The organism is Stenotrophomonas sp. 115C5, from assembly GCF_056861055.1.
In genome coordinates, this window is record NZ_JBSPUQ010000004.1 from 1 (window position 1) to 113,574 (window position 113,574).

General features: G+C 66.8%; 107 protein-coding genes (1 of these 107 only partly in view). 24 read left to right on the top strand and 83 right to left on the bottom strand.

Going from position 1 to position 113,574, the window contains the following annotated elements:
- Positions 1-227: 227 nt before the first annotated feature.
- From AC13FN_RS06840 to AC13FN_RS07130, 59 genes are all read right to left on the bottom strand, one after another.
- Entirely contained in the window at positions 228-2,606 is a 2,379-nt protein-coding gene (locus tag AC13FN_RS06840; RefSeq protein ID WP_482984521.1) for a methyl-accepting chemotaxis protein, read from the bottom strand.
- Positions 2,607-2,707: 101 nt separating this feature from the next.
- Positions 2,708-3,091 carry a hypothetical protein gene (locus AC13FN_RS06845; protein WP_010482470.1) on the bottom strand — a complete coding sequence of 128 codons (384 nt, stop codon included), beginning with the start codon at positions 3,089-3,091 and terminating at the stop codon, positions 2,708-2,710.
- 136 nt (positions 3,092-3,227) lie between these two features.
- Positions 3,228-3,719: a chemotaxis protein CheW gene (locus AC13FN_RS06850; protein ID WP_010482468.1), complete on the bottom strand. Its 492-nt coding sequence runs from the start codon at positions 3,717-3,719 to the stop codon at positions 3,228-3,230.
- 134 nt (positions 3,720-3,853) lie between these two features.
- Positions 3,854-4,627 carry a flagellar brake protein gene (locus AC13FN_RS06855; protein ID WP_049437805.1) on the bottom strand — a complete coding sequence of 258 codons (774 nt, stop codon included), beginning with the start codon at positions 4,625-4,627 and terminating at the stop codon, positions 3,854-3,856.
- A gap of 205 nt (positions 4,628-4,832) precedes the next feature.
- Entirely contained in the window at positions 4,833-7,082 is a 2,250-nt protein-coding gene (locus AC13FN_RS06860) for a methyl-accepting chemotaxis protein (protein ID WP_460132389.1), read from the bottom strand.
- A gap of 382 nt (positions 7,083-7,464) precedes the next feature.
- A complete protein-coding gene (locus AC13FN_RS06865; RefSeq protein ID WP_482984520.1) occupies positions 7,465-9,453 on the bottom strand; it encodes a chemotaxis protein CheA in 1,989 nt (662 codons plus the stop codon).
- A gap of 45 nt (positions 9,454-9,498) precedes the next feature.
- Positions 9,499-9,864 carry a response regulator gene (locus AC13FN_RS06870; protein WP_005409521.1) on the bottom strand — a complete coding sequence of 122 codons (366 nt, stop codon included), beginning with the start codon at positions 9,862-9,864 and terminating at the stop codon, positions 9,499-9,501.
- On the bottom strand, positions 9,861-10,169 hold the full coding sequence (locus AC13FN_RS06875) for an STAS domain-containing protein (protein ID WP_014037092.1): 309 nt from the start codon (positions 10,167-10,169) through the stop codon (positions 9,861-9,863). Before AC13FN_RS06875 ends, AC13FN_RS06870 begins: the two co-directional genes overlap by 4 nt.
- A gap of 327 nt (positions 10,170-10,496) precedes the next feature.
- Positions 10,497-11,576: a chemotaxis protein CheW gene (locus AC13FN_RS06880; protein ID WP_482984519.1), complete on the bottom strand. Its 1,080-nt coding sequence runs from the start codon at positions 11,574-11,576 to the stop codon at positions 10,497-10,499.
- Positions 11,573-12,355 (bottom strand): ParA family protein, encoded by a 783-nt coding sequence (locus tag AC13FN_RS06885; protein WP_049434718.1) that lies wholly within the window; start codon positions 12,353-12,355, stop codon positions 11,573-11,575. Before AC13FN_RS06885 ends, AC13FN_RS06880 begins: the two co-directional genes overlap by 4 nt.
- A 4-nt stretch (positions 12,356-12,359) precedes the next feature.
- Positions 12,360-13,376 carry a flagellar motor protein MotD gene (motD, locus tag AC13FN_RS06890; protein WP_049434715.1) on the bottom strand — a complete coding sequence of 339 codons (1,017 nt, stop codon included), beginning with the start codon at positions 13,374-13,376 and terminating at the stop codon, positions 12,360-12,362.
- Between the two features lies 1 nt (position 13,377).
- Positions 13,378-14,118 (bottom strand): flagellar motor protein, encoded by a 741-nt coding sequence (locus AC13FN_RS06895; protein WP_010482457.1) that lies wholly within the window; start codon positions 14,116-14,118, stop codon positions 13,378-13,380.
- A gap of 101 nt (positions 14,119-14,219) precedes the next feature.
- Positions 14,220-16,052: a chemotaxis protein CheW gene (locus AC13FN_RS06900; protein WP_197579428.1), complete on the bottom strand. Its 1,833-nt coding sequence runs from the start codon at positions 16,050-16,052 to the stop codon at positions 14,220-14,222.
- Positions 16,053-16,054: 2 nt separating this feature from the next.
- Positions 16,055-16,660, bottom strand: coding sequence for a protein phosphatase CheZ (locus tag AC13FN_RS06905; RefSeq protein ID WP_401743405.1), 606 nt, complete (start codon positions 16,658-16,660; stop codon positions 16,055-16,057).
- Entirely contained in the window at positions 16,660-17,052 is a 393-nt protein-coding gene (cheY, locus tag AC13FN_RS06910) for a chemotaxis response regulator CheY (RefSeq protein ID WP_006365466.1), read from the bottom strand. The genes AC13FN_RS06905 and cheY overlap by 1 nt, the downstream gene beginning before the upstream one ends.
- A gap of 57 nt (positions 17,053-17,109) precedes the next feature.
- Positions 17,110-17,853, bottom strand: coding sequence for an RNA polymerase sigma factor FliA (locus AC13FN_RS06915; RefSeq protein WP_010482450.1), 744 nt, complete (start codon positions 17,851-17,853; stop codon positions 17,110-17,112).
- Positions 17,850-18,737: a MinD/ParA family ATP-binding protein gene (locus tag AC13FN_RS06920; RefSeq protein WP_010482449.1), complete on the bottom strand. Its 888-nt coding sequence runs from the start codon at positions 18,735-18,737 to the stop codon at positions 17,850-17,852. The genes AC13FN_RS06915 and AC13FN_RS06920 overlap by 4 nt, the downstream gene beginning before the upstream one ends.
- Positions 18,724-20,346, bottom strand: a complete 1,623-nt coding sequence (gene flhF / locus AC13FN_RS06925; protein ID WP_049434707.1) for a flagellar biosynthesis GTPase FlhF — start codon at positions 20,344-20,346, stop codon at positions 18,724-18,726. The genes AC13FN_RS06920 and flhF overlap by 14 nt, the downstream gene beginning before the upstream one ends.
- 145 nt (positions 20,347-20,491) lie before the next feature.
- Positions 20,492-22,552: a flagellar biosynthesis protein FlhA gene (flhA, locus tag AC13FN_RS06930; RefSeq protein ID WP_180836375.1), complete on the bottom strand. Its 2,061-nt coding sequence runs from the start codon at positions 22,550-22,552 to the stop codon at positions 20,492-20,494.
- Positions 22,553-22,596: 44 nt separating this feature from the next.
- On the bottom strand, positions 22,597-23,727 hold the full coding sequence (gene flhB / locus AC13FN_RS06935; protein ID WP_057504315.1) for a flagellar biosynthesis protein FlhB: 1,131 nt from the start codon (positions 23,725-23,727) through the stop codon (positions 22,597-22,599).
- A 227-nt stretch (positions 23,728-23,954) separates the two neighbouring features.
- Entirely contained in the window at positions 23,955-26,201 is a 2,247-nt protein-coding gene (locus AC13FN_RS06940) for a CocE/NonD family hydrolase (RefSeq protein WP_049434702.1), read from the bottom strand.
- Between the two features lie 116 nt (positions 26,202-26,317).
- On the bottom strand, positions 26,318-28,453 hold the full coding sequence (locus AC13FN_RS06945; RefSeq protein WP_482984518.1) for a putative bifunctional diguanylate cyclase/phosphodiesterase: 2,136 nt from the start codon (positions 28,451-28,453) through the stop codon (positions 26,318-26,320).
- 275 nt (positions 28,454-28,728) lie between these two features.
- A complete protein-coding gene (fliR, locus tag AC13FN_RS06950) occupies positions 28,729-29,520 on the bottom strand; it encodes a flagellar biosynthetic protein FliR (RefSeq protein ID WP_005409539.1) in 792 nt (263 codons plus the stop codon).
- A 13-nt stretch (positions 29,521-29,533) separates the two neighbouring features.
- A complete protein-coding gene (locus tag AC13FN_RS06955; protein WP_005413254.1) occupies positions 29,534-29,803 on the bottom strand; it encodes a flagellar biosynthetic protein FliQ in 270 nt (89 codons plus the stop codon).
- Between the two features lie 51 nt (positions 29,804-29,854).
- The gene (gene fliP, locus AC13FN_RS06960) at positions 29,855-30,634 is read right to left on the bottom strand and encodes a flagellar type III secretion system pore protein FliP (protein ID WP_054171698.1); all 780 of its coding nucleotides are present in this window, start codon (positions 30,632-30,634) and stop codon (positions 29,855-29,857) included.
- 1 nt (position 30,635) lies between these two features.
- A complete protein-coding gene (gene fliO / locus AC13FN_RS06965) occupies positions 30,636-31,034 on the bottom strand; it encodes a flagellar biosynthetic protein FliO (protein WP_180848852.1) in 399 nt (132 codons plus the stop codon).
- A gap of 17 nt (positions 31,035-31,051) precedes the next feature.
- On the bottom strand, positions 31,052-31,387 hold the full coding sequence (gene fliN / locus AC13FN_RS06970; protein WP_005409543.1) for a flagellar motor switch protein FliN: 336 nt from the start codon (positions 31,385-31,387) through the stop codon (positions 31,052-31,054).
- Complete coding sequence (fliM, locus tag AC13FN_RS06975; protein ID WP_010482429.1) at positions 31,384-32,388, bottom strand: flagellar motor switch protein FliM; 1,005 nt, start codon at positions 32,386-32,388, stop codon at positions 31,384-31,386. Before fliM ends, fliN begins: the two co-directional genes overlap by 4 nt.
- 10 nt (positions 32,389-32,398) lie before the next feature.
- Positions 32,399-32,914, bottom strand: coding sequence for a flagellar basal body-associated FliL family protein (locus AC13FN_RS06980; protein WP_005409545.1), 516 nt, complete (start codon positions 32,912-32,914; stop codon positions 32,399-32,401).
- A gap of 216 nt (positions 32,915-33,130) precedes the next feature.
- Complete coding sequence (locus AC13FN_RS06985; RefSeq protein WP_482984517.1) at positions 33,131-34,276, bottom strand: flagellar hook-length control protein FliK; 1,146 nt, start codon at positions 34,274-34,276, stop codon at positions 33,131-33,133.
- The gene (gene fliJ / locus AC13FN_RS06990) at positions 34,276-34,743 is read right to left on the bottom strand and encodes a flagellar export protein FliJ (RefSeq protein ID WP_049434692.1); all 468 of its coding nucleotides are present in this window, start codon (positions 34,741-34,743) and stop codon (positions 34,276-34,278) included. The genes AC13FN_RS06985 and fliJ overlap by 1 nt, the downstream gene beginning before the upstream one ends.
- Positions 34,744-34,746: 3 nt before the next feature.
- Positions 34,747-36,132 carry a FliI/YscN family ATPase gene (locus AC13FN_RS06995; RefSeq protein ID WP_005413257.1) on the bottom strand — a complete coding sequence of 462 codons (1,386 nt, stop codon included), beginning with the start codon at positions 36,130-36,132 and terminating at the stop codon, positions 34,747-34,749.
- On the bottom strand, positions 36,129-36,770 hold the full coding sequence (locus AC13FN_RS07000) for a FliH/SctL family protein (protein WP_482984516.1): 642 nt from the start codon (positions 36,768-36,770) through the stop codon (positions 36,129-36,131). Before AC13FN_RS07000 ends, AC13FN_RS06995 begins: the two co-directional genes overlap by 4 nt.
- A complete protein-coding gene (fliG, locus tag AC13FN_RS07005) occupies positions 36,767-37,753 on the bottom strand; it encodes a flagellar motor switch protein FliG (RefSeq protein WP_024958226.1) in 987 nt (328 codons plus the stop codon). Before fliG ends, AC13FN_RS07000 begins: the two co-directional genes overlap by 4 nt.
- Before the next feature lie 7 nt (positions 37,754-37,760).
- Complete coding sequence (gene fliF, locus AC13FN_RS07010; RefSeq protein WP_401743428.1) at positions 37,761-39,407, bottom strand: flagellar basal-body MS-ring/collar protein FliF; 1,647 nt, start codon at positions 39,405-39,407, stop codon at positions 37,761-37,763.
- 13 nt (positions 39,408-39,420) lie between these two features.
- Positions 39,421-39,786 carry a flagellar hook-basal body complex protein FliE gene (gene fliE, locus AC13FN_RS07015; protein WP_005409552.1) on the bottom strand — a complete coding sequence of 122 codons (366 nt, stop codon included), beginning with the start codon at positions 39,784-39,786 and terminating at the stop codon, positions 39,421-39,423.
- Between the two features lie 558 nt (positions 39,787-40,344).
- Positions 40,345-41,850: a sigma-54 dependent transcriptional regulator gene (locus tag AC13FN_RS07020; RefSeq protein WP_401744556.1), complete on the bottom strand. Its 1,506-nt coding sequence runs from the start codon at positions 41,848-41,850 to the stop codon at positions 40,345-40,347.
- On the bottom strand, positions 41,847-42,224 hold the full coding sequence (locus AC13FN_RS07025) for a response regulator (protein WP_010485922.1): 378 nt from the start codon (positions 42,222-42,224) through the stop codon (positions 41,847-41,849). The genes AC13FN_RS07020 and AC13FN_RS07025 overlap by 4 nt, the downstream gene beginning before the upstream one ends.
- A 14-nt stretch (positions 42,225-42,238) precedes the next feature.
- On the bottom strand, positions 42,239-43,648 hold the full coding sequence (gene rpoN, locus AC13FN_RS07030) for an RNA polymerase factor sigma-54 (protein WP_312384680.1): 1,410 nt from the start codon (positions 43,646-43,648) through the stop codon (positions 42,239-42,241).
- 323 nt (positions 43,649-43,971) lie between these two features.
- Positions 43,972-44,604 carry a response regulator gene (locus AC13FN_RS07035; RefSeq protein WP_005413261.1) on the bottom strand — a complete coding sequence of 211 codons (633 nt, stop codon included), beginning with the start codon at positions 44,602-44,604 and terminating at the stop codon, positions 43,972-43,974.
- A 92-nt stretch (positions 44,605-44,696) separates the two neighbouring features.
- Positions 44,697-45,275 carry a PilZ domain-containing protein gene (locus AC13FN_RS07040; protein ID WP_054171703.1) on the bottom strand — a complete coding sequence of 193 codons (579 nt, stop codon included), beginning with the start codon at positions 45,273-45,275 and terminating at the stop codon, positions 44,697-44,699.
- A complete protein-coding gene (locus tag AC13FN_RS07045) occupies positions 45,272-45,565 on the bottom strand; it encodes a hypothetical protein (protein WP_049436360.1) in 294 nt (97 codons plus the stop codon). Before AC13FN_RS07045 ends, AC13FN_RS07040 begins: the two co-directional genes overlap by 4 nt.
- Positions 45,562-45,978 (bottom strand): flagellar export chaperone FliS, encoded by a 417-nt coding sequence (gene fliS, locus AC13FN_RS07050; RefSeq protein ID WP_005409561.1) that lies wholly within the window; start codon positions 45,976-45,978, stop codon positions 45,562-45,564. The genes AC13FN_RS07045 and fliS overlap by 4 nt, the downstream gene beginning before the upstream one ends.
- A 128-nt stretch (positions 45,979-46,106) precedes the next feature.
- Positions 46,107-47,525: a flagellar filament capping protein FliD gene (fliD, locus tag AC13FN_RS07055; RefSeq protein WP_010485908.1), complete on the bottom strand. Its 1,419-nt coding sequence runs from the start codon at positions 47,523-47,525 to the stop codon at positions 46,107-46,109.
- 439 nt (positions 47,526-47,964) lie between these two features.
- Complete coding sequence (locus AC13FN_RS07060; protein ID WP_049480297.1) at positions 47,965-49,146, bottom strand: flagellin; 1,182 nt, start codon at positions 49,144-49,146, stop codon at positions 47,965-47,967.
- A gap of 85 nt (positions 49,147-49,231) precedes the next feature.
- Entirely contained in the window at positions 49,232-50,452 is a 1,221-nt protein-coding gene (locus AC13FN_RS07065) for a flagellin (RefSeq protein ID WP_346485964.1), read from the bottom strand.
- Positions 50,453-50,524: 72 nt separating this feature from the next.
- Positions 50,525-51,700 carry a flagellin gene (locus AC13FN_RS07070; protein ID WP_010485906.1) on the bottom strand — a complete coding sequence of 392 codons (1,176 nt, stop codon included), beginning with the start codon at positions 51,698-51,700 and terminating at the stop codon, positions 50,525-50,527.
- A 396-nt stretch (positions 51,701-52,096) separates the two neighbouring features.
- Positions 52,097-53,299, bottom strand: a complete 1,203-nt coding sequence (gene flgL / locus AC13FN_RS07075) for a flagellar hook-associated protein FlgL (protein ID WP_312544949.1) — start codon at positions 53,297-53,299, stop codon at positions 52,097-52,099.
- Positions 53,296-55,176 (bottom strand): flagellar hook-associated protein FlgK, encoded by a 1,881-nt coding sequence (flgK, locus tag AC13FN_RS07080; protein ID WP_460132430.1) that lies wholly within the window; start codon positions 55,174-55,176, stop codon positions 53,296-53,298. Before flgK ends, flgL begins: the two co-directional genes overlap by 4 nt.
- A gap of 8 nt (positions 55,177-55,184) precedes the next feature.
- The gene (flgJ, locus tag AC13FN_RS07085; RefSeq protein ID WP_482984515.1) at positions 55,185-56,384 is read right to left on the bottom strand and encodes a flagellar assembly peptidoglycan hydrolase FlgJ; all 1,200 of its coding nucleotides are present in this window, start codon (positions 56,382-56,384) and stop codon (positions 55,185-55,187) included.
- Position 56,385: 1 nt separating this feature from the next.
- Positions 56,386-57,522 carry a flagellar basal body P-ring protein FlgI gene (locus AC13FN_RS07090; RefSeq protein ID WP_054171711.1) on the bottom strand — a complete coding sequence of 379 codons (1,137 nt, stop codon included), beginning with the start codon at positions 57,520-57,522 and terminating at the stop codon, positions 56,386-56,388.
- 2 nt (positions 57,523-57,524) lie between these two features.
- Positions 57,525-58,217, bottom strand: coding sequence for a flagellar basal body L-ring protein FlgH (gene flgH, locus AC13FN_RS07095; protein ID WP_010485899.1), 693 nt, complete (start codon positions 58,215-58,217; stop codon positions 57,525-57,527).
- Between the two features lie 22 nt (positions 58,218-58,239).
- The gene (gene flgG, locus AC13FN_RS07100) at positions 58,240-59,025 is read right to left on the bottom strand and encodes a flagellar basal-body rod protein FlgG (protein ID WP_005409571.1); all 786 of its coding nucleotides are present in this window, start codon (positions 59,023-59,025) and stop codon (positions 58,240-58,242) included.
- A 102-nt stretch (positions 59,026-59,127) separates the two neighbouring features.
- Positions 59,128-59,877 carry a flagellar basal body rod protein FlgF gene (locus AC13FN_RS07105; protein WP_032127377.1) on the bottom strand — a complete coding sequence of 250 codons (750 nt, stop codon included), beginning with the start codon at positions 59,875-59,877 and terminating at the stop codon, positions 59,128-59,130.
- A gap of 32 nt (positions 59,878-59,909) precedes the next feature.
- Positions 59,910-61,133, bottom strand: coding sequence for a flagellar hook protein FlgE (gene flgE, locus AC13FN_RS07110; protein WP_482984514.1), 1,224 nt, complete (start codon positions 61,131-61,133; stop codon positions 59,910-59,912).
- Positions 61,134-61,165: 32 nt separating this feature from the next.
- Positions 61,166-61,849 (bottom strand): flagellar hook assembly protein FlgD, encoded by a 684-nt coding sequence (locus tag AC13FN_RS07115; protein ID WP_049436369.1) that lies wholly within the window; start codon positions 61,847-61,849, stop codon positions 61,166-61,168.
- Between the two features lie 23 nt (positions 61,850-61,872).
- Positions 61,873-62,280, bottom strand: coding sequence for a flagellar basal body rod protein FlgC (gene flgC, locus AC13FN_RS07120; RefSeq protein ID WP_010485892.1), 408 nt, complete (start codon positions 62,278-62,280; stop codon positions 61,873-61,875).
- A gap of 3 nt (positions 62,281-62,283) precedes the next feature.
- Positions 62,284-62,679: a flagellar basal body rod protein FlgB gene (gene flgB, locus AC13FN_RS07125; protein ID WP_010485889.1), complete on the bottom strand. Its 396-nt coding sequence runs from the start codon at positions 62,677-62,679 to the stop codon at positions 62,284-62,286.
- A gap of 147 nt (positions 62,680-62,826) precedes the next feature.
- Positions 62,827-63,771, bottom strand: a complete 945-nt coding sequence (locus AC13FN_RS07130) for a chemotaxis protein (RefSeq protein WP_049436370.1) — start codon at positions 63,769-63,771, stop codon at positions 62,827-62,829.
- Positions 63,772-63,934: 163 nt separating this feature from the next.
- On the opposite strand from AC13FN_RS07130, the gene flgA reads away from it, so the two are divergent.
- The 4 genes from flgA (at position 63,935) to AC13FN_RS07150 (ending at position 66,619) form a co-directional block, all read left to right on the top strand.
- Complete coding sequence (gene flgA, locus AC13FN_RS07135) at positions 63,935-64,591, top strand: flagellar basal body P-ring formation chaperone FlgA (protein ID WP_401743478.1); 657 nt, start codon at positions 63,935-63,937, stop codon at positions 64,589-64,591.
- Positions 64,592-64,666: 75 nt separating this feature from the next.
- On the top strand, positions 64,667-64,972 hold the full coding sequence (gene flgM, locus AC13FN_RS07140; RefSeq protein ID WP_019337421.1) for a flagellar biosynthesis anti-sigma factor FlgM: 306 nt from the start codon (positions 64,667-64,669) through the stop codon (positions 64,970-64,972).
- Positions 64,969-65,307 (top strand): flagella protein, encoded by a 339-nt coding sequence (locus AC13FN_RS07145; protein ID WP_010485882.1) that lies wholly within the window; start codon positions 64,969-64,971, stop codon positions 65,305-65,307. The genes flgM and AC13FN_RS07145 overlap by 4 nt, the downstream gene beginning before the upstream one ends.
- 91 nt (positions 65,308-65,398) lie before the next feature.
- Positions 65,399-66,619: an ATP-binding protein gene (locus AC13FN_RS07150; RefSeq protein WP_019337422.1), complete on the top strand. Its 1,221-nt coding sequence runs from the start codon at positions 65,399-65,401 to the stop codon at positions 66,617-66,619.
- A 73-nt stretch (positions 66,620-66,692) separates the two neighbouring features.
- Here AC13FN_RS07150 and AC13FN_RS07155 read toward each other — a convergent pair whose 3' ends face one another.
- Together AC13FN_RS07155 and AC13FN_RS07160 are read right to left on the bottom strand one after the other, a co-directional pair.
- Positions 66,693-68,465: an EAL domain-containing protein gene (locus AC13FN_RS07155; protein WP_043395614.1), complete on the bottom strand. Its 1,773-nt coding sequence runs from the start codon at positions 68,463-68,465 to the stop codon at positions 66,693-66,695.
- Between the two features lie 4 nt (positions 68,466-68,469).
- Positions 68,470-70,572 (bottom strand): sensor histidine kinase, encoded by a 2,103-nt coding sequence (locus AC13FN_RS07160; RefSeq protein WP_430369950.1) that lies wholly within the window; start codon positions 70,570-70,572, stop codon positions 68,470-68,472.
- 131 nt (positions 70,573-70,703) lie between these two features.
- On the opposite strand from AC13FN_RS07160, the gene AC13FN_RS07165 reads away from it, so the two are divergent.
- Complete coding sequence (locus tag AC13FN_RS07165; RefSeq protein ID WP_482984513.1) at positions 70,704-73,463, top strand: bifunctional diguanylate cyclase/phosphodiesterase; 2,760 nt, start codon at positions 70,704-70,706, stop codon at positions 73,461-73,463.
- A 139-nt stretch (positions 73,464-73,602) separates the two neighbouring features.
- Here AC13FN_RS07165 and AC13FN_RS07170 read toward each other — a convergent pair whose 3' ends face one another.
- From AC13FN_RS07170 to AC13FN_RS07200, 7 genes are all read right to left on the bottom strand, one after another.
- Positions 73,603-74,130: a hypothetical protein gene (locus AC13FN_RS07170; RefSeq protein ID WP_482984512.1), complete on the bottom strand. Its 528-nt coding sequence runs from the start codon at positions 74,128-74,130 to the stop codon at positions 73,603-73,605.
- 124 nt (positions 74,131-74,254) lie between these two features.
- Positions 74,255-74,470, bottom strand: coding sequence for a hypothetical protein (locus AC13FN_RS07175; protein WP_010485869.1), 216 nt, complete (start codon positions 74,468-74,470; stop codon positions 74,255-74,257).
- Between the two features lie 98 nt (positions 74,471-74,568).
- Entirely contained in the window at positions 74,569-75,759 is a 1,191-nt protein-coding gene (locus tag AC13FN_RS07180; RefSeq protein WP_010485867.1) for a methyl-accepting chemotaxis protein, read from the bottom strand.
- A 162-nt stretch (positions 75,760-75,921) separates the two neighbouring features.
- Positions 75,922-76,536, bottom strand: coding sequence for a high frequency lysogenization protein HflD (gene hflD / locus AC13FN_RS07185; protein WP_482984511.1), 615 nt, complete (start codon positions 76,534-76,536; stop codon positions 75,922-75,924).
- Entirely contained in the window at positions 76,533-77,675 is a 1,143-nt protein-coding gene (mnmA, locus tag AC13FN_RS07190) for a tRNA 2-thiouridine(34) synthase MnmA (RefSeq protein WP_401743468.1), read from the bottom strand. The genes hflD and mnmA overlap by 4 nt, the downstream gene beginning before the upstream one ends.
- Entirely contained in the window at positions 77,672-78,133 is a 462-nt protein-coding gene (locus AC13FN_RS07195) for an NUDIX hydrolase (RefSeq protein ID WP_482984510.1), read from the bottom strand. Before AC13FN_RS07195 ends, mnmA begins: the two co-directional genes overlap by 4 nt.
- Position 78,134: 1 nt before the next feature.
- Positions 78,135-78,608, bottom strand: a complete 474-nt coding sequence (locus tag AC13FN_RS07200) for a hypothetical protein (RefSeq protein WP_043395631.1) — start codon at positions 78,606-78,608, stop codon at positions 78,135-78,137.
- Between the two features lie 112 nt (positions 78,609-78,720).
- Between AC13FN_RS07200 and clpS the strand changes: the two genes are divergently transcribed.
- Positions 78,721-79,047 carry an ATP-dependent Clp protease adapter ClpS gene (gene clpS, locus AC13FN_RS07205; RefSeq protein WP_006366596.1) on the top strand — a complete coding sequence of 109 codons (327 nt, stop codon included), beginning with the start codon at positions 78,721-78,723 and terminating at the stop codon, positions 79,045-79,047.
- A gap of 93 nt (positions 79,048-79,140) precedes the next feature.
- On the opposite strand, the gene AC13FN_RS07210 is transcribed toward clpS, so the two are convergent.
- Positions 79,141-79,953 (bottom strand): APH(6) family putative aminoglycoside O-phosphotransferase, encoded by an 813-nt coding sequence (locus AC13FN_RS07210; protein ID WP_478416041.1) that lies wholly within the window; start codon positions 79,951-79,953, stop codon positions 79,141-79,143.
- A gap of 138 nt (positions 79,954-80,091) precedes the next feature.
- On the opposite strand from AC13FN_RS07210, the gene clpA reads away from it, so the two are divergent.
- The 3 genes from clpA (at position 80,092) to AC13FN_RS07225 (ending at position 83,129) form a co-directional block, all read left to right on the top strand.
- Positions 80,092-82,377 (top strand): ATP-dependent Clp protease ATP-binding subunit ClpA, encoded by a 2,286-nt coding sequence (gene clpA, locus AC13FN_RS07215; protein ID WP_478416042.1) that lies wholly within the window; start codon positions 80,092-80,094, stop codon positions 82,375-82,377.
- 111 nt (positions 82,378-82,488) lie between these two features.
- Positions 82,489-82,833, top strand: coding sequence for a type II toxin-antitoxin system RelE/ParE family toxin (locus AC13FN_RS07220; RefSeq protein WP_401743462.1), 345 nt, complete (start codon positions 82,489-82,491; stop codon positions 82,831-82,833).
- 8 nt (positions 82,834-82,841) lie between these two features.
- Entirely contained in the window at positions 82,842-83,129 is a 288-nt protein-coding gene (locus AC13FN_RS07225) for a HigA family addiction module antitoxin (protein WP_019659640.1), read from the top strand.
- A 48-nt stretch (positions 83,130-83,177) separates the two neighbouring features.
- On the opposite strand, the gene AC13FN_RS07230 is transcribed toward AC13FN_RS07225, so the two are convergent.
- The 4 genes from AC13FN_RS07230 to aat form a co-directional block, all read right to left on the bottom strand.
- Positions 83,178-83,555 (bottom strand): hypothetical protein, encoded by a 378-nt coding sequence (locus AC13FN_RS07230; RefSeq protein ID WP_478416044.1) that lies wholly within the window; start codon positions 83,553-83,555, stop codon positions 83,178-83,180.
- 129 nt (positions 83,556-83,684) lie between these two features.
- Complete coding sequence (locus tag AC13FN_RS07235) at positions 83,685-83,957, bottom strand: hypothetical protein (protein ID WP_049436381.1); 273 nt, start codon at positions 83,955-83,957, stop codon at positions 83,685-83,687.
- Between the two features lie 171 nt (positions 83,958-84,128).
- Entirely contained in the window at positions 84,129-84,347 is a 219-nt protein-coding gene (infA, locus tag AC13FN_RS07240; protein ID WP_005409596.1) for a translation initiation factor IF-1, read from the bottom strand.
- A gap of 86 nt (positions 84,348-84,433) precedes the next feature.
- The gene (aat, locus tag AC13FN_RS07245; protein WP_071306172.1) at positions 84,434-85,174 is read right to left on the bottom strand and encodes a leucyl/phenylalanyl-tRNA--protein transferase; all 741 of its coding nucleotides are present in this window, start codon (positions 85,172-85,174) and stop codon (positions 84,434-84,436) included.
- Positions 85,175-85,246: 72 nt separating this feature from the next.
- On the opposite strand from aat, the gene AC13FN_RS07250 reads away from it, so the two are divergent.
- Positions 85,247-86,515 (top strand): hypothetical protein, encoded by a 1,269-nt coding sequence (locus AC13FN_RS07250; RefSeq protein ID WP_482984509.1) that lies wholly within the window; start codon positions 85,247-85,249, stop codon positions 86,513-86,515.
- 123 nt (positions 86,516-86,638) lie between these two features.
- Here AC13FN_RS07250 and AC13FN_RS07255 read toward each other — a convergent pair whose 3' ends face one another.
- Together AC13FN_RS07255 and trxB are read right to left on the bottom strand one after the other, a co-directional pair.
- The gene (locus AC13FN_RS07255) at positions 86,639-87,763 is read right to left on the bottom strand and encodes a GNAT family N-acetyltransferase (RefSeq protein WP_482984508.1); all 1,125 of its coding nucleotides are present in this window, start codon (positions 87,761-87,763) and stop codon (positions 86,639-86,641) included.
- Positions 87,764-87,865: 102 nt separating this feature from the next.
- On the bottom strand, positions 87,866-88,837 hold the full coding sequence (trxB, locus tag AC13FN_RS07260; RefSeq protein WP_014037154.1) for a thioredoxin-disulfide reductase: 972 nt from the start codon (positions 88,835-88,837) through the stop codon (positions 87,866-87,868).
- 233 nt (positions 88,838-89,070) lie between these two features.
- Between trxB and AC13FN_RS07265 the strand changes: the two genes are divergently transcribed.
- From AC13FN_RS07265 to AC13FN_RS07285, 5 genes are all read left to right on the top strand, one after another.
- The gene (locus tag AC13FN_RS07265) at positions 89,071-91,431 is read left to right on the top strand and encodes a DNA translocase FtsK (RefSeq protein WP_049436384.1); all 2,361 of its coding nucleotides are present in this window, start codon (positions 89,071-89,073) and stop codon (positions 91,429-91,431) included.
- Positions 91,432-91,470: 39 nt separating this feature from the next.
- The gene (locus AC13FN_RS07270; protein WP_197643384.1) at positions 91,471-93,414 is read left to right on the top strand and encodes a DUF3857 domain-containing protein; all 1,944 of its coding nucleotides are present in this window, start codon (positions 91,471-91,473) and stop codon (positions 93,412-93,414) included.
- Between the two features lie 111 nt (positions 93,415-93,525).
- The gene (lolA, locus tag AC13FN_RS07275) at positions 93,526-94,164 is read left to right on the top strand and encodes an outer membrane lipoprotein periplasmic chaperone LolA (RefSeq protein ID WP_482984507.1); all 639 of its coding nucleotides are present in this window, start codon (positions 93,526-93,528) and stop codon (positions 94,162-94,164) included.
- A 235-nt stretch (positions 94,165-94,399) separates the two neighbouring features.
- Positions 94,400-95,677 (top strand): replication-associated recombination protein A, encoded by a 1,278-nt coding sequence (locus AC13FN_RS07280; RefSeq protein WP_482984506.1) that lies wholly within the window; start codon positions 94,400-94,402, stop codon positions 95,675-95,677.
- A 144-nt stretch (positions 95,678-95,821) separates the two neighbouring features.
- Positions 95,822-96,211, top strand: coding sequence for a DUF805 domain-containing protein (locus AC13FN_RS07285; protein ID WP_482984505.1), 390 nt, complete (start codon positions 95,822-95,824; stop codon positions 96,209-96,211).
- 73 nt (positions 96,212-96,284) lie between these two features.
- Here AC13FN_RS07285 and AC13FN_RS07290 read toward each other — a convergent pair whose 3' ends face one another.
- Positions 96,285-96,659 carry a hypothetical protein gene (locus tag AC13FN_RS07290; RefSeq protein WP_111112615.1) on the bottom strand — a complete coding sequence of 125 codons (375 nt, stop codon included), beginning with the start codon at positions 96,657-96,659 and terminating at the stop codon, positions 96,285-96,287.
- 282 nt (positions 96,660-96,941) lie between these two features.
- Here AC13FN_RS07290 and AC13FN_RS07295 point away from each other — a divergent pair, with 282 nt between their 5' ends.
- The 9 genes from AC13FN_RS07295 (at position 96,942) to AC13FN_RS07335 (ending at position 106,924) form a co-directional block, all read left to right on the top strand.
- Positions 96,942-97,970 (top strand): alpha/beta hydrolase, encoded by a 1,029-nt coding sequence (locus AC13FN_RS07295; RefSeq protein WP_482984504.1) that lies wholly within the window; start codon positions 96,942-96,944, stop codon positions 97,968-97,970.
- A 122-nt stretch (positions 97,971-98,092) separates the two neighbouring features.
- Complete coding sequence (locus tag AC13FN_RS07300; protein ID WP_312393482.1) at positions 98,093-99,469, top strand: YncE family protein; 1,377 nt, start codon at positions 98,093-98,095, stop codon at positions 99,467-99,469.
- A 51-nt stretch (positions 99,470-99,520) separates the two neighbouring features.
- On the top strand, positions 99,521-100,570 hold the full coding sequence (locus AC13FN_RS07305; RefSeq protein WP_482984503.1) for a heme/hemin ABC transporter substrate-binding protein: 1,050 nt from the start codon (positions 99,521-99,523) through the stop codon (positions 100,568-100,570).
- Entirely contained in the window at positions 100,567-101,610 is a 1,044-nt protein-coding gene (locus AC13FN_RS07310; RefSeq protein ID WP_217015779.1) for a FecCD family ABC transporter permease, read from the top strand. The genes AC13FN_RS07305 and AC13FN_RS07310 overlap by 4 nt, the downstream gene beginning before the upstream one ends.
- Positions 101,607-102,368 carry a heme ABC transporter ATP-binding protein gene (locus AC13FN_RS07315; protein ID WP_482984502.1) on the top strand — a complete coding sequence of 254 codons (762 nt, stop codon included), beginning with the start codon at positions 101,607-101,609 and terminating at the stop codon, positions 102,366-102,368. The genes AC13FN_RS07310 and AC13FN_RS07315 overlap by 4 nt, the downstream gene beginning before the upstream one ends.
- Before the next feature lie 64 nt (positions 102,369-102,432).
- Complete coding sequence (locus AC13FN_RS07320; protein WP_312392341.1) at positions 102,433-103,182, top strand: hypothetical protein; 750 nt, start codon at positions 102,433-102,435, stop codon at positions 103,180-103,182.
- A gap of 415 nt (positions 103,183-103,597) precedes the next feature.
- Positions 103,598-105,634 (top strand): elongation factor G, encoded by a 2,037-nt coding sequence (gene fusA, locus AC13FN_RS07325; protein ID WP_241885086.1) that lies wholly within the window; start codon positions 103,598-103,600, stop codon positions 105,632-105,634.
- A gap of 151 nt (positions 105,635-105,785) precedes the next feature.
- Complete coding sequence (locus AC13FN_RS07330; protein WP_006366874.1) at positions 105,786-106,058, top strand: hypothetical protein; 273 nt, start codon at positions 105,786-105,788, stop codon at positions 106,056-106,058.
- Positions 106,059-106,168: 110 nt separating this feature from the next.
- The gene (locus tag AC13FN_RS07335) at positions 106,169-106,924 is read left to right on the top strand and encodes a SapC family protein (protein ID WP_049436396.1); all 756 of its coding nucleotides are present in this window, start codon (positions 106,169-106,171) and stop codon (positions 106,922-106,924) included.
- On the opposite strand, the gene AC13FN_RS07340 is transcribed toward AC13FN_RS07335, so the two are convergent.
- From AC13FN_RS07340 to AC13FN_RS07370, 7 genes are all read right to left on the bottom strand, one after another.
- Positions 106,925-109,249 carry an ATP-binding protein gene (locus AC13FN_RS07340; protein WP_482984501.1) on the bottom strand — a complete coding sequence of 775 codons (2,325 nt, stop codon included), beginning with the start codon at positions 109,247-109,249 and terminating at the stop codon, positions 106,925-106,927.
- Positions 109,246-109,872: a LuxR C-terminal-related transcriptional regulator gene (locus AC13FN_RS07345; protein WP_159360131.1), complete on the bottom strand. Its 627-nt coding sequence runs from the start codon at positions 109,870-109,872 to the stop codon at positions 109,246-109,248. The genes AC13FN_RS07340 and AC13FN_RS07345 overlap by 4 nt, the downstream gene beginning before the upstream one ends.
- Before the next feature lie 173 nt (positions 109,873-110,045).
- A complete protein-coding gene (locus AC13FN_RS07350; RefSeq protein ID WP_457327231.1) occupies positions 110,046-110,459 on the bottom strand; it encodes a GNAT family N-acetyltransferase in 414 nt (137 codons plus the stop codon).
- Between the two features lie 240 nt (positions 110,460-110,699).
- Positions 110,700-111,233 (bottom strand): lipocalin family protein, encoded by a 534-nt coding sequence (locus AC13FN_RS07355; protein ID WP_053442995.1) that lies wholly within the window; start codon positions 111,231-111,233, stop codon positions 110,700-110,702.
- Between the two features lie 8 nt (positions 111,234-111,241).
- Positions 111,242-112,315 (bottom strand): SAM-dependent methyltransferase, encoded by a 1,074-nt coding sequence (locus tag AC13FN_RS07360; protein ID WP_054171731.1) that lies wholly within the window; start codon positions 112,313-112,315, stop codon positions 111,242-111,244.
- Positions 112,312-113,097 (bottom strand): DUF1295 domain-containing protein, encoded by a 786-nt coding sequence (locus AC13FN_RS07365; protein ID WP_262102643.1) that lies wholly within the window; start codon positions 113,095-113,097, stop codon positions 112,312-112,314. Before AC13FN_RS07365 ends, AC13FN_RS07360 begins: the two co-directional genes overlap by 4 nt.
- Positions 113,094-113,574, bottom strand: partial view of a DUF2878 domain-containing protein gene (locus tag AC13FN_RS07370; RefSeq protein ID WP_262102642.1) — the 3' portion only. It continues 68 nt past the right edge of the window; the window shows 481 of its 549 coding nt (coding positions 69-549); its start codon lies beyond the right edge, outside the window — the gene reads right to left on this strand; its stop codon occupies positions 113,094-113,096. Before AC13FN_RS07370 ends, AC13FN_RS07365 begins: the two co-directional genes overlap by 4 nt.

Sequence of the window (113,574 nt, forward strand, 5' to 3'; positions counted from 1 at the left end):
GTGGGTTGCGCAGGGGTGTCCGCGGCATGGATGCCGCGGCCAAGCCCCCAGGGACGGGTTTACGGCGCCCCCTGCGCAACCCACCCTCCCGGCCAGCCCTCAGTAGCCAAGCGCTCTCCGCGACCACCCCGAGGGGCTTCGCCGTTGGCTGGATATTCAGATACCCCGTAAACGAAAACGCCCCGGCGCAGGGCCAGGGCGTCTTCGTGGATCAGGTCAGGCAGGCATCAGAATTCCTGCCAGTCTCCGTCCGCCAGTTCGGTGGCCATCGGGCGACCACCCGCGCTGCGGCGGGCGGGTGGGGCAGCCGGAGCCGGTGCTGCCGGTGCAGCAGCTCGCGGGGCCGGGGCAGCGGTGACGCGCGGGGCGGCCACGACCTCGGCTTCGTCCACCACGAAGATCGACACGGCCTCGCTGAGGTGGCCGGCCTGTTCTTCCATCGCGCGGGCGGCGGCGGTGGCTTCTTCCACCAGTGCAGCGTTCTGCTGGGTGGTCTCGTCCATCTGCACCACGGTCTGGTTGACCTGCTCGATGCCGGCGCTCTGTTCCTGCGAAGCCGCAGAGATCTCGGCCATGATGTCGGTCACGCGCTGCACCGAGGCGACGATCTCGCCCATGGTGGCGCCGGCCTTGTGTACCAGGGCCGAGCCGTCGTTGACCTTGCCAACGGAGTCGTCGATCAGGCCCTTGATCTCCTTGGCGGCAGCGGCCGAGCGCTGGGCGAGGGTGCGCACCTCGCTGGCGACCACGGCGAAACCACGTCCCTGTTCACCGGCACGTGCGGCTTCCACGGCGGCGTTCAGTGCCAGGATGTTGGTCTGGAACGCGATGCCGTCGATGACCGAGATGATCTCGGCGATCTTCTTCGACGAGGCTTCGATCGCCGACATGGTGGTGACCACCTGGCCGACCACTTCACCGCCCTGCGAGGCGACGCCATGCGCGCCGATCGCGAGCTGGTTGGCCTGGCGGGCGTGTTCGGCGTTCTGGCGCACGGTGGAGGTCAGTTCCTCCATCGAGGCAGCGGTTTCTTCCAGGTTGGCAGCCTGCTGTTCGGTACGGCGCGACAGGTCGCTGTTGCCCGAGGCGATTTCGCCGGCGGCCGAGCTGATCGCACGGCTGGACTGCTTGATGCGGGTGACGATCTCGCTCAGCTGCGCGGCCGTGGCGTTGGCGTCGTCGCGCATGCGGGCGAACACGCCCTGGTAGTCGCCATGCATGCGCACGGTCAGGTCACCCTGCGACAGCGCGGCGAGCAGGCCGGAGATCTGTTCGATGCTGCCGGCATTGGCGTCCAGCAGGCCGTTGATCTGCTGGGCCAGCTGCAGGAAGAAGCCTTCCTTGTCGCTGGAATCGATGCGGCCGGACAGGTCGCCGGCGGCTGCCTGGGCGATCACGCGCGCCACTTCGGCTTCCACCTGCGCTTCCTGGGTACGGTCGCGCCATTCCACCACGTAGCCGACGGTGTCGCCGCCTTCATTGCGGATGGTCGAGACCACCTGGGCGAACTGGGCATCGCCGTACTGGATCGGGCGACGGGCGACGCCGTGTGCCTTCAGGTTACCCAGCAGGGTCTGGTCCATTTCACCGCGGTGTTCAAGCACGGTGACCGGCTTGCCGATCAGCGAGGCCTGGGCGTCGAAGTCCGGCAGGTCGCGGCGCACTTCGTCCTGGTACTGGCTCAGGGTCTGCTGCAGGGCGCGGTTGCTGTAGACGATGGTGTTGCTGGTGTCGGTCAGGTACACGCCGGTCGAGCTGTAATCCAGCGCCGTGCGGATGCGCAGGTTCTCGCGCGCCACGGCCTGGTCGGTTTCGATGCGCTCGCGCAGGTCGCGCTGCATGCGCTGCATGGCCTGCATCAGTTCGCCCACTTCATCCTGGCGGCTGACGTCGATGTGGCCATCGAGCTTGCCGCCGGCCACGTCGTTGGCAACCGACACGGCGCCGCGCACGCTGCCGACCAGGGCGCGGGCGAACAGCCAGACCAGCACCAGGCCAAGCGCGGCGCCACCCAGCAGGGCGATCACGGTCAGCACGGCCGAGGCGGAATAGGTGGATTCGGCCTCTTCGCGCGAGGCGCGGGCGAGGCGGTTGTCTTCGGCGATGAGGGCTTCCAGCGCCGAGGCGGCCTTGCGGTGCTTGGTGCGGGTCTCGCCGACGAAGGTATCGATGGCGTCGTCCGGCAGGTCCAGTTCCAGCATCTCGGTGACGCTGTCATAGGAGGCCAGGGCGTCCTTCCATTCCTTGGCGAAGGTGTCGAACAGCTTCTTCTGCTGCGGGTTGTCGACCAGGGTCGGATAGCCCTTGATCGACTTGTCCATGCTCTCGCGCAGCTCGACGGTCTGCTTGCGTGCATCCGCCTTGACGTCGTCGCTGGCGCGGATCAGCTGCTGGTAGGCGGCGTTGCGGTATTCACCCAGCATGCCGCGCATCTCGCCGGCCATGCGGATGCTCTCCATGCGAGAACCCGCCAGCTCGGTGGTGACATTGTTCAGCGAATGCAGGCCGCGATAGGCGACGATGCCCTGCAGCAACATCACCAGCAGGAGGACGCCGAAGGTCAGCAGCAGCTTCGGCATCAGTTTGAGGTTGTTGATCCACGGCATGGGCGTTGCGATCTCCTAAGGCAGACGCGTCCGGGCATCGGGCCCGGTTGCAGCAGAAACCACGCCGGTACCAGGTCCGGCGTGGTTCGACGGACAGCGGATTACTTGATGTTGGCCAGCTTCAGACCGGCCGGCGAGCTGACTTCGATTTCCGCGCGCGAGGCGTCGCGCTGGATCTTGCCGATCACGCAGACGGTCTTGCCTTCCAGGGTTTCCAGCGGGAAGGAGAACTTGCCGCGGTTCTCGCCGGCGATGCGGGCCGAGAAGGTGTGGCGCGGGAAGGCGCCGCCCATGTACAGGAAGGTCGGCTGGCCTTCGGAACCTTCTGCGTAGCGGGCCTTTTCAACCTTGCCGCAGACCATGCCGTCCTTGCCGACCGAGCGCGGGGCCAGTTCCGGCGGGATCATGTCGGCCGACTGGGCGAACGCGGCGGAAGCGGTGGTGGCCAGGACAGCGGCCGAAACGAACGCAAGCAGGGACTTCATCGAGGTGTATCTCCGGGGATGGTGATGGTCGTTCCGGTTCTGCGCGCTCCTGCGCGACCGGCTTCTGTCCCCCTATCGGCACTGCCGGAGGGAACTGAAGGGTTGTGTGACCAGAACGTGAAGCAGGTCCGCTTGATCAGGCGGCGGCGTCTTCAACGACGTTGGCCTGGCCCATGTCGGCGCTGTCCAGCAGGGTCTCGATGTCGAGCAGGATCAGCATGCGGTCGTCCTGCGTGCCGATGCCGGAGATGAAGCGGGTATCGACGGCGGCGCCGAATTCCGGGGTCGGACGGATCTGCTCTGCCGACAGCGGGATCACGTCCGAGACGCTGTCGACCACGATGCCGACCACGCGGTCGTCGACGTTCAGCACGATCATCACGGTGAAGGCGTCGTAGCGGGCATCGTCCAGGCGCAGCTTCAGGCGCAGGTCGATGACCGGGACGATGGTGCCGCGCAGGTTGATCACGCCCTTGATGTAGTCCGGCGCATCCGGCACGCGGGTGACGGCGTCGTAGCCGCGGATTTCCTGCACCTTGAGGATGTCCACGCCGTAGTGCTCGGCACCGAGGGTGAAGCTGAGGAATTCGCCACCGGCGCTGGCGGTGGAGCTGGTCTTGTCGTTCATCGAGGGGTCCTGGTTCTGCCGGAAGTCCCGGTGTCAGGCTCGATATCGGCCCCTCGTCGGGGGACTTTAGGTGTGGGCCCCCGCGTTGTCGCGAGGTTGCCGGCCAGCGGCCGGCACTACCGGTTGGACGGGCCTTACAGCTCGCCGTTGCGGCGCGCCTTGCGCTGGCGGTCGATGCGGAAGATGTAGCGTTGGATGGCGCTGTCGGCGCCACGCGGCAGGATGTCGAAGCGCATGCCCACGCGCTTGATCTCGATGCCGTTGGGTTGGCGCTGCGGCAGCAGGTTGCAGACGACCAGCTCGATCTCCAGGTCCGGGCCGTCGGGCAGCGACAGCACCGCCGGGTAGCGCTTCTGCAGGCTGAACACCGCGCAGTCGGTAGGCACGGCCACCGCCAGGCCGCCACCACTGATGTCCACCACCCGCATCGACAGCGCCTCGGCGCGGCTCTCGCCGGCGGGGATCAGCAGCTGGGGCGAATCGGTAACGGGCGTCTCCAGCCGGTACATCTCACGTCGTTGCAGATGGACCAGCTCGTCCGGCAGCGGGGCGCGGAAGGCGACGTGGCCGTCGTTGTCCACACGCTGCAGTGCCTGCAGGCGGAACCGCACCAGCACGCGTTCGAGCTGGGCGAAGCACAGCAGATGATCGGCCTGTTCGGCGGCGCGGTTGGACGCCTCCTGCGGGCTGCCATCGAGCAGCAGGGTGTCTTCGTCCTCGTCGAGCTCAAGCAGCGCGGTCGGGAACGAGCGGTCGCGGCCGTCGATATGCGCATTGATCAGTGATCGCTGGTCGATCAGCGATCGCAGCAGCTGCCGCAGCTGGCGCGGATTACGGACCAGGAAACGTTCGTCAGCGGCATCAGCCGCGTGGACATCATGCACTGCAGTGTCGTTGCCGTCGGACATGGAATCTACGGTCAGGGGCGGGCGCCAGCACGCGTTGGCGCGAGGCTCGATGGGGATATCGGCCACTGTGCCGGATTATGAAGTGAGAATTGCATCACTTTCCATGCGCCCGGGTTCGGATCCCTTTCCCGAAGGAAAGGGATCCTGGCCCATGGCCCGCCGCGCAGGTGGATCCACGCGATGAGCGGATGCGTTCCGCGTGGGGTCAGAACTCCTGCCAATCGCCGTCCGCTGCCAGTGCGGGCTGTGCCGCCGACGCACGCAGCGGACGAGCGGAGGCGGGCCTGGCAGCCGGCGCGGCAGCTGCCACCTGGCGCGGCAGCGGCGCGGTGGTCAGGCGTGCCGGCGCGACGGTGGTGCCCTGTGATGCCAACCGGAAGCGGGCCACGGCTTCACCCAGCTGCACGGCCTGGTCTTCCATCGCGCGCGCGGCGGCGGTGGCTTCCTCCACCAGTGCGGCGTTCTGCTGGGTCGTCTCGTCCATCTGCACCACGGTCTGGTTGACCTGCTCGATGCCGGCCGACTGCTCCTGCGAAGCCGCAGAGATCTCGGCCATGATGTCGGTCACGCGCTGCACCGAGGCGACGATCTCGCCCATGGTGCTGCCGGCCTGATGGACAAGGCTGGAGCCTTCGGCAACCTTGCCGACCGAATCATCGATCAGGCCCTTGATCTCCTTGGCGGCAGCGGCCGAGCGCTGGGCGAGGGTACGCACTTCGCTGGCGACCACGGCGAAGCCTCGGCCCTGCTCACCGGCACGGGCGGCTTCGACGGCGGCGTTCAATGCGAGGATGTTGGTCTGGAAGGCGATGCCGTCGATGACCGAGATGATCTCGGCGATCTTCTTCGACGAGGCTTCGATGGCCGACATGGTGGTGACCACCTGGCCGACCACCTCGCCGCCCTGCGAGGCGACGCCATGCGCACCGATCGCGAGCTGGTTGGCCTGGCGGGCGTGCTCGGCGTTCTGGCGCACGGTGGAGGTCAGTTCCTCCATCGAGGCAGCGGTTTCTTCCAGGTTGGCGGCCTGCTGCTCGGTACGGCGCGACAGGTCGCTGTTGCCCGAAGCAATCTCACCGGCGGCCAGGGTGATGCTGGAAGCACTGGCCTGGATCTGGCCGACGATCTGGGTCAGCTGTGCAACGGTGGTGTTGGCGTCGTCACGCATGCGCGCGAACACGCCGTTGAACTGGCCGTCCATGCGTGCGGTCAGGTCGCCGGCGGCGATCGACTGCAGCAGCTGCGAGAGCTGGCCGAGGTTGCCGTCGGCCACCTGCATCATGCTGTTGAGCTGCTCGATCATCACGCGGAAGTCGTGATCGAAACGCTGCGCATCCCCGCGCTGGCTGAAGTCGCCGGCGGCGGCGGCCGAGGCCAGCTGCTGGATCTGCGTGTTGATGGCCAGCAGGCTGGCCTTGGCCGCATCCATCGACTCGTGCAGGATCGCGCGGCTGCCGGGCAGGCGGCGTGCATCCGGGGCGAGGTTGCCGGTGGCGTACTGGTTGAGCACGTCGATGGCATCGCGGATCGCATCGAGGTGCTCGAAGATCACGGTATTGATGCCGCCGGCCAGCTGGCCATAGACGCCCGGGAAGTCTTCCGGGATGCGGTGGCTGATGTCCGGGCCAGCGTGCATCTCTGCCATCAGCTGGGTCTGTTCGCTGAAACGGCGAAGCATCGCGGTCATCTCGGCCGTGGCGGCCAGCATCTTGCCGGCTTCGTCCTTGCTGGTGGCCTGGGTGCTGACGCTGAGGTCGCCGCGGGCAACCGCCTGGATGGCGTGCACGGCCTTGCCCAGCGGGCCAGTGACGGCGCGCGAGATGACCACGGCCAGCGTAGCGGCCACCAGCGACAGCAGCACGATGCAGCCGATGATGGCAATCATGCTGGTGCGGTGGGTGGCATTGGCAGCGGCGATCTTGCCGTCCATCAGGCCGGCGATGTGGGTGCCGAGGGTCTTCATCGCGGCGAACAGGTCACGACGGGCCGGGCGCGACTGTTCGTCGGAGATCTGTTGTGCCAAGGCACCATCGCCGGCGGCGACGGCCTCGCGCATCGCCTTGTTGGCGGCGAAGTAGCGTTCCAGCTGCACGTTGGCCGCGCGATAGAGTTCGCGCTCCTTGTCCAGTGCCGGCAGCGCCGAGTACGCGGCCAGCTCGTCATGCACGGCCTTGGCGGTGTCGTCCATGCGCTTGTTGTAGTCGATGACCTTCTCCGGCTGATCGAGCATGCTCAGCAGGGCCAGTTCGTAGGTGCGGAACTCGCCCAGCTGCGAGCGTGCTTCGCCCAGATGCTGGACCGACGGAATATCGTTGCTGGCCATCTCGCCCAACTGACTGTTGGCCTCGCTCAGGCGGACCAGGGCGAAGGCGCCGAGGACCAGGGTCATCAACGTGGTGAGGGTGAACCCCACGGCCAGCTTGCGGGCGATGGGCAGATCTTGGAACCACTTCATGCAGGGTGCTCCAGGTGGGCAGGGTGCCGACGTCGGTGCGTCGGCTGGGGGTGGTTGCAGAGCGAACGGGAGTGCCCGGTGGGGTTCGGTGACGGCCGTCAAAGCGAGATAGCGGCGTGCTGCGGGCGGACTTTATGGACGCAGATCACATTCGGTTGCGTAGGGAAGACGACGCGAAAGTGCTGCAGTGGCGGGGCTTGCGCTTGGGTGACGTGGCTGCGCCCGAAACCATCGCGTTGACGGAGTTCACGGAATGCGGAGCGCTGTGGGTCGGGGTCAGATCCCTGTCCGCAGGAGAGGGATCTGACCCCTTGGCAGGGAGCACGCAAACAAAAACCGCCGCCCCGAAGGGCAGCGGTCCAATACACGCATGCGGTGTGAATCAGGCGGCCTGCGGCATCCGCAGCGAGCGCACCAGCCCGCCGATGTCGACGATCAAGGCCACGCGGCCATCGCCGAGGATGGTGGCACCGGACACCCCGCCGATGCGGCGGTAGTTGTTCTCGATGTTCTTCACCACGACCTGTTGCTGGCCGACCAGTTCGTCCACTTCCAGCGCGATCTTCTGGCCATCGCCTTCGACCACCACCACCAGCGATTCGCTGCCCGGCGCACGGTTGCCGTAGCCGTAGTATTCGCTCAGCGACAGGATCGGCAGGTACTCGCCACGTACGCGCAGCACGCGGCCTTCGCCGGCCATGCTGCGGATGTCCTCGGCCTGCGGCTGCAACGCCTCAAGTACATAAGCCAGCGGCAGGATCAGGGTTTCGCCCGCCACTGCCACGGTCATGCCATCGAGGATGGCCAGGGTCAGCGGCAGACGGATCAGCGTGCGCGTACCAGCACCAAGGCTGCTTTCGATCTGCACCTCGCCACCCAGCGCCTGGATGTTGCGGCGGACCACGTCCATGCCGACGCCGCGGCCGGACAGGTCGGTGACTGCATCGGCGGTGGAGAAGCCAGGCTGGAAGATCAGGTCCCAGACCTGCGAATCGGTCGGGTTGTCCGGCACGGCCAGACCGCGTTCGTGGGCCTTGGCCAGGATCTTGGCGCGGTCGAGGCCGCGACCGTCGTCGCTGACTTCGATGACGATGTGGCCGCCCTGATGCGAGGCGGCCAGGGTGATCGTGCCGGTCTCGTCCTTGCCTGCGCCACGACGCACGTCGGGCATTTCCAGGCCATGGTCGATCGAGTTGCGCACCAGATGCACCAGCGGGTCGGCGATCTTTTCGATCAGGCCCTTGTCCAGTTCCGTGCCTTCGCCAACGGTGCGCAGGCGGACCTGCTTGCCGAGGCGGCTGGACAAATCACGGACCAGGCGCGGGAAGCGGCGGAACACTGCATCGACCGGCAGCATGCGCACGCCGATCACTGCTTCCTGCAGGTCGCGGGTATTGCGTTCAAGCTGGTCCAGGCCGGCGAACAGGCTCTCGGCGTGGACCGGGTCCAGTGCGTGCGAGACCTGCTTGAGCATGGCCTGGGTGATGACCAGTTCGCCGACCAGGTTGATCAGCGCATCGACCTTGTCGACGCTGACGCGGATCGAGGTTTCGGCTTCCTGGCCGCCACCGCTGCTGGCAGCGGCGGCAGGTGCCGCCGGTACAACGGCAGCCGGTATGGAAGGGGCGGGTGTAGCAGGTGCCTCGGTGGCCAGGCTCGGTGGCGCGGCCGGACGGATGTCCAGCTCGCAGTCGTCCAGCACCCAGGCGAAGGTGTCTTCGATCTTGCTGCGCGGCACCTTGCCGACCAGGCCCAGGTCCCACGCCAGGTGGGCCTCCAGCGGGTCGAGCTGGGCGAAGCCGGGCAGGCGTTCCATGCGCGCGGCCACCTGCAGCGAGCCGAGGTGTTCCAGCTCGCGGATGATGCGCAGCGGATCGTTGCCGCTCATGAACAGCGACGGCGCCGGGGTAAAGCCGATCTGCCAGGCTTCCGGCGTGTCGTCCACCTTGGCCGCGACGGCAGCGGGGGCGCTGGGTGCTGCCTGGCCGGAAAGCACCGCTTCCAGGCGCGCCTTCACTGCAGCGACCGCAGCGGGATCGGCGGCCTGGCCGTGTTCGGCTTCGCGCAGCAGCGCGCGCAGCACGTCCACCGAGGACAGCATGGCGTCGACGGCGTGGCCTTCCAGGGTCCGCTTGCCGGCACGCAGCTCATCGAGCAGCGTTTCCAGCACATGGGTCAGGCCGGCGATCGCGTCGAAGCCGAAGGTGCCGGCGCCGCCCTTGATCGAGTGGGCGGCGCGGAACACCGAATTGATGATCTCCGCGTCCTGCTGCCCCGATTCCAGGGCCAGCAGGCCAGCCTCCATCGCGTCGAGGCCTTCGCGGCTCTCCTCGAAGAAGGTGGCGTGGAAGCGTTGCAGGTCCATGCTCATGGCGGTGGTGGTCCGGAAGCGAAGAGGGGGAAGCGGTGCGGGCGATCAGCCCAGCACTTTCTGCACGGTGGCGACCAGCTGTTCCGGATTGAACGGCTTGACCAGCCAACCGGTGGCGCCGGCGGCCTTGCCTTCGGACTTCTTGTCGGCGGCCGATTCGGTGGTCAGCATCAGCAGCGGGGTGAACTTGTAGTCCGGCAGCTGGCGCAGTTCGCGGATCAGCGCGATGCCGTCCATGTTCGGCATGTTGACGTCGGTGACCACCGCATTGAAGCGCTGGCCCTTGGCACGACCGAGCGCGACCGCGCCGTCTTCAGCTTCTTCGACGGCAAAACCGGCCGAGGTGAGGGCGAAGGACACCATCTGGCGCATCGACGCCGAATCGTCCACCACCAAGATACGTGCGCTCATGCAGCGTTCTCCACAGATTTCAGGTTGTCATGGGTTACGTCCAGGCCCAGGGCCTGGGTGACGCCCAGCAGGCGCGCGGCGTCACGGAAGGTTGCAGTGCAACCGTGGAAGCCGGTGCCCAGGCCTGCCTCGCGGCGGGCCTGCACGAACGCACACAGCACCTGCACGGCGGCCGTGTGGATGCGGGCGACCTGGCTTGCATCCAGGGTCAGCTCGCCTGCCTGCGCCACCAATGGGGCGAGGCGGTTCTTGAGCTCGGTAGTGCTCTCGATGCCGAGATCCCCACCCAGTTCGACAGTGCTCATCGTTGCTCCGGACAAACGGTTCCGTGATCCATAACGGCACCCCGGCGGGGTTCTTTAGGGGAATCGACGCGGTGCGCCGATGCGGTGTTGTTCGGGGACGGGAGATGCCAATGCTGCGCATCGGCACCTGCCGTCCCCGCTGCGTAGGCGCCGTTGCTGATGGAGGCGGATGCGACTTAATCCCCTCCGTCCCCTTTTTAATGGCGACGGCGCAGTGGGGACGTAAGGTGTTGATCCAACGGATCAATTCCTTGCGTCCCCGACAGGCAACGCGTCGGCGCAAAGCGCCGACTCAGCTCAACCAACGCGTCGGCGCAAAGCGCCGACTCAGCTCAACAGCCGGGTGGCATCCAGCAGGATCATCGGGCGCTGGCTGACCCGGGCGACGCCACGGAACAGGTCGTTGGAGATCTGGCAGATGCGCGCGGTATCGGGCGGTTCGATCTGCGAATCGGTGAGGTTGGCGACATCCTCCACCGCCGACACGCGCAGGCCGATGGTCTCGCCGTCTTCTTCCAGGACCACGATGCGGGTCTGTGAGTCGTCTTCAGCGGCCGCCGCGCCGAGGTGCAGGCCGAGATCCATCACCGGTACCACCTGGCCGCGCAGGTTCATGATGCCGAGCATGGCTGGCGCGGTGCCGCGCAACGGCAGCAGCGGCACCGGCAGGACCACTTCCTGCACCTTCAGCAGTTCCAGTGCATAGGCCTGGGTGCCGCAGCGCAGGCGCAGCCAGCGCGAGGTGCGCTCGCCGGCGCGTCGGTTCTGCGGATGCGGACTGCTGGCGGGCCGATGTGCCTGTGCCTGCAGTTCCTGCCAGCTGTTCGGACGGTTGCCTGCTGGTGCGTCCACGGCCACGCGCGGTGGCGGCGCGGCATCGGTGCGTGCCGCTGGAGCGGGTGCTGCGACTACGGCCGGTGGCGGCGCAGGAACGTCCTCACCGCCTGCTGCGGCCTCGAATGCAGCCTGCAGGCCGGGGCTGTCGGTGTGGGCGAGGCGATGGCTGTCGGCCGTATCGGTCTCGTAGATCACTTCGTCCGGCAGGTCGTCCCAGGTGGGTTCCGGACCTGCCTTGGCGGCGGTCGGAGCAGGGGGCGTCTCGTGGATCACCTCGTCAGGCAGGTCATCCCAGGTTGGTTCGCGCTCGGGAGCGGCGACAGGCGTTGCGGCGGCCTCGAAAGCGGCTTCCAGTGCTGCGTTGTCCTCTGCCGGGGCAGCAGCAACAGTCTCCGTTTCGTAGATCACTTCGGCCGGCAGGTCGTCCCAGGTCGGCTCGCGTTCGGCGTCCGCTGCAATCGCCGGGCACGCTTCGTCGCTGGCCGGCGGCGGTGCAGCCGGTGGCGCCACGGCGATCGCTTCGCCCAGCAGTTCGTCCAGATAGTCGTCCAGTACGCCGGTGCTGTTCATGCGGCCTGCTCCAGGGCGCGGGCATCCTCGCCGAGGATCCAGTTCAGGGCGCGGCGGTAGGCGGCCAGGCCGCGGCCCGGGTAGTCCTCACCAACGCTTGGCAGGGTCAGGCCGGCGGCGTTGCTGATGCGGGTGTCGATCGGAATGGCGTCTTCCCACACGCGGGTGCCGTGACGATCCTGCATCGTGCGCAGCGACTCGTTGCCGGCGCGGGTGCGGCGGTCGAACAGGGTGGGCAGGATCGAGATCGGCAGCGGGCGACGGCGCGAGCGCTCGACCATCTCGCCGGTGCGGACCATCCCATCCAGGCCATGCAGAGCCAGCGGCTCGGCCTGGGTGGGAATGATCAGGCGGTCGGCCGCGGCCAGTGCGTTGATCATCAACAGGCCGAGGGTGGGTGCGCAGTCCAGCAGGATGTAGTCGTGCTGTCCCTGATGGCGGCCAAGCGCGTTCTGCAGGGCCAGGCCGAGGCCGGGCTGGTTGGCGCTGCGGCGTTCCAATGTGGCCAGCGCGGATTGTGCACAGACATAGTCCAGGCCGTGGATGCTGCTGGCATGGCACAGGCTGGAAAGATCGGCCGGCGGGGCGCCGAACAGTTCCAGCACGCCGGCCGGCGGCGGATCCACCGGCACGCCGAAGGCGCGGCTGAGCGAGGCATGCGGATCGAGATCGATCAGCAGCACGCGATGGCCAAGCGCGGCCAGGCCGCGGCCGAGGGCGAGGGTGGTGGTGGTCTTGCCGACTCCGCCCTTCTGGTTGGCGACTGCCCAGATGCGCATCGGTTTACTCCTTCATTGCCGGGGGAACGGCGGCGCCGACGCGGCTGCCAGCCGGCACCGGCGGCAACTTCACCGGTGCGATGGGGGAGGTGGGGGCGGTAGCCGGAGTTGCCGCGGCTTGCTCGGTGTCGGTGCTTTGGGTGGCGCCGGTGGCTGCGTTCAGGCGCTGGCCGAGCGGGTCCACCGAATGCGAGGTGTCGGCCAGGATGATGACCATCACCCGACGGTTGCGGTTGCGGCCCTGCGCGCTGTCGTTCTCTTCGCGCGGGCGGAACTGGCCGTAGCCGACCATCGCCAGCCGCGACGGTTGCACGCCCTGGTCGGCGAACAGGTGCACCACGCTGGCCGCGCGGCCGGCCGACAGTTCCCAGTTTGAAGGGAAGGTGGCGGTAGCAATCGGTACATTGTCGGTGTGCCCTTCCACGCGCACGCTGTTGGGCACGTCACGCAGCACCTCGGCCAGGCTGGCCAGGGTCTGCCGTGCATGCACGTCCAGCGCGGCCGAGCCGGTGGGGAACAGGATGTCGCTGTTGATCTCGACTTCGATCCACAGCTCGGTGCGGCGCACGCTGATCATGCCGCGGTCGATCAACGGCGCCAGTGCAGCGGTAAGGCGGTCGGCGATGCTGTTGAGCTGGCGCTCGGCCCGCGCGATCTGCTCCTGGTTGTGCACCGACACCGGCATGCGCATCTGCGAGGCCATCGATGGCAGCAGGGTCGGGTCGTGCGAGGGCGCAGGCGCCGAGGGCCCGATCTTGGTGCCGGACTTGATCACCGAGGGGCTGTCCCAGCCGCCACCCTGCACCTGCTTGTTACCCACCTGCACCGGATTGATGGTGCGCGGTGCGCCACCGAAGGCATCGGTCAGCGCGTCGGCCATGATCCGATACTTGCCCTCGTTGACCGAGGAAATCGCATACATGACCACGAAGAAGGCCAGCAGCAGCGTCATCAGGTCGGCATAGGGGATCGCCCATGCTTCATGGTTGGCGTGCTCTTCGTGGTGCTTGCGGCGGGCCATGTCAGTGCAGGAAGCCGGAAAGGTTGGTTTCGATGTTGCGCGGGTTCTCGCCCTGGGCGATCGAGATCAGGCCTTCGATGACCATTTCGCGGTCGCGGGTGTTGTGCGAGATCACACTCTTGAGCTTGGCGGCCACCGGCAGGAACAGCAGGTTGGCCGAGGCGATGCCGTAGATGGTGGCGGTGAACGCTGCGGCGATGCCGTGGCCGAGCTTGCTCGGGTCGGCCAGGTTCTTCATCACCGCGATCAGGCCGAGCACGGCGCCGATGATGCCGAGGGTCGGTGCGTAGATGCCCATCGCTTCAAAGACCTTGGCGCCGGCCTGGTCCTGATGCTCCTGGCTGCCCAGTTCGATTTCCAGCATGTGCCGCATCGATTCGGGTTCAACGCCATCGACCAGCAGCTGCAGGCCCTTGCGCAGGAACGGGTCCTGCTGCGCTTCCACCTGCGACTCCAGGCCCAGCAGGCCCTGGCGGCGGGCGATGTTGCTCCACTCGACGATCTGCTGGATCAGTTCGCGGCGATCACTGTGCGGCGGGCGCACGACCCAGCGCACGATCTTGAACGCATGCTTGAACACCGCCGGCGAGGTATGCAGCAGGATCGCGGCGACGGTGCCGACGATGACGATCACGAACGCCGCAGGCGACCACAACGACGCCAGGCCGGCGCCCTTGAGGATGCTGCCACCGACCAGCGAGGCCAGGGCGAGAAAGAGTCCAATGAGGCTGAGTCTATCCATGGTTCCGGTATCGGCGTGTATGAATGGGACTTGAGACACCGGTAGATCGCGTACAGACGGTAGTCACAGTTTTCGGGTCGCCGGGCGACGCCCGGCGGGGGTCATCGCAGTCCGTCCACGTCCAGGATCAGGGCCATGCGACCATCGCCGATCAAGGTTGCACCTGCATAACCACGCAGGCCGCGCAGGGCTTTCGGCAGCGGCTTGATGACCACTTCCTCGCGCCCGCGCACCTGGTCCACGACCAGCCCGAAGCGCGCTTCGCCGGCCTGCAGCACCACGATGGTCAGCAGGGGCGAGGCGGCCGGCGTCACATCCAGCCACTGGCGCAGATCGACCAGCGGCAGGGTGTGCGAGCGGCGGTCGAGCACGGCACGGCCATCGAACCAGCCCAGCGACGTGCGCGGTGCGTGCAGCACTTCCATCACGCGCGCCAGCGGCAGCGCGTAGACGTCCTCGCCGGCCTGCACCAGCAGGGTTGGCAGGATCGCCAGGGTCAGCGGCACGCGGATCAGGAAGCGGCTGCCACGGCCCAGCTCCGACTGGATCTGGATCTGGCCGCTCAGTTCGCGGATGCGTGACTGCACCACGTCCATGCCGACGCCGCGGCCGGAGATGTCGGTGACCTGCTGCTTGGTCGAGAAGCCAGGCAGGAACACCAGGTGCAGGCATTCCTCGCTGCTCAGGCGCGCGGCCGCTTCCGGATCGATCAGGCCCTTCTCGCGTGCCTTGGCACGCAGCTTTTCGGGGTCGATGCCGGCGCCATCGTCCTGCACCTCGATGCTGACGTAGTCACCTTCCTGCTGCGCCGAAAGCCGCACGTGGCCCATCCGCGGCTTGCCCTGCGCCTCGCGCAGGTCGGGCATTTCCACGCCATGGTCGATGGCGTTGCGGACCAGGTGCACCAGCGGGTCGGCCAGCGCTTCGACCAGGTTGCGGTCGAGCTCGGTCTCGGCGCCGATCAGTTCCAGGTCCACTTCCTTCTTCAGCGAGCGGGCGACGTCGCGGGCCACCTTGGGGAAGCGGGAGAACACCTTGCCCACCGGCTGCATGCGGGTACGCATCACCGCCGACTGCAGGCGGGCCGTGGCGATGTCCAGTGTGGACACGGCGCGGTCCAGCTCTTCATCGCGCAGGCGTGCACGCAGGGTCTTGAGCCGATTGCGTGACAGCACCAGTTCGCCGATCAGGTTGACGATCGCGTCCAGGCGCTTGGTGTCTACGCGTACGGTATGTTCGGCCTCGGCCAACGGTTTGGCGGCCGGCTTTGCCACCGGTGCCGGTGTGGCGACCGGGCGCGGGGCTGCAACCGGCGCCGGTGCCACGGCGGCAGCAGGCTTGGTGCCCGGTGCGGCGCCACCGTGCAGCTGGTCGAGCAGGGCTTCGAACTCGTCTTCGCTGATCAGTCCGTCGTCGGCCTTCTTCGCCGGTGCGACCGCGGTCGGCGCGTTGCCACCATGCAGCTGGTCGAGCAGGGCCTCGAATTCGTCGTCGGTGATCAGGTCGCTGCCACCCGCGGCGGGTGCTGCTGCGGCGGCGGGTGCCGCCACGGCACCGCCGTGCACGTCGAACTGGGCGATCAGGTCCGGCGGCGCATAGCCCGGCTCGGTGCCGGAGGAAACTGCATCCAGCATCGACTGCAGGTAGTCCAGCGATTGCTGGGCCGCGTCGAAGTGATGGGCCTGCAGCACTGCCTGGCCGGCACGCGCGGCGCCCAGCGCTTCTTCAGCGGCATGGCACAGCTCCACCATGGCGGTGACGCCGAGGAAGCCGGCGCCGCCCTTGAGCGTGTGATAGCCGCGGAACACCGCGTTGAGCTGATCGCTGTCCTGCGGTGCCTGCTCCAGCGACACCAGCTGTTCGCCGAGGCGATCCAGGATTTCCTGTGCCTCGATGATGAAATCGGCAGTGATGTCGTCGGATACCGCGCTCATGCTTACAGCCCCAGATCCGACAACAGGTCGTCGGCGTCGTTCTGCGAGACCGCGTGGCGGTCCAGTCCCTTCAGTGCCGGCCCGGCCAGTTCCGGGTCGGAGCGATGCTGTTCCGGCGGCAGGCCGAGCGCGCCGAAGCCTTCGTGCACGCGGCGGACGATGCCGACCACGCGACGGATGATCTGCCCGGTCAGGTCCTGGTAGCTCTGGGTCAGGGCGATCTCGGTCAGGTTGTGGCGGATGCGCTCGAGCTGCGCGTCCTGGCCCGGCTGCAGGCCTTCGGCGCGCAGCTGTTCGGTCAGGTTGCGGCATTCCTCGGCCAGGTCCAGGGTGCGGTGCGTGGCCTGTTCGGTCATCGCCACCACGTGGTCCAGGCGCGCGCAGGCATCGTCCAGCTCGCCGGCTTCGCTCGGCACGGTCGGCAGTTCACCCAGCGCCTGTCCCAGCTCGCGGGCCAGCCGCGAAAGACCGCTCATCATCGGCTGCGTGCGCAGCGCGACCAGTCCGTCGATGCGTTGCCGCCAGGCGGCTTCGTCACCGGACTCCAGCGCGTCCAAGGCCTCCTGCAGGCGCAGGGCGAGGGCGTTCTTGTCGACCGTGGTATCCATCAGGCGCTGGCCGCCAGGCGTTCGAAGATCTTGCCCAGCTTCTCTTCCAGCGTCTGCGCGGTGAACGGCTTGATGATGTAGCCGTTCACGCCGCTCTGGGCGGCTTCGATGATCTGCTCGCGCTTGGCTTCGGCGGTGACCATCAGCACCGGCAGCGTCTTCAGCTTGGCGTCGGCGCGGATCGCCTTCAGCAGCTCGATGCCGGTCATCACCGGCATGTTCCAGTCGGTCACCACGAAATCGAACGGCTGGCTCTGCAGCAGCGACAGCGCGGCATGCCCGTCCTCGGCTTCGGCGGTATTGGTGAAGCCCAGATCGCCCAGCAGGTTCTTGACGATTCGACGCATGGTCGAGAAGTCGTCGACGATCAGGATGCGCATGTTCTTGTTCAAAGCAGAATTCCTTTGTTGTTCATTCCGGACGGCCGGGGGCAGCCGCCTCGGGGATGTTCATTCTTCGAGGCCGGCGTCGGCGGCCTCGAACAGCTTCAGCCGGCCACGCAGGCGCAGTACCGCCTGGCCGTGGATCTGGCAGACCCGCGACTCGCTCACACCGAGCACCGCGCCGATCTCCTTCAGGTTCAGTTCCTGCTCGTAGTACAGCGAGAGCACCAGCTGTTCGCGCTCGGGCAGGTGGCCGATGGCCTTGCCCAGCTCGCGACCGAACTCGCCGCGCTCCAGCACCTGCTGCGGGGTTGGGCCGCCCTGGGCTACGGTGTCCAGCTCGCCCTGGTCCTCGATGCGCGATTCAAGGCTCAGTACCTGGCCACGGGCAGCGTCTTCCATCAGCCGCAGGTACTCGGGCAATGGCATCTCCATCGCGGCGGCCACTTCGGTGGCGCTGGCGGCACGGCCACTGCTCTGTTCCAGGCGGCGGATGGTGGCGGCGGCATCACGTGCACGGCGGTGCACCGAGCGCGGCACCCAGTCGCCACGGCGGATCTCATCGATCATCGAGCCGCGGATGCGGATCGAGGCGTAGGTCTCGAACGAAGCACCCTGGTCGGCGTCATAGCTGCGCGAGGCTTCGATCAGCCCCATCATGCCGGCCTGGATCAGGTCGTCGACCTCGACGCTTGCCGGCAGGCGTGCGGCCAGGTGGTGGGCGATGCGCCGCACCAGGTCCGAATGCTGGGCGATGACCTCGTTGGCCGCCGTGCGCTGGACTTCCCGGTACTGGGCTGCGCCTTTCATGCGGCCACCCCGCGCTGCTTGAGGATACGCTCGAGGAAGAACTCGACGCCGCCACGCGGTTCGGTCGGCGCCTGCCAGCGTGCGGTGCGGCGGGCAATCTCGGTGATCGCCAGCGCGGCCGGGCTGGACGGGTAGGCCTTCACCACCGGCTGCTGGCGCTGCACCGACAGACGCAGCCAGTCATCCTGCGGCACGCAGCCCAGGTAGTTCAGCGAGACATCGGCAAGGAACTTCTCGCACACGCGGGTCAGCTTCTCGTACAGCACGCGGCCTTCGTTGGGGTCGCGTACCATGTTGGCAACCACCTGGATGCGGTCCACGCCGCGCTCGCGCGACAGCACCTTGATCAGCGCGTAGGCGTCGGTGATCGAGGCCGGCTCGTCACAGACCACCACCACGGTGTCCTGCGCGGCCTGGCAGAAGGTCAGCACGCCATCGGTGATGCCGGCGGCGGTGTCGACCACCATGATGTCCAGTTCGCGTTCCAGCTCGGAGAATACGTTGACCAGGCCGACGTGCTCGGCCGGGGCCAGTTCGGCCATGTGGCGGCGGCCAGATGCGGCCGGGACCACCAGCACGCCGTTCGGGCCTTCGACGATGACGTCATCCAGCGTGCAGCGGCCGGCGACCAGGTCTGCCAGGGTAAAGGTGGGGTTCAGGCCCAGGATCACGTCGATGTTGGCCAGGCCGAGGTCGGCGTCCAGCAGCAGCGTGCGCTTGCCCATGCCAGCCAGCGCCACGGCCAGGTTGGCCGAAACGTTGGTCTTGCCCACGCCGCCCTTGCCGCCAGTGACGGCAATGGTGCGCACAGGGCCGAGCGGCTCGCTGCGGGTGGCCGACAGCGGGAAGGTCTTGGTCAGCTTGGCGTACTCACGCGACGGCATGGTTCAACTCCGGGTTGCAGGGCATATCGGCCGCGCGGCGCAAATCTTCAAGGCGAAGTACGAGATTGGCTGCACTGGCCCGGTGCAGGTCCTCCGGAACGTCCTGGCCATCGGTCACCCAGGTGATCGGCAGGGCGTGGTCCACGGCCACCGACAGGGCATTGCCGAAGCGGCCGGTCTCGTCCAGCTTGCTCAGTACCAGGCCCTGCAGGTTGGCAGCGCCGAAGCGGCGGACCACCTCGTCCATGTCGCCGAAGCTGGTATTGGCCGGCAGCACCAGCAGCGTGCGGACCTGGCGGGCGGCGCGCAGCCACTGCAGCTGGGCGGCCAGTGCGCGGTCGCGCGGGCCCAGGCCGGCGGTGTCGATCAGTACCAGCTTGTAGTCCTTCAGGCGTTCCAGCAGCTGGTCCAGGTCGGTGCCGCTGTTGGCCTCGTGCACCGCGATGCCGAGCTGGCGGCCGTAGCCGTACAGCTGCTCGCGGGCACCGATGCGGGTGGTGTCGGTGGTGACCAGGGCCACATCACGCGGCGCGTGCTTCTCGGCGAAGCGCGAGGCCAGCTTGGCGATGGTGGTGGTCTTGCCGGCGCCGGTCGGGCCAACCAGGGCGATCACGCCACCTTCCTCCAGCGGGTCGACCGGGGCGATCGGCAGCTTGCGCGAGATCAGCCCCAGCATCAGGCCGCGGCCGCGGTGAGCCTCGGTCTCCAGCGGGATCTGCATGGCCACGTCGCGGGCCAGGCCGGCGTCGAAGCCGTACTCGTCCATCAGGTCCAGCGCAGTAGCGCGCACCGGGCAGCCGCGCAGGCGCTCGTCGGTGAAGCGGTTCATTTCGCGCTCGATCACATGGCGCATGCCGGCCACTTCCTGGCGCAGCTGGCGGATCTCGGCGTCGTCCTGGGCAACCACGGTCAGCGTCGGTGCCGGGGCCAGTACCGGTGCCGGGCTGGTTTCGTCACTGGCTTCAGCCGGTGCCGGTTCGCTGGCGGTGATCCCGGGCTGCACATCAGCCACAGCAGCGGTCGGCAGCGGTGGCGGCTGCACAGCCGGTGCCGGGCTTTCGTGATGCGCCTCGTGCGGCGGATCGATCTGGAAGTGGGCGCGGTTGGCCGGCACAGCGTTGGCAGGTGCCGGTGCAACGGAGGCTTCAGCGTACGGAGCGAAGATCTGTTCCGGCAGCGCCGGTTCGTTGACGGCGGCGCGCGCCAGGGTGGCGGCAAAGCCAGTGCTGCCACGGGTCGGCACGATCTCGTCGGCGCTGTCCAGGGTGCGGCCGGTGGCACCAACGGCCGCACGGGCGAGGGCGGCCACGGCCGAGGTGGTGGCGGCGACCGGTTCCGGCGCCGGGGTGCTGCTGCGGCGGCGGGTGACGGCGGCGATCACCGCGTCGGCGGCGGTGCGCGGCTTGGGCGCCGGCGGCGGAGCGACGTCACGGCGCGAGGCTTCCAGTGCACGCTGCACGGCGCTCTCGTCATAGTTCGCGGCGGCGACGATCTCGATGCCTTCCTCGATCCGGCGGTTGGACAGGATCACGGCGTCAGGACCATGTTCCTTGCGCACCAGGTTCATGGCCGAGCGCATGTCGGCGGCGACGAATCGTTTGATTTTCATGCTGTGGTCACGGGACGAAGACGGCGGGGTGGCGGTCGGAGAACTCGGGTGGTCGGTGGTCTGCACGGTGCGGGTTCCCCTTGGTATCTGTCTGTTGCGTTGGTTCGAAAGTGGTGTCTGTTTTCTGGCGCATCGGAGAGCGGTGTCAGCTGATCGTTCCGACCAGCTTCAGGCGCTTGTCCTCCGGCACCTCGCTGTACGCCAGGACCGACAGCGACGGAACGCTGTGGCGGACCAGGCGCGCCAGCGCGGCGCGCACCGGGCCCGGTACCAGCACGACTGCCGGCTCGTTTCGCGCTTCCTGCTTGCTGACACATTCGGCCAGGCTCTGGTGCAGTCGCTCAGCGAGTCCGGGTTCCAGCGCGGCGCCGTTGCCCTGCGTGGACTCCTGCAAGACACGTTCCAATTGCGGGTTGAGGGTGAACACCGGCAGCTCCGCCGACATTCCGGCGATCTCCTGCACGATGAAGCGGCCCAGTGCGGTGCGCACGGCGGCGGTCAGCACAGCCGGGTCCTGGCTGTTCGGCGCGTGTTCGACCAGGGCTTCGGCGATCTTGCGCAGCTGGCGGATCGGAATGCGCTCGACCAGCAGGTTCTGCAGCACGCGCACCACCGCCGACAGCGGCAGAGCCTTTGGCGTCAGATCTTCGACGAGCTTGGGCGCGCTCTTGGCCAGGTTGGCCAGCAGGTGCTGCACTTCCTCGTGGCCGAGCAGTTCAGGTGCGTGTTCGCGGATCAGGTGCGAGAGGTGGGTAGCGACCACGGTGGCCGGGTCGACCACGGTGTAGCCCAGCGTTTCGGCCTGGGCGCGCTGGTGCGGCTGGATCCAGGTGGCATCCAGGCCGAACGCGGGGTCCTTGCCGGCGATGCCTTCCAGCGCGCCGAGCGCACTGCCCGGGTCCAGTGCCAGTTCGCGGTCCGGATGGATCTCGGCGGTGGCCACCGGCACGCCGTGCACCAGCACGCGGTAACCATTGGCCGGCAACTCCAGGTTGTCGCGGATGTGCACCGAGGGAATCAGGAAGCCCACGTCCTGGGTCAGCTTGCGGCGCACGCCCTTGATGCGCGCCATCAGTTCACCGCCCTGGTTGCTGTCCACCAGCGGAATCAGCCGGTAGCCGACCTCCAGGCCCAGCGGATCGACCGGGCGCAGCTCGTCCCAGCTCAGCTCGGCGGTTGGTGCCGGCGCGGCAGGGCGGCCCAGCGCATTGAGTGCGGCGGCGTCGTTGCCTGCGGCTGCCGGATCGGTGGCGGCGGTCTTGCCCTTGCGGTAGACCTTCCAGGCGATGAAGCCGAGGATCGCGGACAGCGTCAGGAAAGCGACGTTGGGCATGCCCGGCACCAGGCCGACCACGCCGATGATGCCGGCGGTGATCGCCAGTGCGCGGTACTGGCCGAACACCTGGCCGGTCATGGCCTGGGCCATGTCCTGCGAACGCGAGGCGCGGGTGACCAGCATCGCCACTGCGCTGGACACCAGCAGTGCCGGCAGCTGCGCCACCAGGCCGTCACCGATGGAGAGCAGGGTGTAGGTGGCGGCGGCGTCGCCGAACGGCATGCCATGCTGCAGCACGCCCACGGCCAGGCCGCCGAGCATGTTGATGAACAGGATCAGGATGCCGGCGATGGCGTCGCCGCGGATGAACTTGCTGGCGCCGTCCATCGCGCCGTAGAAGTCGGCTTCCTCGCGGACTTCTTCACGGCGCAGCTTGGCTTCTTCACGCGTCAGCAAACCGGCGTTGAGGTCGGCGTCGATCGCCATCTGCTTGCCCGGCATGGCGTCCAGGATGAAGCGCGCGGTCACTTCCGAGACGCGGCCGGCGCCCTTGGTGATGACCACGAAGTTGATGATGGTGAGGATCGCGAACACCACGATGCCGACCGCGTAGTTGCCGCCGATCACGAATTCGCCGAAGGCGGCGATGACCTTGCCCGCGGCGTCGTGGCCGTTCTGGCCGTTGAGCAGGATGACGCGGGTGGACGCCACGTTCAGTGCCAGCCGCAGCATGGTGGTGATCAGCAGCACGATCGGGAAGATGGTGAAGTCCAGCGGGCGCTTCACGTAGACCACCGCCAGCAGCACCATCAGCGAGATGGCGATGTTGAAGGTGAACAGCGCATCGAGCACCGGCGCGGCCAGCGGCACCACGACCATGGCCAGCAGGGCCAGCACGATCAGCGGTGCGCCAAGGCCCTGACGGATCATTTCCAGGGCGCGGCGGGTGTTGAAACCGGTGGAGGGCTGGGCGCTCACGGGCGGCCTCCCTTGCCGAATTCATCCACCTGGATGTGCGGGGCGTCCGGCATCGGGCCAGTGCGCCAGGCGCGCAGCTGGTAGACGTATGACAGGACCTGGGCGACGGCCGAATACAGTCTCACGGGGATTTCCTTTCCGAGTTGGCCTTCCCGATACAAGGCGCGTGCCAAAGGCGGGGCGGAGACGATCGCGACCTTGTTGCCGTCGGCCACTTCACGGATGCGCAGGGCGGTCTCGTCCACGCCCAGCGCAACCACGGTCGGGGCGTTCATGGCACCACCTTCGTACTTCAGGGCCACCGCGTAGTGGGTGGGGTTGACCACCACCACGTCGGCGGTGGGTACCGCTTCCATCATCCGGCGGTTGGCCATCTGCTGCTGCAGCTGGCGGATGCGGCCCTTGACCTCGGGGCTGCCCTCGCTTTCCTTCATTTCCCGGCGCAGCTCTTCACGCGTCATCTTCAGCTTGCGCATCCAGTTCCAGCGCTGGTACGGCGCGTCGATGGCGGCCAGCACCAGCATGGCGCCGGCTGTGGCCAGCAGCAGGCGCAGGGTGAAGCCGAGGCCGTCGGTGATGGCGGTCTCCAGCGGGTGGTGGATCAGCCCGCGCAGGGTGTCGAAGCCGGTCCAGACCACCATCCCGGCAGCAACACCGACGAAGGCCACGCGCAGCAGCGATTTGGTGAACTCGGCGATGGCCTCCGGGCCATACAGGCGCTTGAGCCCGCTCATCGGGTTCATGCGGTTGATGTCGGGCAGCAACGCCTTCTGCGACCAGCGCAGGCCACCCATCACCAGCGGTGCGACGAAACTGGCCAGCAGGCAGACCAGCACCAGCGGTGCGATCACCAGCATGAACTGCAGCAGCAGGTCGCCGAAGTGGCCGAACAGTTCCTTCGGGTTCTGCCGAAGGCTCTGTTCCGGGCTGAGCGCCTGCTTCATCCAGGCCGTTGCGCCGCGGCCGATCGAGCCGCTCATGGCCATCACCGCCAGTACGCCGGCACCGAACACGGCGGCGGTGCCGAGTTCGCGCGAGCGCGGCAGGTTGCCCTGTTCACGGGCATCGCGCAGGCGTTTTTCGGTCGGTTGTTCGGTCTTTTCGCCGGCGGATTCGTTCTCGGACATCACGGGCACTGCGGCAGGGGATGCCGGGGTGCGTGCAAGAACTGTTCCACGCATGGCGTGGATCTACCGACGGCCCGTCTTGTAGAGCCGAGCCCACGCTCGGCTGCGGTTGGGTCCAGGCGCGAAGCGCAGCCGAGCGTGGGCTCGGCTCTACCGGAGGGTGCTGCAGGAATCGTTCCGTGATGGCGGGCGGCGGCACGGGTAACGCCGGGCCGTGCCCGGCGCAATCACCCGTCCGGCGTCACCAGCTGCAGCGGAATCGACAACACGCTGTCGCTGTGCCACTCCACGTGCAGGGGGGCACCTGCATCTGCAACGCTCTCGTCGCTGACATCGCGGCCGGTGCCGTGATTTACCTGGTGCATGGCGTCCTTCAGCACATCCACCTTCACCAGCAGGCGGCTGCCTGCAGCCAAGCGGCGGGCGACCATGCGCGTGCGGTCGAAGGGCAGGTGGGTCCATTGCCCCGGCTGCAGCAACTGGCGCGTGCTCGGGTCACGCACGTGGCTGGCCCGGCCCAGGTAGTAGGACAGCTGCATCCGGCGTCCATCGGCGAGCAGCTCGTACAGGGTGACGGTGAAATCGAAGTCGCGCTTGTTGAGGCGGACCTTCAGGTCGCCAGAGAAGCTGCCGATCAGGTCCATCGGTGCGGTGAACGGTTCGGAGGCGAAGGCCAGCGCGGTATCAGCTTCATCCTGTGCTGCGACGATGGGGAACGGGTAGTAGCCATGCCGCATTTCATTGCGGTCGGCCAGGTCCACGGTCTGCCCCAGCTGGCCCGGCGCTGGCGGCTGTTCCTGCAGGCGGTGGTAGCCATCGGCCGAAGCGGGTGCGGCCGACAGGTGGTAGCGGCGGTGGGCACCCGCGGCGGCGTCCAGCGTTGCCGCATGCCCCCAGCGGTTGCTGCCCATCAGCTGGTAGTTCACGCGGTCGGGTACCAGCGCCGGGCGAGGGGCGCCGCGCAGCACATGGTCCAGCCACTGGAAGGTCAGTGCAGGCGTGTCGAACTGCGCGACGGCATCCAGGTCGTATCCGCGCAGCTGCATCGGTTTGAGCGCCGACTGCGCACCGCGATGGTCGTAGGGGCCGATCAGCAGGGCATGATCGGCATCAGGGCGGTGCCGCAGGTGGTCCTTGAAGTACTGCAGTGCCGAGATCTGGCCATCGTCGTAGTAGCCGGTGATGGTCAGTACCGGGATGCGGATGTCATCGAACTGGTCGCCATAGGGAACCATTGACTGCCAGTAAGCGTCGTACACCGGGTGGTCGAGCCAGCGCTGAAGCCAGGGATTGGGCGTGCCATCGACGTGGTCAATCTGCCGGTAAGGGCGGCCGGAGGCATACCAGCGGCGCGGCAGCTGCGACCAGCGTTCGTTCTGGTCGTAAGTGTCGTTGTCCAGCATCGGGCCATTGGCCACATAGAACGCCCAACCGTAGTTGGCACTCAGGAACACGTTGTTCTCCATCGGCAGGCCCTGGCCGGGGATGGCGGCAACGTAGGGCACGATGGTCTTCAACGCAGGATGGTGGTGGCGCGCCGCAGCCCAGGCGGTGAAGCCCTCGTAGCTGCCGCCATACATGGCGACCCGGCCATCGCTCCATGGCTGGTGGCTGATCCAGTCGATGGCCGCGTTGGCGTCCTCGCCATCGTGTTCGTAGGGCGCGATGGTGCCGCTGCCTTGGCCCTTGCCGCGTGCATCGACCACGATGCCGGCGTAGCCATGCGCGGCGGCCAGCAGCATCTTCTGCCGGTTCTTCGGCGGATCGGTGTAGATGGTGAACAGCATTGCCGTCGGCAGAGGTACCGATGCGGCGCGAGGGCGGGCCAGCTGCGCCGACAGCACGACGCCATCGCCAACGGGGATGCGCAACGCGTCGTCGATGGCGAAGCGGCGCTGCTCTTCCGCCGCGACCAGCGGAGGGGCCAGTGCGGCGGCCAGGGTCTGTGCACGCAGTACCGCCCGCAGCCGCAGCAGGTCCAGGGCGACGGCCTCGGCGATGGTCGCGGCACCCGCCTGCGCCGCGATGGCCTGCTCCAGCTGGGCGCGCACTCGGGCCGGCTCAACCGAGAGCGCGGCATCGGCCTGCACCGCGGCGACGTCGTCGAGGGCAGCGAAGGTGCTGTGGAAGGCACGCACATAGGCGGCGTTGTCCCGCTCGCCGGCGGTGGCGAGCAGCAGCATCGGCAGCCAGCGCTGCATCGCCGCGGTGTCGCCGTCGCTTGCCAGCGATGCGCGTACCCGCTGGATCGATTGCCGCGCTTCGGCCGTCTGGCCCATCGCCAGCAGCGCGTGGCCGCGCTGTGCATCGCTCAGGCTGTAGGACTTCAACACGCCCTTGCCGAGGACCTGCAGGGCGGCGTCGACCTGAGCCGGGGAAGCATCGGTGGGCAACGACCACGGCAGATCAGCGGCGGCGGCATGGCCGACAGCAAGGGCCAGCAACAGGCCGGCAAGGATGGTGCGTAGGGCCACGGACGCTTCCTTGGAGGGTGGTGGAACGGCGCATCCACGCATGGCGTGGATCTACCGAAGGCCAACCAATGGTAGCGCCGGGCCGTGCCCGGCGGGAGCCGAGCGCAGGCTCGGCTCTACAAAGAAGCGTTGTCGCTGGGCGGTGGGCTCTGCGCCAGCTCCACCCGCGGCCGGGGCAGGTCGTGCAGCTGCATGAAGCGCGCCGCATCGACCGGGCGGCCGAGCAGATAGCCCTGCAGGTAATCGCAGCCCAGCCGTTCCAGGTAGGCGCGCTGGGCGGCGGTTTCCACGCCTTCGGCGACGATGTCCATGTCCAGCGCATGGCCCAGCGCCACGATGGCCGAGACGATCACCACATCCTCGGCGCTGTGCTCCAGATCGCGCACGAACGCGTGGTCGATCTTGATCTCGGTAGCCGGCAGCCGCTTCAGGTACAGCAGGCTGGAGTAGCCGGTGCCGAAGTCATCGATGGAGATGCCCACGCCCAGCGCCGAGAGCGCCTGCAGCAGGCGCAGGCTGGTATCGGTATCGCGCATCACCGTGCTTTCGGTGATCTCCAGCACCAGGTGGCGCGGGGCAATGTCGTAGCGTTCGATCACTTCACGCACATCCTGCAGCAGGTGCGGCGAACTGAACTGTATCGGCGACAGGTTCGCCGACATCGACCAGCCTTCGTGACCGGCGTCATGCCAGCGGCGTAGCTGCAGGCAGGCCTGATCCAGCGCCCAGCGCCCGATGTCGTTGATCGCGCCGCTGCGCTCGGCCAGCCGGATGAAGCGGTCCGGCGGGATCAGGCCATGCTCCGGATGGCGCCAGCGGATCAACGCTTCGGCTCCGGCCACCTTCTGCGTGGCTACCTGGATCTTCGGCTGGTAGTGCAGGAACAGCTGCTCGCTGCCAATGGCCCGGCGCAGGTCGGCCAGCAGCCGGAACTGTTGCTCGGCGCTGTCATTCATCCAGTCGGCGAACAACACGAAGGCGTTGCGTCCGGATTCCTTGGCCTGGTACATCGCTGCATCGGCGAAGGCCATCAGCTGCCGCTCGCTGGCCGCGTGGTCGGGGCAGATCGCCACGCCGATGCTGGCGGCTACCTGCAGTTCGTTGTCCGGCAGCAGCGGTCCACTGCCGACCGCCTGCAGGATGCGCCGGGCGAGGGTTGGCAGATCCTCGTCGTGCTCGATGCGTACCACCAGCACGAACTCATCACCACCCAGGCGGGCCAGCATGTCGTGGGGGCGCAGCAGCTGGCGGGTGCGCTCGGCTACCGCCACCAGCAGCGCGTCGCCGGCCTGGTGGCCATAGGCATCGTTGACCTGCTTGAAGCCGTCCAGATCCATGAACATCACCGCGAAGCGGCTGCCGCCCTGTTCGGCCTCGGCCAGTGCCTGCACGATGCGCCGCTGCAGCAGCAGGCGGTTGGGCAGGCGGGTGAGCGGGTCGTGCAGTGCAGCCTGGGTCAGTTCCTGCTGTGCGTCGGTCAGCGAGGTGCTCAACAGGGAATTGCGCAGGCGCAGCAGCTGCGCCTCCACCCGCTGGTCCAGCCAGGACACCACCAGCACCACGGCCAGGATTGCGACGGTCAGTACCACCACCAGCATCGCCAGCCATTCGCTCTGCAGGCCATCGCCGACCGCCGCGCCACAGATGCTGCCTTCCGGAAAACGTGCGGCGGCCATGCCGGTGTAGTGCATGCCGACGATCGCCAGCCCGAGCAGGCCGGCCGCTGCCAGGCGGTCGCCGACACGGGTGCGCTGCGCACGCAGGCGGAACGCCACATACAGGGCCGTCCACGACGCAGCGACTGCCACCATCAGTGAAAACAGCAGCCAGCCCGGGTCATAGTCGATGCCCGGCTGCATGCGCATTGCGGCCATACCAACGTAATGCATGCCGGCGATGCCGGTACCCATCAACAGTGCGCCGCCAGCCAGGCGCGGATGCGGCAGGGTGCGCAGCGAGACCAGCCACAGTGCGAACACTGACGAGGCGATGGCCAGGGCCAGGGAGAGCAGGGTGATGGGCAGGTCGTAGCCGAGCGGAATGGGTAGGTCGAAGGCGAGCATGCCGATGAAATGCATCGACCAGATGCCCAGGCCCATGGCGAAGCCGCCGCCCAGCCGCCACCACCACGCCGCGCCCTTGCCGGGTGCGGTGACCGTGCGCCCGGCCATTGCCAGCGCAGTGTACGAAGCCATCACGGCAACCAGCAGCGAGATCGCCACCAGCCACGGGTTGTACGTGCCTACCAGCATTCGTCAGTCTCCCGGACCTGCCTGTCGACGGAAACCACGGTGGGGCATGCATGAGGCAGGCCGACGCCGGGCGGCGGCCACGTGCGGCATCCCCCCGGTTGCCGCGCATTCACTCTAACGCGCGGACCGGGGGGAAGGGCAAGCAGTAAAACGTGAAATTGCGCCCGTGTAGAGCCGAGCCCATGCTCGGCTGCCGCTCCCGCCGAAGACAGCCGAGCATGGGCTCGGCTCTGCAGAAACAAAGGCATGGCAAGCAGTAAAACGTGATGATCAGGTCAGTGTGTGACCGCGTCCGCAGCTTGGAAGGCGGCATCGAACAGGCGCTGTACCGGCGGGCCCATTTCCCCGGCCAGCAACGCCAGCAGGAACAGGCCCAGCAGCAGCGAGACCGGCAGGCCCAGCTGGATCGGGTTCAGCGCCGGGGCCGCACGGGCCAGCACGCCGAACGCCAGATTCACTGCCAGCATCGCCACGGTCAGCGGGATCGCCAGGGTCAGTGCGCCGCGCAGAACGGTCAGCAGGAAGGTCGGGGCGATGCTGAAGAAGGCGTGCGGGTCCGGCAGCGGTGCGCCGATCGGCAGCGCCCGGTAGCTGTCCACCACCAGTGAGATCAGCGCCAGATGGCCGTTGGCGGTGAAGAACAGCAGGCCGAACAGCAGATAGAACCACTGGCCGATCACGCCCGAGGTACCGCCACGCAGTGGATCACTCATCTGCGCGAAGGCCAGGCCTGTGCCCTGGGCGATCAGTTCGCCGGCCATCGCGCCGGCTTCGAACACCAGCCGTAGCAGGAAGCCGATGGATACGCCGATGGCCAGTTCGCGGGCGATGGTCAGGACCGTGGCGGCATCGAAACCGGTCCAGTCCGGTACTGGCGGCAGCAACGGCGCCAATGCGATGGCCAGGGTGCCGGCCAGGATCACACGGATCCGTGCCGGCACCGCGCGGGTGCCGACCATCGGCATGGCCATGGCCACGGCACCGATGCGCAGCATGGTCCACAGCACGGTGCCGATCATGCCGAAGGCCTGCAGGCCGTCGGCTGCCATCTGGGTGGCGGCGTCCATCGAAGCGCGTGTCCTAGCCGATCAGGTGTGGAATGCGCTGGAACAGCAGCGTGGTGAACTCCACCAGGTGGCCGATCAGCAGGCTACCCAGCGCGAACAGCACCGCGGTCAGTGCCGCTGCCTTGGCGACGAAGGCGATGGTCGGTTCATTGAGCTGGGTCGCGGCCTGTACCACGCCCACCACCACGCCCACCACCAGCACGGTGAGCAGCAGCGGGCCGGCCACCCACAATACGGTGATCAGGCCGCCACGCAGTTCGGTCAAGGCAAGTTCGGGAGACATTCGGATTCCATCTGCTTATGTAGAGTCGAGCCATGCTCGACTGCCTTTCGATCACGCCGGATTGAAGCTCGCCGCCAACGTACCCACGGTCAGCACCCAGCCATCCACCAGCACGAACAGCAGGATCTTGAACGGTGCCGACACCAGCATCGGCGACAGCATCATCATGCCCATCGACATCAGCACGCTGGCCACGACCAGGTCGATGATCACGAACGGGATGAAGATCAGGAAGCCGATCTCGAAAGCGGTCTTCAGCTCGCTGGTGACGAACGAGGCGACCAGCACCGGGAACGGAATCGCATCGGGGCTGGCGTAGGTGCCGTGCCCGGCGATGCCGGCGAAGGTCATCAGGTCGGTCTCGCGGATCTGCGCCAGCATGAAGGCGCGCAGCGGCGAGGTGGTCAGCGTCCAGGCGGTCTGGAAGTCGATGTCGCCGTTGAGGTACGGCGCCATGCCGGTGCTCCAGGCCTTGTCCCAGGTCGGCAGCATGATCATCGCGGTGAGGAACAGGGCCAGGCCCAGCAGCACCTGGTTGGACGGCGTCTGGCCGGTGCCCAGCGCCTGGCGCAGCAGGCCCAGCACGATGATGATGCGGGTGAACGAGGTCAGCACCAGCAGCATCGACGGGATCAGGGTGATCGCCGTCATCAGCAGCAGGGTCTGCAGCGGCAGGCTGACCGGCGCACCGCCGATCTTGCCGACGTTGATATCCGGCAGCGGCGTGGTCGGTGCGCCGGGCGCAGCGAACGCCAGTGCCGGCAACAGGCACAGGGCAAGCAACAGCAGCCACGGTATCAGGGTGGCAAGACGGGTACGGGTGACACGCATGTCAGGGGTCCTTGCGCAGCCGCTGCTGCAGCAGCTGGGCGAAATTCGGCAGGTTCTTGAAGTCCGGCACGCGCACCGGTGCCGGCGGCGGCAGCGGTTCGGGCAGGGTATGCAGGGTGTTGATGCCGCCGGCGGTGACGCCCAGCAGCAGTTGCTGGCCATTGACCTCGACCACCACCACGCGTTCCTTGGCGCCGACACTGAGGCTGGCCACCAGCTTCATGCCTTCGGCCGGGCGGAAGCCGCTGCCGGGCATGCGCTTGAGCAGCCAGCCGAGGCCGATGACCAGGGCCAGCACGGCCAGCAGCGCCAGCACCGCACCGAACAGGCTCGGTGCGGCGGCCGCATGCTGGCCGACCTGCGGGCCAACCGGGGCGGCGGCCTTGCCGACCGCCAGCAGGGTGGAGGCCAGCAGGCTCAACGCAGTCTCCGGATCCGCTCACTCGGGCTGACCACATCGGTCAGGCGCACGCCGAAGCGGTCATTGATCACCACGACTTCGCCATGGGCGATCAGGGTGCCGTTGACGAACACATCCAGCGATTCGCCGGCACCACGTTCCAGTTCCACCACCGAGCCCTGGTTGAGCTGCAGCAGGTTGCGGATCGGCAGGCGAGCGCGACCGACTTCCAGCGACAGGGTCACCGGCACGTCCAGGATCACGTCCAGGTTCAGGTCCGGACCGTTCGCCTCATCGGCCTGCAGGCTGCTGAACTGGGCCGGGGTCGGTTCGAGGGCGTCGATATCGTTCATTGCGGGTCTTCCTGGATGACGGGTGCGCGCGGGCGGGTGCCCGGCGGATGGGTAGCGGTGATCTTCACGGCGTTCATGCCGTTGGCGATGCCGAACTCGCCGGTGAACACGGGAATGTTCTCCACGCACAGCGGCACCTGCGGGCTGAGTTCGATCGGCAGGATGTCGCCGACCTTCAGCTGGGTCAGGTCGCGCAGGGTCATGCGCTTGCTGGCCAGCACGCTGGACAGGGTGACTTCGGCGATGTTGAGCTGTTCGCGCAGTGTCTGGCCCCAGCTCTCGTCGCGATCATTGCGGTCGCTCTGGATGCCGGCGTCGAGCAGCTCGCGGATCGGCTCCAGCATCGAATACGGCAGGGTCACGTGGATGTCGCCGCCACCGCCGTCGAGCTCGACGTGCAGGCGGCACACCACCACGTACTCGCGCGGCGTCACGATGTTGGCGAAGTGCGGGTTGATCTCCGAGTTGATGTACTCGAAGTCGACATCCATCACCGGTGCCCACGCCTCGCGCAGGTCGGCGAAGGTCTGCTTCAGCAGCAGGTGGATCACCCGCATTTCGGTAGCGGTGAACTCGCGGCCTTCGATGCGGGTGGGGTAGCGCCCGTCACCACCGAAGAAGTTGTCGACGATGGCGAACACCAGGGTCGGTTCGAACACGATCAGGCCGGTGCCGCGCAGTGGCTTGAAGCGGATCAGGTTCAGGTTGGTCGGCACATACAGCGAGTGCATGTAATCGTTGAACTTGATCAGCTCGATGCCGCGCACGGACAGTTCGGCCGAACGCCGGATCAGGTTGAACAGGCCGATCCGCCACAGGCGCGCGAAACGCTCGTGGACCATTTCCAGGGTCGGCATGCGACCGCGGATGATGCGGTCCTGGCTGGCGAAATCGTACGAACGGGCCTCGCCGGAGGGCGGTTCCGGATCGGTCTCGACCGCGCCACTGTCCACGCCGTGGAGCAGGGCATCAATCTCGTCCTGGGACAGCAGGTCATTCATCGGTGGGCCCTTACTGGGTCACGAAGCTGGTGAACAGCAGATCGTCGGCGCCGTTGCTGCCGGTCTCGGCCTTGAGCACCTTCTGCACCTCGGCCAGCGAGGCGGCCTGCAGCTTCTGCTTGCCGGCGACGTCGGCGATCTGATCGGGGCTGACCTGCGAGAACAGCATCAGCAGGCGTGCGCGGATGGCCGGCGCATGGGTCTTGATCGCTTCCAGCGCGGCCGGGTCACGGGTCATCAGCTGTACTTCCAGCTGCAGGTAGCGCGGACCGTCGACCGGGCCGTTGAGGTTGACCACGAACGCAGGGTCCAGCGCGAAGTACTGCGCCGGTGCCGGAGTGCTGGCCTTCTTCGGGGCCTGCGCGGTCTTCTCTTCGTGCTTGGACTGGGTGAAGAACCAGACGCCGCCACCGGCGGCAGCGGCGGCCAGTACGGCCACCAGTGCGGTGATCAGGATCGGACTACGCGGCTTGGCGGCCTTGTCCTTCTCGGCGGTCTTCTTGGTTTTGTCAGCGGCTGCGGCCACGGGGTGAAGCTCCTGAGGGTTGCTTCACCGGGATATGCAAGGGGTGTGCCGGAGCCGGGGCAGAGGGGGGCGACGGAATTCCGTCGGGGTGCCGGTGGGGCCGTGCGGAGCAAGCTCCGCCCCCACCAGTGCGATACTGGCAGGTGCCAACCACATCGCTCTGGTAGGTGCCAACCGCTCCGCCCTGGTGGGTGCCAACCTTGGTTGGCGCGCCTGTCAGGCGTATGCGTCCAGCAATCCGCGCTGGCGGATCAACTGCGCGGACGACACGCTGGCGTCGCCCGGCGACGGTTCTCCGTCACCTGCCATGCCGCCGCCAGCGGCCTGGCCCGACGCATTGCCGTCACCACCGGGCGTCTGGTGGCCGACATCGGCATGAGCCAGCTGGAAGCCCTGCTCGCCGAGAAGTTCGCGCAGGCGCGGCAGGCTGCTTTCCAGTGCCTGGCGTACATCCACGTGCGGGCTGCTGAAGCTGGCATGCACCTTGTCGCCGTTCAGCTGCAGGCGCACGTCGACCGGGCCCATGTCGTCCGGACTCAGGCGTATGTGGGCATGGCCGATCTTCTGGTCGGCCAGCCAGCCCAGGCGCGCACCAATTGCCTGGTCGAAACCATCGTCGCCGAGCACCGGCTTCGGTGTCGGTTCGCCATTGAAGATGGCATTGCCCGTGGCCAGCGCGGCCTTCAGATCCTGCACAGCCGCGTTGCCCGGTGCATGCAGCAGCGGCGCCGTGGCGCGGTCGCCGATGAGGGTTGCGTCGCTGCCTTCACCGCGCTCGCCGCGCTTGCCGGGCAGCACCAGCTCAGGCAACGGCAGAGTGGTCGCCTGGTCGGCCCCATTGGGGGCGTCGCCTTCGGCGGTGGCCGTTGCGGTCGCCGCTGCTGTGGAGGGCAGGGCTGCTGCGACCGGCAGTGCAGCGGGCGAGGGCAGCGCGTTGTGGTCTGCATCGGTGGCCGTCGCCACCTCTGGCAGAGCGGCGGCAGGATCAGCAGGTGTCGGTACCGCCAGTACCAGTCCTGCCAGGCCGAGCGGCGGCCATGGGGCTTCCTCGGTCGTCGCCGGGGCGTCCTTTTCGGCAGCGGGCCTGGCTTGCGCTGTGGGCACCGTCGCTGCGGTCTCTTCGGGTACGGCAGCGCTGTCCGGCCTGCGCTCGGCGCTGGACTGGCCATTGCTGTCGGATGCCGGCCCCTGTGCAGGCGACGTGGGCATGTTCGAGGGCCTGGAGGATCCATCGGCGCCCGGCGCACCACCCTGCAGCAGCTGGCTGAAATGCTTGCTGCCGTCACTGCGTGATGCGCGCGCTGGGCCGCTGCCGGCGTTCTGCGACTGTGCGTTGGCGCTGCTGGCGAGCGGGGCGGGCATCACGAGCGGCCTCCCTGCTCGGCGCCGTCCTGGTCTTCGGTCTGTACCAGGCGGGCGCGGCGGGCACCGATGTCGTCCATCTCGCGCTGGTCGCGGCGGTCCGTCACCACCTTCTCCTGTGCGCGGTAGCTGGCGGCCAGTTGTTCCAGCACGGCCTTGTCACGGCTGGCGAGGATCAGGCGGGCGCGCTCGGCTTCCACCTTCTCGCGGTTGCCATTGACCGTGGCCTGCTGCTGTTCGACCGCACTGTCGAGGCGGTCGAGAAACGCACGCCGGTTCAGCAGCTGTGCCGGGCTGGTCGCCGCCATCTGCGCATTCGCATACTCCTCGGCGTAGCGGCGCAGTTCGTCCAGTCGCGACAGATGGGTATCGAGCACGCGCTGGCGTTCGGCCAGATCGCGGGCCACCGCGTCCTCGTGTTCCTGGGCCCGCTTCAGCAGGGGATCGATGCGCTTGGACTGGTTCATGGCTTAACTCTCTTGTTCCACCAGGCGCTGCAGCGCCGCCTGGCTGTGCGGGAGATCTGCGGCCTTGGCAACGTCCTGGCCGAGGAACTCCATGATTTCCGGCCAGCGTTCCAGGGCTTCGTCGGTGGCCGCGTCGTTGCCGCGCTGGTAGGCACCGATGGCGATCAGGTCACGGTTGGCCGAGTAGGCCGAGACCAGTCGTTTCAACTTGCGGATGCGCAGGCGCCACGGCTCGTCGGCGATTTCCGTGACCACGCGGCTGACCGACGATTCAACGTCGATGGCCGGATACAGGCCACTGTCGGCTACGCGCCGCGAGAGCAGGATGTGGCCGTCGAGGATCGCGCGCGCTGCATCGGCGATCGGATCCTGCGGATCATCGCCTTCGGTCAGCACCGTGTAGAACGCGGTGATCGAACCACGCCCCTTGGCGCCGTTGCCAGCGCGTTCGACCAGTGCCGGCAGCTTGGCGAACACCGACGGTGGGTAACCGCGGGTGGTGGGCGGCTCGCCGACCGACAGGCCGATCTCGCGCTGCGCCTGGGCGAAGCGCGTCAGCGAGTCCATCAGCAGCAGCACGTTCAGGCCCTGGTCGCGGAACCATTCGGCGATGGCGGTAGCGCGGTAGGCACCGTGCAGGCGTGCCAGCGGCGGCCGGTCGGCGGGACTGGCCACCACCACGGCGCGGCGCAGGCCTTCCTCGCCCAGCGTGGTCTCGACGAAATCGCGTACTTCGCGGCCACGTTCACCGATCAGGCCGACCACGATCACGTCGGCGGCGGTGTAGCGGGTCATCATGCCCAGCAGCGTCGACTTGCCGACGCCGGAACCGGCGAACAGGCCGACACGTTGGCCGCGGCCGATCGGCAGCAGTGCGTTGATCGCGCGCACGCCCACGTCCAGCGGCTGGGTGATCGGCTCACGCGCCAGCGGATTGATCGACACGCCGGCCATGCCGACATGCCCCTCGGCGCGGATAGGGCCCTTGCCGTCCAGCGGCACGCCGTCGCTGTCGATGACGCGGCCGAGCAGGCCTTCGCCCACTTCAACGCCGCCACGGCGCGCGGACGGCACCACCCGTGCGTTGGGCAGCAGGCCGTGCAGTTCGGCGCTGGGCATCAGGTAGGTGCGCTCGCCGGCGAAGCCGACCACTTCGGCATCGACCCAGCCACCATCGACCACCTCCACCTTGCAGCTCGCGCCCAGCGGTGCCTCGCAGCCGACGGCTTCCAGGGTCAGTCCGACCGCGCGGCGCAGCACGCCTTCGCGGATCAGGCCACGGCCATGGGCGGTATCCACGCGCAGGCCATCGAGCCGACGGGCCAGGCGCAGGTTGCGGGCCATGGCCCAGTCGGCCGGTGGCGGCGTCGGCTGCGGATCGGGGTTCATGCATTGGCTCCGGTCTGGCGGATCACCGCGTCCAGCGCGCCTCGCAGGCGGGCGTCCAGGGTGCCGTCGATGCGCACGGCTTCGGCGTGCACGCGAAGATCGCCGCGGCTGAGGCTGGTGTCTGGCACCAGGCGCTGTTGTGGTGGCAGGCTCAACAGCGGGGCGAGGGCAGCGATGTCGTCCGGGTGCAGTCGCACTTCGACCTCGCGGGTGCTGCCACCCACCGCGTCGATCGCCTCACCGACCAGCTGTGCCAGCAGTGCCGGGTCAGCTTCGTAGGCGCGGCCGACCAGCGCGCCAGCGATGCGTACCGCCAGCTCGCCCAGTGCGCCGACCACTTCGTTCTCCAGCCGCACCAGCGGTCGGCTGAAGTTGTCGAGGATGCCTTCGATCTGCGCGGCGAGGCGACGCACCTCCGCCTGTCCCTGGCCGTAACCTTCGCTGTGGCCGTGCTGGAAGCCTTCCTTCTCGGCGCTGTCCTGGATGGCCTGGATTTCCTCCAGGGTGGGTAGCTGCAGCGGCGGCTCGGGTTCGTGTTCCGGGTCCGGCTCGGTGAGTTCGAACGCATCCTCCTGATCCAGCACCGGTTCGGGCTGGGCCAGCAGGTCCGGGGCAAGCCAGCGCACGACGTTGCTCACAGCATGGCCTCCGCGCTGCCACCGATGGTGACGGTGCCTTCATCGGCCATGCGCTTGACGATGGCCAGGATCTCGCGCTGCGCGCCTTCCACGTCGGACAGGCGCACCGGGCCACGGGCTTCCATGTCTTCCAGCAGGATCTCGGCCGCGCGCTGCGACATGTTGCGGGTGATCTTGTCGCGCACCTTGATGTCGGCACCGCGCAGGGCCAGGCCCAGGCGCTCGCCGCTCACTTCGCGCAGTACCAGCTGCATTTCGCGGTCGTCCAGGTCGACCAGGTCGTCGAACACGAACATCAGGTCCTGGATGCGGTTGCTCAACGGCGCATCGATGCGGGCGATCTCGCCCAGGATCGCCTGGTCCTGGCCGCTGTCCATGAAGTTCAGGATGTTGGCCGCGCACTGCACGCCGCCGATGTTGGACGACTTCAGGTTCTGGTTGCCGGCGAACTGGCGCTCCATGATCTCGTTGAGTTCGTTGAGCGCGTTCGGCGGAATGCCGTCGAGGGTGGCGATGCGCAGCAGCACGTCCACGCGGGTGCGGTCGGGCAGCAGCTTCAGCGCGTCGGCGGCCTGGTCGGTTTCCAGGTGCGCCATCACGATGGCGATGATCTGCGGGTGCTCGTTGCGCACCAGGTCGGCCACCGCGCGCGGGTCCATCCACTTCAGCGCGTCCAGCCCGGTGGTGTTGCGGCCGAGCAGGATGCGGTCGATCAGGTTGCCGGCCTTCTCGCTGCCCAGCGCCTGCACCAGCATGTTGCGGATGTAGTCGTCCGAGCCCACGCCCAGCGAGGTCTTCGAGCCGAGCTCCTGGCCGAACTGGTCCATCACCCGTTCCACCTGTTCGCGGGTGATGTCGGTCATGGTGGCCATGGCGATGCCGATCTTCTGTACTTCCTTGGGTTCCATGTGGCGCAGCACTTCGGCTGCATCCAGCTCACCCAGGGACAGCAGCAGCACCGCCGCGCGCTGTACGCCGGTCAGTTGTGCCTCAGTCATTGGCCACCCAGCCCTTGACCACCTGGGCCACGCGCTTGGAGTCGGTCTTCACGGCTTCACGGGCCATCCGCAGTCGTTCCTCATATGAATCCACCGGCAGGGCCAATGCATCCGGCCCGCCCAGGCTGGCCCGGTCGGCGCTCAGCGCCGGCAGCGGCATGCCATCGTCATCGACCAGCTGCACGTCCGCGGTGTGCGGTTCCAGTGCCTGCTCGTCGTTCTTCCTGTTCTGGCCGGTGATCGCACGCAATGCCGGGCGCAGCACGCCGAACAGCAATGCCAGGACCACCACGGCGCCCAGCAGCATGCGGCCGGCGTCGTGCACCCACGGCAGCTCCCACCAGGCGGGGCCTTCGACCGGCGTGGTATCACGTACGAACGGGGCGTTCATCACCGACACGGTGTCGCCACGTTCGGCGTTGAAGCCGACGGCCTGCTTGACCAGTGCCTCGACGCGGGTCAGTTCGGCCGCCGACAGCGGCTGCGGGCTGACCTTGCCGTTGGCACCGGCGCGCGGCACGTTGTCCACCAGTACCGCCACCGAGACGCGCTTGATGCGGCCCGCCGGCTGGCGGGTGTGCTGCAGGGTGCGGTCCAGCTCGTAGTTGCGGGTCGCGTTCTTGCTGCTTTCGGTCGGGGTCTGCGCGGTGGGCGGGGCGGCCTGCTGGCCCGGCGGGCTGTTGCTGGTCGCACCCGGCACGCCCTGCGGGCCCGGGGTGCTGGTGGTGTTCTCGCTCATCTGCTCGCTGCGCAGCTTCTGCGGTTCACCGTTGTAGAGCTCACGGGCTTCCTCGGTTACCGAGAAATCCATGTCCACGCTCACTTCCGGATTGACGCGGCCAGGACCGGTCATCGGCTCCAGCAGCTCGCGGATGCGCTGGTTGAACGAGGTTTCCTGGCGGCGCACCTGCTCGAACTGGGCAGCGTTGACCGCCGCCTCACTGTTCGGGTCACTGACGCTGAGCATGCGCCCGCTCTGGTCGACCACGGTCACCCGTTCCGGGGCGAGATCCGGGATGCTGGCCGCGACCATGTGCACGATGGCGTCCACCTGGCTGCGTTCCAGCTGCTGGCCGCCACGCAGTTCCAGGGTCACCGAGGCGCTGGCCACGTCACGCTGGCGGGTGAAGGCGCTGGGCTTGGGAATGGCCAGGTGCACGCGCGAATCGCGCACCGGGCGCAGCGTGTTGATGGTGCGCGACAGCTCGGTTTCCAGCGCATGCTGGTAGCGCGCGCTTTCGACGAACTGGCTGACGCCGAAGCCGGGGTCGCGCTCCATCAGCTCGAAGCCGAGCTTGCCGCTGTCGGTCAGGCCGGAGCCGGCCAGCTTCAGGCGCGCGTCGTGCAGGTTCTTTTCCGGCACGGTGATGCCACCGGTGGCCGGGTCGAGCGCGAACGGAATCTGCGCGGCGCGCAGCAGGTCGGTCGCTTCAGCGGTCGCCTTCTGGTCCAGGCCGGTGTACAGCGGGACCATGCCCGGCTTCTGCGACCAGAAGAACACGGACAGGCCTGCCGCCACCGCCACCGCGATCATCGCCATCAGGCCCAGCCGACGGGTGATCTGCAGACTCTGCAGGCGGTCGAACCATTGCCCGGCCTTTTCGGCGTTCAGGCTGTCCTTGGAGAGCGTCAGTGCCATGCGTCTCTATTCCTTACAGCGGCATGTTCATCACGTCCTGGTAAGCCTGGACGAGACGGTTGCGGACTTCCACGGTGGCGCGGAAGGCGATCTGGGACTGCTGCGAGGCGACCATCACCTTGGCCAGGTCGGCGCTGGGGTCGCCCATTTCGAAGGCCTTGGCCAGCGCGCCGGATTTCTGTTGCGCATCGTTGACGCCGGCAATCGCACCACGCAGGGTTTCGGTGAAGCTGGCCGGCTGGGCCTGCGGTGCGTCCAGCACCGTGCCCGGCAGGGCGTTGCTGCGCGGCGTTTCGCCCAGCGGGTTGAGCGCCGGCTGTCCCATCTGGGTCTGATAGGAGCGGATCTGCGAAAGGATCGAAGTGACGGAGTGGGACATCTGCAACGGTTCCAGAAACAGGGATGGGGTTGTCTGCTGGAGCCAGTGCAAGTGCCGTGCCGAAACCGGTTTTCGATTCAGTGAAGTGAGGGTTGGGGGGGCTGGCAGGGCTGCGCCCTGCACCCGCCGAAGCAACGGCAAAGGCCGGAGCAACGGCAGAAGCTGGATTCCTGAGGTTGGCGGGGTGGGTCCGGTGGCGGGGGACGCCGTAAACCCGTCCTTGGGGGCTTGGCCGCGGCATCCATGCCGCGGACACCCCCGCAACCGGACCCACCCCGCCTTCGACAGTTTCCCGCTGCTGTCGGAGCGGCATGAGCTGCTCTTGGTGGGTGTCGACCTTGGTCGACACGCTTGATCCACGGCATGGATAGATAGATGGCGCGTTTCTGGGCTGTGACGCGCCATTTAACCGGCGTCGGTTTTCTGGCCTACGGCTGCGGTGTCCAGCGGGCGGCGTTCTGGCGCTGTAGATGCGCAGGGATCCGACTCCGGGTTCTGGAAGCACGAACGCCCGGGCAAGCCCAGGCGTTCGTGCCCCCTTCATGCGGGTGACGCGCTTCAGCCGGCCAGTTCGGCCTGCTCGCGTTCGATGCCGTACTTGCGCAGCTTTTCCACCAGGGTGGTGCGGCGCAGGCCAAGCAGCTGGGCGGCGTGGGCGACAACGCCCTGGGTGCGTTCCAGTGCTTCGTTGATCAGGCCCAGTTCGATGTTGGCCATGTGGTTGCGCAGGTCCATGCCCTCGTCGGGCAGTGCGGCCGGTGCAGCCGGGCGATTGACGGCGATGCCGTGCTCCAGCGCTGGCTGGTTGCCGCTGCCCGGGGTGTGGAACGAGAAACTGCGCAGGTCCAGGCGTTCTTCGCTGGCGACCGGCTGCGCCGGTGCCGGCGTGGCAACGGTGGCCAGTGCGGCGTCACCACGGTAGCGCGCCGGCAGGTCCTGCACGCGCACCGAACCGCCTGGATGCAGCACCGCCAGGCGCTCGACCAGGTTGGTCAGTTCGCGCACGTTGCCCGGCCATTCGTAGCTGGCCAAGGCCTGCAGCGCCTCGGTGGTGAAGCGCACTTCGCCACGGCCGGTACGCGCCAGCTGCGCGGCGATGGTTTCCACCAGTGCTGGCAGGTCCTCGCGACGCTCGCGCAGGGCGGGCACGTCGATCGGGAACACGTTGAGGCGATAGAACAGATCCTCGCGGAACTTGCCCTCGGCAATGCGCGTTTCCAGGTCGCGATGGGTCGCCGCGACAACGCGCACGTTGCAGCGGATGGTCTGGTTGCCGCCCACGCGTTCGAAGCTGCGTTCCTGCAGCACGCGTAGCAGCTTGACCTGCATCGGCAGGCTCATGTCGCCGATTTCATCCAGCAGCAGGGTGCCGCCCTCGGCCATTTCGAAACGGCCCTTGCGGGCGGTCAGTGCGCCGGTGAAGGCACCCTTTTCGTGGCCGAACAGTTCGCTTTCCAGCAGGTCAGCCGGAATGGCGCCGCAGTTGATCGCCACGAACGGGCCATCGCGGCGCGGCGAGCGCTGGTGGATCGCGCGCGACACCACTTCCTTGCCGGTACCGGATTCGCCCAGCACCAGCACGGTGGTATCGAACGCGGCGACCTGCTCGATCATGGTGCGCAACGCAGTCACCGCTGGGCCGTTGCCGGTCGGGCCTTGCTCCTGCGCGGCGCCGGCCTGGTGCTCGGCGTCCAGGCGCTTGAGGCTGGCGCGTCGCAGCAGGGCTTCCATCTGCGCATGGCGCAGCGGCGTTTCCAGTGGCCAGATGTTGGCTTCGTGCAGGCCGTGCTGGCGGGCAAACGTTACCCCGTCACCATCGGCCAGCAGCACCGGCGGTGGCAGGCTGCTGCCGCCCAGCCAGTTGTAGAGTGCGGTGCTGGCGGCGTTGTCGTCCAGGCTGCCGACGATCACGGCCATCCAGTCGTTCTGGCGCTGGCGGCCCAGGTCGAAGTCGGCCGCGTCGGACACCCAGCGCGGGTTGAAGTCCATGAATTCCAGCAGGGCAACGGTGCGCTCTGCGCGCACGGCGTCGTTGTCCAGCACCAGGATGCGCGATTCGCTCACGATCGATCCTCCCTGAGGCCTTCCAGGATCGGCATGACTTCCTGGATGTAGGACAGCTTGCTGACGAAATTGTCGGCGCCAGCGCGCAGCGCGTGTTCGCGGTGCTCGGCGTCGTCGAAGTGGCTGGCGATCACGATGTACGGTGCATCGTCCTGCGACTTGATCAGGCGGGTGGCCTGCAGGCCACCCATCTCCGGCATGGCCAGATCCATCAATACGACCTGCGGGCGCAGCGTTTCCGAACGCTCGATCGCTTCCAGGCCGTTGCCGGCACTGCCGACGATCTGCAGCCAGTCGATCTTGCGGAAATGGCGCATCGCCGCATTGATGAAGCCCTCGTGGTCATCGACCAACAGGACCGTGAGCTTGTTCATGTCCAACATCCTTTTCAGCCCACCCGGGCCAGCTGCGGTTGCCTGGCGCCAAGCCGGCGCCGTTCACGGGCCGGGGCGATGTCCAGTTGTTCTCGGTATTTTGCGACGGTTCGGCGGGCAATGTTCACCCCCTGGCGCGACAGCAGGCCGGCGATGGCCTCGTCGGCCAGCGGCCGGCCGGCCGGTTCGGCGTCGATCAGGCGGCGGACCATGGCCTTCACGGCCTGGCCGGAGACGCTGGCGCCTTCCAGGCGCACGGCGAAGAAGTGCTTCAGTTCGAAGGTGCCGCGCGGGGTCTGCAGGAACTTGCCGGTGGTGATGCGCGAGACGGTGGACTCGTGCATGCCGATTTCCTCGGCCACTTCCTTCAGGGTCAGCGGCGCCATGGCTTCCTCGCCTCGCACCAGGAACGCGGCCTGGCGCTCGACGATCACCCGCGCGGTGCGCAGCAGGGTGTCGTAGCGCATCGACAGGCCGCGGCTGAACCAGCGCGCTTCCTGCAGCATTTCGCGCAGTGCCGGTGCGGCCTCGCTGGTCTCGGCCAGGGCCTGTTCGTACTGGCTGTTGATCGAGACCCGGCGGCTGGTGGCCGGGTTGAGGGCGACTTTCCACTGGCCGTCGGCGTGCCAGGCGACCACGTCCGGTACCACCACGGCATTGCGTTCGGGCAGCAGGCTGTCACCCGGGCGCGGCTGCAGCGACAGGATCAGGCGCACGGCTTCGCGCACGTCGTCGATCTCGGCGTCGTGCAGGCGGGCGAGGGCGGGGTAGTCGTGTGCGGCCAGTGCTTCGAGTGCGCCGTGGAGAATGCGGGTGGCCAGATGGCGGGCGGGAACCGCGCCATGCAGGCTGCGAAGCTGCGCCTGCAGGCCTTCGCGCAGGTCCTGCGCAGCCATGCCGGCGGGCTCGCCGTGCAGCAGCTGCTGGCGGATGGCTTCGACGCCGTTGGCGGCGATATCGAACTGGGCGCTGGCCAGCAACTGCAGCTGGTCCAGCGGTGCCTGCAGGTAGCCGGCCTCGTCGCAGTGATCGAGCCAGAACGCGGCCACCGCCAGTTCGCGGTCGTCCATGTCCAGCGACAGGCGCTGAAGCACACGCAGCTGCGGGTCGGTCGATTCGCCGGCGGCGATGCGCGCCATGCGGTCGTCGTCGCCGTCCTGCCAGCTGGCGCCGGCCACGTCCCACATCGAAGACTCCGGCAGCTCGTCGAAGGCGGCGGTGTCGATCGTCGTGGCGCTGGCCTCGGTGGCATCGGCTGCGGGCGCTTCGGCCTCATCGATCTCCAGCAACGGATTGGAGTCCAGCAGGCGCTGGATCTCCTGTTCCAGGTGCAGCCCATCGAGCTGCAGCAGCCGGATCGACTGCAGCAACTGCGGGGTAAGGTGAAGTTGTTGGCCCAGCTGGGTCGAGAGTGCAGCCTTCATCGTGGTTCCCCGGCACCGCTCCCCGGCGCCTTGTGGAACGCATCTTGCTTTTGATCCGGCGGGGGCGGAATCAGGGGGTTCCTGAGGGGCTTCGTGAATGTCCTGACAGGATGTAGGGGTATTCCCTACATCGGCGCGGAATGTTGACGATGATCGCGCCTAAGTTGCTGATTTTCGGTGTGGTTGCCGGGTTGACCGGGCTGCGCCGTGTACGGGTTCCTGTCGGAGCGTGTCAGGGTGACGGGAATTCGTCGCCGGTGCAGTGCCGGGCAGGGGTCAGATCCCTTTCCTGCGGAAAGGGATCTGACCCCATTCGCAGGCAATCACTCCAGCTCGTGCTGGTGGCGCGCGGCCAGCAGCAGCAGATCGTTGGCGCGGCGGCAGCCGAGCGATTCCATCATGCGTGCGCGGTGGGTCTCCACCGTCTTGACGCTGATGCCGAGGTCGGCGGCGATCTCCTTGTTGCTCTCACCCTTGCCGATGCGGCGCAGGATCTCGCGCTGGCGTGGCGACAGCGCGGCGATGCCGGTGGGTTTCTCACGGCCGAGCATCGGTGCCAGCATCTTGGCGGAGATCTGTGGGCTCAGGAACACCTGTCCGGCGTGCGCGGCACGCAGCGCCAGTTCCAGCTCCTGCGGCGCCGCATCCTTGACCACGAACCCGACCGCACCGCGATCGAGCGCATCGCGCACGTGCGCGGCGTCGTCGTGCATGGTCATCATCACCACCCGCGTGCCGGGAGCGCGCAGGCGGATGTCACTGAGGGCTTCCAGGCCGGTGCGGCCGGGCAGCGACAGATCCATCAGCACCACATCCGGTGCGTGCTGCAGGGCCAGCTGCAGTGCCTGTTCGGCGTTGCTGGCCTCGGCGACGAGCTGCACGTCGGCAAACCCCTGCAGCAGCCGCGCCAGGCCGGCGCGGACGAGGGTGTGATCGTCGACGATGAGAACTCGCACAGGCACGCAACAGATCCGTGTAGGGGAGTCCACCTTAACTTAGCTGAACGGGCGCGCCAAGGCTTGCCCATCCGCCGCCATGGTGGCAGGTTTCAGCGGGCGCGGCGTGCTTCGGCCACCTGGCGGCGATGCAGGCGGAACAGATGCCGCTCCATCGCCATTTCCAGGCCATCGCCGAGGCGCTGGAAACGCAGCCACAGGTAGTGGCCACCGCCGCCGTCGGCCGCTTCGGCGATCACTTCCACGGGCAGGTCGATATGGTCGGGCAGCCAGTCGCTGGGCTGTAGGCGTACCATGCCAGCCTGGCCGGCACTGGCACCGCTGCGCGGACCCAGCTGCAGGCGGATGCCGCGGCGTGACCAGCGTACGGGGCGCAGGGTCAGTTCCTGGCCCTGCTGGCGTACCAGCCGGCCCAGCAGCACCATCGCCAGATCCAGCTTGGCTTCCAGCCGCTGCAGCTGCAGGCTGGACTCATTGCGGTCGTCGTGCTCGTCGACACGGCTGTCCTCGACCAGGGCCAGGCTGCGCAGCAGGCCCTCGGCACTGCTGGTACGGCCAGCGGCGCTGCCTGCCTGGAACTCGGCCGGCAGGGCCAGCTCGCAGCTGAGCGTTTCGTCGAACAGCTCGCTTTCAGCCGGATGGTGCAGCGACGTGGTCGGCAATTGGGTCATGCCAGCGATTCTGCCTGCAGGTAGGCATGTGCCGCGCGAAGCGAGCGCTGGCCGTCGTTCATCAGCGCGGCGACGGCATCACGGCGCTGGCGCAGCAGGCCAAGCAGGTTCTGCTGGCGTTCGAACACTGCGGTCAGCGGGGCGTGGTCGGCGGCGGTCAGTGGCTGGCTGAGCAGCGCATGCAGCGTGCTGTCGTGACCGTCGAGCAGGCTGTCGGCCTGGTCGAGAGACTCTTCGCCCAGGGCCTTCTCGAAGGCGTCCAGCTGGGCGTGCAGTTCATGCAGGCTCATGGCGCCACCGCGGCCGGGCGGCGCTGTTCCTGCGGGATCGCATTCCAGGCGCTGTCGATCTCGCCCAGCAGCTGCAGCGACTCGTCCAGCGCGGCGCGGTCGTTGTGCAGATTGGCCTCGGTCAGGCGCTGCAGTACATAGTCATACAATGCCGACAGATTTCCGGCGATCTCGCCGCCGGCTTCATGATCCAGCGAGCCGTTGAGGTGGCCGACGATCGCGCAGACCTCGCCGATCGCCTTGCCCTTGCCGGCCTGATCGCCACGCTCGAGGCTGGCCAGGGCACGCCGCACGCGCTCCAGCGCGCCGGCCAGCAGCATCGCCACCAGCTTGTGCGGATCGGCATCGGCGACCGCACTGGTCACTCCCACCTGGCGGTACTGCTCGGCATATTGACGGCTGGAACCGTACATTCGTGATTCTCCTTGCGCGGGGTGCCGTCGGGCGATCGTGGGGACCGTTGCCGACGGCGCGGCGATGATTGCTGTTGCGTCCGTTATCGGTGCGTTACACGTCAAACTTGAGCGTCGCACGCAGTCCTTTAGCGGTTCAGCTGTGCCAGCTGCTGCTGCAATGCGGTGTTGCTCTGCTGCAGTTTGCCCATCAGGCTGTCCAATGCCAGGAACTGCTTCTTGTAGCGCTCCTCGACGTTCTTCATGCGGACATCCAGGTCCTTGCGTCGCTTGTCGATGTTGTCCAGCGTGGTGTTCAGGCCCTTGGTACGGGCGACGAAGGCGCCTTCCTTGCCCGTGGTCGTACTGACGTAACCGTCGACCATCGTGTAGAGCTTGCCGGCGCCGCCGGTATCACCGGTGATCGCCGAGCGGATCTTCTCCGGCTGGCTGGCAAGCGCCGCTGCGAATTTGGTCGCGTCCAGCACCAGGCTACCGTCGGCATTGGGATAGCCACGGGTCTGCAGGCCGAGCTTCTTCGGATCCAATCCATCCGCGGACAGGTCCTTCAGTACAGCGCCCATCATCGAACGCAGCTGACTGGATGCGCCGCGCATCTGCGCATCGCCCGTCAGCGTCGCCGCTTCCTTGGTCTTGGCGTCGTACTTGGTCTCGGTATTGATGGCGGCGATCGCATCGTTGTAGGCCTTGACGAAGTCCTGCATCACCTTGGTGGCTGCAGTGGTGTCGGTACTGATCACGACCGTGCTCTTGCCCTTGACCTTGAGGTTCAGGGTCAGGCCTGGTACGGCATCGGTCACGGTGTTGCTGTCGCTGATCACCGTGACGCCATCGATGGTCAGCTCGGCATCGGCTGCCGCGGTATTCTCCTGAAGGCTGCCAACCAGTGCGCTCAACTTCGGGTCGCTGCCACCGTATTCGAGCTTGATTGCATTGGCGGCGCCGGTCTTCTCCTGGGCGATCGACAGGTACTGGTTGTCGCCCGAAGCGATCAGGGTCGCCTGCACGCCTTCCTTGCGGCCTGCGGCGTCGATCTTGTTGCGTACGGTGGTCAGCGTATCGCCGGCTTCCACCTCGACCTTCATCGTCTTTGCCTTGTCGCCCACACCAACGGTCAGCGTCAAGGTTCCGGCGCCGAACGTGTCGGTCTTCGGCACCGAGGCGTTGGCAATCAGCTTGTGTGCCGTGGCGAGGGATTTCACCTCCACCTGGTGCGTGCCGTTGGCGGCTGCCGCCTTGGTCAAACCCTGGTCGTACAGTGCCACCGACGCCGACAGCACGTCATCGGCATTGTTGGGACCGGCCTTGCCGGTGGCGGTTACTGTGCGGGTGTCGAAGGCTGTCGTGGCCTTCAGTGCGGTCAAAGCGGTCTTCAGCTTGTCAAAGGCCGAAGTGACGGTGCCGATCGACGACAGCTGCATCTTGGCCTTGGACTGCTGCAGGTTCAGCGCGTTGTCGGCGGGCTTGCGGTCGGCCGCCACCAGCTGGCTGACGATGTCTGAAATGTTCAGGCCCGAGCCGATGCCACCGTATCCAAAGCTTGCCATGTGATTCTCCTGGTATCGGGCCTGGCCGCTAGGCGCTGGCCCGTCGTCAACGAAAATAGCGGCCTGCGCCGCTGGGTCTTGAGGACTTCGTTGATGCATGCGCCGTGCCAATGCTCTGGCGCAGGTTCTGGCACGCAGGTTGCAGGAGGGTTGGGGCAGAGTGCGGGAGGAATCACCGCGGGCTGCCGGGAGTCTGCAAAAAACCCTCCCCCAATGCAGGGGAGGGATCAGGCTACTGACAATCGGGGGGAGACGAAGCCGCCCGGTACGTACAGTCAAAGGTACAGCGCTGAAAGAGAGGTCCGCAGGAGCGGGCGATGCCAAGCCGGTTCGGGAGTGGTCCCGGGCCGGGCATGGCCCGCGCCTTCGTACATCGTGACTTCCGGGTTGCTGCTACCGTCGGTTTGACCCGACGGTAGCAGCACCTTCTTGCCGTGGATCAGCGCAGCAGGCTGAGCACGCCCTGCGGCACCTGGTTGGCCTGGGCCAGCATGGCCGTACCGGCCTGCTGCAGGATCTGGGTGCGGGTCAGCTCGGCGGTTTCCTTGGCGAAATCGGTATCCTTGATGCGGCTACGCGAGGCCGACAGGTTTTCCGTCGAGGTCTGCAGGTTGGCGACGACCGAAGTGAAGCGGTTCTGGATCGCGCCGAGGTCTGCACGGGTGTTGTTGATCGAACCCAACGCCTTGTCGACAATCTCAATCGCCCGTGAGGCATCCTTGAAAGATGTTACGGAGAGATCTTGAGCGACGTTGACGGTCGCGCCGGCGGCAGTAGCGGTGTTCGAGGTCGCAGTGAAGCCCGCAGTGGCTGAAGCTTCTACCGCTAGAGTGGAGTCGGCCTTGATCGAGCTCAGTGTGATCGAGAAGGTGGACGGATCGCCAGCAGCCGCGCCCGCAGTTTCGATTACCTTTGCGACCGCTCCAGTCTCACCGGTCTTGGCATTGATGGCTGCGACCAAAGATGTTGCGACCTCCTTATCGGTCGCTGCATTCGTGAACTTCACTTTGTCGACGGTGACGCCGTTGACCTTGAATCCACCCACCTCAGCGCCAGCGGCGGCACCAGCTACGTCTGCACCAGCGATGTCAGCCGCAAATGCAGCCCGGCCCAAGCTCGAGGTCTTCGCGTCGACGATCTGATCAATGGCAATTGCCTGGCCTGCGTTGGCGCCCACCTGGAAAAGCTGGCTCGAGAATGAACCATCCAGCAGCTTGGTGCCGTTGAAGTCCGACTGCTTGGCAACGCGATCGATCTCGCTGACCAGCTGTGACACTTCGGCCTGAAGCGCTTTACGATCACTGTCAGAGTTCGTAGCGTTCGTTGCCTGCACGGCCAGTTCGCGGACACGCTGCAAGTTATTGCCGATTTCCGAAAGCGAGCCCTCGGCGGTCTGTGCAAGCGAAATGCCATCGTTGGCGTTGCGGATGGCGACGTCGATGCCGCGGATCTGGGTGCCGAAGCGCTCCGAGATCGCCAGGCCGGCGGCGTCGTCCTTGGCGCTGTTGATGCGCGAACCGGAGGACAGGCGCTGGATGGTGGTGGCCAGCGAGCTGCCGCTGGTGCTCAGGTTGCGCTGAGCATTCAACGACATCGTGTTGGTGTTGATGACTTGTGCCATGGTGTTTTCCTTTGGCGAAGGTGAAGCGTGGTTCAGAGGCCGGGCGGCGACTCAATCGCCACCCGGTAGTCTTTCAATGTGCAGATCAGCGCAGCAGGCTGAGCACGCCCTGCGGCACCTGGTTGGCCTGGGCCAGCATGGCCGTACCGGCCTGCTGCAGGATCTGGGTGCGGGTCAGCTCGGCGGTTTCCTTCGCGAAATCGGTATCCTTGATGCGGCTACGCGAGGCCGACAGGTTTTCCGTCGATGTCTGCAGGTTGGCAACGACCGAGGTGAAGCGGTTCTGGATGGCACCCAGGTCGGCGCGGCTGCTATTGATCGATTCCAGCGCCTTGTCGACGACGCTCATCGCGCGCTGGGCGCCTGCAACGGTGCCGATGTCCAACGACGACAGCGTGGAGACGGTGTCCTTGGTAGCGTCCGCTCCAATCTGGACGGCAGTGATGTTGGCCCCGTTGCCGGAGACGACAGTCTTGGCCAGACCCGCTGCATCCAGATCGCTCTTGACTGTGGTCAGGGTGACGGTGCCTGCCACGGGGGCACCAGCGGCGTCGACGGCCTGCGAAGCGAGCACACCGGTCTCACCCAGCTTGGAATTGATCGCTGTGGTGATCGCCTTGACAGCGTTCTGCACGGTTCCAACACGGATTGCGGCTGCGTCGGCACCGGTGCCCTGGTCGAAGGTGATGTCACCCAAGTCGAGACCGCCAATTTTCAGCCCGGAGATCTTGCCGGTGGTCACATCCTGAGCGGCACCGATGGCCAGCGAGCCGTCGGAGCCAAACGTTGCGTTGCCCAGCGAATCCGTCTTTGCGTCGACGATCTTATCGATAGCAATCGCCTGGCCCGAGTTTGCGCCGACCTGGAACAGCTGACTGGAGAAAGAGCCGTCCAGCAGCTTGGTGCCATTGAAGTCGCTCTGCTTGGCGACGCGGTCGATTTCGCTGACCAGCTGGGTCACCTCTGCCTGCAGAGCCTTGCGGTCGCTGCTGGAGTTGGTAGCGTTGGCCGACTGCACCGACAGCTCACGGATACGCTGCAGATTGTTGCCGATTTCTGACAGCGAGCCTTCGGCGGTCTGTGCAAGCGAAATGCCATCGTTGGCGTTGCGGATGGCGACGTCGATGCCGCGGATCTGGGTGCCGAAGCGCTCCGAGATCGCCAAGCCGGCGGCGTCGTCCTTGGCGCTGTTGATGCGCGAACCGGAGGACAGGCGCTGGATGGTGGTGGCCAGCGAGCTGCCGCTGGTGCTCAGGTTGCGCTGAGCATTCAACGACATCGTGTTGGTGTTGATGACTTGTGCCATGAGGAGAGGTCCTTGAGCGGTTGCACGTGAGTTGGGTTAGACGCCCCCGACGTGCCCCGGGGGCGGCTCATGTCAGCGCTGCAACAGGCTGAGCACGTTCTGCGGTACCTGGTTGGCCTGGGCCAGCATGGCCGTACCAGCCTGCTGCAGGATCTGGGTGCGGGTCAGTTCGGCGGTTTCCTTGGCGAAGTCGGTATCGCGGATACGGCTGCGCGAGGCGGACAGGTTCTCCGAGGAGGTCTGCAGGTTGGCCACCACCGAGGTGAAGCGGTTCTGGATTGCACCGAGATCGGCGCGGACGCTGTTGACCGACTCCAGGGCCTTATCGACCATGCCCAAGGCCTTCTGCGCACCGACGTAGTCGGAAACGTCTAGATCCTTGACAAAGCTCGACGTAGCGGTTGCAGCGACAGAGCTGGGAGTGGTCTTGGTGGAGTTGGCGAAGTTCAGCTGGGTAGCCCCATCGATTACCAGATCACGATCAGCCTGGACCGAGGTCAGCTTGAGACGGTAGGTATCGGGAGCCGGTGAGACGCCAGCAGTGGTCACGACCTCTGCATACACGCCAGCCTCGCCGATCTTGCTGTTGATCTGTGCAGCGGCGGATGCAGCGAACTCGGAGGTCGTCTTGCCGCTGATCGTGCCGATGGCCACACCGTTGATGGTGACGCCGCTCAGATCGGTGATGGTCGCAATGTCAGCAGTGCTGGCGACCGGGGCGGCGAACTTGCTGTTACCTAGCGCATCAGCCTTAGCATCCACCACGCTGTTGATCGCAATGGCCTGGCCCGCATTGGCGCCGACCTGGAACAGCTGGCTGGTGAACGAGCCGTCCAGCAGCTTGGTGCCGTTGAAGTCGCTCTGCTTGGCGACGCGATCAATTTCGCTGACCAGCTGGGTCACTTCGGCCTGCAGGGCCTTGCGGTCGCTGCTGGAGTTGGTGGCGTTGGAGGCCTGCACGGCCAATTCGCGGATGCGCTGCAGGTTGTTGCCGACTTCGCTCAGCGAGCCTTCGGCGACCTGGGCCAGCGAGATGCCGTCGTTGGCGTTGCGGATGGCCACGTCCAGGCCGCGGATCTGGGTGCTGAAGCGCTCCGAGATCGCCAGGCCGGCGGCGTCGTCCTTCGCGCTGTTGATGCGCAGGCCGGACGAGAGGCGCTGGATGGTGGTGGCCAGCGAGTTGCCGCTGGTGCTCAGGTTGCGCTGAGCGTTGAGCGACATCGTATTGGTGTTGATTACCTGTGCCATGGGGTCGTCTCCTCTTATATGGAACCCGTTGGTGAATGAAACGAAGCGCCGCCTGTTTTTTTGTGTGGCTGTGTGCTTCGTTGTTGCCAAATGAATAACGGCGCTTTGTCAACAACCTTTAGCCGTGAATTCCGCTGAAGCCGTAATTCGTTGCCGGAGGCTGTTTTTCCGGGGTTTTCCAGCCTTGGAGGGGCGTGAAGGCGACCCCGGAAGGGGCGGCTGGGCAAGCCCGGCCAGCGCTGATGAAGGTATCGGCGGGGGCCAGCCGGGCTTGATGGGCAATCACGGAAAATCCGCGGAAGGTGGGTCGGCGCGCCCGGCGGCAACGGGCCCCAGAAACGAAAAAGGCCGCGATGCAGTGCATCGCGGCCTTTGAGGGCTGAGGTGGGAGAGCTGTCAGCCGATCTTGTTGAACAACGACATCGACTGCATCTGCGAGAAGATCGTCTGTGCCGCCTGCAGTGCAGTGCTCTGCAGCTGGTACTGGCTCAGCGCATCGGCGTAGTCCAGGTCGCGCATCTGCGACAGCGTGGTCTTCAACGTCACGCTGTTGGCTTCACGCATGTCGGCGGCATTGTCCAGGGCTTTCAGCTGCGCACCGCCGGCCGCACGTGAGTCGATCATCCGCTCCGACGCCCGTGCCACGTCGCGCAACGCGCTCTGCAATTCGTTCTGCTGTGCGCTCATCTTCGCGGTGGTGCCGGTGTCGGCGTCAAGCGCGGTGATCAGCTTGTCCATGGTGTCGAAGATGTCACGGCTGCTCGCCGGCTTCACGTTGAAGCTGTCGCCTGCGGCAGGCGCACCGGTGATCTGCAGGCGTACGCCGTTCACTTCCAGATCATCACCGGCCTTGTAGGTGCCGGTGCCGGTCACATTGCCGGCACCATCCAGCACTTCGTACTGGTTGGCGGCGGTGAAGCGGACGCTGAAGCTCTGGCCGTTCCAGCTGTCGCTGCCATCGCGGGTGATGTTGGTCAGCACGCCGTTGCCGGTGTTGCCGGCGGCGGCACCGCCATCGACGAAGCCATCGCCGGTGGGGATGCGCATGAAGATCTCGCTGCCGGGCAGGGCATCGCGGACGTAGGTATCGGGGCCGACCTCGATCTGGCGCTGGGTCTGGTCACCGCGGTAGACCACCTTGCCGTCGATCTTGGCGAACGGAGGATCACCATCGTTGGTGCCGCCGAACACATAGCGACCGGTGCCGTCCTCGGCGTTGGCCAGCGACAGCAGGCCGTCGCGGATCTGGTTCAGCTCGGTGATCAGCGTCTTCTTGTCGGCCGCGCTCAACGCGGGGTTGCTGGCCTGGATGGTCAGGTCGTTGACCCGCCCCATCAGGTCGTTGACCTGTGCCAGGGTGTTTTCCTGCACACCCAGCCGGTTCTGCACGTTGCCGGCGTTGAGCTTCATGCGGTCCAGTGCGGCCAGGCTGCGGTCCAGTCCGACCGCAGCGCCGGCGCCGACCGGATCGTCCTTGGCGGTGACGATCTTGCTGCCGGTGGCGATCTGCTGCTCCAGGTGGCTGAGCTTGGCCTGCTTGGCCATCATCAGCGACACCGACTGGTTGTACATCATGCTGGTGGAGATGCGGCTGCTCATCGGCGGACGGCTCCCAGGATGGTCTGGAACATGCTGTCGGCGGTGGAGATCAGCTGCGAGGCCGCCTGGTAGGCCTGCTGCAGGCGCAGCATGTCAGCGGCTTCCTCGTCCAGGTTGACGCCGGACACTTCATCGCGCGCTTCCTGCGCCTTGTCGTTGATCACCAGCTGGGCGTCCAGCGAGTACTCGGCCGAACGGGCCGCGGCGCCCACCTGGGTGGTGAGGCCGCCCAGCGCGCCGTTCAGCGTCACCGTGCCGGCGTTGAACGCCTTGGCGCTTTCAACCTTTGCCAGCTTGGCGGCATTGCTGTTGTCAGAGGACCCGGCCGGGGTCGGGGTGATGTTGAAGGTGTCGCCGACCTTCGGCGCACCATCCAGCACGAAGCTCCAACCGTTGGCACTGATGGTCTGGCCGGGGGTGTAGGTCTGCGGCGGGCCACCGTCGATGGTATAGGTCGTGGCCGAGGTGAACACAATGGCCGCCGGATTGCGCAGGTTGGCGTTGCTCGCGTCGGTCACGGTCACGCCGCTCAGCTTGCCGGTACCGGTGTTGGCGGTCGCGGCCGCACCCTTGACCGCCGCCGCGGCGGCAATACGCGACGGATCGGTGATGGCCATCTCCATGCTGCCGGCCACGCCTGCGGTGGGCTGCAGCAGGAAGCGGTCATTGGCCGATGGCGTGCCGGCGACCACCAGCTTGACGCCGTTGATCATCAGCGGGTCGGCAGCGGTGCCCGAACCGGTCAGCGGCACGCTGGCGCCGGTGTCGGCCCGGCTGGCCTTCCAGTTGGTGCCATCGAACTGCAGCACCACGTTCTGCGCGTCCAGCTTGCCCAGGTCGCCATAGGTCGCGCTGAGGCTGGCAGTGCCGGTATTGCTGTTGTTGGCGGTGACGCGCGGGTTGCCGATGTTGAAGAAATCGCCGCCCATCTTGCCGTACAGGTCAACACCCTGGTGGTGGGCCTGGTTGAAGGTCTCGGCCAGGCCCACGGCCAGCTTGCCCAGTTCGGCCTGGGCCGGGGTCAGCACGGTGTCGCGGAACTCCATCAGGCCGCCGATCTGGCCGCCGACCGCCTTCGGGTCGAGCCGGATCGTATTACCCTGGGTTTCCAGGGCCAGCTGCAGTCGTTCGGGCTGGTAAGGGTCGGCCACGGTGGTGACCTTGGTTGCCGTGGTGCCTACCACCAGGGCGTTGCCGCCGGCGGTGTAGACATTCATGATGCCGCCGTCCTGGATCACCGCCGTGCCACCGGTGTAGCCGATCAGCTGGGTGATCAGCTGGTCACGGCGGTCGAGCAGGTCGGGTGCAGCCGTGGCGATGTTGGTGCCGATGGCGCCGTTGATCTGCGCGATCTCCTGCGCAAGCCGGTTGATCTCGGTGGCACCGGCCAGCAGACCGTTGTTGACCTCGCTGTTGAGGTTGTTCAGGTGGGTGTTGAGCTGCACGAAGCGGTTGGCCAGGGCCTTGCCGCCGTCGAGCATGTTCTGGCGATCGGCGGTGCCGGAAGCATTGGAGGACAGGCCGCTGACCGAATCGAAGAAGTTCGACCAGACGCCGGAGACGTTGGTGGCAGGATCGGAGACCAGCGCGTTGACGCGGTCGGCCATGCTGGAAAGCTGCTTCAGGCGCGCCAGTTCACCGCTGCTGTCGAGCAGCCGCGAGATCGCCAGCTGGTCGGCGGTGCGGCGGATGTCGGTGATACGGGTGCCGTTGCCGACCGTGCCATAGCCGTAGTTCTGCGGATCGGCGGTGGCGAAGTTGACCTTCTGCCGGCTGTAGCCGGGTGTATTGAGGTTGGCCACGTTGTGGCTGGTGGTCGCCAACGCACGCTGGAAGGCGAGCAGGGCACCGGTACCGGTGGAAAGTACGCTGGACATGGGGTTCCTCAACGACGAGTGATACCCAGCGCCGCGGTTGCGGTGCTGGCGAAGGTCTGGCCAAGGCGCGAGCCGGCATCGGCGACGGCGCTGACGGCGCGCTCGATGGTCGGTCCGCCGGCGATCGCGGCGATCTTGGCCGCATAGCGTGGATCGGTGGCATAGCCGGCGCGCTGCAGGCCGCGGGCGAAGCCCTGCACGTCGGTGCCGGCCTGCAGGGCCTGCTGGTAACGCGGGCTGGTCTTCAGCAGGCGCACGTAGTCGGCGAAGCTCTCGGCCGGCGAACTGTAGGCGCGGAAGCTGGCGGTCTCGTTGCGGCGCACGCCATCGACATATTCGTGGGTGCCGGCCGTGGCGCGCTGGCCGTTCCAGCCATTGGCCTTGATGCCGAACAGATTGTGCGAGGTGCTGCCGTCGGCATGCTTGATGTGGCGCTTGCCCCAGCCGGTTTCCAGCGCCGCCTGGGCGACCAGGGCGCGGGCATCCACGCCCAGCTCCTTGGCTGCGCTCTGTGCGTGCTGCCAGATGCTGGCAACGAAACCTTCCGGGGTGTGTTCGCCCAGCTGGGCGACGGCGGTGCGCGTGGCCATCGCATCGGCTGGGCTGATGGCCGTGCCGCGGTTGCTGGCGGTGGCCGCCCATTGGTCGCTGCTGGCGGCCCAGTCCTCGCCCTGCAGGCTGCCGATGTACGGATCTTCGGTGCCCAGCGAGCGGTGCATGCTGCTGCTTTCGCGCCCGGCGATCAGGTCCAGCGCCTGTTCCATCGGCGCAACCGCGGCGTGTGCGCCCGATTGGGCGCCGGCGGCCATCTGCTGCAGCAGGCGCACCGCTTGGCTGCCATCTTCCAATGGCAGCGACGGTGCCGGCTTGGCCGGTGCATTGAGCTGGTAGGCGCGGCTGGCCTTGGCCGGATCCACGCGGGTATCCAGCGCCGGACCCTCGGCGGCCTGCCCGGACAGCTGGCGGCTGATCATGCCGGACAGGCCCAGGCCCTTGCCGCGGGTCATCGCCTCGGCAATCTTCTGGTCGTACATGTCGCGGAACATCTTGTTTTCGCCGGGGAACAGCGAGTCGCCGAAGCCGGCGTCACGCATGCTCTTGACCAGCATCTGCGCGAACTGGCCTTCCAGCTGGCGCGCGACCTTGTCGATCTTGGCCGGATCGTTCTGTTGCGCCGGGTGCAGATCGAATGCGGGATTGATGCGCATATCAGATCACCTCGAGCTCGGCACTCAGGGCGCCGGCCTGCTTCAGGGCTTCCAGGATCGCGATGAGATCGCCTGGTGCTGCGCCCACGGCGTTCACCGCGTGCACGATCTCGTCCAGGGTGGTGCCGCCGCTGAACTTGAACATGCGGCTGCCATCGTTGGTGGCGGTGATGGTCGACTGCGGGCTGGCCACGGTACGGCCGCCGGACAGCGCGTTGGGCTGGCTGACGTTGGTGTTTTCCTGGATGGTCACGGTCAGCGAACCATGCGAGATCGCAGCCGGTCCCACGCGCACCTGCTGGCCGATGACCACGGTGCCGGTGCGCGAATTGACCACCACCTTGGCCGGGGCGCTGCCGGGGGTCAGTTCCAGGTTCTCGATGCGCGCCAGCAGGCCGATGCGTGCGCCCGGATCGGTCGGCGCGGTGACCGCCACGGTCACGCCGTCGACCGCACGTGCCGCACCTTCGCCAAAGGCGTTGTTGAGCGCGGCGACCATGCGCGAGACCGTGGTGAAGTCGTTGTTGTGCAGGTTCAGGGTGATGTCGCCGCCATTGGCCAGCGGATCGGGCAGGGCACGTTCCACGGTTGCACCGTTGGGAATGCGGCCGACGCTGGGCACGTTCACCGAAACACGGGAGCCGTCCTTGCCCTGCGCACCGAAGCCACCGACGATCAGGTTGCCCTGGGCGATGGCATAGATCTGGCCGTCGGCACCACGCAGCGGCGCCATCAGCAGCGAACCGCCACGCAGCGAGACCGCGTTACCGATGGAGGACACGGTGATGTCGATCGGCTGGCCCGGCTTGGCGAACGGCGGTAACTCGGCGTGGATCGCCACGGCGGCCACGTTCTTCAGCTGCGGGTTGACGTTCGGCGGTACGTTGACGCCCAGCTCGCCAAGCAGGTTTTTCAGGCTCTGCACGGTGAAGGGTGCCTGGCTGGTGCGGTCGCCGCTGCCATCCAGGCCGACCACCAGGCCATAACCCACCAGTGCATTGCCGCGCACGCCGCCGACCTGGGCCAGGTCCTTGATGCGCTCGGCACTGGCCGGGGCTGCCACGACCAGCAGCATCAGCGCGACGAACGACGCTACGCGGCGCTGCCAGGAAGAAGAGAGGAAGAGTTTCATGGCCATACTCAGAACGGCGTCAGGCCGGAGTTGAAGAAGCGGCTCAGCCAGCCCATCGCGTTGGACTGCGCGACCGGGCCGCGGCCGCCGTAGACGATGCGGGCCTCGGCCACGCGGCTGGACGGAATGGTGTTGTCCTGGCTGATGTCGCCTGGGCGGACGATGCCCTGCACCTGCACCAGTTCATCACCCTGGTTCAGCCGCAGGTTCTTCTGTCCCTGTACCACCAGGTTGCCGTTGGGCAGGCGTTGGACCACGGTGACCGTGACGCTGCCCTGCAGGCGGTTGCTCTGCGCGCTGTTGCCCTTGCCGGTGAAGTCACGCGCGCCCTTGGCCGTGGCACTCAGGATGTCCTTGCCGCCGAGGGTGACCGGCGCGCCGAGAATGGACGGCGTGCCCAGGCTCAGGTTCGATTCCTTGTTGGTTGCGGTATTCGCACTGGTTTGCGCGGTGGTGTTTTCCAGCAGGGTGATGGTCAGCAGGTCGCCAACATCGCGTGCGCGGCGGTCCGAATACAGCTGCAGGGTCGGGCCGGCGGCATAGATGGCACCCGCGGTCGGCTGTGCCTGCGGCGGCATGATCGGCTGGATCGGTGCCATCGTCGGGTAGGGACGCACGTCGCCGGCGATCACGCAGCCACCGAGCAGGGCGGCCACGGCGCAGGCGAGGGCAGTGCGGGCGAAGTTGGAAATGGGCGACATGGCAGTTTCCCGGTTTGGCCGGTCAGAGCTTGTTGTTGAGGTAGCCGAGCATCGAATCGGTGGTGGAGATCGCCTTGGCGTTCATTTCGTAGGCGCGCTGGGTTTCGATCATCGACACCAGCTCTTCCACCACGTTGACGTTGCTGCCTTCCAGCGCGCCCTGCACCACGGTGCCGAGGCCGTTGAGCCCGGGGTTGCCGTTCTGTGCCGGACCGGAAGCGGTGGTCTCCAGGAACAGGTTCTCGCCGCGAGCCTGCAGGCCAGCCGGATTGACGAAGTCGGTCAGGGTCAGCGCGCCCACTTCCACCGACGCCGCACCGTCGGCCATCTTTACGCTGATGGTGCCGTCGGTACCGATGGTCACCGACTGCGCGCCTTCGGGAATCTGGATGCCCGGCTGCACCGGGTAGCCGCTGTTGGTGACCAGCTCGCTGTCCTGGTTGATCTTGAACGAGCCATCACGGGTGTAGGCCGAGCTGCCATCAGGCATCTGAACCTCGAAGAAGCCGCGGCCATTGACCATAACGTCCAGGGCGCGGCCGGTCTGCTGCTGGCCGCCCTGTTCAAAATTCTTGGCGGTGGCAACCACGCGCACGCCGGTACCCAACTGCAGGCCGGTCGGCAGCTGCGTCTGCGCCGACGAGGAGCCGCCGGGCTGGCGCACCTGCTGGTATAGCAGGTCTTCAAAACTGGCACGGTCCTGCTTGAAGCCGGTGGTGTTGGTGTTGGCGAGGTTGTTGGAAACCACCGACATGCGCATCTGCTGCGCATCCAGTCCGGTTTTCGCGATCCACAATGCCTGGTTCATCTTCGGTGTCCTGTCTGGTGAAGCCGGCCGCGTGGTGCGGCCCTTGAATGCGGGTGTGCAAGTGGTGTGCCAGCGCCGGCATCAGCCGGCGCCGGAATTCCGTCAGCTGCCGAGGCGCAGCATGCTGTTGGCGCTGCGCGCGTTCTCGTCGCCGTGCTTGATCACCTGCACCTGCATTTCGTACTGGCGCTGCAGCTGGATCATCTGCACCAGCGCACCAGCGGCATCCACGTTGCTGCCTTCCAGCTGGCCGCTGTGCACGGCCGTGCCCTGTGCCGGTGCGAACGGCTGCAGTGGGTCGGTGTTGCGGAACAGGCCATCCAGGCCACGCTCCAGGCGTTCATCCGGTGCCTGCACCACTTTGATGCGGCCGATCTGCGCCATGGTCTGCGGACCTTCGCCCTGCGGGATGATCGAGAGCGTGCCGTCGGCACCGATCTCCATCGCCTGGTAGGGCGGAATGGCGATCGGGTTGTTGTTGTCATCCAGCACCGGACGGCCGCTGGAGGTCACCAGCTGGCCGTTCGGCGTGACCGACAGCGCCGCGCCGCGCGTGTACGCCTCGCTGCCGTCACTGGACTGTACGGCCAGCCAGGTGCCGGTCTGCAGGGACAGATCCAGCGGCTTGCCAGTGATGTGCTGCGAGCCGGGGGTGCGGTTGAACCCTGCGTCGACATGCAGCGCATCCACCCGCGAGGCAAAGCCCGGGCCACGGATCGGGAAGGCTTCAGTGTTGGCCAGCGCTTCCTTGAAGCCGGGGGTGTCGGAGTTGGCGAGGTTGTGGCTGAGCGTGCCCTGCGCCTGCAGGGAGGCGCGGGCACCGGTCATCGCCACGTAAAGGGCTTTATCCATGCGGGGAGTTCCGTGACAAGGTCAGCGCGTCATCAACGGATGTTGATGACGGTCTGGGTGATCTGATCCTGGGTGGTGATCATCTGCGCGTTGGCCTGGAAGTTGCGCTGCGCGGTGATCATGTTGACCAGCTGCTCGGTGAGGTCGACGGTGGACGCTTCCAGCGAGCCGGCCTGGATCTTGCCGAGGTTGGAGGTATCCGGCATGCCGGCGCGCGGCGTGCCCGAACTGAAGGTGTCCACCCACAGGTTGTTGCCCTTCGATTCCAGTCCCTGCGGATTGTTGAAGGTGGTCAGCGCGACTTGGCCCAGCGGCTTGTCTGCACCGTTGGAGTAACGCGCATAGACCACGCCGGTTTCCGACACGGTGATCTCGTTGAGCTTGCCGGCGGCGTAGCCGTCCTGCTGGGTGTTGCGCAGGGCGAACTTCTCGCCGTACTGGGTCGAGCCGCTCACATCCAGCGTCATGTTCAGCACGCCCGCACCGGTGGTCGGGGTGAAGGTGCCGAGGCTGACCTTGCCGTTGGCTGGCGCGGTGAGCTTGCCGCTGTTGTCGAAGGTGACCGGGGTCGGCGCGCCGGCCGGCTGGCCATCCACGTAGTTGCGCACAGTCCACTCGTTCGGGTTGGCACCCTTCACGAAGTACGAGACCTGGATGTGGCTGACGCCCAGCGAGTCGTACACGGTGATGCCGCCGCTGGAGTGGTTGTAGCTGTTCGAGTCGGTCGGGTCGAACGTGGTGACCGTCGGCTGCTTGGCGTTGGCCGGCAGGGTGAAACCGACCTTCACTTCGCTGGTCTGCTTCGGCGGGCTGTCGGTGGTCAGCAGCTGCAGGTCGACCATGCGGCCGGCATCGAAGTTGGTGCCGTCTGCATTCGGCGCGAACACCTGCAGGCGTGCGCCCTGCGGGTTGACCACGTAGCCGGACGGATCGGTCTGGAAGTTGCCCGCGCGCGAGTACACGCGGCTGCCGTTCATGTTCATGGTGAAGAAGCCTTCACCGGAAATGGCCATGTCCAGGCTGCGGCCGGTCTGTTCGTTGTGGCCTTGCTTGAACTGCTGGGCGACGTTGGAGACGCGGACGCCCGAACCGACCGCGTTCTTCGACAGGCCGTAGCCGGTGGCCGAGAACAGGTCGGCGAACTCGGCGCGCGATTCCTTGAAGCCGGTGGTGTTGACGTTGGCGACGTTGTTGGCAGTAACGCTCAGGTCGGAATTGGCGGCATTGATGCCGGACAGCGAGACATTGAAGCCCATGGGATGCTCCTGATAAGTACGGGGTGTGCGGCTCAGCTGACGCGGAGCACGTAGTCGATCGGGGCCGTGCCCAGGCCCTTGAGGTTCAGGTACAGGCCGTCGGAACCGACGGTCACGCTCTCCACCGGTGCCTGGACGTAGGTGGACAGCTTGGTGCTCTTGCCGGCGGTGTCGACGTGGTTGGCGACGACCGAGTACTTGCCCGGTTCCATGCGCTTGCCGTTGGCGTCCTTGCCGTCCCACTGGAAGGCGGTTTCGCCGGCGGCCTTGGCTTCAACGCTCAGCGAAGTGACCTTGGTGCCGTTGGCATCGGTGATGTCCACGGTGATGATGCCGGCCGAGGGCGCGGCCACCGTGCCTTCAACGTTGCCTTCCTTTTCCAGTACCAGCTTTTCCGATGGCACCAGTACCTGGTGGCCGACCAGCGCAGCGCCACGCAGCACCTGGTCGCTGGCCATCGACTCCTGGAAGCCCTTCACCGTCTTGTTCAGATCGGTGATGCCCTGCACGGTGGACATCTGGGCCATCTGCGCAACCATCTGCGTGTTGTCCATCGGCTTCAGCGGATCCTGGTGCTGCAGCTGCTCGGTCATCAGGCGCAGGAAATCGGCCTGGTCCAGCGTGTTCTTCTTCTTGGTGGCGTTGCTGTTCGGAGCGTTCAGGCCCAGCGCGGAATAGACGTCCTGGCTGGTCTGGTTGTTGACGGCGGTGGTCATGGCGGTATCCGGTGCTGCGGGCCTCAGCGGCCCATGGTCAGGGTGGCCAGGGCCAGTTCCTTGGCGGTGGTCAGCATCTCCACGCCGGCCTGGTAATTGCGCGAGGTCGAGATCAGGTTGACCATCTGCGCCACCGGATCGACGTCGGGCTGGTAGATGTAGCCATCGCCGTCGGCCAGCGGGTGGCCCGGCTCATAGCGCTTGATCGGCGCGGCCTCGCTCTGGGTGATCTCCTTGACCTTCACCGACGTGATGTTCGGATCGTTCTTGCTGGTCACGGCCTGGAAGATCGGCTCCAGCGGCTTGTACACGGCGTCGGCGGAACCGGCGACGGTGTCGGCGTTGGAGAGGTTGGAGGCGATGGTGCTCATGCGCACCGACTGCGCCTGCAGCGCGGAGCCGGCGATATCGAAGATCGGCAGGTTGCTCATGGCTTATTGCCCCGTGATCGCGGTCAGCATGGAACGCACCTTGCTCTCGACGAAGCTGAGCGAAGCGCGGTATTCGAGTGCGGCGCGGCCATAGGCGGCACGCTCGGCATCGGGATCGACGGTGTTGCCGTCCAGGCTGGGCTGCACGCCGTCGCGCGCGATCTGGAACGGATTCAGGCCACTACTAATCTCGTAGTGCTGCTCGTTGGTGGTGGTCATCAGGCCGTTGGCATCCTGCCCCTGGGCATGGCGCAGGGCGGCATCGAAGTCTAGGTCCTGGGCCTTGTAGCCGGGAGTGTCGGCATTGCCGAGGTTGCTGGCGATCAGCTTCATCCGCTGTTCGCGCAACGGCATGGCCTGGGCGTGGACGCCCAGGTAGTCGGTAATCAGGTTGCGCACGGTGCACTCCCACGGGAACGTTGCCCGGGAAGCTGCAAGGGGTGTGCCAAAGCACGGTGCGTCTTGGTAGAGCCGAGCCATGCTCGGCTGCATTTCGTTCAGGTGCCGCACAAGCCGAGCATGGGCCCGGCTCTACAGGACAGGGCCCTACGCCGCCATCGCGACCTTGCGCAGGCGGTCCAGCACGAAGTCAGCCAATTCGTGAGGCGAGTATTTGGCGACGAAGGCGTTGGCGCCGACGCGCTCGACCATCGCATTGTTGAATACGCCCGACAGCGAGGTGTGCAGCAGCACGTACAGGCCGGCCAGGCCCGGATGGCGCCGGATTTCCGTCGTCAGCGTATAGCCGTCCATGGCCGGCATCTCGATGTCCGAGATGACCATGGCGTAGCGCTCGGCCGGGTTCTCGCCGGAGGCATGGATCTGCAGCAGGTGGTCCAGTGCCTGCTTGCCATCGGAAAGCAGGGTGGCGCCCACCCCCAGCTGGTCCAGCACGCTGCGGATCTGCTGGCGGGCTACGCGCGAGTCGTCCACCACCAGCACCTGCAGCTGCGGGCCGTCGGCCGGCATTGCCATGGCCGGGTCCAGCACCGCTTCGCCACGGACCTGGGCGATGTCGGCCAGTACGCTTTCCACGTCGATCACCTGGATCAGCTCGCCCTGGAAGCGGGTCACCGCGGTCAGGTAGCTCGATTCGGCGCCCAGTTCCGGCGGCGGGTGGATGTCTTCCACCGCGATGTTGACGATGCGCTCCACGCCGCTGACCAGGAAGCCCTGGATCGAACGGTTGAATTCGGTGACGACCAGATAGCCGGGCGAGGTGTCCGCATCGGGCTCGCGCTCGGGATGGCCGATCGCCAGCCCGAGGTCCAGCACTGGCACCGAACGGCCGCGCACGTCGGCCACGCCGGAGAACTGGCTGGGCAGCCCGGGCACCTGGAACAGCTCCGGGCGCCGCAGGACCTCCTGCACCTTGAAGACATTGACGCCAAAAAGCTGACGTCCGCCGAGACGGAACAGCAGCAGCGCCAGGCGATTGTGGCCGGCCAGACGGGTCCGCTGGTCGATCCGGTTGAGCAGGTCATGGGACATGGCTGCTGTATCGGCGTGGCAGGGGGCGAACTTGAGGGCGCTCTGCCGCCCGCGCGCTCCACGCGGCCTTTTGTGGGGTGGAGCAGGGCTCGTCGCGGCAAAGCCAGTGCTCTGGCACACCGCTTGCACGCAGCAGGGCCAGATCCCCTCGACAGGAGGCGCCATGCGCCGGGTCACATCTCTACTCGCCATCGCGCTCGCGCTGGGCTCGCCGTGGGCGGCCGCCTCCGACTGGCAGCCGGTGGCCAGCATTCGCACCGCGGCGTTGTCGACGCTGCCGGCCGGCAGCGAGGGCGAGGCCCAGGTGGCCGATGCGCTGCGCCTGCCCAGGTGTGGCGGCGCGCTGCAGGTCCAGCCCACCGCCAACACCACGGTCGAAGTCAGCTGCCCGGATGCCGGTGGTTGGCGCTTGTTCGTGCCCGTAAAGGTGCGGCGCAACCAGACCGTGCTGGTGCTCAATCGCGGAATCGGTACTGGAGAAACCCTCACCGCTGCCGATATCACCACTGCCCAGCGTGACGCCGCCCGGATTGCCGGTGCGGTGCTGGCCGATCCCAACGCAGCAATCGGCCGCATCGCCCGCCGTCCGTTGCAGGCCGGAGCCCTGCTGTCGAACAACGATCTGGTGGTGCAGCGTCTCATCAAGCGGGGAGACAATGTGGCCCTGGTATCGCGTCGCGGCTCGGTCGAAGTCCGCATTGCCGGTCGCGCGATGGGCGATGCCGGTGAAAACGAACGGGTCTCGGTAGAGAACCTGTCCTCGCGGCGGATCGTGCAGGGCACGGTCGATGCCGCCGGTGACGTAATCGTGGCGCGTTGATTTACCGCAAAATATCCCTAAAGATCACGGCCCTGCGGCCGTTATCCCTTGTGAACGGCAACTCCAGGACACCCCATGAGCCAGAAAATCGACGGCAACCTGCAGGTCCCCCAGGCACTGCGCAGCGTGACGACCCCGGCCAACAAGCCCGGCGTCAGCACCGATGCGGCAGCACGTCCGGTCGAAGCGGCCGACAGCCTGCGCCTGACCGGCGAGGCCACCAATCTGCAGGCCATCGAGCGTGAGCTGACCACCGCCCCGGCGATCGACGCCCAACGCGTGGCCGCGGTGCGCGAGTCACTGCAGAACGGTACCTACAAGATCAATCCGGACGCGATCGCATCGCGCATGCTCGAGCTGGACCAGCAGCTGCACGGATGACTGCGGCGATGAGCGAGCCGCTGCAGCGTCTTGCCCAGGCCCTGGACGTTGAACGCCAGGCCCTGGTCGAGCACGACGTGCACGCCCTGATCCGGGCCACCGGCGCCAAGCTGGAGGCGCTGCGTGCGCTGGAAGGCGCGCCGCCGGTGGGCGAGGGCGAACAGCTGCAGGAACTGGCCGAGCGCAACCGCGCCAACGGCGTACTGCTGTCGCGCCGCCGCCGCGAGGTCAACTGGGCGCTGCGCCAGCTCGGTCGCACTGAAGATGCCTCGGCCTACGATGCCAAGGGCCAGGCGCACACCGTCACTGCGCGCCGCCCACTCGCTGTCGCCTGACGCGACGGCGGCCGCACAACCCCATCAAGCGGGCTGAAGCCCGCTGCGTGACCGCGTATATTGGGCGCCTGTTCGAACGCCCCGAGTCGCCGTGTCCGCTGCCAACGCCCTGGTTACCGCCCCCCTTCCGCCACAGCCGGTGCTGCAGGCCCTGCTTGAGCGCCTGCGCGAAGGGCTGCTGCTTTTCACTGAAGACGGGCAGGTGGCGCTGGCCAATCCGGCCGCGCAGAACCTGCTGGCCAGTGGTGAGGGTGGCGGTCTGCCGCCACCGCAGCGGCTGCGTGAACTGCTGCCGCCCGATGCGCTGGAGCAGGCGCGCCAGCATGGCCACTGGAATGGCAGCCTGCCGCTGGGCGAGGGCGTGGTCATCGCCCATCTGTATCACCACGGCCCGGTGGGCCAGGGGCACTTCCTGGCGTTGTTCCGCCATATCGAGGGGCAGGAAGACTACGAGCGCGAACTCCAGCAGCGCCACGCCGAGCTGCGCCAGGCCTACCTGCGTCTGAACGGCACCCAGGAGAAGCTGCTGCAGTCGGAAAAGATGGCTTCGATCGGCCAGCTTGCTGCCGGCGTCGCGCACGAGATCAATAACCCGATCGGCTACGTGCACTCCAACCTGGGCAGCCTGCAGGAGTACCTGCGCAGCCTGTTCACCGTGATCGAAGCCTACGAACGCGCATTGCGTGCGCCGGACCCGAAGGCGCTGATCCCGGAAATCGACGATATCCGTGACCGCCTGGACATCGATTTCATCAGCCGCGACCTGCCGCAGCTGATGGCCGAGTCGCGCGAAGGCATCGAGCGGGTGACGCGTATCGTGCGTGACCTGAAGGACTTCTCGTATTCCGGCCGCGACGAGTCGTGGAAGCTGGTCGACCTGCATGCAGGCCTGGAATCGACCATCAACATCATCTGGAACGAGCTGAAGTACAAGGTCACCCTGGTGCGGGAGTTCGGCCAGCTACCGCTGGTGGAATGCCTGCCGTCGGAGTTGAACCAGGTCTACATGAACCTGCTGCTCAACGCCGGCCATGCCATCGCCGAGCGCGGCACGATCACGGTGCGCACCGGCGTTGATGGCGATCACGTGTGGGTCGAATTCGAGGACACCGGCGGTGGCATCTCGCCGGAACTGCGCCAGCGCATCTTCGATCCGTTCTTCACCACCAAGCCGGTGGGTAGCGGTACCGGCCTGGGCCTGTCGATCTCCTACAGCATCATCAACAAGCACCATGGCCGCATCGACCTGGACAGCACCCCGGGCGTCGGCTCGCGCTTCCGCGTGGTACTGCCGGTGAAGCAGCCGCGCTGACCGCTTCTGTAGAGTCGAGCCATGCTCGACTGCTTTTCGCCGTAGTCGAGCATGGCTCGACTCTACATGTGGGTCACCGCAGCGGACGATCCTCACCACCATCTCCGTTCTCCACCGGCGCCGGACCGGCGTTGCTGCGGCGTTGCTCCTCATAGGTGCGGAACGCCTGGTGGATGTGCTTGCGCAGCTCGTCGTCGTTCCACGGCTTGGTCAGGAAGCGATAGATCGCACCGCGGTTGATCGCGTCGGTCACGGTGTTCAGATCGGTGTAACCGGACAGCACCAGGCGGATCGTGTCCGGGTACAGCATCTTCACCCGGCCCAGGAACTCGGTGCCGCTCATGTCACTCATGCGCTGGTCGGACAGGATCACCTGCACGTCGTTGATCGCCAGCAGGTCGAACGCATCGCGCACGTTGCCGGCCGCCAGGATGCGGTAGCCATCGCGGCGGAACAGGCGCACCAGCGAGCGCAGCACGTTCTCCTCGTCGTCCAGCAACAGCAGCGTGCGGTCGGGACGGGTCTCGGCAAAGGCCTCCGGGCGCAGGTAGCGGCGGCGCAGGGTCATGCCGGCGGCATCGGCCGACATCGGTTCGCCGAACAGGTAGCCCTGGAACACGTCGCAGTCGTTGCGGCGCAGGAAGCCCAGCTGCGCCTGCGATTCCACGCCGTTGGCGATCACGGTCATGCCCAGCTGGTGGCCCATGGCGATGATCGCGCGGGCGATGGCCGCTTCGCGGTTACCGGCCGGCGCACTCTTGATGAAGCTGCGGTCGATCTTCAGCTTGTCCACCGGGTAGCGCACCAGCGCACTCAGGCTGGAATCGCCGGTGCCGAAATTGTCCAGGCTCAGGCTGATGCCTTCGTTGCGCAGGTTGGCCAGCGTCTCGTGCACGAAGTTGACGTTGTTGGTCAGCGCGCTTTCGTTAATCTCCAGCGTCAGCATCTGCGCCGGCACGCCTGCCGCCTGGATCAGGCCCATCACTTCGGCGAAGAAATTGGGCCGCAGCAGCTGCAGGGTCGACACGTTCACGGCGATGGTGAAGTCGTCGAAGCCCTGGTCGCGCCACAGGCGGGCCTGCTTCAATGCGCCCTCCAGCACCCAGGTGCCGATCTGCACGATGATGCCCAGCCGTTCGGCGGTGCGCATGAAGCGCTCCGGCACCAGCATGCCCAGCGTCGGCGACTGCCAGCGCAGCAGCGCCTCCATGCCCACCACGTGGCCATCACGGGCGCTGACCAGCGGCTGGTAACGCAGTTTCAGCTCGCCGTTGGGGATCGCGTCGACGATCTGGCGCGCGATGATGCTTTCGCTGTGCGCGCTCGGCGGCGTGTCCACGGCGTGGATGCGCACCGCGTTGCCGCCTTCGCGGGCCGCCTGGTACAGCGCATCCTCGGCATGATCGAGCAGGCGCGAGGCACTGCTGGCATGGTCCGGGCACAGGCTCACGCCCAGCTTGCCGGTCATGAACAGCGTGTACGGCAGCACCGATAGTGGCAGTTCCATCTGCTGCCGGATCTCCTCGGCAAAGTCCTCCGGCAGCGGCACATCGGCGGTGCGTGGCACGGCGATCAGGAACTCATCGCTGCCGTGGCGCCACAGCTTGCCGCGCCCGCGCAGATAGGACTGCAACCGCTGCGCCACCAGCGCCAGTGCCTGGTCACCCACCTCGGCGCTCATGTTTTCGTTGACCGAGGCGAAGTGGTCGATGTCGACATGCATCAGCATCAGTGCGGTGCCGCCCGAGGCCGCCTCGGCGACCATTACCTGCAGCTCGGGGTTGCCGGCGCCAAGGCGATCAGGCGCATCATCGATGCTGACCGGGGGCTGGTTGGGATTCCACATAGGCTCAGTATTCCGGTGACTCAACGGCGGCCATGCTGGCCGCCTGGTAGGGGAGGTGAACGTCGATCAGCGTGCCTTCGCCGTGCGCGGATTCGATCCGCACATGGCCACCGACGCTCTGCGCGCGCTCACGCATCACGATCAGGCCCAGCCCGCGCGGACCATCGGGGTCGAAACCCTCGCCATCGTCGCGGATCTGCAGGTGCAGGCCGCGCTGGCCGACATCGCGCAGCTGCAGCAGCACCTGGCTGGCACGGGCGTGGCGCAATACGTTGGTCAGGCTTTCCTGCGCGATACGGAAGCAGGCCTGCTCGATGCTGTTGTCGGGACGGTGCGGCAGGGGCTCGATCTCGGCCAGCAGTTCCACCGGCGACGAACGGAACAGTACCCGTGCCTGCCAGCTCAAGGCTGCTTCCAGGCCCAGCGCGTCGAGCTGCGGCGGGCGCAGCAGGGTAGAGATGTCGCGCAGCTTGGCCACCGTGGTATCGGCCAGACTGACGATCTGCGCCAGATCCTCGGCGCGGCGCTGCGGATCATCCTCGTCCTGTGCTGCGTAGGCGGACAGCTTGATCGCGGTGATCGCCTGGCCGATGTCGTCGTGCAGATCGCGCGAGATCGCGCGGCGTTCATCCTCCTGCAGCGAGAACAGGCGACCGGCCATCGCCTGCAGTTCACGGTTGCTGGTTTCCAGTGCACTGCGGGTCCGCTCGGAATCGCTCAGGTCGCGCACGATCAGCAGCTTGCAGTCGCGTCCGCCATAACGCACTTCACCTACCGCCAGGCCGGCATGGAAGCTGCGGCCATCAGCGCGCTGCATCGCCACCACGCTGCTGTGACCGGGCCCCAAGTGGGGCTGGCCGGCACGCAGCTGGCTGCGCACGCGGGACAGATCGGCGTTGTCCACCAGTGCCGACAGCGGCTCGCCCAGCAGGGTGTGGCTGCCATAGCCGAACAGGCTGGCGGCCCAGGCATTGGCGTACAACACGTGTTCTTCGGAGAGGATCACCACGCCATCGGGCAGTACCCGTACCAGCTCGCGGAACTGCTCCTCGCGCTCGCGCAGCAGGCGTCGCGACTGCTCGCGCTCGGTCACGTCCTGCAGCGTGCCCAGCACGCGGTTGCGGCCGGCCTCGTCGATGCCGCTGGCAGCACGCAGATGCACCATCAAGGCGCGGCCATCCATCGACAACAGCGGCAGCAGCACGTCCACGTGCACGGGATCGCCGGAGCAGAGTTCAGCCAGCAGCTGTTCGGTCTGGGTGGCGGTGGCCGGGTCGGCCGGCACCAGCAGTTCGTCGAAGCGATGCCAGCGCCGGGCCTCGGGCGGGCGGCGACCGAGCAGGCGGTAGACCTGGTTGGAATAACGGCCGAGCCCGGTGGACGGATCCAGCTCCCAGGCGCCGATGCGGGCCAGCTCATGGGCTTCTTCCACCCGGGCCAGCGCCTGGTCGCGGCGCAGCTGGGCCAGGTCTTCGGCGGTGCGGTCGATGGCAATCAACAAGCGGGCGTTGTGGCCGTCGTAGCTGATGGCGTTGGAGCGCAGCTCCATCTGCCGCAGCGAGCCGTCACGCAGCTGCAGCTGGGTACGCAGGATGCACAGTTCCTCCGGTGCCTCGCGGATCGCCTCCAGCTTGGTCTGCAGTGCCTGGTCCTGGCCTGGCGGCCACAACGCGTCGATGGTCTGCTCCAGCAGTTCGTCACGGTCCCAGCCGAAGGCGGTGCAGGCCGCCGGATTGGCATCGAGGATCGCCAGCGTATCGAGGTCATAGACCAGGATCGGGCCGGGGTTGCCTTCGAACATCTGCCGCAGGCGCAGCTCCGAGGCCTGCTGGCGTGCATGGGTGTGCAGCACGTGCTCGGCCAGCGGGCGCAGCAGCAGATACAGCAGGCCGGCACTGGCGAGGGCGAAGAACGAGCCCTTCAGGCCCTGCCATAAGGCCGCCTGCTGCGGGTCGGGCACCAGTGCCTGCACCGCGCTGTCGGTGGAGATCATCCAGGCCAGCGCCATCGCCAGGTAGCTCAGCACCACCCGGCGCCGGTCGCGGCTCAGCGCCTGCGCCATCCGCGGGTCGGGAACTAGGGCGTTGCCGGTCGGTTCTGCGGGCATGGACAGGGTGGAAGAAAGGGGCGCCGGCCATCTTACCGCGCAGGTGCGCCCAGACCACTCAATTATCCGCCGCAGGCGCCGTTAACCACTGCGTGCCCCGCTGACGGGCGTGTCATCCGGAGCAAGATCGCGTGGACCAAGGGATCATCGCCAGCCTGCTGCAGCACCCGCTTGCGTCGGCGCTGGTCATCGTCGACCGCACGGGCCGCCCGCTGGCGGCCAATCCGGCTGCGCGCGAGCACGGCTTGCCGGCTACCGTGGCTGCGTATGCGCCGATGCTGGAAGATCTGCGCCTGATGGCCGCCGATGGCGGCATCGTGGCCTGCACGCTGCCGGGGGGACCGCACGGGCACTACGACGGCCACCTGCGCGCCGTGCACGATGGCGCCGGCAATCTGCTGGCCTTCACGCTGAGCATTCCCGAACCGGTGCCGCTTGGCGGCGGTGGGCGCTGGGAGCTGGCGCTGGACAGTGCCGGGCACAGCCTCTGGGACTGGGACATTCCCAGTGACCGTGTGGTGCGCACCCCGGCGCTGGGCGACGAAACCGCGACCGAGATCCTGGCCCGCGTGCACAGCGAGGATATCGCCCAGGTGCGGGTCGCACTGGACGAGCATCTGCGTGGCTTGAGCGAGCAGTACAGCGCACAGTTCCGTTTCCGCCAGGCGGATGGCCAATGGCGTTGGGTACTGGACCGCGGGCGCGTGGTCGCGCGCACCGCCGATGGCCAGCCGCTACGCATGGTCGGCACGCATACCGATATCGAACAACAGAAGCAGCTGGAAGGGCTGCTTCAGGAACAGCAGCTGCACCTGAGCGAGGCCCAGCGCATCGCCAGCATGGGCAGCTGGTCGTTCGACCCCAACAGCGGTCATTTCTGGTGGTCGCCGGAGTTGCGCTCGATGCTGGCGCTGGAGCAGGGCAGCGCGCCCGGCCAGCGACGCTGGATGAAGCAGCTGCATCCGCGCTCGCGGGGTGCGTTGCGCGCAGCCTGGCGGCGCCTGTGGCGTGATGGCCGGCCCGCCAACATCGAACTGGAACTGACCCGCGGCCATGAACCGTCGCAGCATCTGCGGCTATGGATGCAGCCGCTGCTGGACATGGACGGACAGCCCAAGCGGCTGCTCGGACAGGTGCAGAACATCACCGAGCAGCACCAGACCGATGCGCTGATCCGCTGGCGTACCGAGCTGCTCAATCGCGTCTCCGCGCTGGGCCGCATCGGCGGCTGCGAGATCGAGGTGCAGACCCGGCACATGCAGTGGACCGAGGAGTGCTACCGCATCCACGGCCTGCGTAAGGAGCCGATCACCCTCGACCAGGCGCTGGCGCTTTACACCGAGGACTCACGCAACGCCTTCGAAGCGGCGTTGGGGCGCATCGCCGATGGCGGACTGCCCGAACAGCTGGACCTGTGCTTCTACCGTCAGTCCGGCCTGCGCGTGTGGGTGCAGGTGCTGATCGAGCTGGACCGTCGCGACGGCCTGCCGCCGCGCTTCGTGGTGCTGTTCCGTGACATCACCCGCGAGCGCGAGGCGAATGAGCGCATCGAGCTGCTGGCCCACTACGATCTGCTCACCGGCCTGCCCAACCGCGTGCTGCTCGGCGAACAGACGGCAGAAGCCATCGAGGAAGCGCGTGACCGCGGCACCTCGCTGGCGATGCTGTTCATCGATCTGGACGGCTTCAAGACCATCAACGACAGCTTCGGTCATGCCACCGGTGATGCGCTGCTGAAGGCCGCTGCGACGCGCCTGCACCAGAACCTGCGCAACAACGATCTGTTTGGCCGCTTCAGTGGCGACGAGTTCATCGTGGTGCTGCGCGATCTGGCCGAGCCGGAAGATGCCGGCCACGTGGCGCGTAAGTTGATCGCATCGCTGGCCGAGCCGCTGCGCCGTGGCGAAACCACGTTGAAGGTCGGCGCCAGTGTCGGCATCGCGATGCTGGGCGACGCGCAGACCGACTTCGATTCCCTGCTGCGCGCCGCCGATGCGGCGATGTACGCGGCCAAGGAGGCGGGGCGCAACACCTACCAGTACTACAGCCAGGACGCCTTGGCCCGCATCCAGCGCAAGCTGGAGCTTGAGCACGCCCTGCATGGGGCGATCGAACGCGAAGAGTTCAGCCTGGCCTACCAGCCGCTGCTGCACGCCCACCACGGCGAGCCACCTGCAATCGAGGCGCTGCTGCGCTGGCACCGGCCCGGGATCGGTTACTGCAGCCCGGCCGAGTTCATCCCCATCGCCGAGAAGTGCGGCGAGATCGTACGGATCGGCGACTGGGTACTGAACGAGGCCTGCCGCCAGGCCACAGCCTGGGATCGCGCCGGCCTGAGCTTCGACCGCATTGCGGTGAATGTCTCCGCGGTGCAGCTGCGTGACCGCGGCTTTGCCGAGCGCGTGATCGAGATCTGCCACGCCCATGGCTGGCCACCGCAGCGGCTGGAACTGGAACTGACCGAGTCGGCATTGATCCGTGACACCGACATCTTGCGGCATTGCTTCGATGTGCTGGAGCGCCACGGCGTGCCGCTGGCGGTGGATGACTTCGGTACTGGCTTCTCCAACCTCAACTACCTCAACCGCTTCCCGGTGGGCCGCCTGAAGATCGACCGCAGCTTCGTGCAGGGCATGCTGCACGATTCGGGCACGGCCGAAGTGACCCAGGCGATCGTGCACCTGGGCCACGCGCTGGGCATGAAGGTGGTGGCCGAGGGCGTGGAAACACACCAGGAAGAAGACATGCTGCGCCGCCAGGGCTGCGACGAGATCCAGGGCTACCTGTACTCGCGCCCGCTCAGCCCGCGCGACCTGGCGCAGTGGTTGCGCCAGCCACAGCCGGTTTCGCTGCGCACCGATGCCAGCGGGGAAGTGGTGCTGGTGCGGTGACGGTCTGCGCTGTCGGATGCCGGCCCAGGTGTGGTCCGACTCTGGTGTAACCCCGCTCTGGTGTAACCCCGCTCTGGTGGGTGCCGACCTTGGTCGGCACTAATGCCTGCACTCGCGATCATCCACGTATGGCGTGGATCTACCGGCTAGGGTCAACGAACCGTCGCGGGAGCTCGGAGCGCACCCGCGCGCGAACGACTTCCACAACTTCGACATAGCGTCGCCGCTGGATGCGATAGCCGATATAGAACACCAGCAGCATGCCCAGCATCGGCCACGCCACCGGGCGCACCAGGATGATGGGCAGCACCAGCACGGTCAGGGCCATCGCAAACCAGCTGCATCGCCCGGTCACACGCACCTCGTGGCGTCGCTTGTCGACCACCAGCTCGCCGTGCATCAACAGAAAATAGCGGCCGCCATAGCCCGGTGCGAAGCTCTCACGGAACGCCACGCTGCGGTGGGGCAGTTCACGGAACACAAAGCCCAGCCACTTGTCGGTAGGAAGGTCGTACTCCAGTCCGATCAGTGACAGTTGGGTCAGTTCAGCCGGAGAGGCGGCGATGCGCTGGTTGAACAGCACGATGCCGGTTCGGAAGAAGAACGGTGCCCAGAACAACAGAAGCAGCAGTTCCAACAGCATCAATGCGATCAGGGCGATGGCCATCGGTCTTCCATGAGCGGGACCGGCGCATCATGCCATAGCGATTTCGCCCATCTGGTAGATCCACGCCATGCGTGGATGATGTCCTGGTACCCGCGCTGCCACGCAATCCACGCATGGCGTGGATCTACCTCAAGGCTTCGCCATCCAGCCCCAGGTCCCACGCCAGCCCCAGCAGCGCCTCGTCCGCACGGGACGGCGCCGGCCGCGCGTCCGCCAGCTGCTGCAGTTCGCGGATCTCCTCGCGGGCGACCTCTTCCAGTTGCTGCAGCTGCTCACGCACGCTCGCGTTGCGCGGGCGCTCGGTGTTGGTGAGGGAGGGCAGGGCGTGGATCAGGGTCATGGTGCGCGTACAGGATGCATCCAACGGCGGGTCACAGGCAAAGGCCCCGGAGGAACCGGGGCCTTGCGGGCTGCCGGCGAGGGCAGCGGACATCAGGGTCAGAACAGCTCGACGGTGCCGGCGCCCATGCTCTGCTGGGCAACCGGCTTGTGCGGCGGGCGTTCCCATTCGCTGCGCAGTTCGCGCAGGCGGCTGCCGGTGCGCTGCAGTGCGGTGGCGATCTCTTCGTCGAACACGCCGCCGTTGCGGTGCAGCAGTTCCTGCAGGGCGACTGCTTCGCGGTTGATCGCGGTCAGGCGGTCCAGGTGGGTGTGCACGCCGCCCAGCGCCTGGGTGGCGATGTCTTCGAACTGCAGGGCGCGCACGGCTTCGGCCACGCTGCCATCAATCGAACGGGCGCACTCGGAGACTTCGCGCATGCCATCGCCCAGCGAGGCATTGATCTGGGCCACGTTGTCGAGCATCGCGGCCGCTTCCTGGCGCGCTTCACGGGAGCGATCCATGTCACGCGACGCCATGTGCGAGACCGTCTCGCGCACCTTGGCAATGGCGTCCTTGGAGCTGTGCGCCAGCTTGCGGATCTGCTCGTTGAAGGTGGTCGAGCGCTCGGACAGGTTGCGGACCTCGTCGGCCACCACGGCGAAGCCACGACCGGCTTCACCGGCACGCGCTGCTTCAATTGCAGCGTTCAGCGCCAGCAGGTTGGTCTGGTCGGCGATCGACTTGACGTCTTCCAGCAGCGCGAAGATGCCATCCAGGTGCTGCGCCATCTGGTCGATGTGCTGCACGGTGGTGCTGCTCTGGCCGCTCACCTGCTCCAGCGCTTCGACCAGCTGTTCCATGCGGTGGCTGGCGTGCTGGGCGAAACGGGCAACGTCGAGGCCGGCATTGCCTTCATCACCGGCGCGATCGACGATGCGCGACAGGGCCTGGCTCTGCTGGCGCGACTTGCGGTTCATGGCATCGAAGCTGCCACCAAGGCTGGAGACGGCCTGGCGGATCAGGTCACGGGCACGTTCCACTTCGCCGCGCGAACCGTCGATCTCGTTGCCGACGAAGTTGCGCAGTTCGGTCAGCAGCTGGTCCTGCTCACGCAGGACACGGGCATGTTCCGGGGAACGGTGCGCCTGGGCGCGGGTGGTCCACCACGCAAAGCCGAGCCAGCTCAGCGTCATCGTGGTCAGGATCGCCCAGCGCAGGGCGGCCGGCCATTCGAAACCGATGGCGAAGGGGAGCAGCAGGGTCAGAGCCAGGGGGGCGGCCAGACGGATGAAAATGCGTGAGTACATGGACGTTCTCGGGAGGTGCACGGAGGATGTATCGGCCGTACGCCCTTTCTCTTTAACGTCGATGTGCCCGGAAGTGCATTCTGAATGCGCCGGTTTTCCGGCGCCTTGGCGGCTTCAGGGTCAGAGCCCTTTCCGTGCCGGAAAGGGATCCGACCCTCGGGCTCAGGCCAGCTGCCGGTCCACGGCCTCGATCATCGCCTTGCGGCTGAACAGGAAGTCCCAGTAGCTGCCGCCCAGCTGGCGCCACAGCACCGCCGAGCGCACCGCTGCCAGCAGCAGGGCGCGGATCTCGGCCACCACGCCGGCCTGGCCCAGATAGTGCGGGTTGCCCTGCACCATCACCCGCGGCTTCAGGTGGCTGATGGTGTCGGCGTACAGGCCGCCGAGATTGGCCAGCACGTCCGGATGGCCGCTGTCGCCCAGCTCGGTGGCCTGGCGCTGGGCGCGCTCGATGCCCGAGGCGACCTTGTTCACGGTGGCGCCGTCCTGCACGAAGCGGCGCTCCAGCTGCAGCACCGACAGGGCCAGCTTGGGCAGGATCGGGTCCTGGCCCTGGCTGCGGAAGTAATTGTGCAGCAGGCGCAGGCCGGCCTTCAGTGCATGGCGGTCTCCAAACACCTCCTGCGGCGAGGACGCATCGACACGGAACAGGCTGTCCACGGCGGTGCGCACGGCGGCGGCGTCGGAGTGGCCGGTATCGGCGATGCGGCGTACCTGCTGCAGGGCCTGGGCAATTCCGGCCAAGGCCAGGACGCGGTCGTCGACAGTGAAACTCATGCAGCGATTACCTCAAAAGGGGAGGGGGTGGTGCGCAGGCGCTGTTCCAGCGGCGCATCGGTGGCGGCGATCACCGCGCCACCCAGGCACACGTCACCGTCATACAGCACCAGTGATTGACCGGGGGTAACGGCGCGCTGCGGGCGCGCGAAGGTGACCAGCACGCTGCCATCGTCCAGCACCTCGACCGTACACGGCTCGTCGGGCTGGCGGTAGCGGGTCTGGGCGGTGCATTCAAAGCGCCGTGCCGGCGGCGCGCCGGCGATCCAGTGCGCGGTTTCCGAGCGCAGGCGATCGGACAGCATCCACTTGCTGTCGCGGTCCTGATCCACGTACAGCACATTGCTGGCCACATCCTTGCCGACCACGTACCACGGCGCGGCCGGACGCCCCCGCACACCACCGATGTTCAGGCCTTCGCGCTGGCCAAGGGTGAAATAGAACACGCCCGGATGTTCGGCGATCACGCTACCGTCGGTCGGGTCGAGGATCTGGCCGGGCTTGGCCGGCAGGTAGCGGCCGAGGAATTCACGGAAGTCGCGCTCACCAATGAAGCAGATGCCGGTGGAGTCCTTCTTGGCGTGGGTCGGCAGGCTGACGTCACGCGCGATCCGGCGCAGGTCGGTCTTTTCCAGGTCGCCGATCGGGAACAGAGTGGCCGCCAGCTGCTCCTGGCCCAGCTGGTGCAGGAAGTAGCTCTGGTCCTTGGAACGGTCGGCACCACGCAGCAGCAGCCACTGGTGGCCGCGCTGGGTCACGCGCGCGTAATGGCCGGTGGCGATGCGCTCGGCGCCCAGCTCGCGGGCGGCATCCAGGAAGTGTTTGAACTTCACTTCGCGGTTGCACAGCACGTCCGGGTTCGGGGTACGCCCGGCCGCGTACTCGGCCAGGAAGTGCTCGAACACGCCCTGCCAGTACTCGCTGGAGAAATCGCGGAAGTGGAACGGAATGCCGAGCAGGCCGCAGACGGCCACCGCATCGCGGCGGTCGTCCTCGGCACGGCAGTCGCCGCTGCCGTCGTCGGCCCAGTTCTGCATGAACAGACCGGCTACGGCCTCGCCCTGCTGTACCAGGCGCCAGGCGGCGACCGAGGAGTCGACGCCACCGGAGACGCCCACCATCACGCGCGGAGTGCTCATGCGACCTCCCGGACCAGGGAAAGTGGATGGCGCTGGCCACCCAGGTAATCAGCCACCACCTGCCAGACCAGCGGGCTGCGCTGGCGCTCGCCGGCGGCTTGCAGTTCGGCCGGGGTCAGCCAGAGTGCGCGGTCGATGCCGGTGTCCAGTGGCTGCGCCGGGTCATGCGAGACGGGGCATGCCGCATAGCAGAAGCGCAGGAAGGTGGTGCCGTCGCCGGCGGTCCACTGGTAGCAGCCGATGAAGTGGGTCAGCTGCACCGTCCAGCCCGTTTCCTCGCGGGTCTCGCGCAGGGCTGCCTCGGCCAGGCTTTCGCCCGGCTCAAGGTGGCCGGCCGGCTGGTTCAGCACCTGCCGGCCATCGATGGTCTCTTCAACCAGCAGCACGCGGCCGCCGTCGACCACCACAGTGGCGACGGTGGCGTGCGGTGCCCAGCGCGGGTCCGGCGTGGCGTTCAACTCAGAACTCGTCCTTCTTGGTCAGTTCCAGCTCCATCGCGTCGGCGGTGCGGATGGCCGCATCGATGGCGTCGCTGAGCTGGTCGGCCGTGGCATCGGCGTCGATCTTGACCACGAACATGGCGGTGGTGTCCTGCTTCACCCAGCCGCCCATCTTGGCGTCCTGCGAATCTTCCAACAGGCGGTTGGCCACGGCCACCGGGAACTGCTTGGTCTTGGCGCTGTAGGCCGGCGACCAGATTTCGCGGATGTTGTGGGTGCCGAAATCTTCCACCGACGAGCGCACGTAGACCATCTGGGTGCGGTCACCCTCGACGTCGAACACCATGCGGTAGTCGCCGTCCTCGTCGAGCTCGTAGGTGTAGCCCAGCTTGTCCAGGTGACGGGCCACGGCCTTGTCGCCCTCCGGCGCAGCGGCGGCGGAGCCGGCGGCGGCTAGGGCGATCAGCAGGGCGGAGAGAAGGGTCCTTTTCATGAAGATCCTGTGAAACAGTGTTGAGAGAGGATGCAATTGTGACGGCGGCCGTGCGTGCCGTCCAATCTGCGGCGGGCCGACGCAGGCCCGCTCGAGCCTCTATAATGAGCAGATGCCCCGCGAGTCTTCCCCCGATTCCCATCACGAGCACGGCGTTGCCGTGGAACCCGCGCGCCCGGAAGTGGCGCCGCCGCCGTTCTACCAGGTGATGCTGCTCAATGACGACTACACCCCGATGGATTTCGTGGTGGACGTGCTGCAGCAGTTCTTCACCATGGACCTGGACAAGGCCACGCAGGTGATGCTGCACGTCCATACCCGCGGCCGCGGTGTGTGCGGGGTGTTCACCCGCGAAGTGGCCGAGACCAAGGTTGCCCAGGTCAACGAGTATTCGCGGATGAACCAGCACCCGCTGCTGTGCACGATGGAAAAGGCCTGACCGGCCCCGACCTGTAGAGCCGAGCCCACGCTCGGCTGCTGTTCACCCAGGCAGCCAGCAGCAGCCGAGCGCAGACTCGGCTCTACAGCTGGATCAGGCCTCCGCCAACGCCTCCAACGCCATGCGCGCCACTGTCTCGTCGACCTCGGCAGGGTCGCCGTCATCCCGGAACCAGACTGCCGACAGCCCCGCGCTGGCTGCGATCCAGCGCAGCAGGCGCGTGCGCTCCAGGCCCGCCAGTGCACTGACCTGTTCCAACCGGGCGGCAAACCGCTCAGGCTGCGTCGCAACGTGGATGCCCGGACCGCACAGGTCCGGGTTGCTGAACAGTGTCGTGTAATCAAAGGCACGATCACCCAGCAACCGCTTCGGGTCGATCGCCAGCCAGCCGCGCGCGCCGAAATCGAGCACGTTGTCGTGGTGCAGGTCACCGTGCAGCGGTCGGATCTCGCGCTCTTCCTGCAGCAACGCCTCCGCGAGTGATCTGCACTGTTCCAGCAGTGGCGGCAGCGCGGCCCTTGGCTGCAGCAGGTCGGCGAACCATCTACGGAGGCAGACCAGTTCCGCTGGCGGCGCGCTCCGTGGCCGGTGCAGCCGCTGCAGGACCTGGCACAGGATCGTGGTGCAGGCGTCATCGTCGCCCTCTATCGAACGTTGCCGCAGCGAGTCGCCGCCGGCACGTTCGATCAGGATCGCCGGCCCCTCGTGGGCCAGCAGGCGGGCGGCGCCATCGCCTTCCCACCAGCGCAGCAGGCGATGGCTGTTCTGCTCTTCGGTTTCGCTGCTGATCTTCAGCATGGCCGGCTCGCCGGCGGTGGTCAGCACCGGCCAGAGCTGGGCATGGGGCGTTTCGATGGCTGCGCCATCACGCCGCAATCGCCAGCGGCTCAGGTAGGGTTCGCTCATGCTGGGCGGGCTGTCCTGGAGTGAATGAAGATCAAGCGATGTGTACTGCTAACGCCATCTGAACGCAGCAATCCGCTAGGGTGATGGAAATCGCGTAGTCAGGCCGCATATTGTCCCCATCTGCCGCCGGAGTAATCCATGTTCAGCAAAGACCTCGAACACACCATCGGCCAGTGCTACAAGCGCGCCCGTGAGGCCCGGCATGAGTTCATGACGGTCGAACACCTGCTGTTGGCACTGCTCGACAACCCGTCCGCCCAGGCCGTACTGAAGGCTTGTGGCGCCGACGCCGAACGCCTGCGCCAGGAGCTGGAGCAGGCCATCGAGGCTTCCGTGTCCCGCCTGGCCGAAGATGACGGCCGCGATACCCAGCCGACCCTGGGCTTCCAGCGCGTGCTGCAGCGGGCCGTGTACCACGTGCAGTCCTCGGGCAAGAAGGAGGTCACCGGCGCCAATGTGCTGGTCGCCATCTTCGGCGAAAAGGACTCCCACGCCGTCTATTACCTCAACCAGCAGGACGTCACCCGGCTGGACGTGGTCAATTACCTGTCCCATGGCATCGCCAAGCTGGGCGAGGAAGGCGAGCAGCCGTCTTCCTCCTCCGAGGGCGAAGGCCGCATCGAGGGCGGGGAGGGCGAGCCGAAGGGTGATGCCCTGACCGAGTTCGCCAGCAACCTCAATGAACAGGCCCGGGCCGGTCGCATCGACCCGCTGGTCGGTCGTGCCGACGAAATCGAGCGCACCATCCAGGTCCTGTGCCGCCGCCGCAAGAACAACCCGCTGTACGTGGGCGAGGCCGGCGTGGGCAAGACCGCCATCGCCGAGGGCCTGGCCCGCCGCATCGTCGAAGGTTCGGTGCCTGAAGTGCTGGCCGATGCGGTGATCTATTCGCTCGACCTGGGCGCACTGGTGGCTGGTACCAAGTACCGTGGTGACTTCGAGAAGCGCCTGAAGAGCGTGCTGACGGCACTGAAGAAGGTGCCCAACGCGGTGCTGTTCATCGACGAGATCCACACCATCATCGGTGCTGGCTCGGCGTCGGGCGGCACCATGGATGCGTCCAACCTGATCAAGCCGGCGCTGGCGTCCGGCGAGCTGCGCTGCATCGGCTCGACCACCTTCCAGGAATACCGTGGCATCTTCGAGAAGGACCGGGCGCTGGCCCGCCGTTTCCAGAAGATCGACATTGTCGAGCCGACGGTGGGCGAGACTTACGAGATCCTGCAGGGCCTGAAGTCCAAGTACGAGCTGCACCACGGCGTGACCTATTCCGACGAGGCGCTGCAGGCCGCGGTGGACCTGTCGGTGAAGCACATCGGCGACCGCCTGCTGCCGGACAAGGCCATCGACGTGATCGACGAGGCTGGCGCCCGCCAGCGCCTGCTGCCGGAAGGCCAGCGCAAGGAGCTGATCGACGTCGAGGAAGTGGAGGCGATCGTCGCCAAGATGGCACGCATCCCCGCCAAGCAGGTCAGCGCCACCGACAAGGATGTGCTGCAGCATCTGGAGCGCAACCTGAAGATGGTGATCTTTGGCCAGGATCCGGCCATCGAGACGCTGTCCTCGGCGATCAAGCTGGCCCGCTCGGGCCTGGGCAATCCGGAGAAGCCGATCGGCAACTTCCTGTTCGCCGGTCCGACCGGTGTCGGCAAGACCGAGGTGACCAAGCAGCTTGCGCTGCAGCTGGGCATCGAGCTGGTCCGCTTCGACATGTCCGAGTACATGGAGCCGCATTCGATCAGCCGCCTGATCGGTGCCCCTCCGGGCTACGTCGGCTTCGACCAGGGCGGCCTGTTGACCGAGAAGATCGTCAAGACGCCGCACTGCGTGCTGTTGCTGGACGAAATCGAGAAGGCGCACCCGGACATCTTCAACATCCTGTTGCAGGTGATGGACCGCGGCGTGCTGACCGATACCAACGGTCGTGAAGCCAACTTCAAGAACGTGGTGCTGGTGATGACCACCAATGCCGGCGCGGCGCAGGCGTCACGGCGTTCGATCGGCTTCACCAAGCAGGACCATGCCACCGACGCGATGGAGACCATCCGCCGCAGCTTCACCCCGGAATTCCGCAACCGCCTCGACGCGGTGGTGCAGTTCCAGGCGCTGGGCTTCGAGCACATCCTGCGCGTGGTCGACAAGTTCCTGATCGAGCTGGAGATGCTGCTGCAGGACAAGCACGTCATCCTGTCGGCCACCCCGACCGCGCGCGACTGGCTGGCTCACCACGGCTTCGACCCGCTGATGGGTGCGCGCCCGATGGCTCGCGTGATCCAGGACAAGATCAAGCGCCCGCTGGCCGACGAGCTGCTGTTCGGCAAGCTGGTCAACGGCGGCAAGGTCAGCATCGACGTCCGCGACGACGAGCTGGTGGTCGAGACTCAGGCCGAACCGGAGCGGCTGCTGCCGGTTACGGTGGAGTGAGCTGAAGGCTTGGCGTGAAAGACTGGAAATGACAAGGGCGGCTTCGGCCGCCCTTGTTGTTTTCAGTGGGCCTGTCGTCCGCGGCCTTGATTGAGCGGAATGGAGGTGTCAATGCTGTCTTCCGATCGCGATGGGGTGTCGCCCTGTTTGTATCGCGAAACGATACAGGATACAGTGATGATCATTGGTTTTCGTCACAAGGGCCTCGAGCGGCTCTACCGTTCCGGCAGCAGTAGTGGAATCCGCCACAGTCATGCCAGCAAGGTGTTGATGATCCTGTCGATCCTGGATGTGGCTTCGGGTCCTGAGGATCTTGCCATGCCTGGATTGCGCCTGCATAAGCTCCGGGGCGGCCTGAAAGGGCATTGGTCTGTATGGGTCAACGGAAACTGGCGGATTACCTTCCGTTTCACCGGCAGCGACGTGGAGTTGCTGGATTACCTGGACTATCACTGAGGCCGCGCATGATTCATCACCATCCGCATCCGGGGCAGACGATCAAGGCAATGGTCTTTGATCCAATGGATCTGTCTGTAACCGAGGCGGCCGAGCGCCTGGCAATGTCGCGGGTAGCCCTTTCGCGGGTTCTGAACGGCAAGGCGGGTATTAGTCCTGACCTGGCCATCCGCCTTGAGATGGCGGGAGTGAGTACTGCGGTTTTCTGGATGGGGCTGCAGTCCAGCTACGATCTCTGGTTGGCACGGCAGCGCGCGCAACCGAGAGTGTTGTCGCTGGTTGCTGCGACGCGTTGACGTATATCGCGACAAGGGCGGCTTCGGCCGCCCTTGTCCTGTCCGGGGTCAGCGGCTGCGGCGGCGCGCTTCACGCTTGAACCGCTCGGCATCGATCGGCTCGATGCGCGCGACCTCGCAGCTGCCGCGACCGGTGTCCAGTGCGCTTCGGCCCTCGCTGCACAGCTGGTCAGCCTCCTTGCCGTCGGTCTTGAAGCCGAGGCGGGTGGCCAGCACGGCAGAAGGGCAGCTGTTTCGGAAATGCACGACATAGTGGTCTTCGCCGGAGCGAAGCAGGATGTTCTTGTCGGCGCCTGCGCGAACAATCTGCTGTTCGCCGGCCAGTGATACGCACTGCGCCGGCGGGGTGTCGGCGGCATGGGTGGGCGATGCCAGCAGGGTGGCGGCAGACAAAGCCAAGGGGATGAGCAGGGAAGACAGATTCATGGCGGGGCAGGGGGCGGCGATCCGGACTGGATCGGATCCCAGGATGCCGCCGCCGCTGCAAATGCGAATCTGCCGCAAGCAGGGCTGACCGACGTCACGGTGAGATCGGTCACGATGACCTTTGGCGCATCAGGCTGCGATCGAACGGAATCCCTGCTGGCGCCCTTGGTCGCCGCCATCCTCGATGACGAATGCGACGGCCTCATGTGGAATGTGCAGGCGCTGCTTCAGGGTGACTCCCGCATGTGCGATCTCGCGCTGCACGGCCAGGTACAGCGGGTGCGAGGCGTCCATGCTGGTGCAGACCAGGCAGGGCTGGCCGAACCAGGTGCCGTCCGGGCCCTTGCTGGCGTAGCAGCGGCTGGTGACGGACTGCGGGTCCAGGACGATCAGGTAGGTCATGCGCGCAGCGCCCTCTGTGAAGAACGCGTTGAGTCTAGAGTCCCGGCTCGATGCTGGATTTCAGACAAGGACGAAAATCGGACGATCTCGGTACCGCGTATTTTTTTCCGCGCACGACAAAGGGCCAGCAGCGAGGCCGGCCCTGTCGGAGTGGCGCACTGCGCCGACCGCTTACTTCATGCGGTAGGTGATACGGCCCTTGGTCAGGTCGTACGGGGTCATTTCAACCTTGACCCGGTCACCGGTGAGGATGCGGATGTAGTTCTTGCGCATGCGGCCGGAGATGTGGGCGATGATTTCGTGCCCATTTTCCAGACGAACGCGGAAAGTGGTGTTCGGCAGCGTCTCGCTGACGGTGCCCTCGAACTCGATGGAATCGTCTTTCGACATGTAGTCCTGTGCGGTTCAGAAAACGGCCACGCTGGGCCTAAGGCGCGGTATTTTACGCGTGATGGGCCCGGCTTGCAAAGTTTGTGTTAACCCCCGGCCAAACGCTGTGCTGGCAAGCGTCCTACCGCCTGGGTCCATGGGCCTTCACGGCCGTCACGGTGTACGGCCTGGCGGACGTGCTCCAGAAAGTCCGCGCGCGGCAGGTGCTCGGCGCCCATCCGCAGCAGGTGCGGATTCTCCACCTGGGCATCGATCAGTTCCCAGCCCCAGTCACGCAGGGTGGATGCGAGGGCGGCCAAGGCGATCTTGGAGCCGCCGCTGGCGCCACTGAACATGCTCTCCCCGAAGAACATGGCGCCGATCGCGACGCCATAGATGCCGCCGACCAGCGTCTGCCGATCCCAGACCTCGAAGGAGTGGGCAAACCCCAGGTCGTGCAGCTGGCTGTAAGCCTCGACCATCGCCGGGCTGATCCACGTACCGTCCTGGCCCGGTCGCGGTGCCGCGGCGCAGGCACGCATCACACGACTGAAAGCGGTGTCGGCGGTGATCTCCCACGTGCTGCCGCGCAATTGGCGGCGGAAGCGGCTGGACAGGTGCACCCCCTCGGTACGGAATACCATGCGCGGGTCCGGCGACCACCACAGGATTGGCTCGCCCTCGCTGAACCAAGGAAAGATACCGCCGGCGTAGGCATTGAGCAGGCGCACCGGATGCAGGTCGCCGCCCACCGCGAGCAGGCCGTCGGGCTGGCGCAGTGCGGTTTCAGCCGGAGGGAAGGGAGCGTCCGGCGCATCGGCCAGGCGCCAGGGCAGCTGGCGGGTCATGCCGCCATTGTATTCGTCGTGGCGATCGCTGATGTCTGGCACCATCAGCGTCCAACGGCAAGGAGCCCACGCATGAGTGACGCGATCACCGCCATCCTCGATGTGCACGATACCCCGCGCACGCGCAACGACAGCCAGGGCATGCTGCTGGCGCTGGCCACTGAACAGCCCGGCCAGCTCGGTGCGCTGATGCTGCTGGCCCTTGCCCGGCGTTCACCCAGCTCGGCCTTTCTCGACATGGCGCTGGATCTGCTGCCCGATGAAGCGATTGTGCCGGTCTGTGCCGAGGCCTGGCGCCGCTATCGGGATGGCGAGCGCGGCGAACTGCTGGCCAGCGTGATCGAATTCACCAGCTACCAGGCGCCGCAGGTGCTGCAGGACGACTGGGAGGCCTTGCTGGCGCTGGCCACCGAAGACGAGCTGCAGCTGGCTTCGCAGGTATGGCAGGGCCTGCCCTCCGTCATTGCCGTGCAGTGGGCGCAGATTCTGGTTGAGGCCGACGACGATCGCGAGATGGCGCGGGCCAGGGCGCTGCTGCTGGCGGCGCAGCCCGAGAGCTATGCCGTTGCCCGCGGCTACCTCGCTGACTGGGGCGCGCTGGATGCTGAGGTCTGGGCGCACTGGGCCGGCGTCGCGGACGGACCGCAGCCGCGGCGCCTGCATGGGGAGCGGCCGCTGCACATCCGCTTCGGCCGCGAGCAGCATCGCGCGCAGCAGGCGGACGAACCGAGCTGGCGCAAGCGCATCTGGCGCCTGCACCCGACCTGGAATGGCGGGCAGGTACAGTACGCCGGGCAGATGGGAGGGCCGCTGGAATCGTTGTGTGGCAGCTGCCATGCACCGCTGCAGCGCCTGCTGCGAACCGACGCTGCCGCGCTGCAGCCGGGCGCGGCGGGTGAGATCACGCTGGGCCTGTGCCTGGACTGCTGCGGCTGGGAAGATCCGCCCGTGCGTTTCTATCGCCACGATGCCAGCGGCCTGCCCAGCTGCCACCCCAGCCAGCGTCTGGAGGTGCCGGCGACGCCGACCGACAGCGGTGACCTGATGCAGGCCGAGGTCGGCCTGGTCGCCATGGACACCATGCGGTGGGAGCAGCAGGACTGGGGCCAGTCAAACCACCGGCAGAACCTGTCGCGCGTGGGCGGCGCACCGAGCTGGGTGCAGAGTGCCTGGTATCCGGCGTGCATCGATTGCGGTGAGGAGATGCCCTTCGTGATGCAGCTGGATTCGACGCTGCCGACCACCGGTGGAGGCGCGCTGCTATGGGGCAGTGGCGGCATGCTCTACACGTTCTGGTGTGCGAAGTGCCGGGTGAGTGGGCATTTCTGGCAGTGCACCTGAGCGCAGCACCCTCGACATCGCTCTGATAAGCGCCAACCTTGGTTGGCAGGCCTCATTGCTCTGGTAGGTGCCAACCTTGGTTGGCACGCTTCTCGGCACCGCGCCAGTCGAGCAAGCTCGACTCTACGTTCCTACGCGGAACGGCCCATGCCCCTGCAATTCCTGCTGGTACCGCCGCACACTCTGCCGCTCCTGCCGGCACCAGTCCTGCAGTGCCTCTGCGAAATCCGGATCGGCCACCCAGTGTCGGCTGCGCACCAGCGTCGGCAGGAACCCGCGCGCCAGCTTGTGCTCGCCCTGTGCGCCGGGCTCGAAACGGCTCAGGCCTTCGCGCAGGCAGTACTCGATGCCCTGGTAATAACAGGCCTCGAAGTGCAGGCCGGGCAGGGTGGCGCCGCCCCAGTAGCGGCCGTACAGCGTATCGCCACCGCGCAGGCACAGCGCGCCGGCAATCGGCTCGCCGTCCTGTTCGGCCAGAAACATCACCAGCCCGCGGCCCAATGAAATGGCCAGATGGCGCAGGAAGGCCTCGGTCAGCGCCGGGGCGTTGCCGTATTCGAGGAAGGTCTGCAGATAGAAGCGGTACATCGCCTGCAGGTCTGCGCGGCTGGCTTCATCGCCGTGCACCACGCGGAAGGTGATGCCCTGGCGGGTGACCTTGGCGCGTTCCTGGCGGATGTTCTTGCGGTGCTTGTGGTTCATCGCAGCGAGGAACTGGTCGAACGTCGCCCAGTCACCCGGGTTCTGCCACTGGAACTGCATGTCTTCACGCAGCAGCCAGTCGTCACCGAACAGAGCCTCATCGCTGGCGGTGTGGAAGTTGATATGGGCCGAGGATACGTGCAGCGCGGGCAGCGCCTCGCGCAATGCCGGCAGCAGCGCGATGCGCCCTGAATCGTGACGGGCCAGCAGGCGCGGGCCGGTGACTGGCGAGTACGGCACTGCACCTAGCCACTTCGGATAGTAGTCGCGGCCATGACGGGCATATGCGTTGGCCCACGCATGGTCGAACACGAACTCGCCGTGCGAATTGGTCTTCAGGTAGCCCGGAATGGCGCCGACCAGCGTGCCGCTCTCCCACAGCGTGAAATGCCGGGGCTGCCAGCCCCAGTCCTCGCGCAGGCAACCGTGCTGTTCAAGCCCGGAAAGGAAGGCATGGCTGACGAAGGGATTGCAGCCGTCGTGCAGGGCGTCCCAGTCGGTTGCGGCAATGGACTGCAGGGAGTCGAGGAAGCGGGGGGAGGGCATGAGGGAAGGATAGGGCAGATGAAACAGAAAGGCCGACGCACTGGCGTCGGCCTTCTATCCGGAGTCGAGCATGGCTCGACCCTGCAGAAGCGGGTCAGCCTCTCAGCTGGCCTTGCCCTGCGCGTCCAGGTAGCGCTCGGCATCCAGTGCGGCCATGCAGCCGAAGCCGGCCGAGGTGATCGCCTGGCGGTAGTGCTGGTCGGCCACGTCGCCGGCGGCGAACACGCCTTCCACCGACGTCTGCGTGGCATTGCCACCCAGGCCCGAGCGGATCTCCAGGTAGCCGTTGTTCATCGCCAGCTGGCCGTCGAACAGGGTGGTGTTCGGGTGATGGCCGATGGCCACGAAAAAGCCGTGGGCATCGATGTCGCGGGTGCTGCCGTCCAGGGTGGACTTCACGCGCACACCGGTCACGCCGGCGTCGTTGCCCAGCACTTCCTCCACCTGGTGGTGCCAGACGGTCTCGATCTTGCCTTCGGCCACCTTCTTGAACAGCTTGTCCTGCATGATCTTTTCCGCCTTCAGGGTGTCGCGGCGGTGGACCAGGTAGACCTTGCGGGCGATGTTGGACAGGTACAGGGCCTCTTCCACGGCGGTGTTGCCGCCGCCGACCACGACCACGTCCTGGTCGCGGTAGAAGAAGCCGTCACAGGTGGCGCAGGCGGACACGCCGCGGCCCTTGAACTCGTCTTCGGTCGGAATGCCCAGGTACTTGGCGGTGGCGCCGGTGGCGATGATCAGCGCATCGCAGGTGTACTCGTGGCTGTCGCCGATCAGCTTGAACGGGCGCTGGGACACGTCAGCGGTGTGGATGTGGTCGAAGATGACCTCGGTCTCGAAGCGCTCGGCGTGGGCCTGCATGCGCGCCATCAGGTCCGGGCCCATCAGGCCGTGGGCGTCACCCGGCCAGTTGTCCACCTCGGTGGTGGTCATCAGCTGGCCACCCTGCTGCAGGCCGGTGATGACGACCGGCTTCAGGTTGGCGCGGGCGGCGTAGACGGCGGCGGTCCAACCGGCCGGGCCGGAACCGAGGATGACGAGGCGCTGGTGGCGGGAGGGCAGGCTGGTGCTCATGTAAACTCGCGAAAAGGTAGATGGGACAAGGCGCTGGCGATATTTGCGCAGCATCCGTGGCAGGTCATAGAGTGGCGGCTGGGACAGGGCGATTCAAGCCGATGAACGGAACGCCGTCATCCAGCGGTGGTTCCGGCGCTCTGAATGCCCTGTCGGATGTCGCATAACTGAAAACTGACGCCGTCTCATTTATTATCAATCACTAACAGCGCATTCCAAAGGTATGGTCTAAGGTGGCGAAGCAGGTCCCCGAACGCTCCAAGTCCGACGACAGCAAGGCGTCACGTCGCACGGCCGCGGCGGCGACGACCGACAATCCACGCCGCCAGCGCCTCTGGCGCGATCTGGGCCTGATCGCCATCGCGCCGGCCCTGTTGTATCTGGCGGCCAGTCTTTTCACCTATTCAGCGACTGATCCGGGCTGGTCGCATACCGGCAGCGTGGTCGCGCCGGTGCACAACCTCGGCGGCCGCGCCGGGGCTTGGATCGCCGATGTGCTGCTGCAGCTGTTCGGCTACATCGCCTTCCTGCTGCCGGTGGTGCTGGGCGCGCTGGCGTGGATCGCCATGTTCGGCCTCAAGCGCGAGAGCAAGGGCGAGAACGACCTGGACCCGGCGTTGCGCCTGGTCGGCCTGGTTGGTTTCCTGATCGCCGGGACCGGCTTCCTGCACGTGCGCCTGTTCAGTGGCGATGTCTCCAGTGCCGGCGGCATCCTCGGCAAGCTGGTCGGCAACTCGCTCACGGTGGGCTTCGGCGCGCTGGGTGCGAACCTGTTCGTGCTGGTGCTGCTGCTGGCCTCGATCACCCTGGCCACCGGGCTGTCCTGGTTCACGGTGATGGAGAAGATCGGCCGCGGGGTGATGTCACTGGCGCCGTTGCTGGCGCGCAAGAAGGAAGAAGTCACCGAGTGGCAGCAGACGCGGGTGATGCGCGAGGAGCGCCAGGAAGTGCGCAAGGCCGACGCCGAGGTGCGCGCCAAGCGCGAGCCGGTGAAGATCGAGCCGCGCCCGGAACCGGTGATCGAGAAGAGTGACCGGGCCAAGCGTGACACGCAGATCCCGATGTTCCGTGGCGTCAACGGCGACGGCTCGGACCTGCCGCCGCTGGCCCTGCTGGACGACCCCAAGCCGCAGCCGGTGGGCTACGACAAGGAAACCCTGGACGCGCTGTCGCGGCAGATCGAGTTCAAGCTGAAGGACTTCCGCATCGAGGCCCAGGTGGTCGGCGCCAACCCCGGTCCGGTCATCACCCGCTTCGAGATCGAGCCCGCGCCGGGCATCAAGGTCAGCCAGATCAGTTCGCTCGACAAGGACATCGCGCGTGGCCTGTCGGTGAAGTCGGTGCGCGTGGTCGATGTGATTCCGGGCAAGTCGGTGATCGGCCTGGAAATTCCCAACGTCACCCGCGAGATGATCTACCTCTCCGAGCTGCTGCGTTCGAAGGAATACGACAAGTCGGCCAGCGTGCTGACCCTGGCGCTGGGCAAGGACATTGCCGGGCGCTCGACCGTGGCCGATCTGGCGCGCATGCCGCACCTGCTGGTGGCCGGTACCACCGGTTCGGGCAAGTCGGTGGCGGTCAATGCGATGGTGCTGAGCCTGCTGTTCAAGGCCTCGCCGAAAGACCTGCGGATGCTGATGATCGACCCGAAGATGCTCGAGCTGAGCGTCTATCAGGGCATTCCGCACCTGCTGGCGCCGGTGGTCACCGACATGAAGGAGGCTGCCAACGGCCTGCGCTGGTGCGTGGCCGAGATGGAGCGCCGCTACAAGCTGATGAGCGCGGTGGGCGTGCGCAACCTGGCCGGCTTCAACAAGAAGGTGAAGGAAGCCCAGGACGCCGGCCAGCCGCTGATGGACCCGCTGTTCAAGCCGAACCCGGAGCTGGGCGAGGCACCGCGTCCGCTGGAGACGCTGCCGTTCATCGTCATCTTCATCGACGAATTCGCCGACATGATGATGATCGTCGGCAAGAAGGTGGAAGAGCTGATCGCGCGCCTGGCACAGAAGGCGCGTGCGGCCGGCATCCACCTGATCCTGGCCACGCAGCGCCCGTCAGTGGATGTGATCACCGGCCTGATCAAGGCCAACATCCCGACCCGTATCGCCTTCCAGGTGAGCTCCAAGATCGACTCGCGCACCATCCTCGACCAGTCCGGCGCGGAAACCCTGCTCGGCCACGGCGACATGCTGTACCTGCCGCCGGGCACCGCCATGCCCGAGCGCGTGCACGGCGCCTTCGTTTCCGACGAGGAAGTGCATCGCGTGGTCGAACACCTCAAGGCGATGGGCCCCGCCGATTATGTCGACGGCGTACTGGACGAAGTGCAGACGATGGGCGACGGCGTGGTCGTCGGTGCCACCGGCCTGCCCGAGAACAGCGCTGCCGGCGATGAGTCCGACCCGTTGTATGACGAGGCGCTGCGGGTGGTCACCGAGACCCGGCGCGCCTCGATTTCCGGCGTGCAGCGCCGGCTGAAGATCGGCTACAACCGTGCAGCGCGACTGATCGAGGCCATGGAAGCGGCCGGCGTGGTCAGTTCGCCCGAGCACAACGGCGACCGCACGGTGCTGGCACCGCCGCCGCCGAAGTAAGACCTGACGTATCCCCCACGACGTCCAAGGAACCGACGCATGCTTCACCCCGTACCAAGCGCGCTGGCACTGGCGCTGGCAGCCTTCCTGGCTGCCGGCCCGGCACTGGCAGACACCGCCACCTCCGCGCCCGCCACGGCGCCGCCTTCCACCAGCGGCGATACCGAAGCCAGCAATAATTTCAGCATTGTCCGTTACCGCGCCGACTACCAGGTGCGGCCGGACGCGGGCAATGTGCAGACCGAAACCTACGAAGTCTTGCTCAAGACCAAGGCCTCGGTCGAGCAGTTCAGCCAGGTGCGGCTGAGCTACAGCGAGAAGATGGAGACGCTGGAAGTACTCGGCGCCTACACCATCACCGCCGACGGCCAGCGCCGCGACGTGCCGGCCGACCGCATCTACACCCAGGAGAGCTACTCCAGCGCCTCGGCGGCAATGTATGCCGACCGCAAGGTGAGGGTGATCGTATTCCCGAACCTGGCCCCGGGCACGCGCCTGTATTACCAGGTGCGCCGCACCCAGGCCACGCCGTACTTCCCCGGCTACTTCGGCCTGTGGGAAACCTTCAATGTCTTCACCGAGTACGAGGACGCCGAGGTCACCTTGAGTGCACCGGCCAACCTGCCGATGTTCGTCGACAGCCGCGGCGTGCAGGGCAGCGATCGCCCGACGGTCAAGAATGGACAGGCGCAGTGGCGCTGGCGCTACCAGCGGCGTGAAGCCATGCCAGCACAGAACTGGTCGGCGGCGGGCTGGGAGTTCGGCCCGAACATCATGGCCAGCACGTATCGTGACTGGTCGCAGATGGGTCGCGCCTACCAGCTCAAGGCTGGCCCGGCGGCGCAGGTCACGCCGGAACTGCAGGCGCTGGCCGACCAGATCACCGCCGGCATCAGCGACCGTCGCGAGCAGGCTGATGCGCTGTATCGCTGGGTCGCGCAGAACATCCGCTATGTGGCGGTGTACCTGGGCAACGGTGGCCTGGAACCGAACAGCGCGCAGAGCATCCTCGACAACCACTATGGTGACTGCAAGGATCACGTGACGATCCTCGAGGCACTGCTGGCGGCCAAGGGCATCGCCAGCTCGCCGGTGCTGATCGGTGCGGGCGGCGGCCCGACGCTGCCGAAGATTCCGGTGCTGGGCCGCTTCAACCACGCCATCACCTACATCCCCGAATTCGATCTGTACCTCGATTCGACCACCGCGTGGGCGCGCTTCGGCCAGCTGCCGGAGGGTGACCTGGGTGCGCCGGTGATGCGCACACGCGACGCCACGCTGGCACGCACCCCGGCCAACACGCCCGAACGCAACGCCACCTCGATGGAGGTGCGTTTCACCTTCGACGCCAACGGCAACCTGCGCGGCGAGACGATCCCGAAGCTGGGCGAGAACGCCGAGATCGGCATGCGCGCCCAGTTCTCCCAGCTCAACGCGCAGAACCGTGCGCGTGCTGAAGAGCAGATCATGGCCGCGTCCGGTTTCGATGGGCGAGGGCAGTTGCAGATCCAGGGCGTGCCAGGCGACCTGACCCGGCCCTTCGGCTATCGCATGGCGTTCCAGGCCGAGGACTACGCCGATCTCAGCGTGGCCGGCGGCATGGCCGTGCCGGACCCGCCGGGCGGCGAGTCGGTGCGCGGCCTGTACGCCACTGCCTCGGCGCCGGCCAACGAAACGCCGTTCTACTGCAACGCCAGCCTGCGCGAGGAAACCTATCGCCTGCAGTTCCCGGCCAATGCACCGATCATCGCCATCCCGGCGAGCCAGCGGTTCAGCAATGCTGCCGGCGAGTACCGGGTGGACTGGAGCCGCGAGGGCCAGGAGGTCACAGTGCATCACCGCCTGCAGCAGAACGCGGTGCGTGGGCCGGAGGCGCTGTGCCAGCCGCGGGACTATCCGGCGTTCCGCGCGCTGTATCGCGAAGTGCGGCGCGGCTTCCGTGGCCAGGTGCTGTACGGCAGGCTGCCGGCATCCGGAGGCTGAATCGCCGATGGACGTTCAGGGCGGCATAATGTCGCCCTGATCGCCCATTCATCTTTATCCGGGCACACTGGCAACCACCTTTCCTGGCGCCCGCGCCCACAGGATTCCCGCATGAACTTCCGCCTCCGCCGTTTCCTTGCCACCACCACCCTGGCCGTGGCCTGTGCCGCCGCCAGTAGCGCCTGGGCAGGCGCCCGCGATGACCTGAAGACCTTCACCAGCGGCCTGAAGGGTCTGGATGGCCAGTTCAGCCAGCAGGTGTTTGACAGCCGCGGCAAGGTGAAGGAATCGACCAGCGGCCGCGTGGCGCTGTCGGCGCCGCGCCTGTTCCGCTGGGAGTACGTGCGCCCGCACGAACAGCTGATCGTGGCCGACGGCAAGAAGGTCTGGATGTACGAGCCGGACCTGGAACAGGCCACCGTGCGCGAGCAGGGCAAGGAAGAGCAGAACAGCCCGCTGACCGCGCTGATCAACCCGGCGCTGCTGGAGCAGCAGTACGACGTCAGCGAAGAGGCCGCGCAGCGTGACGGCCTGCAGTGGCTGTCACTGTCGCCGAAGCGCGAGACCGAAGCCAGCTTCCAGTACGCCGCACTGGGCTTCAACGCCCAAGGCCTGGCCAGGATGGAAATCACCGACGCGGTCGGCCAGCGCACCGTGATCAGCTTCAGTGGCTGGAAGCGCAACCCGGGCTTCGCCGCCGGTACCTTCAGCTTCACCCCGCCGAAGGGCACCGACGTCATCGGTAATTGATTCAGTCCGTGCCCTGGTGGGTGCCAACCGTTGGTTGGCACGCTCTTGATCTGCTTTGGCAGGTGTCAGCCTTGGTTGACACGCTCTTGATCTGCCGGCCAGCGGCCGGCACTACCGGAATCGTGGTCACCCGGCGCGGTACAATAGCCGCGTGCCAAGACATCGCTCCACTTCCTTCCCCGGCCCCGATCTGCTGAGCGTTGATCGGGATCACCTGCGCCCGCTGGCCGAGCGCATGCGTCCGCGCACCCTCGACGAAATGGTCGGGCAGAAACGCCTGCTGGCGCCGGATAGTGCGCTGCGCCGCGCGGTCGAATCCGGGCGCGTGCATTCGATGATCCTGTGGGGGCCGCCCGGCTGCGGCAAGACCACGCTGGCGTTGCTGCTGGCCGAGTACTCCGACGCTGAATTCCGTGCCATCTCCGCGGTGCTGTCCGGCCTGCCGGAGGTGCGCCAGGTGTTGGCCGAGGCCGCGCAGCGCTTCGCCGAAGGCCGTCGCACCGTGCTGTTCGTGGACGAGGTGCATCGCTTCAACAAGGCGCAGCAGGATGCGTTCCTGCCGCACATCGAGCGCGGCACGATCCTGTTCGTCGGTGCCACCACCGAGAACCCGTCCTTCGAGCTGAACTCGGCGCTGCTGTCACGTTGCCGCGTGCATGTGCTGGAAGGCGTTTCGCCGACCGACATCGTCGAGGCGCTGGAACGTGCGCTGGGTGATCGCGAGCGTGGCCTGGGCGAGGAGGGCATCGAGGTCGCTCCCGAACTGCTGCTGGAAATCGCCACCGCCGCCGATGGTGATGTGCGTCGTGCGCTGACCCTGTTGGAGATCGCCGCCGAACTGGCAGGCGGGGAGGGCGGACGCATCACGCCGCAGACCCTGACCCAGGTGCTGGCCGATCGTACCCGTCGTTTCGACAAGGGTGGCGAGCAGTTCTACGACCAGATTTCGGCCCTGCACAAATCGGTACGCAGTTCCAATCCTGATGCGGCGCTGTACTGGCTGACCCGCATGCTCGATGGCGGTTGCGATCCGTCCTACCTGGCGCGCCGGCTGACCCGTATGGCCATCGAGGATATCGGCCTGGCCGATCCGCGCGCGCAGAGCATGGCGCTGGAAGCCTGGGACATCTACGAGCGGTTGGGTAGCCCGGAAGGCGAGCTCGCCTTCGCCCAGCTGGTGCTGTACTTGGCCAGCACCGCCAAGTCGAATGCGGGCTACGCGGCCTTCAACCAAGCCAAGGCCGACGTGCGCGAAAGCGGCACCGAAGAAGTGCCGTTGCACCTGCGCAACGCGCCGACCAAGCTGATGAAGGAACTCGGCTACGGCGCCGAGTACCAGTACGACCATGACGCCGAAGGCGGCATCGCGCTAGACCAGACCGGTTTCCCGGATGTGATGGGCGAACGCGTGTACTACAACCCGGTGCCGCGCGGGCTGGAGATCAAGTTGAAGGAAAAACTGGATCGGCTGCGCGCGGAGCGTGAGGCCGCGAGAGCCGCGAAGGGCCGCTGACCCGGCTTCTGTAGAGTCGAGCCATGCTCGACTGCTTTTCGCAGCACCTCACGGCTCCCGACAGCCGAGCATGGCTCGGCTCTACATTGTCCCCGGCGCCGGTCTTTGGCACACTGCGCGGCTACTTTTTCAAGGATCGATGCCGTGCAGGAAATGATTCTGCCGTTGAAGCGCTACGCCCAGTTCGAGGGTCGCGCCAACCGCCGCGAGTACTGGATGTACCAGCTGTTCCTGTTCCTGGTCGCAACGGCAGTGATGCTGCTGGCCGGCGTGCTGGCGATCCTGCTGCGCAACAGTGCCGATGCGCTGGCCGGCATCCTGATCGGCACGGTGGTGCTGCTGGGTGTGATGTGGCTGGCGACGATCGTTCCGCTGGTTGCCGTGACGGTGCGCCGCCTGCATGACTGCAACCAGTCGGGCTGGCTGTTCCTGCTGGCGCTGGTGCCGGGCGGTGGGATCGTGATCATGATCTTCTCGCTGCTGCCGGGCACGCCGCAGGAGAATGTCTATGGTCCGGTGCCTTCGGGGCCCTGACGCTGCGCGAGTCGAGCATGGCTCGACTCTACAGAGGCAACGAAAAGAAGCCGGCGTTTCGCCGGCTTCTTCTTTACTTGACGGTGCAGTCGCCGAAGGACAGGTAGTCCGTGCCTGAGCTGAACTGCAGCGTGCAGCTGGCGGTGAAGAGGGCGCCTTCTTCCAGGGCGCCCAGCTTGGCGGCCTGCTGGTCATCGGATGTGGTCAATCGGGCCAGGACATTGCCCTGGTCATCGCCGGCCTCAACGAGCGGTTCGCCCGCCAGGTTGCTGGAGACGCCCAGCGCCACAGCGGTGAAGGTCACCGTCTGGTTGAGTTCTTCCATGCTCAGGGTCGAATTGCCGGCCTCTTCATAGGCCTGGTAGAGCGTCGGCAGATCCTGCGCGGCGTACGCGGCCAACGGTGCAAGCAGGCCGAGGGTAAGGGCGATCAGTGCGGTGTGCTTCAAGGGGGTCTCACAATCATGGGATCCGATCCCATGGCGGTTGTGTGCAGATGAACGCGACCCGGCCGGCGGCAACGTGCCCGCCGTCCATGGCTGCGCTGGAAGCGGGGCGATCCAATGCCCCGGTGGGCGGAAAAATAGGGGAAGTGGCACCTCCTGTGCAACCGAGGCGTGCGCGCGCGTGATACACAGCGTGACGTTCGATCGATGTGATAATCATTCGCGTTTAAGGTAGACTGCGGTCCCTTGTGAACCGGCGGCCGCGGGCCGCTCCTGCCGCCGCCGATGAAGCATTTCGTCCTGCCTTCGCCCCGTGGTCCGCTGGCCCGCGGCCTGGTCGCCTTGATGATGGGTCTGCTCCTGGCCACCCCCTACGCCCATGCGCAGCAGCGCAATCCGCTGCAGAAGATCGGCCACACCGTGCTCGACGAGCCGGCGGCCAGCTATCGCTTCGAGCATTTCGTGGTGGACAGCCCGGACCAGCAGCGCCGTTGGCGGGTGAACCTGGCGATCCCGGCCAAGGCCGGCAAGACGCCATCCCCGGTGTTGTACGCGCTGGACGGGAACGCCGTCGCCATGGTCCTGGACCAGCCGCTGCTGGCCGAACTGGCCACGCGCAAGGCGCCACCGGTGCTGGTGCTGATCGGCTACGACAATGACCTGCGCATCGATTCCAAGGCGCGCACCCGTGACTACACCGCGTGGATCGACCGTGCCGACGACGAGAGCGGTACAACCCAGGTGGTCGGTGGTGGTGCCGCGGCCTTCCTGGATGTGATCGAGCGCCGCATCAAGCCGGAAGTCGAGCGTCGTGCACGCATCAATACGCAGCAGCAAGCGCTGTGGGGGCACTCGCTGGGCGGGTTGTTCGTGCTCAATGCGCTGTACACCCGTCCCGCCGCCTTCCAGTCCTATCTGGCGGCCAGCCCGTCGCTGTGGTGGAGCCAGGGCGCGGCGCTGGGTGATCCGGAACAGCAGTTCGTGCAGAACGTGCATGGCCAGCCGGCAAAGCTCTGGCTGATGCTGGGCGGCGCCGAGCGGGTCGGTGATCGTGGCAAGCGCGACATGAACAATCCGCGCGTGGTCGCGCACCTGCGCCGCATCGGTGGCGCCACCCCGGATGCGGCGATGCAGTTGTCCGAACGGTTGGCCAAGGTGCCGGGCCTGAGCGTGCAGTACCGCGAGTTCGACGGCCTCGGCCACGGCCCGATGCTGCCCGCGTCGTTCCATGCCGCGCTGCATGAGCTGTACGGCGTGACCGACCGCAGCGCCGACGATGGCGCGCCCAACAGCGGTGACAACGGCGCCGACTGAATCCCTTCGCACGCGATGTCGTGCGACCCCACTACCCAGGCGAGGCTGCCGACGTGCAGCGGCCCAGGCAACCGATGAATCCCGCGCTACGTGGCGCGGCCTACGTGTGCAAGGAGCCTTCCATGTCGTTCCGTCCGTCTTTCCGTCTTACCTCTCTCGCCGCCGGCCTGTTGCTGGCCGTGACCGCCACCGCGCAGCCGGTGTTCGATCAGCCAGCCAACGCCACCTTCAAGGGCGAGGTCGTCTCGCGCGGTGAGAACGTGGTTCCCGGCAGCACTGCCGACGTGGTCGGTCGCGGCTTCGTGCCGGGCCAGAAGGTCAGCCTGCTGCGTGGCGACAGCGTGCTCAACACGCAGCCGGTGGTGGTCGACGCTGATGGCAACTTCAAGACCCAGCTGAGCATTCCGGCCGATGCGGTGCCAGGTACCCACCCGGTGGTGGTGCGCGCCAGCCAGCCGGCTGCAGCCACCGTGCTGAAGCTGCGCGTGTCGCCGCAGCTGCCGCTGTCCGGCCAGGCGCAGTTCGCCACCCAGTCCAACAAGCTGGTGCCGGGCCTGTACCAGTCCGCCTACAGCGCCGCCAGCAATGCCGTGTTCGTCACCTCGGCCGTGGGCCGCCCGCCGGTGACCCAGTCGCAGCTGCTGAAGCTGGACCCGAAGACCCTGAAGGTGACCAAGGCGATCACCCCGGCGCAGGTGCCGGGCAGCACCAATGGTGCGGTGTACGCGGTCTATGGCGTGGGCGTGGATGACACCAACGGCAATGTGTGGGTGACCAATACCCGCCAGAATTCGATTGCGGTCTATCGCCAGAAGGACCTGTCGCTGGTCCACCAGTTCCCTGTCGATGCCGTGCCGCATGCGCGCGACGTGGTGGTCGACGGCACCCACGGCAAGGTATTCGCCTCGGCCACGGGTGAGGACCATCTGTCGGTGTTCGATGCGAAGACGTTCAAGGAACTGCCGCAGGTGACGCTGGAATCCGGCGTGGATGACGGCAAGTTCACCCCGATGAGCCTGGTGTTGGACGAAAAGGCTGGCAAGCTGTTCACCGTCAGCATCGGCACGCCGGAAGCAGCGGTGATCGATGTGGCCAGCGGCAAGGTCGAGAAGGTCATCGACCTGGGCAACTCGATCAGTGCCTCGGGCGTGGCCTTCGACGCCGCGCGCAACCGCCTGTACGTGGCCTCGCAGGGCACCGACAACCTGCTGATCGTTGATGTGGCCGCCGGCAAGGTGCTGCACGATGTGCCGGTCGGCGCCGGCGCGCTGAACGTCGCCTTCGATGATGCCTCCGGCCTGGCCTACGTCAGCAACCGTGGCGCTGGCACGGTCACCGTGGTGAACGGTGACGGCAAGGTGGTCGCCAACCTCGATGGCGGCACGCTGCCGAACCACGTCCGCGCCGATGGCAAGGGCAACGTGTTCGCGGTGAACAAGTCGCGTGGCGCTGAAGACCCGAAGGGTGACCGCATCACCCGTATCACCCCGAAGCAGTAAGTCACAGGGCAGGGCGGCGTGCGCGTCGCCCTGCCAGCAAGGAGAACGTCCATGAACATCGCGTCCCGTCTGCGCCTGTGTGCGCTCCCGCTGGCCGTTTCGCTGGCGCTGGCCGCCTGTGGCGGCTCGTCGGCTCCCTCCGATGGCAAGGCGCCGGCCGAGCCGCCCGCGGCAACGGCGGCGGCTGCGGAAACCGCGCTGCCGGCAGGTTGGCAGCGCGTGGCCGGTGCCGAAATGCCGGCCGTACACGACCAGAAGGCCGTGCTTCCGGCCAAGGTGCATTCCGATGATGGCGCCGACGTCGAAGTGGCCGACACCAGCCGGATCATTGCCGGTGGTGACGATGTCATCGCGGTGATCGAGGCGCTGGGGCTGGGCAAGCAGGTGTTCGCTGCGCCAACCAACACCACCACCCAGGCCGGTCTGGCCGCACCGCACCAGTTCCTGTTCAACCGAACCACTGGCGTGGAGGGCGTGCTGAGCCTGCAGGGCTCGTTGTTCCTCGGCAACAGCCTGCGCCGCCACACCGAGCTGGCCAAGAAGCTGCGCGAAGTGGGCGAGCCGGCCGTGGTCATCGATGACCTGCAGCCGGCCCCGGACAAGGTGCGCAAGGTCGCCGCCGCACTAGGGCTGGCCGAGGCAGGGCAGACACTTGCCACGCAGGTGCAGCGTCAGCTCGACGAGGCTGCAGCGATTGGCAAGGGCCTGGGCCATGCGCCACGAGTGATCCATGTCTCGGCAACAGGTGCCGGTGGCTCGCCGACCGTTGCGGGTGCCGACAGCGCGTCGGCGCAGCTGATCGCGTTGGCCGGTGGCGTCAACATCGGCACCGAGGCCGGGGTGAAGAACTACTCGCAGCTGAGCAATGAAGGCGTGGTTGCCGCGGCACCGGAGGTGATCCTGGTGACCGAGCACGACCTGCAGTTGTTCGGCGGTGCCGAAGGCCTGTGGAAGGCGTACCCGACGCTGAGGCAGACCCCGGCCGGGCAGGCCAACCGGGTCTGGGTGATGCCGGATGTGCAGCTGAAGTACACCAGTGTCGGCTCCGGTGCCGGTGCGCTGGCGCTGGCGAAGGCGTTCGCGGCGATGCCGAAGGCATGAGTCCAGCGGATCGCCGCCGCCGTCGCGGGCGGACGATGTTGATGGTGGCGTTGCTGGCACTGCTGGGTGCGGTGCTGGCCTCGTTCGCCGTGGGCCCGCTGCGGCTGCCGCCGCTGGAGGTGATGCAGGCGTTGGCGGTGAAGCTGGGCCTGCTCGATCCGCAGGCGGTCAGCAGCCGCGACCTCGCCGTGGTCTGGCAGCTGCGCATTCCGCGCGCCCTGTTGGGCGCGATGGTGGGCGCGTCGCTGGCGATGGCCGGTGCCAGCCTGCAGGGCCTGTTCGGCAACCCGCTGGCCGACCCCGGCATCGTCGGTGTCAGCCAGGGTGCTGCGCTGGGCGCGGTGGCCGCCATCGTGCTGGGCGCTGCGGGTGCGGCGGGCTGGCTGGTGCCTGTGGCGGCGTTCGCCGGCGGTGCGCTGGCGATCGGCCTGACCTACGCGCTGGCGCGGCCCGGCAAGGGCAGTGGCAATGCCACGCTGCTGCTGGTCGGTATCGCGATGGCCGCGTTCTGCTCGGCGCTGATCGGTTTCCTCACGTACATCGCCAGCGAGAGCGAGCTGCAGTCGCTGGTGTTCTGGCAGATGGGCTCGCTGGCGCGCGCCAACTGGGCCGATGTGGCGGCGGTGGTGCCGCTGTTTGCCATCGGCGTGTTCGCGTTGCAGCGACTGGCCACGCCGCTGGACATGCTGGCGCTGGGCGAACGCCAGGCACAGCACCTTGGGCTGGACGTTACCCGCACGCGTCGCCGCCTGGTGGCGTTCAGTGCGCTGCTGGTGGGTGCGGCGGTGGCATTTGCCGGTTCAATCAGTTTCGTGGGTCTGGTGGTGCCGCACGTGGCGCGCCTGCTGGTCGGCCCCGGCCATCGTTGGCTGCTGCCGCTGTCCGGCCTGCTCGGCGCGCTGCTGATCGTGGTGGCCGACACCGCGGCTCGCACGTTGGATCCGCCGGCGGAGATTCCGCTGGGCTTGTTCTCGGCAGCGTTGGGTGCGCCGTTCTTCCTCTGGCTGGTGCTGCAGCAGCGCCGCAAGGCTGCCCCATGAGCGTGCTATTGAAGCTGCATGAGGTAGTGGTCCACCGCCAGCAGCGTGAAATCCTGCACGGTATCTCGCTGGCGTTCGAACCGGGTACGGTGACCGCTCTGGTTGGCCCGAATGGCGCGGGCAAGTCCACGCTGTTGGCCGTCGCGGCCGGCGACCTGCGCGCTGATGCGGGCGAGGTGAGCCTTCTGGGCAAGCCGCTGGCCAGCTACAAGGCCGGACCACTGGCGCGCGAGCGCGCGGTGATGCCACAGGAGCACGGCGTGCGCTTTGCCTTCAGCGTGGAGGAAGTGGTGGCGATGGGGCGGTTGCCACATCCGCCGGATCCAGTGGTGGATGACGCCCAGGTGGAAGCGGCCATCGATGCCGCCGAACTGCAGGCGCTGCGCCTGCGCGAGGTGCAGCAGCTGTCCGGTGGCGAATCCGCGCGTACCACGTTCGCGCGCGTGCTGGCACAGGACACCCCATTGCTGCTGCTGGACGAGCCGACCGCCGCACTGGATCTACGTCATCAGGAGCGCACGCTGCGCAGTGTGCGTGCCTGTGCCGAGGCCGGTGCGTGCGTGATCGTGGTGCTGCACGATCTGAATCTGGCGGCCGGTTATGCCGATCGCATCGTGCTGCTGGAGCAGGGCAGGGTGGCGGCCGACGGCACACCGTTGCAGGTGCTGACCGAAGACAACCTGCAGCGGGTCTACCAGCAGGATGTGGTGGTGCTGGAGCATCCGCGGCGCGGGGTGCCGCTGGTGGTGGTGACCTGAGCATCAACGCGCTCTGCCAGGCGACGTATCATGTGCGGTTCGTTCTCTTCAATGGACTGATGCAATGATCCGTACTGTTTCACATGGCGTGCTGCTCTCGGCAATGGTCGCCTCCGTATGCGCCGCCAGCACTGCGTCGGCATCCTCGGTTTCCCTGATCAAGGCCGCCGAGCAGGCCTCGCTGATCGAGAGCCGGTATTCCGCTGGCGGGAGCGCTCCTGTGGTTCCGGTGGCGACCCGCTATTTCGCCAGTGATGAAGTGCTCATCAGTTGGGACGACCAGCAGGTACTGATGTTGTGCAGGGAGGCGGTGTACCTTCAGATTCCTGCCGGCAAGGCAGGTGACGTTGCGCTGGCCACCGAACAGCGGCAGATGATTGCCTACCAGGCGCTGATGTCCGGAATGGGTTCGGTTGCGGCCGTGGCAGAAGCGGCGGGTGATTCCGTGGTGGTGGCAGACGACGGTAGCGAGACCCGTCGCGCGGGGGAGAGCAGCTGGGCCTACGGGGTGGAGCGCCATGAAGTCACCACCCAACGCATGGCCGATGGCGCGCTGCGGATCCGGGCGCGCAAGACCGAGACCGTGAACAAGGCCAAGCCTGCGGAGCCAGGCGATATGTTCAGCACCGAAGACGACCAGGCTGCACGATTGTCGGAGCTGGCGCCGGTCGGCAGCTGGACCGAGGTGGTGATCCATGGTGGCCCGCGCCAGGCGCAGGTGGATCTGGCGATGTCGTTGAAGGGATGGATCTCGATGGGGGACGACCAGGCGGCGACCGTGGGTGAGGCGCGCAAGCTGCACGACTGCAACTAAGGCAGGGGAGGGGTCAGAGCCCTTTGCCGTCGCAAAGGGATCCGACCCCGATGCCCGCCGGCTTCATCGTTCTATTTATGTGCGCAATATTCACTTGCGCGCCAGATTGGCAGGTCTAGAATGCGCCCCATGAACCGGATGCCGCTCCTGAAGTTTTTCACCCTGACCCGCGCAAGCGCGGAACGGGCGTGTCTGCCTGGAGCCCCACGAGGCCGTTGAAGCGGCCATCGCTGGACCTTCGACAGAGCGCCCTCCGGGGCGCTCTTTTCGTTTCCGCAGTTCCATTTCCCGTAACCCGATGTACCGCAAGGAGAACGTGCCATGCACCAGATCGCCGAGACCGAACGCTAGCCGCGCACCCTGTCGCCAACCGGGGTGCGCGGCCCCCGAAGTTGGCTTTGCAGGAACCTTTCTCATGAACACCCAAGTCCTTTCCCGCCGTCGCAACCTTGGCATCATTGCCCACATCGACGCCGGCAAAACCACGCTGACCGAACGCTTGCTGTGGAAAAGCGGCGAGATCCATCGCGTCGGCGAAGTGCACGACGGCAATGCGACCACCGACTTTTCGGCGATCGAGCGCGAGCGTGGCATCACCATCGGCGCTGCCGCCGTGCAGGCGCAGTGGGCGCCGCGTGACCTGCCGCCGCATCGGCTCACCCTGATCGACACCCCCGGCCACATCGACTTCGCCATCGAAGTCGAGCGTTCGCTGCGCGTGCTCGACGGTGCCGTGGCGGTGTTCTCGGCCGTGGATGGCGTGCAGCCGCAGTCCGAGACGGTGTGGCGCCAGGCGCGCCGTCATCGCGTGCCGTTGATCGCCTTCGTCAACAAGATGGATCGCGTCGGCGCTTCGTTCGAGCGCGTGCTGGAGCAACTGCAGGACAAGCTGCGGGCCCGGCCTTGGGCGCTGGGCGTGCCGTTGGGCAGCGAAAGCGGCTTCAACGGCTGGGTCGATCTGGTCGATGAGCGCGTGCTGCAGTGGCAGGATGGTGCCGCAACCACGATGACCCCGTGGGACGGCGCGGTGCGCGCCCAGTGGCAGGCACAGCGCGATGCGCTGGTCGAAGCCGTGGCTGATCACGACGAGCAGCTGGCCGATGCCTGGCTGGAAGGGCGCGTGATCGATGCCGAACAGCTGCGCGCAGCGATCCGTCGGGCGACGCTGGCGGGTGCGGGCGTGCCTGTGCTGGCCGGTGCCGCGTTCAAGGACAAGGGCATCGAGACGCTGCTGGACGCCGTGGTCGATTACCTGCCATCGCCGTTGGACCGGCCTGCCGTGACCGCTGAAAGCGAGCGCGGCGAGGTGGTACTGCCGCCGGACCCGGATGGTCCGCTGGCAGGCTTGCTGTTCAAGATCACCCATCAGCAGCACGGCGCCCTCAGCTTCGTGCGGCTGTACTCGGGCACCTTGAAGGTGGGCGACGCGGTGGCCAGCTCGCAGCATCCGCAGGGCCGGCGTGTCAGCCGGCTGGTGCGGGTGCAGGCCGACCAGACTCACGACATCGAACAGGCCGTGGCCGGTGACATCGTCGCGGTGCTGGGCTGGAAGGATGCGGTCAGCGGCGAAACGCTGAGCGGCCGTGCGCAGCCGCTGCGCCTGGAGAACATCCAGGCACAGGCGCCGGTGCTGGCCTGGCGGCTGGAGCCGGCGCGTGCGGCCGACCTGATCCGGATGGCGCAGGGCCTGGCCAGCCTGGCCCAGGAAGATCCGTCGTTCCGCGTCGAAACCGATCGCGACACGGCGGAGACCCTGGTCTGGGGAATGGGCGAGCTGCACCTGGAGGTGATGGTCGAACGCCTGCGCAGCGAATGGAAGGTGGATGTGGGCGTGGGCTCGCCGCGCGTGGCCTACCAGGAGACGCCGATGCGTGCGATGACCGGCGTCGTCGGGCGGCTGGTCAAGCAGACCGGTGGCCAGGGCCAGTTCGCGCACGTGGTACTGGATGTATTGCCGCGCGAGGACGACCAGGTGGTGTTCAACGACCGCATTGTCGGTGGCGTGGTGCCGCGCAGCTTCATCGCTGCGGTGGAGAAGGGCGTGCGTGCCGCGCTGTCGGAAGGGCCGCAGGGCCATCCGGTGGTCGGTATCGAGGTCAGTCTTGTCGATGGCCAGACCCATGCCAAGGACTCGTCGGAGATGGCGTTCCATCGTGCGGGTGCCGAGGCGATCAAGGCCGCGCTGGCCGAGGGTGGCACGCAGCTGCTGGAACCGGTGATGGCGGTGACGGTGCATTCGCCATCAGCGTCGGTGGGTGATGTGGTGGGCGACCTCAATCGTCGCCATGGTCGCATTGCCCGCATCGACGACCAGGACGGTCGCGCCGAGGTCAGTGGCTTTGCGCCGCTGGCGCAGCTGGTGGGTTACACCACGTCGCTGCGTTCGCTCAGCCAGGGGCGGGCGAGCAGCGAGGCGCACCTGCACGGCTATGAGCCGGTACGCGCTGCATGAGGAAGGTGAAGGGAGCCCGTTCGCGGGCTCCCTTTTTTGCGACGGCTTTTTGCATTGCATTGCAACAAAACTGCAGAAAAAGCTGGATTAAAGTGATGCCTCACGATAAATTGCGCACCCCCCGTTGCTCGCCGCCGCCCGCACCCCTCTCATGCGTGATGACAAAGACCCCGGAACCCTGGAGCTGACCCTGCCGCGAAAGCGCGGCCGTCCGCCCAAGTTCGGGTACGCAATGAGTGATGCGCAGCGGGCCGCACGCTACCGCGCGCGCCGGGCAGGGCAGGCCAACCACGCCGATGTGCGCGCCTGCTCGGACATGGTGCTGCTGGACAAGATCCGCGCCGCAGTCAGCGCGCGCGACACCGAGCTGGCCGGCTTCCTGGTCCACGTGCTCTGGCAGCGCTACCCCCTGCAGCTGAAATAGGCCGTCGGTGGGGTGGCCGTTGTCATCGAGCTTGTTGATAATGCGGGATTCAGGTTGTTCCCGCTGGCGCGCCCGGGATGGCAGGCGCGCATGATCGAACGGTTCCCAAGATGACGACCACCAGCGACACCACCACCGAAGCGGCGCCGAGCAGCGCCCCCCTGTTCTACACCCGTCCGGTGCCGCTGCAGGCCGATGTGCATGCCAATCTGCGCATCCTGCCGGGCAAGCTCGAGTTTGCCGCCGGCAACAACGCCATTCCGCTGGTGCTGGGCGAGTTCTCGCTGGCCCTGCACCACTTCCCGATCCTGTTCGCTGGCCCGACCGCCGTGCCGATGGCCGCCGTTGGTGTTTCCGACCAGAACCTGTTCATCAAGGACGGCCTGTGGGAAGACGAGGCCTATATCCCGGCCTACCTGCGTCGCCACCCCTTCATCTTCATCGACACCGGTGCGGACAACGACTTCCTGCTGGGCATCGACGAAGAGAGCTCGCGCGTGGTCAAGGGCGGTGACGAAGGCCAGCCGCTGTTCGTGGACGGCAAGGCCACCGACATGGTGCAGCAGGCGCTGGAGTTCTGCGGCCAGTACACCCGCGAGCATGAACAGACCCAGGCTTTCTCCAAGGCCCTGATCGACAACGGCCTGCTGGTCGAGCGCAATGCCACCGTCCGCACCCCGGATGGCCGCGAGTTCAATCTCAACGGCTTCCTGGTGGTGGACGTGGAGAAGTTCGTGGCCCTGCCGGAAGCGACCGTGGTCGAGTGGCACCGCAGCGGCTGGTTGGCGCTGATCCACCAGCACCTGATGTCGCTGGGTCGCTTCAATGACCTGACCCGTCGCCAGGTCGAGCGCCTGGCGGCCTGATCAGGCCGATGGTGCGGCTTCCGCCCTGCGGGAGCCGTGCCACTGCTGCAATCCCTGCAGCAGCCGCCGCGCCTGGACCCAGTCAGGCGCGGTCTCATGCCCCAGCTCCCACAGAGCGGCCGCCATGCCGGCCTGATCCATTGCCCGGCACATCTGCAGCGTGCCCTGCAGGCGGTGCACATGGTGGCGTAGTGTCGCAGCATCGACGTCCTGCACGGCCTGTTCGATCCTGTCCAGCTCATAGGCAATGTCTGCAGCGTAATCCGGCTCGACGCCAGGGGCGTCATCCGGCGCAGTACCGTGCGCCGGGGGCGGGAGGCCCAGCGCCTGCAGCAAGCTCGCAACCTGCAATGGCTTGACCAGGATGGCGTCGAATCCGGCCCTTCGGCAGCGCGCCGCGTGCCGGCGCCCCATGCGGGCGGACAGGGCAATCACTCGCAGGGGGGGCTCTGCCTGCGCGCGCAGCTGCTGCGCCAGAGCGTAGCCATCCGAGTCGCGAAGCCCGATGTCCAGCACGACCGTGGCGCGCGGTCGTAGCGCGTGCTCGGCCAGTGCGGTGTCGGCATCGGCAACCGCGCGTACATCCGCACCCAGCCGGCGCAGCTGCTCTGCGACGATGTGCCGGCTGAGTGCATGATCTTCGACCAGGAGCAGGTCGATGCCGGCCAGTGGTGTCTGCTGCAGCGGCTCGATGGGTGGCGGATCGCCGTGGACGGCGCGGACCGGCAATCGCAGGGTGAAGCGGCTGCCGCGCCCATGCACGCTGTGTGCGGTCAGGTTGCCGCCCATGGCAACGGCCAGTTCGTGCGCGATCGTCAGGCCCAGCCCGCTGCCGCCACGTCTCTGGCCCTCCTCGCTCTGCTGGAATGGCCGGAACAGAAGCGCCAGTTGAGCGGGCGCAATGCCGATGCCGCTGTCGATCACATCCAGCAACAGCTCCCGGGGAGACAGGGCGGGCGATAGTTGCAGGCGCACTTCGATACCGCCGACATCCGTGAATTTCAATGCATTGCCCAGCAGGTTGTCGACAATCTGGCGCAGTCCATCAGCATCCAGCGCGACCACCGGCGCTGGGTCGGGCGCGCGATCGAGCTGGAGTGACAGGCCTCTCCGTAGTGCCTCCGGCCGGATCGCTTCCAGTGCACGCGTACAGAGTTGACCGACGTCACAGGGCACGGGATGCGGCCTGAAGCTGCCGCTGGCAAGGCGCGAGAACGTCAGTGAGCGATCGAGCAGCCTGCGCAGCGAGTGGCCGGCGGCAAGCGCTGCCGCGAGCAGTTCGCGCTGCCCCTTGGGCAGGTGTGACTGGCTCAGCAGGTCGATCGAAGCCAGAATCGTCTGCGCGGAATTGCGCACCTCGTGGCTGATCATCCCCGCCGCGCGCCCCAAGCGGCGTTCCGTGCGGCCGATTCGCCAACGTAGCGCCTGCCAGAGCACAGGTAGGCCGATGAGTGCCGTGGCCAGATACAGCAGCCATCGCAGGAGCGGGAGGCGCATCTGGTCAAGTGTGCTCTCGATGGATGCGGGCAGCATCTGCTGTGCCCACAACTCCAGCAGGCCTGCGTGCTCTTCGAGCGTGATGGCGCGCAGCGCCTGATCGATGCGGGCCAGCAGCTGCTGGTCCTCGCGGCGGACAAACAGGTGCAGATCGGTGGAAAAATCGCTGTCGAACGGGTGCAGTTGCAGGTTGCCCGCGAAGTGCTTCCGGATCATCGACTGCAGCGTTGCTTCCAGGCCGATGGCCGCATCGGCGATACCGCTCTCTACGGCGGCCAGCGCCGCATGGCGGTCGTGAAGGCGCAGCAGGTGGATCTGTGGATGGTGGGTCGCCAGCCAGTCGGCATAGGGGCCACCGTCAACTACGGCCAGCACCTGCGCCCTCACCCCGGTGACGTCACGGGGTGGGCGTTCGCCTTTACGCACGGCCAGCACCGTCCTGCCGCCATGGAAAGCGCCCGATGCCACCAGGTCGGGACAGGGGAGCGGGCGACGCGAAGGACTGCCCATGACCAGCACCAGGTCGGCCTCGTGCTGGCAGACGGCAGCGACCGCCGCGCTCGTGCTGGTGTAGGTGAGATCACGGAAGCGCAGGCCGGAATGCTGAGCGACGAGGTCGGCATAACCATGGGCGAGGGTGGGGGGCGTGCTTGAATCCGCCAGCGTTGCAGGTAGCGGGCGCAGTGACGGCGCGGTGGCGACCCGCACTTCGCGGCCGGCGGACCATTCCTGCAGTTGCGCATCCTCGGCCGAGGCTGCGGGCAGCAGGATCAGGGCCAGCAGCAAGGTGCACGAAGTGCGCAGACGGAGACGAGCGCGGCGCCTCATCGCACCTCCAGCTGCCGCCGCAGTGCATAGATCTCCACGTCATTGCGCAACCCGAGCTTGCGCAGGGCGGCGATCTTCTGGGTGCTGACCGTCTTGACGCTGCGATGACGGTGCAGCGCGATCTCCGAGACGGTCAGGCCGGCCAGAAGCAGGTCCAGCACTTCGCGTTCATTGCGACTGAGCTCCTGGCGGTTGGCCGGGAACAGGCAATCGGCGGGCAGGCGGCACAGTCCCTGCGAGATGCGCACGATGGCTTCAGACAACATCTCCAGGGGCTCGGACTTGCTGACCACGCCGCTGATGCCGGCCGTCAGCAGGTGGTCGATGCGGGTGGTTGGCGTCAGCGTGGCGAAGGCGAGCAGGGGAACATGAGGAAAACACTGGCGCAGCAGGGAGACCAGTTCATCACTGCTGCGGTCGCCGGGCGCCAGGGTGAGATCGATGATGGCGACATCCACTGCCAGCTGGCGCAGGCTGCTAACGAGCTCATCGCTGCGGGTGTGACTGGCGACGATATCGAAGCGGAGGTCGCGGGACAGGTGCAGGACGGTGCCGCGGCGGACGACTTCGTGATCGTCGAGGAGTGCCAGCCGCAGTCGGCGCGGTGCAGGGTATCCATTCATGCGCTGGGAGGTGATCGGCGCCCGAAGGGCGTGGCGATCATTCTGGCGCTGCTGTCGCGTCGAGCATCGAATTTGTTGGATTTTTGCGATTATTCCTAAGGGTCGATGTGCAAGATCTATCAATCCAGTATTGCCGGTTGATGCAGTGGATTGTCAGGCCACAGTCAGACCCTTCAGGGCACGTCGCCCCCGCTGCGCAGGTCGCGGGCCATTTCGCTGGTCGCAGCCCATCCGAGATCGGCATACAGGGGCTTCCCTTGGGCGGTAGCGTGCAGCACCGCGTAGGCCACCCCTCGCCCGGCGAACGCGTGGTCGGCCAGCTTCATCAGCTGGCGGGCGATGCCGCGACGCCGGTAGCCGGGCTCCACGTAGACATTGAGTACGTAGCCGCGCGAGTCCTGCTCTGGATGGGCGGGGTGGGGTGGCCAGTCGATCAGCATCAGGCCGATGCCTGCGATGGGGTGTCCATTGTCGGAAAGGACATGGCCGAAGTAGTCGCCCGACACCAAGCGCGGCTCCAGCCATCTACGGAACGGGGCTGCCATCTGCTGCAGGACCTCTTCGCTCCGGCCGCTTTCACGAAACATCGCTTCACGGTGAGCGCAGATGAGGTCGAGGTCGCACGGAAGGATCTGCCGGACGGCGAAGCCATTCCAGGAGGCTGTGATGGTACTGCCAGGAGTGCTATTCATTGGTCGTGTATCCGTTCAGACCCTGCTGGCTTGTCCAGCATCGTATCTGAAGGGCGCATGGCGAAAGCACCACGTTGCAATGATTGATGATCGACTCTTGCTCCAGGACGATCCACCTGGGACGAAGGTGCGGTGTCATCGCACCGACTGCGGTACCCGTCTCAGCGTGCGGGTGTCGTAACCCATCGCCGCAATCCGCTCGACTGCCTGCTGGTAGTCTCTGTCCGACACCTGCGGGGTGCGGGCCATATACCAGACGTAATCACGCTTGCTTCGCGCCACGATGGTCTGGCGGTAGCCTTCGTCGAGCCAGGCGATCACGTACTCAGCCTGGATCGGCCAGATGAACTGCATGCCCCAGATCGCGCCATTGCCTTCCTTCTCGACACGGCCGATGGGGTGCATCGATTTCTGCGGGGCATCAAAACTGCCCTTGCGATAGGTGAAGGTGGTCTGGATGCGCCCATCGGAGCGCAGGGCATAGCTCTCCACGGCGTCGAAGGCCTCGCGTTCAGGTCGCGATGGGATATGCGCGATCACGTACCAGTCACCCATGAAACGCGGCACATCCACCGCTGACGGACGCGGCAGTGGGCGCGTGTCGCTGGAGCTGCAGCCGGAACCGAACAGGCCGATCGCGATCAGGGGAAGCAGTGGAAACTTTCGCATGTCACACCTCAGCGGGGCCGGAACAGGTAGTGGGCCACCAGCCACTGCTGGCCGTCGTCGTAGCCGAACAGCTCGGCACACGCCATCCAGAACATCCGCCAGCGTTGCCACCAGATGCGCGCAGCCGCCGGCCCATAGGTCGCCGCCAGTATCGGCATCACCCGGTCGCGTGCCGCATCCTGATTGGCCAGCCAGTGCTCGGCGGTGCGTTGGTAGTGGGTGCCGTCCAGCAACCAGCGCTGATCCAGTCGCAGGTCGCGCTGGAAATGCAGCAGGGTATCGGCGGCCGGCATCAGTCCGCCGGTGAAGAAATGGCGGCCCATCCAGTTGTCGCCGCCCTCGGTTTCGAACGGGTACATCAGCGTGCGATGGGCGAAGATGTGCACAAACAACGCACCGTCCGGCTTCAGCCACTGTGCGATGCGCGCCAGCAGGCGCTCGTAGTTGCGCACGTGCTCGAACATCTCGACCGAAACGCAGCGATCAAACTGCGCGGTGGCCAGTTCCAGCTGGTTCACGTCACGGGTGAGCACTTCAACATTGGGCAGTCCGCGCGCCTGGCACTGGGCCATGATGTGTTCGCGCTGGCTGTGCGAGTTGGACACGGCCGTGATCGTTGCGCGCGGATAGCGCTCGGCCATCCATAGCGTCAGCGAGCCCCAGCCGCAGCCCAGTTCGAGAATGTGCTGTCCATCGGCCAGGCCAGCGCGCTGGCCGTACAGCTGCAGCATTGCTTCTTCAGCCTGGTCCAACGTTTCGCGCCCGGTGGGGTAATAGCAGCTGCTGTACTTCAACCGGTTGCCGAGGCAGGCCTGGAAGAACGCCGCGGGCACTTCATAGTGCTGCCGGTTGGCGGCATCGGTGTGCAGGGCCAGCGGGCTGTCGGCCAGTTCGGCGATGCGGTGGCTGAAACGCGCGGACTGCGCTTCGATTCCACCTGCCGATTCTTCCTGCAGGCGTTGCGCGCACAGCCGTCGGATGCCAGCACGCAGCGCAGCGTCCGGCAGCAGGCCGCGTTCGGCCCAGGCGGTCAGCCCGGTTTCTGCTTCCTCGGTCGGATTCAGTGACGGTATCGCGCTCATGCGGAATGCTCCTTGGAAGGGCGGGGGAACCAGGGGAAGAACATCGGCGTGCTGCGCTGATAGGCGCGGTAGTCGTCGCCGCGGCTGCGCAGGGCCTGCTTCTCGGTGAACGGGATGCCGCTCAGATAGCGCAGGAACACATACATCAGCACGGGGCCGAGCCAGGCCAGCCACCACAGCGGGGAGCCGACGGCCAGCAGCACGTAGGTGAACCAGTGCAGCCACTCGAAGAAGTAGTTGGGGTGGCGGGAATACCGCCAGAGTCCATCACGGCAGGTGCGGCCCTTGTTCGCCGGGTTGGCGCGGAACCGGGCCAGCTGCTGGTCGGCCAGCGATTCTCCGCCCACGCTCAGCAGCCAGACGAGCGCAGCCGCCATTACCCAGGGTGCCGTGCCTGCGGTTTGATTGGCGGCGACCGCGACGAAGGGCAGGGCAAACAGCACCACCAGCAGTGCCTGTGCCATGAAGAACCCGAAGATCTTTCCCTGGTGTCCTTGCCAGTGCTCACGAAGGTAGCGATAGCGCCCGTCCTCTTCTTCGTGCCGGACCCGGTGCCAGAGATGAAGGGCCAGGCGACCGCCCCACAGGCCACCGAGCACAGCCAGCGCCACCCGTGGCGTGACCGCACCCTCGCCCAGCAACGCCAGTAGCAGCGCGGCGGCGCCCACGCCCTTGGCCCAAAGTACGTCCACAACGCCGATGTTGTGGTGGCGGCGCTGCCAGGCCCAGCCCCAGCTCATCACCAGTACCGCGTAGAGCAGCACCCAGAGCAGGTTGATCATGATGACGCTCCGACCAGAGGTGGTTGTGGCGTGGTACGCGGGCCGCCACGGGCGGCGCGGCACAACAGGAAAAGTGCAATGGCCCAGCCCGTGCCCAACACCAGGACGCCATGCCACATCGGGCTGTTGAACTGCACGGCGCCGAACCCACGCGCGGCCGACAGGTACGCCAGTGGCGCCAGCAGCAGGCCGAACAGGGGCGGCAGGGCAGGGTGGCGCTGCAGGAAGCGCATCGAGGTGGTCAGGGTCATGGCGAATGCCGCCCACAAGGCCATGATCCAGGGTGGCGGCGCCCATCCCAGCGGGGCTGCGGCGTAGCGCACGGTGCCGCTGGCGGCCGCACTGGCGTCGACCAGCCAGGCGCAGGCCAACGCAAGCAGCAGCAGCCGCAGGTCCAGCCGTGGTTGCGCCGACGTCAGCAGCTGGCTGCCGATATACAGCGACGCAGCCAGCAACGCGGGCCACTGCCAGCCGCGT

Bases quoted from the DNA above. Each gene is read 5' to 3' on its own strand.
- AC13FN_RS07280 (WP_482984506.1), top strand. From the start codon at position 94,400: ATGCGTCCGCGCACCCTCGACGAAATGGTCGGGCAGAAACGCCTGCTG.
- AC13FN_RS06865 (WP_482984520.1), bottom strand. From the start codon at position 9,453: ATGAGCATGGACCTGCAACGCTTCCACGCCACCTTCTTCGAGGAGAGC.
- AC13FN_RS06850 (WP_010482468.1), bottom strand. From the start codon at position 3,719: ATGAACGACAAGACCAGCTCCACCGCCAGCGCCGGTGGCGAATTCCTC.
- fliJ (WP_049434692.1), bottom strand. From the start codon at position 34,743: ATGAACCAGTCCAAGCGCATCGATCCCCTGCTGAAGCGGGCCCAGGAA.
- AC13FN_RS06860 (WP_460132389.1), bottom strand. From the start codon at position 7,082: ATGAAGTGGTTCCAAGATCTGCCCATCGCCCGCAAGCTGGCCGTGGGG.
- AC13FN_RS07145 (WP_010485882.1), top strand. From the start codon at position 64,969: ATGACTGCGGCGATGAGCGAGCCGCTGCAGCGTCTTGCCCAGGCCCTG.
- AC13FN_RS07300 (WP_312393482.1), top strand. From the start codon at position 98,093: ATGTCGTTCCGTCCGTCTTTCCGTCTTACCTCTCTCGCCGCCGGCCTG.
- fliP (WP_054171698.1), bottom strand. From the start codon at position 30,634: ATGCGTGTCACCCGTACCCGTCTTGCCACCCTGATACCGTGGCTGCTG.
- AC13FN_RS07345 (WP_159360131.1), bottom strand. From the start codon at position 109,872: ATGAATGGATACCCTGCACCGCGCCGACTGCGGCTGGCACTCCTCGAC.
- fliN (WP_005409543.1), bottom strand. From the start codon at position 31,387: ATGAACGATATCGACGCCCTCGAACCGACCCCGGCCCAGTTCAGCAGC.
- flgL (WP_312544949.1), bottom strand. From the start codon at position 53,299: ATGAGCAGCCGCATCTCCACCAGCATGATGTACAACCAGTCGGTGTCG.
- infA (WP_005409596.1), bottom strand. From the start codon at position 84,347: ATGTCGAAAGACGATTCCATCGAGTTCGAGGGCACCGTCAGCGAGACG.
- AC13FN_RS06870 (WP_005409521.1), bottom strand. From the start codon at position 9,864: ATGAGCGCACGTATCTTGGTGGTGGACGATTCGGCGTCGATGCGCCAG.
- AC13FN_RS06895 (WP_010482457.1), bottom strand. From the start codon at position 14,118: ATGGATAGACTCAGCCTCATTGGACTCTTTCTCGCCCTGGCCTCGCTG.
- flgH (WP_010485899.1), bottom strand. From the start codon at position 58,217: ATGTCGCCCATTTCCAACTTCGCCCGCACTGCCCTCGCCTGCGCCGTG.
- AC13FN_RS07175 (WP_010485869.1), bottom strand. From the start codon at position 74,470: ATGACCCTGATCCACGCCCTGCCCTCCCTCACCAACACCGAGCGCCCG.
- flgE (WP_482984514.1), bottom strand. From the start codon at position 61,133: ATGGGCTTCAATGTCTCGCTGTCCGGCATCAATGCCGCCAATTCCGAC.
- AC13FN_RS07310 (WP_217015779.1), top strand. From the start codon at position 100,567: ATGAGTCCAGCGGATCGCCGCCGCCGTCGCGGGCGGACGATGTTGATG.
- fliE (WP_005409552.1), bottom strand. From the start codon at position 39,786: ATGTCCCACTCCGTCACTTCGATCCTTTCGCAGATCCGCTCCTATCAG.
- AC13FN_RS07270 (WP_197643384.1), top strand. From the start codon at position 91,471: ATGCTTCACCCCGTACCAAGCGCGCTGGCACTGGCGCTGGCAGCCTTC.
- flgG (WP_005409571.1), bottom strand. From the start codon at position 59,025: ATGAACCAGGCATTGTGGATCGCGAAAACCGGACTGGATGCGCAGCAG.
- AC13FN_RS07155 (WP_043395614.1), bottom strand. From the start codon at position 68,465: ATGTGGAATCCCAACCAGCCCCCGGTCAGCATCGATGATGCGCCTGAT.
- AC13FN_RS07045 (WP_049436360.1), bottom strand. From the start codon at position 45,565: ATGAGCCTGCATGAACTGCACGCCCAGCTGGACGCCTTCGAGAAGGCC.
- AC13FN_RS07250 (WP_482984509.1), top strand. From the start codon at position 85,247: ATGAGTGACGCGATCACCGCCATCCTCGATGTGCACGATACCCCGCGC.
- AC13FN_RS07350 (WP_457327231.1), bottom strand. From the start codon at position 110,459: ATGTTTCGTGAAAGCGGCCGGAGCGAAGAGGTCCTGCAGCAGATGGCA.
- flgM (WP_019337421.1), top strand. From the start codon at position 64,667: ATGAGCCAGAAAATCGACGGCAACCTGCAGGTCCCCCAGGCACTGCGC.
- AC13FN_RS07330 (WP_006366874.1), top strand. From the start codon at position 105,786: ATGCGTGATGACAAAGACCCCGGAACCCTGGAGCTGACCCTGCCGCGA.
- AC13FN_RS06920 (WP_010482449.1), bottom strand. From the start codon at position 18,737: ATGCCGTCGCGTGAGTACGCCAAGCTGACCAAGACCTTCCCGCTGTCG.
- flhF (WP_049434707.1), bottom strand. From the start codon at position 20,346: ATGAAAATCAAACGATTCGTCGCCGCCGACATGCGCTCGGCCATGAAC.
- flgA (WP_401743478.1), top strand. From the start codon at position 63,935: ATGCGCCGGGTCACATCTCTACTCGCCATCGCGCTCGCGCTGGGCTCG.
- AC13FN_RS07090 (WP_054171711.1), bottom strand. From the start codon at position 57,522: ATGGCCATGAAACTCTTCCTCTCTTCTTCCTGGCAGCGCCGCGTAGCG.
- hflD (WP_482984511.1), bottom strand. From the start codon at position 76,536: ATGAGTTTCACTGTCGACGACCGCGTCCTGGCCTTGGCCGGAATTGCC.
- AC13FN_RS06875 (WP_014037092.1), bottom strand. From the start codon at position 10,169: ATGAGCACTGTCGAACTGGGTGGGGATCTCGGCATCGAGAGCACTACC.
- AC13FN_RS07230 (WP_478416044.1), bottom strand. From the start codon at position 83,555: ATGAATCTGTCTTCCCTGCTCATCCCCTTGGCTTTGTCTGCCGCCACC.
- AC13FN_RS07115 (WP_049436369.1), bottom strand. From the start codon at position 61,849: ATGACCACCGCCGTCAACAACCAGACCAGCCAGGACGTCTATTCCGCG.
- AC13FN_RS06945 (WP_482984518.1), bottom strand. From the start codon at position 28,453: ATGCTGGTAGGCACGTACAACCCGTGGCTGGTGGCGATCTCGCTGCTG.
- fliM (WP_010482429.1), bottom strand. From the start codon at position 32,388: ATGAATGACCTGCTGTCCCAGGACGAGATTGATGCCCTGCTCCACGGC.
- AC13FN_RS07170 (WP_482984512.1), bottom strand. From the start codon at position 74,130: ATGGCCATCGCCCTGATCGCATTGATGCTGTTGGAACTGCTGCTTCTG.
- trxB (WP_014037154.1), bottom strand. From the start codon at position 88,837: ATGAGCACCAGCCTGCCCTCCCGCCACCAGCGCCTCGTCATCCTCGGT.
- AC13FN_RS07235 (WP_049436381.1), bottom strand. From the start codon at position 83,957: ATGACCTACCTGATCGTCCTGGACCCGCAGTCCGTCACCAGCCGCTGC.
- AC13FN_RS07255 (WP_482984508.1), bottom strand. From the start codon at position 87,763: ATGCCCTCCCCCCGCTTCCTCGACTCCCTGCAGTCCATTGCCGCAACC.
- AC13FN_RS07220 (WP_401743462.1), top strand. From the start codon at position 82,489: ATGCTGTCTTCCGATCGCGATGGGGTGTCGCCCTGTTTGTATCGCGAA.
- AC13FN_RS07130 (WP_049436370.1), bottom strand. From the start codon at position 63,771: ATGTCCCATGACCTGCTCAACCGGATCGACCAGCGGACCCGTCTGGCC.
- lolA (WP_482984507.1), top strand. From the start codon at position 93,526: ATGAACTTCCGCCTCCGCCGTTTCCTTGCCACCACCACCCTGGCCGTG.
- AC13FN_RS07025 (WP_010485922.1), bottom strand. From the start codon at position 42,224: ATGAACAAGCTCACGGTCCTGTTGGTCGATGACCACGAGGGCTTCATC.
- flgK (WP_460132430.1), bottom strand. From the start codon at position 55,176: ATGTCCAGCGTACTTTCCACCGGTACCGGTGCCCTGCTCGCCTTCCAG.
- AC13FN_RS06915 (WP_010482450.1), bottom strand. From the start codon at position 17,853: ATGAAAGGCGCAGCCCAGTACCGGGAAGTCCAGCGCACGGCGGCCAAC.
- AC13FN_RS07225 (WP_019659640.1), top strand. From the start codon at position 82,842: ATGATTCATCACCATCCGCATCCGGGGCAGACGATCAAGGCAATGGTC.
- AC13FN_RS07305 (WP_482984503.1), top strand. From the start codon at position 99,521: ATGAACATCGCGTCCCGTCTGCGCCTGTGTGCGCTCCCGCTGGCCGTT.
- clpA (WP_478416042.1), top strand. From the start codon at position 80,092: ATGTTCAGCAAAGACCTCGAACACACCATCGGCCAGTGCTACAAGCGC.
- AC13FN_RS07060 (WP_049480297.1), bottom strand. From the start codon at position 49,146: ATGGCACAAGTCATCAACACCAACACGATGTCGTTGAATGCTCAGCGC.
- AC13FN_RS06840 (WP_482984521.1), bottom strand. From the start codon at position 2,606: ATGCCGTGGATCAACAACCTCAAACTGATGCCGAAGCTGCTGCTGACC.
- AC13FN_RS07295 (WP_482984504.1), top strand. From the start codon at position 96,942: ATGAAGCATTTCGTCCTGCCTTCGCCCCGTGGTCCGCTGGCCCGCGGC.
- flgJ (WP_482984515.1), bottom strand. From the start codon at position 56,384: ATGCGCATCAATCCCGCATTCGATCTGCACCCGGCGCAACAGAACGAT.
- fusA (WP_241885086.1), top strand. From the start codon at position 103,598: ATGAACACCCAAGTCCTTTCCCGCCGTCGCAACCTTGGCATCATTGCC.
- fliS (WP_005409561.1), bottom strand. From the start codon at position 45,978: ATGTACGGTTCCAGCCGTCAATATGCCGAGCAGTACCGCCAGGTGGGA.
- motD (WP_049434715.1), bottom strand. From the start codon at position 13,376: ATGGCCCGCCGCAAGCACCACGAAGAGCACGCCAACCATGAAGCATGG.
- AC13FN_RS06985 (WP_482984517.1), bottom strand. From the start codon at position 34,276: ATGCCCGCCCCGCTCGCCAGCAGCGCCAACGCACAGTCGCAGAACGCC.
- AC13FN_RS06885 (WP_049434718.1), bottom strand. From the start codon at position 12,355: ATGCGCATCTGGGCAGTCGCCAACCAGAAGGGCGGAGTCGGCAAGACC.
- AC13FN_RS07065 (WP_346485964.1), bottom strand. From the start codon at position 50,452: ATGGCACAAGTCATCAACACCAACACGATGTCGTTGAATGCTCAGCGC.
- rpoN (WP_312384680.1), bottom strand. From the start codon at position 43,648: ATGAAGGCTGCACTCTCGACCCAGCTGGGCCAACAACTTCACCTTACC.
- AC13FN_RS06845 (WP_010482470.1), bottom strand. From the start codon at position 3,091: ATGAAGTCCCTGCTTGCGTTCGTTTCGGCCGCTGTCCTGGCCACCACC.
- AC13FN_RS06880 (WP_482984519.1), bottom strand. From the start codon at position 11,576: ATGAACAGCACCGGCGTACTGGACGACTATCTGGACGAACTGCTGGGC.
- fliF (WP_401743428.1), bottom strand. From the start codon at position 39,407: ATGGCACTGACGCTCTCCAAGGACAGCCTGAACGCCGAAAAGGCCGGG.
- AC13FN_RS06905 (WP_401743405.1), bottom strand. From the start codon at position 16,660: ATGGATACCACGGTCGACAAGAACGCCCTCGCCCTGCGCCTGCAGGAG.
- AC13FN_RS07210 (WP_478416041.1), bottom strand. From the start codon at position 79,953: ATGAGCGAACCCTACCTGAGCCGCTGGCGATTGCGGCGTGATGGCGCA.
- flhA (WP_180836375.1), bottom strand. From the start codon at position 22,552: ATGATCCGTCAGGGCCTTGGCGCACCGCTGATCGTGCTGGCCCTGCTG.
- AC13FN_RS06995 (WP_005413257.1), bottom strand. From the start codon at position 36,132: ATGAACCCCGATCCGCAGCCGACGCCGCCACCGGCCGACTGGGCCATG.
- AC13FN_RS07105 (WP_032127377.1), bottom strand. From the start codon at position 59,877: ATGGATAAAGCCCTTTACGTGGCGATGACCGGTGCCCGCGCCTCCCTG.
- AC13FN_RS07040 (WP_054171703.1), bottom strand. From the start codon at position 45,275: ATGACCCAATTGCCGACCACGTCGCTGCACCATCCGGCTGAAAGCGAG.
- AC13FN_RS07365 (WP_262102643.1), bottom strand. From the start codon at position 113,097: ATGATCAACCTGCTCTGGGTGCTGCTCTACGCGGTACTGGTGATGAGC.
- flgC (WP_010485892.1), bottom strand. From the start codon at position 62,280: ATGAGCAACCTGCCGATCTTCGATATCGCCGGCTCCGCGCTGCAGGCG.
- AC13FN_RS07355 (WP_053442995.1), bottom strand. From the start codon at position 111,233: ATGCGAAAGTTTCCACTGCTTCCCCTGATCGCGATCGGCCTGTTCGGT.
- AC13FN_RS07320 (WP_312392341.1), top strand. From the start codon at position 102,433: ATGATCCGTACTGTTTCACATGGCGTGCTGCTCTCGGCAATGGTCGCC.
- fliD (WP_010485908.1), bottom strand. From the start codon at position 47,525: ATGGCAAGCTTTGGATACGGTGGCATCGGCTCGGGCCTGAACATTTCA.
- AC13FN_RS06900 (WP_197579428.1), bottom strand. From the start codon at position 16,052: ATGAGCGCGGTATCCGACGACATCACTGCCGATTTCATCATCGAGGCA.
- AC13FN_RS06955 (WP_005413254.1), bottom strand. From the start codon at position 29,803: ATGTCTCCCGAACTTGCCTTGACCGAACTGCGTGGCGGCCTGATCACC.
- flhB (WP_057504315.1), bottom strand. From the start codon at position 23,727: ATGTCCGAGAACGAATCCGCCGGCGAAAAGACCGAACAACCGACCGAA.
- AC13FN_RS07340 (WP_482984501.1), bottom strand. From the start codon at position 109,249: ATGAGGCGCCGCGCTCGTCTCCGTCTGCGCACTTCGTGCACCTTGCTG.
- AC13FN_RS07070 (WP_010485906.1), bottom strand. From the start codon at position 51,700: ATGGCACAGGTAATCAACACCAATACGATGTCGCTCAACGCTCAGCGC.
- AC13FN_RS07200 (WP_043395631.1), bottom strand. From the start codon at position 78,608: ATGAAAAGGACCCTTCTCTCCGCCCTGCTGATCGCCCTAGCCGCCGCC.
- fliR (WP_005409539.1), bottom strand. From the start codon at position 29,520: ATGGACGCCGCCACCCAGATGGCAGCCGACGGCCTGCAGGCCTTCGGC.
- clpS (WP_006366596.1), top strand. From the start codon at position 78,721: ATGCCCCGCGAGTCTTCCCCCGATTCCCATCACGAGCACGGCGTTGCC.
- mnmA (WP_401743468.1), bottom strand. From the start codon at position 77,675: ATGAGCACTCCGCGCGTGATGGTGGGCGTCTCCGGTGGCGTCGACTCC.
- AC13FN_RS07360 (WP_054171731.1), bottom strand. From the start codon at position 112,315: ATGAGCGCGATACCGTCACTGAATCCGACCGAGGAAGCAGAAACCGGG.
- AC13FN_RS07160 (WP_430369950.1), bottom strand. From the start codon at position 70,572: ATGCCCGCAGAACCGACCGGCAACGCCCTAGTTCCCGACCCGCGGATG.
- AC13FN_RS06855 (WP_049437805.1), bottom strand. From the start codon at position 4,627: ATGTCCGACGGCAACGACACTGCAGTGCATGATGTCCACGCGGCTGAT.
- AC13FN_RS07335 (WP_049436396.1), top strand. From the start codon at position 106,169: ATGACGACCACCAGCGACACCACCACCGAAGCGGCGCCGAGCAGCGCC.
- AC13FN_RS07315 (WP_482984502.1), top strand. From the start codon at position 101,607: ATGAGCGTGCTATTGAAGCTGCATGAGGTAGTGGTCCACCGCCAGCAG.
- aat (WP_071306172.1), bottom strand. From the start codon at position 85,174: ATGACCCGCCAGCTGCCCTGGCGCCTGGCCGATGCGCCGGACGCTCCC.
- AC13FN_RS07180 (WP_010485867.1), bottom strand. From the start codon at position 75,759: ATGTACTCACGCATTTTCATCCGTCTGGCCGCCCCCCTGGCTCTGACC.